This window comes from Micromonospora sp. NPDC051006, from assembly GCF_044456245.1.
In the GTDB taxonomy this organism is placed as follows: domain Bacteria; phylum Actinomycetota; class Actinomycetes; order Mycobacteriales; family Micromonosporaceae; genus Micromonospora.
Window position 1 is genome coordinate 1 of sequence record NZ_JBITFP010000010.1, and the last position, 113097, is coordinate 113097.

The window sequence follows — 113097 nt, forward strand, 5'->3', positions numbered from 1 at the left end:
ATCTGCGCCCGCTCCCCGGACGACAACCGTCTCCCCGACATGAACCCTCATCCTCACGAAGATCCACCCCGTTGCAACAACCCCTTGAACCCAAGAAGCGGCGAGACCACTAGATCCAGGATCGAGCACGATCTTGCGGAGGCGGAGGCGGAGGCGCGCAGGCGCGGACCGTAGGGGGCGACGTGCGCAGGGTGTCCCCGGGTGGGGGCGCGCGGAGCGGCGGGAGCGGGAACGAATCGAGCGCGACGCCCCGGGCGGGGCGCCGCGCTCGATTGGTGTCGTACGACGTCAGACGTTGAAGCCGAGGGAGCGGAGCTGGTCCCGGCCCTCGTCGGTGATCTTGTCGGGCCCCCACGGCGGCAGCCAGACCCAGTTGATCCGGATGTCGTTGACCAGGCCGCCGCCCGGGCCGGTGGTCAGCGCCTGCCGCGCCTGGTCCTCGATCACGTCGGTCAGCGGGCAGGCCGCCGAGGTGAGCGTCATGTCCAGGGTGGCGACGTTCTCGTCGTCGACGTGCACACCGTAGACCAGGCCCAGGTCGACGACGTTGATGCCGAGTTCCGGGTCGACGACGTCCTTCATCGCCTCCTCGATGTCGGCGATCATCGCCTTGCTGACTCCGGTCGACGGCGTGGCGTCGCCGGCACCCGGCGTCGCGTCGCTCGTCACGGCGTCGGTCTGCGGCGCCGCAGTGGCGTCGCCGGTCGCCGGCGTCGCCGCGGTGGCGATTTCCTCGCTGCTCATGCCTTCACCTCCGGGCTCGCGCCCACCCCGGCGCGTGCCGCGGCGTCCTTGAACGCCATCCACGGCAACAGCGCGCACTTGACCCGGGCGGGGTAGCGGGCCACGCCCGCGAACGCCACCCCGTCACCGAGCACGTCCTCGTCCGGCGTGACCTGCCCACGCCCGGACATCAACTCGACGAACGCCCCGTGCACCTCGAATGCTTCCCCGGCGCCCCGACCGCGCAGCAGCTCGTACAGCACGCTCGCCGACGCCTGGCTGATCGAGCAGCCCATCCCGTCGTACGAGATGTCGGTGAGCACCGCACCGTCGGTGGCGACCCGCACGGTCACCTCGTCCCCGCAGGTCGGGTTGACGTGGTGCGCCTCGGCGGTGCGGTCGCCCGGGGCGTCGGCGTCGCGCAGCCCCCGCCCGTGCGGATGCTTGTAGTGGTCCAGGATGATCTCCTGGTAAAGCTGGTCGAGCTGCATCAGCTGAACACCTTCCGTACCTGCTCCAGACCGCCCACCAGAGCGTCGATCTCCTCGGTGGTGGTGTAGAGGTAGAACGAGGCCCGGGTGGTGGCCGGCACCCCGAAGCGGGTGCAGACCGGGCGGGCGCAGTGGTGGCCCACCCGCACCTGCACGCCGAGTGAGTCGAGCACCTGACCCACGTCGTGCGGGTGCACGTCGCCGAGCGCGAACGAGATGGTCCCACCCCGGCCCACCGGCACCGTCGGACCGAAGATCCGCAGGCCGGGCACCGTGCCGAGAGCCTCCAGCGCGTACGCCGTCAACTCCTTCTCGTGCCACTGGATGGCCCGCATGCCGATGCCGGAGAGATAGTCGACCGCGGCCCCGAGGGCCACCGCCTCGGCGATCGGCGGGGTGCCCGCCTCGAACCGGGCCGGCGGCGCGGCGAACGTCGAGCCCGCCATCGTCACCGTCTCGATCATCGAGCCACCGCCGAACACCGGCGGCATGGCCGCCAGCAGCTCGGACCGGCCCCAGAGCACGCCGATGCCGGTCGGGGCGCACATCTTGTGCCCGGTGAAGACGATGAAGTCCGCGTCGTAGTCGATTACGTCCATCGGCAGGTGCGGCACCGACTGCGAGCAGTCCAGCAGCAGCAGCGCCCCCACCTCACGGACCCGCTGGGTGATCCGCGCGGTGGCGTTGACCGTGCCGAGGATGTTCGACATGTGCACCAGCGAGACGATCTTCGTCCGCTCGGTGACCAGGTCGTCCAGGCCGGACTCGTCCAGCCGGCCCTGGTCGGTGACCGGGAACCAGCGCAGCGTGGCGCCGGTGCGCTCGCAGAGCAGCTGCCACGGGACGATGTTCGAGTGGTGCTCCATCTCGGAGATCACCACCTCGTCCCCCGGACCGAGACGGAACCGCGGGTCGGCGACCGAGCGCAGCGACGCGTTGGAGAACGCGTACGCCACGATGTTGATCGCCTCGGTGGAGTTCTTGGTGAACACCACCTCGTCCGGGCTCGGCGCGTTGATGAACGCGGCGACCTTGGCCCGCGCGCCCTCGTACGCCTCGGTGGCCTCGGTGCCCAGGGTGTGCACCGAGCGGGACACGTTGGCGTTGTGCCGGGCGTAGTGCTCGGCGAGCACGTCGAGCACCTGCCGCGGTTTGTGCGAGGTGTTGGCGCTGTCGAGATAGACCAGCCGGTGCCCGTTGATCTCCCGGTCCAGGATCGGGAAGTCGGCGCGCACCTTCGCCACGTCGTATCGCGGCACGTCGTCGTACTGCGGCATCCCGGGCGGGATCGCGATGGTGGTCATCTCAACTGGTCCTCTGTCTGTCAGGCCCGCGCCGAGCCGGCCCCGGCGGCGTAACGCTCGTAGCCCTCGTCCTCGAGCTTGTCGGCCAGCTCCGAGCCGCCCTGCTCGACGATCCGGCCAGCCACGAACACGTGCACGAAGTCCGGCTTGATGTAGCGCAGGATCCGGGTGTAGTGGGTGATCAGCAGCATGCCGGTGTCGCCGGTGTCGCGGACCCGGTTGACCCCCTCGCTGACCACGCGCAGCGCGTCGACGTCGAGGCCGGAGTCGGTCTCGTCGAGGATCGCGATCTTCGGCTTGAGCAGCTCCAGCTGCACGATCTCGTGCCGCTTCTTCTCACCGCCGGAGAAGCCCTCGTTGACGTTGCGCTGGGCGAACGCCGGGTCCATCTGCAGCCGCTCCATGGCCCCGCGCAGCTCGCCGCCCCAGGTGCGCAGCTTCGGCGCCTCACCGTCGATGGCGGTCTTGGCGGTACGCAGGAAGTTGGCCACCGACACGCCGGGCACCTCGACCGGGTACTGCATGGCCAGGAAGAGGCCGGCGCGGGCCCGCTCATCCACGGACATGGCCAGCACGTCCTGACCGTCGAGGGTCACCGAGCCGCCGGTGATCTCGTACTTGGGGTGGCCGGCGATCGAGTAGGCCAGGGTGGACTTGCCGGAGCCGTTCGGACCCATGATGGCGTGCGTCTCACCGGAGCGCACGGTCAGGTCGACACCGGCCAGGATCGGCTTGAGCTCACCCTCGGGCAGCTTGACCGACACCTTCAGGTCGCGGATCTCCAGGGTGCTCATTTAACGGGTCACTCCATTGCTCGGCGTCAGGCTGACGTAGATGTCGCCGTCGCGGACTTCGACGGGATAGACGGGTACGGGTTCGGTGGCGGGCAGCCCGGTCGGCTCGCCGGTACGCAGGTCGAAACGGGAGCCGTGCAGCCAGCACTCCAGCGTGCAGCCGTCGACCTCGCCCTCGGAGAGGGCGACCGCGGCGTGCGAGCACTCGTCGTACACGGCGTAGAAGTTGCCGTCCTCGCCGTGCACCAGGGCGACCTGGGTCCCGTCGATGTCCGCGCTGATCGCGGTGCCCTTCGGGACGTCCTCGGTGGAGCAGATCCGGATCATCAGGCGCCCGCCTTGGCGAGCCGATCCTCGATCGCCGCACCGAGCCGCTCGCGCAGCTCCTCGACCGGGATCTTGTTGATCAGCTCGGCGAAGAAGCCGCGGACCACCAGCCGGCGGGCCTCGCTCTCCGGAATGCCCCGGGCCATCAGGTAGAACAGCTGCTCGTCGTCGAAGCGGCCGGTGGCGCTGGCGTGCCCGGCGCCGGCGATCTCGCCGGTCTCGATCTCCAGGTTGGGCACGGAGTCGGCCCGGGCGCCGTCGGTGAGCAGCAGGTTCCGGTTGATCTCGTACGTGTCGGTGCCGGTCGCCTCGGCCCGGATCAGCACGTCACCCACCCAGACGGTGTGCGCGCTCTCGCCCTGCAGGGCGCCCCGGTAGCCGACGTAGCTGCGGCAGTCCGGCACCGAATGGTCGACCAGCTGACGGTGCTCCAGGTGTTGGCCGGAGTCGGCGAAGTAGACGCCGTACAGCTCGGCCTCGCCACCGCGGTCGGTGTACTCCACCGAGGTGTACTGCCGGACCAGGTCACCGCCGAGCGAGACCTGGATGTGCACCACCTTGGCGTCCCGGCCCAGCTTGACCTTCAGGTGCTGCGCCTGCACCGCGTCGTCGGCCCAGTCGGCGACGGTGACCAGGGTCAGCTTCGCGCCGTCGGCGACCGCGACCTCGACGTTGTCGGCCAGGGTCGCGGAGCCGACGTGCTCCAGCACCACGGTCACCTCGGCGAACCGGCCCACCTCGACGAAGGTGTGCCCGAAGGCCAGCCCGTCGACGCCGCCGCCGACCGCGCGCAGGTTCACCGGCGCCGGGACCACCGCGTCGCGGGCGACCTGCACCAGCAGCACCTCAGCGGCCCCGCCGTACGCCAGCGCGCTGACCCGGTCGACCGGGGTGAGCACGCTGCCCACCCGCGGGTCGTCCTTGGCGATCCGGCCGACGGTGACGCCCTCGGGCAGGTCGCCGTACTCGTGCCGGAGGGTGCCGGTCGCGGCTTGAGCCCCGCCGACCAGCCCGCGCAGCCGCTTGAGCGGGGTGAAGCGCCAATCCTCCTCCATGCCCGTGAGGGCCGGGAAGTCGGCGACGTCGTACGAGCGGAGCGCCTGCGACTTGGTGCTGGGCGGCGCGGAAGCCTGGGTAGTCATCTCTTCCTTGGTCTGTTCTGCGATTGATCGGAGGGTCAATCGGGCTGGTCGCGACGCGGCGCGACGGGTCCGGGCCGCGCGAGGGTCGGCCGGGGTCAGCCGACCGCGCCCTCCATCTGGAGCTCGATCAGGCGGTTGAGCTCCAGCGCGTACTCCATCGGGAGCTCCTTGGCGATCGGCTCGATGAAGCCGCGAACGATCATCGCCATCGCCTCGTCCTCGCTCATGCCCCGGCTCATCAGGTAGAAGAGCTGGTCCTCGCTGACCTTGGAGACGGTCGCCTCGTGCCCCATCGCCACGTCGTCCTCGCGGATGTCGACGTACGGGTAGGTGTCCGAGCGGGAGATGGTGTCGACCAGCAGCGCGTCGCACTTGACCGTGCTCCGGCTGTGGTGCGAGCCCTCCATCACCTGGACCAGGCCGCGGTAGGAGGTGCGGCCGCCGCCCCGGGCGATCGACTTGGAGATGATCGTGCTGCTGGTGTGCGGCGCGGCGTGCACCATCTTGGCGCCGGCGTCCTGGTGCTGACCCTCGCCGGCCATGGCCACCGAGAGCACCTCGCCCTTGGCGTGCTCGCCGAGCATGTAGACCGCCGGGTACTTCATGGTGACCTTGGAGCCGATGTTGCCGTCGACCCACTCCATGGTCGCGCCCTCCTGGCAGACGGCGCGCTTGGTCACCAGGTTGTAGACGTTGTTCGACCAGTTCTGGATGGTCGTGTAGCGGCACCGGGCGTTCTTCTTGACGATGATCTCGACGACCGCGCTGTGCAGCGAGTCGGAGGAGTAGAGCGGCGCGGTGCAGCCCTCGACGTAGTGCACGTAGGCGCCCTCGTCGACGATGATCAGGGTCCGCTCGAACTGGCCCATGTTCTCCGTGTTGATCCGGAAGTAGGCCTGCAGCGGGATCTCCACGTGCACGCCCTTCGGCACGTAGATGAACGAGCCACCGGACCACACGGAGGTGTTCAGCGCGGCGAACTTGTTGTCGCCGACCGGGATCACCGTGCCGAAGTACTCCTTGAAGATGTCCTCGTGCTCGCGCAGCGCGGTGTCGGTGTCCAGGAAGATGACGCCCTGCTCCTCAAGGTCCTCACGGATCTTGTGGTAGACGACCTCGGACTCGTACTGCGCCGCGACACCGGCGACCAGCCGCTGCTTCTCCGCCTCGGGGATGCCCAGCCGGTCGTAGGTGTTCTTGATGTCCTCGGGCAGGTCCTCCCAGCTGGTGGCCTGCTTCTCCGTGGACCGGACGAAGTACTTGATGTTGTCGAAGTCGATCCCGGTGAGGTCGGCGCCCCAGGCCGGCATCGGCTTGCGGTCGAACAGCCGCAGGCCCTTCAGCCGCAGGTCGAGCATCCAGGCCGGCTCGTTCTTCTTCGCCGAGATGTCCCGCACCACCGCCTCGTTGATGCCGCGCTGGGCGGCGGCCCCGGCGGCATCCGGGTCGGCCCAGCCGTACTCGTAGCGACCCAGAGCGGCGAGCTGCTCCTCCTGGGTCAGGGGCTGGACGATCTGCTCGGTCATTTATCTGTCCTCACAGTGGTGGTGACGGTCTTTCCGGACTGGGCACGCCCGGGCTGGGTCGGGATGTGCGTGGTGCACACCCCGTCGCCGTGCGCGATGGTGGCCAGGCGCTGCACGTGGGTGCCGACCAGACGGGAGATCACCGCGGTCTCAGCCTCGCACAGCTGGGGAAACTCGGCGGCCACGTGCGCCACCGGGCAGTGGTGCTGGCAGAGCTGACCGCCGGAGGCGATCGTGGACGCGTTGGCAGCGTAACCTTCGGCGGTCAACGCCCCGGCGAGCGCCTCCGCCCGGGCGAGCGGGTCGTCGCCGGCGTCCTCCATGGCGGCCCGGCAGCGGGCCTCCAGGGCGGAGACCTGCTCGGCGGCGAACACCTCGACCGCCTCGGGGCCGCCGGTGCTGGCGATCCAGCGCAGCGCGGCGGTGGCCATGTTGTCGTAGTGGTGGGTGCCGCAGCGGCCGCGGCCTGCCTCGGTCAGCACGAAGACCTTGGCCGGGCGACCCCGGCCCCGGTGACCCTGGACGGTCTGCTCCCGGGCGATCACGTCACCGTCAGCGAGCATCGCGTCGAGGTGCCGGCGGATGCCGGCCGGGCTGAGCCCGAGCGCCGACCCGAGCTGGGCGGCGGTGGTCGCCCCCTGCTCCAGCAGCAGCTGGGTGACCCGGCCACGGGTGGAGAGGTCGGCGGCCGCGCCTGCGGGCACGGGCTGACCGGCGACCGGAGCGGTCGCCGACCGGTGCCCCGAGACCCCTGCCGCCTTTTTCACAACGCCAACGTTACGTAATTCACCTAGGGGCCGCAAACCCGGGTCCCGGTGATCCCCGACACCGAGCGGGCGGAGTCACCCGATCGTGGATCAACTACAGTGCGTAGGATTCGCTCCGTGAAGCGATCCGTCCGGTTCCCGGTCTCCACCACCCTGCTGCGCCGGCTCGCGCTGGCCTCGATCATCGCGAACGTCGGCATCGTGGTCACCGGCGGGGCGGTCCGGTTGACCGCGTCCGGTCTCGGCTGCCCCACCTGGCCCCGGTGCACCGACGCGTCCTACGTCGCCACCACCGAGATGGGCGCGCACGGGGCGATCGAGTTCGGCAACCGGATGCTCACCTTCGCGGTGGGCATCATCGCGTTCGCCACCGTGCTCGCGGTGCTGGCGCACCGGCCCCGCCGGCGCGGGCTGCTGCCGCTGGCGGTCGCGGTCTTCCTCGGCATCCCGGCCCAGGCGGTGGTCGGCGGCATCACCGTGCTGACCAACCTCAACCCGTGGGTGGTCGGCCTGCACTTCCTCGCCTCGATGGCGGTGATCGCCGCCGCGTACGCCCTTTGGCGGCGGATCGTCGACCCGGACGGGCCGGCGACGCCCACCGTTCCCGGCCCGCTGCGCACCCTCGCGCGGATCACCACGCTGGTCGGCGCGACCGTGCTGGTGGTCGGCACCTGGGTCACCGGCAGCGGTCCGCACGCCGGCGACCAGGGTGCGGCGCGCAACGGGCTGGACCCGGAGACGATCTCCCAGGTGCACGCCGACGGCGTCTTCCTGCTGATCGGGCTCTCGGTGGCGCTGGTCTTCGCGTTCCGCGCGGTGGGCGCCGACCGCGCGTACCGGGCCGCGCTGGTGCTGCTCGCCGTGGAGCTGGGTCAGGGCCTGATCGGCTTCGTGCAGTACTTCACCCACCTGCCGGCGGTGCTGGTCGGCGCGCACATGCTCGGCTCCTGCCTGGTGCTGCTGGCCACCCTGCACGTGCAGTGGTCGACCCGCGAGCGCCGGCCGATCGCGCCGAGCACCACGCCCACCCCGGCCCCCGAGCCGGTCACCGCCGCCGCCTGACCCCACCCGGCCGCCACGGCGGCCGGCCCATGGCAAGCGGGCGAGGGCTGGGGGCACCGTCCACCCGCTTTGCTCTGCTGCACCCGAGGAAACACCCACCGTCCGAATACCGGACGGTGGGTGTTTCTGTCGTTGAAGCAGAGCAAAGGCGGAACAACGTAGGGCGGCGGCGAGCGCAAGGCTGACTGCGCCGGCACGCGCCCGGAGGGAGATCAGGCCCGGCGGGCCAGGTGGGTGACGATCGCCTCGGCGAGCCGGTCGGGAGCGCCCTCCGCGTGGGCCAGGAAGAGCGACGGCTCGGTGAGCTCCAGCTCCACCAGGACCGGCGACCCGTCCGGGCCCGGGATGAGATCCACCCGGGCGTAGAGCAGCCGCTCCGCGCCGCCCGGCACCGCCGCCAGGGTCTTCTCCGCGACGACCAGCTCGTCCGGCCTGGCCGCCCGGGAGGTGATCTCCTCGGGCTTGTAGAGCCCGTCGACACCCAGGTCGGGCCCGGTGAGCATCGGGCCCTTGCGGATGGCGTGGCTGAACGCCAGCCCGTCCGGGCCGGCCATGAAGAGCAGCGCCGTCTCGCCCGCGGTGTCCACCGCGCTCAGGTAGGGCTGGACCATGGTGACCCGACCGGCGTCCGACAGCCGCCGGACGTGCGCCGCCGCCAGCTCCCGGTGTGCCGGGTCCGCCAGGTCGTAGCGGCCGGTGTCCTGACTGCCCGCGCTCACCGCGGGCTTGATCACGTACTCGCCGGTCCCGGCGGGGGCCTGCCAGGACTCCCCCGGCGCCACCCACCCCGTGGGCACCGTCGGGATCCCGGCGGCGGACAACTCGGCCAGGTAGCGCTTGTCGGTGTTCCAGCGGACCACGTCGGCCGGGTTGACCAGCGCCGGCACGGTGGCCGCCCAGGCGACGAACTCGTCGCGGCGCAGCGCGTAGTCCCACGGTGAACGGAGCACCGCGAGGTGGTAGCCGGACCAGTCGACGGCGGGGTCGTCCCAGACCGCCGCCTCGGCGACAATCCCCCGGCCGGCCAGCGGGGCCAGCAGCAACCGGTCGTCCGGGTCGAGGTCGGCCAGCTCGGTACAGGTGATAAGGGCGACCCGGGGTTCCCCCCGGGTCGACTGGTGGTGGTTGGTCAATTTATCAACGGGCCATCGCGCGACGGGCCATCGACCGCCAGAGGTCGTTGCTCGGCCGCATCTGGTCCATGAGTTCCCGCTCCCAGGCGTTCTCCACGGTGACTCCCGCCTTGGCGCAGGCGTCCCGCGCGACGACGGTGTCGTCCGCGAACTGGTCGCCCCACGCCCCGTCCTCACCCACGAGGACGATGCGAGCGCCGCGCTTGCCGACGTACTCGATGACCGCCTTCGCACCGCCGTGTCCGGCGGCGAACGACTTGATTCCCGCGACCAGCCCGGTGGGGGCCGGTTCGGTGTGCTCAGCCGTCAGCGTCGTATCGGAACCATCTGCCATGACGCGAAGCCTAAGCAGACTTCCACCCAGGCGGGCGACAACCATGAAGCTTTTGTGATGCCAATTACCTGACGGTTTAAGGAAGGCCACAGGTAGTTCGCCCGGTTTTATCCGGACTTACAGCGGTAAAACTTATCGACGAATCAGCAGGAGCCGGCACAGGTTGAGCCCATCCGACTCATGCCGATAGTTGCTTGGATGTGACGTCAAACTCGGACAACTCATCCATGATGATGATTTGTCAGCAGGTACCCCGAGCCCCGGGCCGGCCGTCGCGCCGGGCGAGGGAGACCTCAGAGCAGCGCGTCGAGCGCGACCGCGGCGAAGAGGATGGTCAGGTACGTGGTCGACCAGTGGAAGAGCCGCATCGGCTTGACCGCCTCGCCGCGCGCCGCCCGGCCACAGAGCCGGTGCGCCTCGACCAGGAAGATGGCCCCCACCACCAGCGTCGGCACGCCGTAGATGGCGCTCATGCCGAGCGGCCACACCGCCAGCGAGGTCAGCACGGTCAGCCAGGCGAAGATCAGGATCTCGGTGTTGACCCGGCGGACCGACGCGACCACCGGCAGCATCGGGATCCCGGCCCGGGCGTAGTCGTCCTTGTACTTCATCGCCAGCGGGTAGAAGTGCGGCATCTGCCAGAAGAAGACCACCGCGAAGAGCCCCCACGCGGCCGGCGCGAGCGAGCCGGTGACCGCGGCCCAGCCGATCAGCACCGGCGCGGCCCCGCAGGCGCCGCCCCAGAAGGTGTTCGCCGGCGTCGTCCGCTTGAGCCAGAGCGTGTAGACCAGGTCGTAGTACGCGATCGCGGCCAGGGTGAGCCCGGCGGCCAGCAGATTGGTGAAGACGGCCATCAGGGCGACCGAGATCACCGCCAGCACCAGCCCGAAGATCAGCGCATTGCGCGGTGACACGGTGTGCGCGGGCAGCGGGCGCCGCTTGGTGCGCCGCATCAACTGGTCGATGTCCCGGTCGATGTAGCAGTTGAGCACGCTGGCCGCGCCCGCCGCGAGTGATCCGCCGATCAGCACCACGGCGACCAACCAGAGCGACGGCAGCCCACCGGCGGCGAGCATCATCGCCGGCACGGTGGTGACCAGCAACAGCTCGACGATCCGAGGCTTGGTCAGCGCCACGTACGCCCCGACGATCGCCCGCACGTCCCGCCGCGGCGTGACCGAACCCTCCGCCGCCCGCACGGGCGGCTGCCCGGCGGGGTCGCTGACGGGGCGCTCGGTGATCATGCTCACGGATTGCCACCTTCCGGCGTCGGCACGGGAGATCGGGATCGGCCGGACCCAGGTCGGGCCCCACACCGCCCCACACACTACGCGCTGTCGTTTTGGCTGCCCGGCCGACCCGGCAACGGTGCGGGCCGTCACACCGCGGGCACTTTCGTGCATCCCGCCACCGGAGTACAGAAGAGCATGCAGTGATCCCCGGGCGGACGTTTAGCACCGCTCGATAGGGTCATCAGTGAGGGTTCCGCCCATCTCCCGAGGAGCACACGATCGTGGCTGCCAATCAACCCGAGTCCGCACTCAACTGGTCCGATCTCGACCGTCGGGCCGTCGACACCGCCCGCGTGCTCGCCATGGACGCCGTGGAGAAATCCGGCAACGGCCACCCGGGCACCGCGATGAGCCTGGCGCCCGCGGCGTACCTGCTCTTCAACCGGGTGATGCGGCACAACCCGGCGGACCCGAACTGGCCGGGCCGGGACCGGTTCGTGCTCTCCGCCGGGCACTCCAGCCTGACCCTCTACATCCAGCTGTTCCTCTCCGGCTACCCGCTGAGCCTGGAGGACCTGAAGTCGCTGCGGCAGTGGGGCTCGCTCACGCCGGGTCACCCGGAGCACGGGCACACCCCGGGCGTCGAGACCACCACCGGGCCGCTCGGCCAGGGCCTCGGCAACGCGGTCGGGATGGCGATGGCCGCCCGCCGCGAGCGCGGCCTGTTCGACCCGGAGACCGAGCCGGGCAGCTCGGTCTTCGACCACAACATCTGGTGCATCGCCTCGGACGGTGACATCGAGGAGGGCATCAGCCACGAGGTCTCCGCGCTCGCCGGCCACCAGCAGCTGGGCAACCTCACGCTGATCTACGACGACAACGAGATCTCGATCGAGGACGACACCCGGATCGCCAAGAGCGAGGACGTGGCGGCCCGCTACGAGGCGTACGGCTGGCACGTGCAGACCGTGGACTGGCGCAGTGGCGACGCCGACCAGGGCGACTACCACGAGGACGTGGAGGCGCTCTACCGGGCGCTGCAGGCGGCCAAGGCCGAGACCGGCCGCCCCTCCTTCATCGCGCTGCGCACCATCATCGGCTGGCCCGCGCCGAACAAGCAGAACACCGGCAAGATCCACGGTTCGGCGCTCGGCGCCGACGAGGTGGCCGCCACCAAGCAGATCCTCGGCTTCGACCCGGCGCAGAGCTTCGAGGTCGACGAGGAGGTGCTGGGGCACGCCCGCCAGGTGCTCAAGCGTGGCGAGCAGGCGGCGCAGGAGTGGACCCAGGCGTTCGAGGGCTGGACGAAGGCCAACCCGGAGCGCACCGCGCTCTACGAGCGGATGGCCGGGCGGGTCCTCCCCGACGGCTGGACCGAGGCGCTGCCGGAGTTCCCGGCGGACGCCAAGGGCATCGCCACCCGGGCCGCCTCCGGCAAGGTGCTGGAGGCGCTGGCGCCGGTGCTCCCCGAGCTCTGGGGCGGCTCGGCCGACCTGGCGGAGAGCAACAACACCACGATGAAGGGCGAGCCGTCGTTCATCCCGGCCACCCACGCCACCAAGGACTTCCCCGGCCACGAGTACGGCCGCACGCTGCACTTCGGCATCCGCGAGCACGCGATGGGCGCGATCCTCAACGGTATCGCGCTGCACGGCGGCACCCGGCCGTACGGCGGCACCTTCCTGGTGTTCAGCGACTACATGCGCCCCTCGGTGCGGCTCGCCGCGCTGATGAAGCTGCCGGTGACCTACGTCTGGACGCACGACTCGATCGGCCTCGGTGAGGACGGCCCGACCCACCAGCCGGTCGAGCACCTGACCGCGCTGCGGGCCATCCCCGGCCTGGACGTGGTCCGCCCCGCCGACGCCAACGAGACCGCCTGGGCGTGGCGGCAGGCGCTGGAGCACACCGACCGGCCGACGGCGCTGGCGCTCAGCCGGCAGGCGCTGCCGACCCTGGACCGCAGCACCCTGGGCAGCGTCGAGGGCGTCGCCAAGGGCGGCTACGTGCTGGCCGAGGCGTCCACCGGCAAGCCGCAGGTGATCATCGTCGGCACGGGCTCCGAGGTGCAGCTCTGCCTGACCGCCCGGGAGCGCCTGGAGGCCGACGGGACTCCCACCCGGGTCGTCTCCATGCCCTGCCAGGAGTGGTTCTTCGAGCAGGACGAGGCGTACCGGGAGTCGGTGCTGCCACGCGGGGTAAAGGCACGGGTGAGCGTCGAGGCGGGCATCGCCATGTCGTGGCGCGCCATCGTCGGCGACTGCGGCGAGACCGTCAGTCTGGAGCACTACGGGGCGAGTGCACCGCATTCGGTGCTCTTCGAGCAGTTCGGGTTCACCCCCGACCGGATCGTGGCCGCCGCGCACGCGGCGCTGACCCGGGTGGGCGACATCACCGGTTTCACGACCGGCAACTGAGGGGAGCGTGGACGGCATGACGGACAGGCTGGCAGAGCTCAGCGCCGCTGGGGTGGCGATCTGGCTCGACGATCTTTCCCGGGCACGGCTGAGCACCGGTGGGCTGGACAAGCTGCGCCGGGAGAACCACATGGCCGGGGTGACCACGAACCCGACCATCTTCGCGAAGGCCCTGGGTGAGGCCGACGAGTACGACTGGCAGCTGCGCGAACTCGCCCTTCGGGGGGTGGAGGTCGAAGAGGCGGTCCGCATGCTCACCACGTACGACGTGCGGTGGGCCTGCGACGTGATGCGCCCCTCCTTCGACAAGAGCGCGGGGGTGGACGGCCGGGTCTCCATCGAGGTCGACCCGCGGCTGGCGCACGAGACCGAGAAGACCGTCGCCGAGGCGAAGGCGCTCTGGTGGCTGATCGACCGGCCGAACCTCTTCATCAAGATCCCGGCCACCGAGGCCGGCATCCCGGCGATCACCGCGACCCTCGCCGAGGGGATCAGCGTCAACGTCACGCTGATCTTCGGGCTGGACCGCTACTCCGAGGTGATGGAGGCGTTCCTCGCCGGCCTGGAGCAGGCGAAGGCGAACGGCCACGACTTGAGCAAGATCGGCTCGGTGGCGTCGTTCTTCGTCTCCCGGGTCGACTCCGAGGTCGACAAGCGACTGGAGAAGCTCGGCTCGGACGAGGCCAAGGCGCTGCGCGGCAAGGCCGCCATCGCCAACGCCCAGCTGGCGTACGAGCGCTACGGCAAGGTCTTCTCCTCGGACCGGTGGCAGGCGCTCGCCGACGCCGGAGCGCACCCGCAGCGGCCGCTCTGGGCCTCCACCTCGACCAAGAACCCGGACTACCGGGACGTCGTCTACGTCGAGCAGCTGATCGCCCCCGGCACGGTGAACACCATGCCGGAGTCGGTCATCCACGCCTTCGCCGACCACGGCGAGACCCGCCCCGACACCATCACCGGCGCCTACGACGCGGCCCGCAAGGTCTTCACCGACCTCGAGGCCGTCGGCGTGGACATGACCGACGTGATCGGCGTGCTGGAGCGTGAGGGCGTGGAGAAGTTCGAGGCCAGCTGGCTGGAGCTGCTCGACGGCGTGCGTAAGTCGCTGGAGTCGGCCGCGCAGGGCGCGGGCGCCCCGGGTCGCGCGGCGAAGGGCAACGCGAAGGCCGCCGCGCAGGCGGGGGGCAACGCGTGAGTGACCTGCTCTCCACGCCGGCCGAGTCGGCCGCCGGACTGACCGTGCACGGGGCGGACGCGGTCGACCGGTCCGCCCCGGCGTCGACCCGCGACGCGGTGGTCTCCGCCGGCGTACCGGGCAAGCTGGCCGCGAAGGACCCGAGCCTCTGGGGCCCGGACGCCGAAGCCGAGGCGAAGATCCGCCTCGGCTGGATGGACACCCATCAGCGCAGCCGGGAGCTGCTCCCCCAGCTCGCCGAGCTGAAGGCGGAGCTGGCCGACCTGGACCACGTGGTGCTCGCCGGGATGGGCGGCTCCTCGCTGGCCCCTGAGGTGATCACCCGGACCCTCGGCCGGCCGTTGACCGTGCTGGACACCACCGACCCCGGCCAGGTCCGGGCGGCGCTCGGCGACCGGCTGGAGCGCACGGTCGTGGTGGTGGCGAGCAAGTCCGGCTCGACGGTGGAGACCGACAGCCACCGCCGGGCCTACTGGCAGGCCTTCCTGGACGCCGGGATGACCGAGGAGGAGGCCGGGCGGCACTTCGTCATCGTCACCGACCCGGGTTCGCCGCTGGAGCAGACCGCCGCCGAGATGGGCGCGTTCACCGTGCTCGCCGACCCGAACGTCGGCGGCCGGTACTCGGCGCTGACCGCGTTCGGGCTGGTCCCGTCGGCGCTGGCCGGCGTCGAGGTGGTCGAGCTGCTCGACCAGGCCGACGCGCTCGCCGCGTCGCTCGGCGGCGACCGGGACAACCCGTCCCTGGCGCTGGGCGCCGCGCTCGGCGCCGCCGCCACCCTGGCCCGGGACAAGGTCGCCCTGGTCTCCGACGGCTCCGGCATCGACGGGTTCGGCGACTGGGCCGAGCAGCTGATCGCCGAGTCGACCGGCAAGGCCGGGGTGGGCATCCTGCCGGTGGTGGTGGAGTCGCCGCAGAGCCCCGGCGCCAAGGGTTCGGACGTGCTGACGGTGAGCTACGGCGGTGCGATGGCCCCGGGCCAGGTGCCCGGTGGCGGGATCGACCCGGACGTGGCGGTCAACGGCCCGCTCGGCGCGCAGTTCCTGGCCTGGGAGTACGCCACCGCGGTGGCCGGCGTGGTGCTCGGCATCGATCCGTTCAACCAGCCGAACGTCACCGAGTCCAAGGAGAACACCAACAAGATCCTGGCCTCGGGTCCGCCGGCGGAGGCGCCGTCGTTCACCGAGGGCGCGATCGAGGTGTACGCGCCGGCGGGCGCACCGGGCGACCTGGTCGGCGTGCTGCGCTGGCTGCTCGACGGGCTGGGCGACGACGGGTACCTCGCGGTGATGGCGTACCTGGACCGGTTCGCCGACGCCGACGCGGGCCGGCTGCGGCCGCTGCTGGCCGCCGCGGCCAACCGCCCGGTCACCTTCGGCTGGGGTCCGCGGTTCCTGCACTCCACCGGCCAGTATCACAAGGGCGGCCCGCAGGTCGGCAGCTATCTTCAGGTGACCGGAGCGGTCACCGATGATCTGCCGGTGCCCGGCAAGCCGTACTCCTTCGGGGAGCTGCAGGCGGCGCAGGCCGCCGGCGACCGGCAGGCGCTCGCCGGACGAGACCGTCCGGTGCTGCGGCTGCACCTGACCGACCGGGCCGCGGGCGTGGCCCAGCTGCTCGATGCGGCCGGTGAGCTGCCGGCGTGAGGATGGACGACGTGGAACAAGCGGAGCGGAGAGGCAGCGTGAACCCGCTGCGGGACCCGCAGGACCGCCGGCTGCCGCGGATTCCCGAGCCGTGCGCGCTGGTGATCTTCGGGGTCACCGGCGACCTGGCCCGGAAGAAGCTGCTGCCGGCGGTCTACGACCTGGCCAACCGAGGGCTGCTGCCACCGGGTTTCGTGGTGCTGGGCTTCGCCCGGCGGGACTGGGGCGACGGCGACTTCGAGACGCTCGCCTGCGAGGCCGCCCGTAAGCACGCCCGAACGCCGTGGCGGGAGGAGGTCTGGGCGCGGCTGGCCGGCAACATCAAGTTCGTCGGCGGGTCGTTCGACGACGACGCGGCCTTCGACCACCTGGCCGACACCCTCGACGAGCTGCGCGACACGCACGGCATCGCCGGCAACGCCGCCTTCTACTTCTCCATCCCCCCGGCGGCCTTCCCGGTGGTGCTCAAGCAGCTCGCCCGCACCGGCATGGCGGACAATGCCAAGTCCGGCGGCTGGCGCCGGGTGGTGGTCGAGAAGCCGTTCGGCAACGACCTGCCCTCGGCGAAGGCGCTCAACGACCTGGTCGACGACGTCTTCACCCGCCAGGACGTCTTCCGGATCGACCACTACCTGGGCAAGGAGACGGTCCAGAACATCCTGGCCCTGCGGTTCGCCAACAACCTGTTCGAGCCGCTCTGGAACTCCAAGTACGTCGACTCGGTGCAGATCACCATGGCCGAGGACGTCGGCATCGGCACCCGCGCGGGCTTCTACGACACCGTCGGCACCGCCCGCGACGTGCTCCAGAACCACCTCCTCCAGTTGCTCGCGCTGGTCGCGATGGAGGAGCCGACCAGCTTCGACGCCGACGAGATCCGGACCGAGAAGCTGAAGGTGCTCAAGGCGATCACCCTGCCGCAGGACGTCGCGCAGGGCACCGTCCGGGGCCAGTACCTGCCCGGCTGGGTGGGGGGCGAACGCGCGGTCGGTTACCTCGACGAGGACGGCGTACCGCCGAACTCCACCACCGAGACGTACGTGGCCGTACGGCTCGGCATCCAGAACCGGCGCTGGGCCGAGGTGCCGTTCTACATCCGGGCCGGCAAGCGGCTGCCGCGGCGGGTCACCGAGGTGGCCATCATGTTCAAGAAGGCGCCGCACCTGCCGTTCAACGCGGCCGACATGGAGTCGCTCGGCAACAACCAGCTGGTCATCCGGGTTCAGCCGGATGAGGGCGTGGTGCTCAAGTTCGGCTCGAAGGTGCCCGGCACCACCATGGAGGTCCGCGACATCGCGATGGACTTCCAGTACGGCGAGGCGTTCACCGAGTCCAGCCCGGAGGCGTACGAGCGGCTGGTGCTGGACGTGCTGATCGGCGACCGGACGCTCTTCCCGGACGCGGCCGAGGTCGAGCAGAGCTGGCAGGTGGTCGACCCGCTGGAGCACGCCTGGGTCGGCACGACGCCGGAGCCGTACCGGGCCGGCGAGTGGGGCCCCCGGGCCGCCGACGAGATGCTGGCCCGCGAGGGCCGCGCCTGGCGGCGGGCGTGACCAGGCGTAGCGAGTCAACCAGGAGGCTCCCGTGATCGGCCTGTGGGACACCACCGGCAACGAGGTGGTCAAGGCGTTGGCCGCCGAGCGGCGCAGCGCGGGCGGGGTGGCCAGCGGCATGGCGCTGACCCTGATCGTGGTCGTGGACGAGAAGCGGGTACGCGAGGCGGAGGCGGCGGCGACCATCGCCGCCGCCGCCCACCCGTGCCGGCTGGTGGTGGTGGTCCGCTCGGACATCGACCGGGAACGCAACCGGCTGGACGCCGAGATCGTGGTGGGCGGCCGGCTCGGGCCGTGCGAGGCGGTGGTCACCCGGATGTACGGGCGGCTCGCGCTGCACGCCGAGTCGGTGGTGATGCCGCTGCTGGTGCCGGACGTGCCGGTGGTCACCTGGTGGCACGGCGAACCGCCCGCGGAGATCGCCACCGACTTCCTCGGCGTGGTGGCCGACCGGCGGATCACCGACGCGGCGCAGGCCGCCGACCCGATCGAGGCGCTGCGGCAGCGGGCCCGGGACTACGCCCCGGGCGACACCGACCTGGCCTGGACCCGGATCACCCCGTGGCGCACCCTGGTCGCCGGCGCGTTCGACACCACCGAGGCCCGGGTCACCGAGGCCACCGTGGTGGCGCCGCGCACCGACCCGACGGCCGCGCTGATGTCCGGCTGGCTGAGCAGCCGGCTCGGCATCACCCCGCGGTGGGAGCAGACCGACGAGTTCCCCCGGATGCGGGAGGTGCAGCTGCGCTGCGCCAACGGCGACCAGCTCACGCTGACCCGGGACGACAGCATGGCCATCTTCCGTCGTACCGGTCAGGAGGACCGCAACCTGCCGCTGGTCCGCCGGCCGCTCGGCGACGAGCTGGCCGAGGAGCTGCGCCGGCTGGACGCCGACCAGGTGTACGCGGAGGCGCTGGGCGCCACCGCCGGGCTGACCGGCCTGGATCAGCGCCCGGCGACCCGGGTGCACGTCTGGAAGGATCCGGCCACCGCGCGGCGGGCCGAGGCGGGGGTCAGCGCGCACGCCGGCACCAGCGGCGAGCACTGAGGGTGGCGGCGCGCTCCCCTCGCGCACCGAAGATCAGCAACCGGCCCGCCGAGCGGTCCGCGACGAACGAAAAAGGCACGAGATGAGTGAGGCGAGTGTCGCCGTCCACGCCGACCCCCACCTGCTGGCGCAGGCGGTGGCGGCCCGGTTGGTGGTGAAGCTGCTCGACGCGCAGGCCGACCGGGGTCAGGCGTCGGTGGTGCTGACCGGCGGGCGGATCGCCGCCGCCGTCTACCTGGCAGTGGCGGCGTTGCCCGCCCAGGACGCGATCGACTGGTCCCGGGTGGATGTCTGGTGGGGCGACGAGCGGTTCCTACCCGCCGGCGACCCGGAGCGCAACGAGACCCAGGCCCGGGCGGCGCTGCTGGGCGCGCTGCCGCTGGACCCGGCCCGGGTGCACCCGATGCCGGCCTCCGACGCCGGGTTCGACCCGGAGGAGGCGGCAGCCCGGTACGCCGCCGAGCTGGCCGCGGCGGCCCGGCCGGGCACCGCGGCGCTGCCTCACTTCGACGTGCTGATGCTGGGCGTCGGGGAGGACGGGCACGTCGCCTCGGTCTTCCCGGAGCACCCGGTGCACTACGAGAGCCGGCCGGTCAGCGCGGTGCGGGGCAGCCCGAAGCCGCCGCCGGTGCGCACCACGCTCACCCTGCCGACGATCAACACCGCCGAGGAGGTCTGGCTGGTGGCCAGCGGCGCGGACAAGGCCCGGGCGGTGGGCATGGCCCTGGCCGGGGCGGGCTCGGTGCAGCTGCCCGCAGCCGGCGTACGGGGGGTCAGCCGGACGCTCTGGCTGCTCGACCGGGCCGCCGCGGCCGACGTGCCGGCCCGGCTGCGCAGCCTGCGCTGAGCCCCGGCCCGGCCGCCCGCCGCGCAAGCCCCGGCGCGGGCCGGTCGGGCCCGCTCAGCGCCCGCGGCGGCGGCGCAGCTTGGCCAGGGCCTCGGCGAGGAGGGCGGCGCCCTCCTCGTCGGTGCGCCGCTCCTTCACGTACGCCAGGTGGCTCTTGTAGGGCTCGGCCCGGGCCCGCCCGGGCGGGTTCTGCGCGTCCTGGCCGGCCGGGAGGCCGCAGCGCGGGCAGTCCCAGAGTGGCGGCGCGGTGGCCTCCGCGGCGATCAGGATCTCCACCCGGTGGTCGTTGCGGCACCAGTAGGTGACCGCCTGCCGGGGGGCCGGTTCGTAACGCTCGGGCGGGCGTTCGGGGGCGGATCCGATCCGGGAGCCCCGGATCACGTTGCCGTTCGGCACTGCTGCTCGCTCCTGTCGTCGGAGGGGACCGCCGCGGGGGTGGACGGCGGGCGACGCGGTGCAGCGAAAGACCTGCGCGCGGCCCGTCGGGTGACGGACCGCGCGCAGATTGTACGACTTGAACCGGCTGCTCAGGCACCGCCGCCGTCGACCTGGAGGCGGAGCCAGAGGCCGAGCCCGACGATGCAGGCGAACCAGACGACGCCCACCAGGACGGTGTAGCGGTCCAGGTTCTTCTCCGCGACGGACGAACCGGCGAGGCTGGAGCTGACCCCACCGCCGAACATGCTCGACAACCCGCCGCCCTTACCTCGGTGCAGCAGGATCAGCATGGTGAGCAGAACGCTCGTGATGACCAGCAACACGATCAACGTGTATGCGAACCAGATCGGCATGGCTGGGGTCAGTCCTCTCGTAGCGATCCTCGCCCGGACAGGTCGGGCACGGTGGCACCGGCCGGTGGACGGGCGGAGTCAAGGATAGCGAGCGATCAGCGGGCGATGTGCTCGGGGAACCGGCAGATCTGCGCGAATTCCTCGGCGTCCAGGCTGGCGCCCCCCACCAGGCCCCCGTCCACGTCCGGCTGGGCCATGATCGAGGCGACGTTCGACGCCTTGACCGAGCCGCCGTAGAGCACCCGGACCTGGTCGGCGGTCTCCTGGTCGAAGCGCTCCGCCAACCGCTGGCGGACCGCCCGGCAGACCTCCTGGGCGTCCTCCGGCGTCGCGGTCTTGCCGGTACCGATCGCCCAGACCGGCTCGTACGCGATCACCACCTGCCGCACCTGCTCGGCGGTGAGACCGGCGAGGCCCCCGTCGAGCTGCTCGGAGCAGTGCGCCACGTGGGTGCCCTGCTCCCGCACGTCCAGCCCCTCGCCCACGCAGAGGATCGGGGTGAGCCCGTGCGTCAGCGCCGCCTTCACCTTGGCGTTGACCAGCGCGTCGTCCTCGTGGTGGTAGGCCCGCCGCTCGGAGTGGCCGACCACGACGTACGTGCAGCCGAGCTTGGCCAGCAGCGGACCGGAGATGTCACCGGTGTAGGCGCCCGAGGCGTGCGGGGAGAGGTCCTGCCCGCCGTAGCCGATCAGCAGCTTGTCGCCGTCCACCGCGGTCTGCACGGTGCGCAGGTCGGTGAAGGGCGGCAGGACCACCGTCTCGACGTCGGTCAGCTGCTTCTCGGTGAGGCTGGCCGCCAGCTTCTGCACCAGCAGGTTGGCCTCGAGGTGGTTGAGGTTCATCTTCCAGTTGCCGGCCATCAGGGGCCGGCGGGGGGTGTTCGCCATCACTTCTCCAGAGCCGCGATACCGGGGAGGGTCTTGCCCTCGAGGTACTCCAGCGAGGCGCCGCCGCCGGTGGAGATGTGCCCGAACGAGGATTCGTCCAGCCCGAGCGCGCGGACGGCGGCGGCGGAGTCCCCGCCACCGACGACGGTGAACGCGTCGGTCTTCGCGATCGCCTCGGCCACACCCCGGGTGCCGTTGGCGAAGGCCGGCATCTCGAAGACGCCCATCGGGCCGTTCCAGAAGATCGTCCGCGCGCCCTTGAGCGCCGCGGCGAACCCGGCCACCGTCTCCGGACCGATGTCCAGCCCGAGCCGGTGGCTCGGGATGCCGTCGGCGCGCACCGTGTCGTGGGTGGCGTCCGGCGCGAAGGCGTCGGCGGCCACCACGTCGACCGGGAGCATGATCTTGCCCTCGGAGCGGGCGAGGAGGTTGCCGCAGGTCTCGACCATCTCCTCCTCCAGCAGCGACGTGCCCACCTCGTGGCCCTGGGCCTTGAGGAAGGTGAAGCACATGCCGCCGCCGATGAGCAGTCGGTCGACCTTCGGCAGCAGGGCCTCGATCACCGCCAGCTTGTCGGAGACCTTCGAGCCGCCGAGCACCACCACGTACGGCCGCGCCGGGTCGCCGGTGAGCGTGGAGAGGACCTCCACCTCCCGCAGCACCAGCCGGCCCGCGACGTGCGGGAGCCGGGCGGGCACGTCGTAGACGCTGGCGTGCTTGCGGTGCACCGCGCCGAACGCGTCGTCGACGTACGCCTCGCCGAACGCAGCCAGCTGGTCGGCGAACGCGCCCCGCTCGGCGTCGTCCTTGCTGGTCTCACCGGCGTTGAAGCGCAGGTTCTCCAGCAGAGCGACGTCGCCGTCGGCGAGCGCGTCCACGGTGGAGCGGGCCGAGTCGCCGACGGTGTCGGTGGCGAAACGCACCGAGCCGCCGAGCAGCTCGCCCAGCCGGTCGGCGACCGGCCGCAGGCTGAACTGCGGGTCCGGCGCGCCCTTCGGGCGGCCCAGGTGCGAGCAGACGACCACCTTGGCGCCGGCGCCGGTGAGGGCGGTCAGCGTGGGCAGGACCGCGCGGATCCGCCCGTCGTCGGTGATCGCGCCGCTCTGCTTGTCGAGCGGGACGTTCAGGTCGGCGCGCACCAGCACGCGCCGACCCGACACCCCCTCGTCGAGCAGGTCGTCGAGGGTACGGATGCTCACAGCGAGCTACCCACCAGCTTGACCAGGTCGACCAGGCGGTTCGAGTAGCCCCACTCGTTGTCGTACCAGCCGACGACCTTGACCTGGTTGCCGACCACCTTGGTCAGCGGGGCGTCGAAGATGCACGACGCCGGGTCGGTCACGATGTCGGTGGAGACGATCGGGTCCTCGTTGTAGACCAGGATGCCCTTGAGCGGGCCGTCCGCGGCGGCCTTCATCGCGGCGTTGACCTCGTCGACCGTCGTCTCGCGGTGGAGGTTGACGGTCAGGTCGGTGGCCGAACCGGTCGGGATCGGCACCCGCAGCGCGTAGCCGTCCAGCTTGCCCTTGAGCTCCGGCAGCACCAGGCCGATCGCCTTCGCGGCGCCGGTGGAGGTCGGCACGATGTTCAGCGCGGCGGCCCGGGCCCGGCGGAGGTCCTTGTGCGGGGCGTCCTGGAGGTTCTGGTCCTGGGTGTAGGCGTGGATGGTGGTCATCAGACCGTGCTCGATGCCGAACGTGTCCTGCAGGACCTTCGCCATCGGAGCGAGGCAGTTGGTGGTGCAGGAGGCGTTCGAGATGATGGTGTGCTTGGCCGGGTCGTACTGGTCCTGGTTCACGCCCATGACGACCGTGACGTCCTCGTTCTTCGCCGGCGCGGAGATGATGACCTTCTTGGCCCCGCCGTCGATGTGCGCCTTGGCCTTGCTGCCATCGGTGAAGAAGCCGGTCGACTCGATGACGACGTCCGCGCCGACCTCGCCCCACGGCAGCGCCGCCGGGTCCTTCTCGGCGTACGCCTTGATGGTCTTGCCGCCCACGGTGATCTCGTCGGCGGTGGCCTTGACCTCGTACGGGAGGCGGCCCAGGATGCTGTCGTACTTGACAAGGTGGGCGAGCGTCCCGTTGTCGGTCAGGTCGTTGACCGCGACGACCTCGATGTCAGCGCCGGACGCCAGCACTGCCCGGAAGAAGTTACGGCCGATCCGGCCGAAGCCGTTGATGCCAACCCGGATGGTCACAGGTCCCATCTCCTCGCGTTCTGGTCCGCCGGCCGCAGACCGTGGCGCCGGCAGAGTGATGTGCGCCGGCCGTCTGGAGCCGGCCGTTGACAGTTCATCAAGGCCACCCCGCCGCGGTCTTTCCAAGAACCGGACCGCCCGAGGCGGTGAGCACGGCGAGGCGTGCCTGTGCCGGCCCCCTTGCCGTACGCTGCGACCCTATCCGAGCGCGGGGCACGGCGCTGCGGGGGGTGGCGACCTGCTCGCCCGGCCGGGGCGCAGGCTCCCCCACCACTCGAGGCGGGGACGACGTCGTGCCTTCCGGCTCGCTCGTCTCCGCTGACCGCCACCGTCCTATCAGACCACGAGCATGTCGGGCGTGACGGCCGCTTCGGTATCCGGGATGCCCAGGTCCCGGGCCCGCTTGTCGGCCAGTGCGAGCAACCGGCGGATCCGCCCGGCGATCGCGTCCTTGGTCAGCGGCGGGTCGGCGAGAGCGCCCAGCTCCTCCAGCGAGGCTTGGCGGTGCTCCAGGCGCAGCCGCCCGGCGTCGGTGAGGTGGTTGGGCGCCTCGTCGGCGAGGATCTCCAGCGCCCGGGTGACCCGGGCGGCGGCGGCCACCGCCGCCCGCGCCGAACGGCGCAGGTTGGCGTCGTCGAAGTTGGCCAGCCGGTTGGCGGTCGCCCGCACCTCGCGGCGGACCCGGCGCTCCTCCCAGGCCAGCACGCTGGAGTGGGCGCCGATCCGGGTGAGCAGCGCGGCGATCGCGTCGCCGTCCTTGACCACCACCCGGTCCACCCCGCGCACCTCGCGGTTCTTGGCGGTGATGCCGATCCGGCGGGCGGCGCCGACCAGGGCCAGCGCGGACTCCGGCCCGGGGCAGGTGATCTCCAACGCGCTGGAGCGGCCCGGCTCGGTCAGCGAGCCGTGCGCCATGAACGCGCCCCGCCAGGCGGAGACGGCGCAGCAGACGTTGGCGGCCACCACGTGCGGCGGCAGGCCGCGTACCGGCCGGCCCCGCACGTCGAGCAGGCCGGTCTGCCGGGCCAGCGCCTCGCCGTCCTTGACCACCCGGACGATGAAGTGGCTGCCCTTGCGCAACCCGCCGGAGGCGAGCACGTGGATCTCGCTGGAGTAGCCGTAGACCTCGGCGATCTCCCGCCGGAGCCGGCGGGCCACCGCTCCGGTGTCGAGCTCCGCCTCCACGACCACCCGGCCGGAGACGATGTGCAGCCCGCCGGCGAAGCGCAGCAACGCCGCCATCTCCGCCCGCCGGCAGCAGGGTTTGGGCACGTCGACCCGACTCAGCTCGTCCTTGACCGCAGCCGTCATCGCCATTGTGCGTCCCCTCACGGACCGGTTCCGGCGTGTCGCCGGAGATTACGTACGTGTCTAACGATCGGCGCCCAGGACAGGCACCAGTGCGGCGCCCAGGGCAGCCGGATCATGGCGAGGAGTGCCGTCGAGGACGGCGACGGGGGCGAGGACCAGCCGGGCACCCAGCGATTCTGCCGCACGTTCGACCGGATCGGGGTCACCCACCGCCTTGGCGTCTGCCAGGACGTGATCCACCTTCAGTTCGGGCAGGTACCAGCGCAGCGCGGCCAGGTGGTCGGCGACGGAGAGCCCGAGCGTCTCCTTCTCCGCGGCCAGGTTGAGGGTGACCAGCCGGCGGGCCGGGCTGGACACGATCGCGTCGGCCAGCTCCGGCACCAGCAGGTGCGGCAGCACGCTGGTGTACCAGCTGCCCGGGCCGAAGATCAACCAGTCGGCCTCGCCGATCGCGTCGACCGCCTGGGGGCAGGCCGCCGGCGCGGTCGGGGTCAGCCGCAGCGACTCCACCCGGCCGGTGGTCACCGCCACCTGGTGCTGGCCGCTGACCGTGCGTACCTCGTCGGGCCGGTCCGGATCGGCGCCGCGTACCCGTGCCTCGATCCCCACCGGCTGGCAGGACATCGGCAGCACCCGGCCCACCGCGCCGAGCATCGCGCCGGCGTGCTCCAGCGCGGCCACCGGGTCGCCGAGCAGCTCCATCAACCCGCAGAGCACCAGGTTGCCCACCGCGTGCCCGGCCAGCCCGTCACCGGCGCCGTTGCCGCCGGCGGCGCCGATCGGGCCGGCGGTGCGCGTCACCGGCGCGTCGGCGAAGCGGTGCTGGAACAGGCCGGCGCTGCGGCGGGTGGCCGGGTGGTCGCCGGCCAGCGCGACCAGCGCCTGCCGCAGGTCGCCCGGGGGCAGGCCGCCCCGCTCGGCGCGCAGCCGGCCGCTGGAGCCGCCGTCGTCGCCGACGGTCACCACCGCGGTGATGTCCAAATCGAGTCCGGGGGCGCACCGACGCAGCGCCCGCAGCGAGGCGGAGAGGCCGTGGCCGCCGCCGAACGCCACCACCCTCGTCGTCATTCCCGCCCCAGGTCGCGGTGCTGGGCGTTGGCGGCGAGCCCGGAGTGGCGCAGCCGGGCGGCCAACTCCTCGGCGATCGCCACACTGCGGTGCTTGCCGCCGGTGCAGCCGACCGCGACGGTCAGGTAGCGCTTGCCCTCCCGCTCGAACCCGCCCGTGGTGGCGTTGACCAGGTCGGCGTACGAGGCGACGAAGGCGTCCGCGCCCTCCTGGCCGAGCACGTAGGCGCTGACCGCCTCCTCCCGGCCGGTGTGCTCGCGCAGCTCCGGCACCCAGTACGGGTTGGGCAGGAATCGGGCGTCCAGCACGAAGTCGGCGTCCGGCGGCAGCCCGTACTTGAAGCCGAAGGAGAGCACGGTGACCCGCAGCCGGCGGGCGTCCTCGCCGCCGAAGAGCTCCTCGATCCGCCGGCGCAGCTGGTTGACGTTGAGGTGGCTGGTGTCGATGATCACGTCGGCCTGGTCGCGGGCCTCCTCCAGCAGGCCGCGCTCGACCGCGATGCCGTCGGCGAGCCGGCCTTCGCCCTGCAAGGGGTGCGAGCGGCGGACGCTCTCGAACCGGCGGATCAGCACCTCGTCGTCGGCGTCCACGAAGACCACCCGGGGCGAGAAGCCGCGCTCCTTGAGCTCGCGGATCGCCCCGGCCAGGTCGGTGGAGAAGGCGCGCGAGCGCACGTCCAGCACCATCGCGGTACGCCGAGCCGCGCCGCCGGCCTTGACCGCCAGCTCGGCCATGTCGAGCATCAGCGCCTGCGGGAGGTTGTCCACCACGTAGTAGCCGACGTTCTCCAGGGCCCGGGCCACCGTGCTGCGCCCGCCGCCGGAGAGGCCGGTGACCACCACGAGGGTGGTGTCCGACTCCGCCGACGCCGGCTGCCCCGAGATGGGCTCCGCCGAGGTCTCGTGCCGCCCCTCGGTCGTGCGCGCCTCGCTCACCGACTACCCCCAAAACCACGACGCCGCGGCCGCCCCTGGCCCCCGAACGGTCAAACCGCGACTCTATCCCGTCAATTCCGCACCGCCCCCCAACCGCCCCACCGCGGCGTCCCCCGGGCGGGACGTCGTCGCGATCATGCAGTCGTGGTGCCTGACAAAAGCCTTCAAGGGTGCCGAATCCGGCACCACAAGTGCATGATCGGCGGCGGGGAGTGTCGCGGCGCGGGGAGGCGGGCAGCGTCGGGGGTGGCTCGTACACTTCGCGGATGGCCTCCCCCACCGACCTGCGCACCGCCGACGCGCTACAGGTGCTGAGCCGGGTGTTCGGCTACGACGCCTTCCGCGGCTTCCAGCAGCAGGTGATCGACCACGTGGTGTCCGGCGGCGACGCGCTGGTGCTGATGCCGACCGGGGGCGGCAAGTCGCTCTGCTACCAGATCCCGGCGCTGGTCCGCCCCGGGGTGGCGGTCGTGGTCTCCCCGCTGATCGCGCTGATGCAGGACCAGGTCGACGCCCTGACCGCGGTCGGTGTGCGGGCCGGTTTCCTCAACTCGACCCAGGATCTCGACGCCCGTCGCCGGGTCGAGGCGGCCTTCCTCGCCGGCGAGCTCGACCTGCTCTACCTGGCGCCGGAGGCACTCGCCGGCCGGTCCACCGTGCAGCTGCTCGACCGGGGAAAGATCGCACTCTTCGCCATCGACGAGGCGCACTGCGTATCCCAGTGGGGGCACGACTTCCGCCCCGACTACCTCGCCCTGTCGATGCTGCACGAGCGGTGGCCGGAGGTGCCCCGCATCGCGCTGACCGCCACCGCGACCAGCACCACCCGCACCGAGATCGCCACCCGGCTCGACCTGACCGGCGCCCGGCACTTCGTGGCCAGCTTCGACCGGCCCAACATCCAGTACCGGATCGTGCCCAAACGGGAGCCCCGCCGGCAGCTGCTCAGCCTGCTGCGCGACGAGCACCCGGGCGACGCCGGCATCGTCTACTGCCTCTCCCGCGCCTCGGTGGACAAGACCGCCGAGTTCCTCAACGCCAACGGCATCGCCGCGCTGCCCTACCACGCCGGCCTGGACGCGGCCACCCGCGCCCGCCACCAGCAGCGCTTCCTGCGTGAGGACGGGCTGGTCATGGTCGCCACCATCGCTTTCGGGATGGGGATTGACAAGCCGGACGTCCGCTTCGTCGCCCACCTCGACCTGCCGAAGTCGGTCGAGGGCTACTACCAGGAGACCGGCCGCGCCGGGCGGGACGGCCTGCCGTCCACCGCCTGGCTGGCGTACGGGCTGCAGGACGTGGTGCAGCAGCGGAAAATGATCGAGACCTCCGAGGGCGACCTGGCCCACCGTCGAGGGCTGGCCCGGCACCTGGACGCGATGCTGGCGCTCTGTGAGACGGTCCGGTGCCGCCGCGCCCAAATGCTGGAATACTTCGGCGAACCGCCGACCGGCGCCTGCGGCAACTGCGACACCTGCCTGAACCCGCCGGAGTCGTGGGACGGCACGGTCGCCGCGCAGAAGCTGCTCTCCACGGTGTTCCGGCTCGACCGGGAGCGCAACCAGCGCTTCGGGGCCGGGCAGTGCATCGACATCCTGCTCGGCCGCAGCACCGAGAAGGTGACCCAGTTCGGCCACGACTCGCTCACCGTCTTCGGCATCGGCGCTGACCTGAGCGAGGCCGAGTGGCGCGGCGTGGTGCGGCAACTGCTCGCCGAGGGCCTGCTCGCCGTCGAGGGTGACTACGGCACGCTGGCGCTCACCGACGCCAGCGCCGAGGTGCTGGGCCGCCGGCGCACCGTGATGATGCGGCGCGAGCCGGAGCGGCCGGCAGCCACCCGCGCCGGCCGGTCCCGCGCCGGCGCCGCCGCGACCGTCGAGTTGCCGCCGGCCGCCGCCCCGGTCTTCGAGCGGCTGCGCGCCTGGCGCGCGGCGTCGGCCAAGGAGCAGGGCGTCCCGGCGTACGTGATCTTCCACGACGCCACGCTGCGCCAGATCGCCACCGACGCGCCCACCTCGCTGGCCGAGCTGTCCAAGGTCAGCGGCGTCGGCGAGAACAAGCTGGCCAAGTACGGCGAGCAGATCCTCGCCGTACTGGCCGAGGGCGACGCCGACAGCTAGCCTCGCGGGCCGCCCGATGCTCAGTCGGTGGACGGGGTCTTCGTGCCGGCGTCCAGGGCGGCCAGGATGGCTTCGGCAGTCCGCCGGCCGACGCCCGGGACCTCGGTGATCTCGTCGACGCTGGCCGCGGAGAGCCGCTTGAGCGAGCCGAAGTGCCGCAGCAGCGCCTTGCGCCGCACCTCTCCCAGCCCGGGCACGTTGTCCAGCGCCGAGGCGGTCATCCGCTTGGAACGTCGCTGGCGGTGGAAGGTGATGGCGAAGCGGTGCGCCTCGTCGCGCACCCGTTGCAGCAGGTAGAGCCCCTCGGAGGTGCGCGGCAGGATGACCGGGAACTCGTCGTCGGGCAGCCAGACCTCCTCCAGCCGCTTGGCCAGACCGCAGAGCGCCACGTCGTCGATGCCGAGCTCGGCGAGCGCCTGGGCCGCCGCCGCGACCTGCGGGGGGCCGCCGTCGACCACCACCAGCTGCGGCGGGTAGGCGAACTTTCGCGGCCGGCCGGTGGTCGGGTCGACCAGGGCGCCGATCCGCGGTTCGTCGACCCCGGCCGGGCTGGCCGGGGTTTCGAGGTCGTCGGCCGAGTCCACGCCCACCTCGCCGGTCTCGGCCCGGGAGTCGAGGTAGCGGGCGAAACGACGGCGCAGCACCTCGGACATCGCGGAGAGATCGTCGGTGGCGCCGCGGATGATGAACCGGCGGTATTCGCTCTTGCGCGGCAGCCCGTCCTCGAAGACGACCATGCTAGCCACCACGTCGGTGCCCTGGATCTGGGAGATGTCGAAGCACTCGATGCGCAGCGGCGAGGTACGCATCTCGAGCGCCTCGCTGATCTCGTCGAGCGCCTTGCTCCGGGTGGTCAGGTCACCGGCGCGGCGCAGCTTGTGCCGGGTCAGCGCGTCCTTGGCGTTGCGCTCCACCGTCTCCATCAGGACTCGCTTGTCGCCGCGCTGGGGCACCCGCAGCGTCACCCGGCTGCCCCGGTGGTCGGAGAGCCAGTCGGCCAGCGCGTCGGCGTCGGCCGGCAGCTCGGGCACGAGCAGCTCGCGGGGCACGTCGGCCTCGCCGTGCTCACCGCCGTAGACCTGGGTGCAGAAGTGGTGCACCAGGTCGCCGGTGGTCAGCTCCTCGGTCTTCTCCACGACCCAGCCGCGCTGGCCCCGGACCCGGCCGTCGCGGACGTGGAAGACCTGGACGGCCGCCTCGAGCGGATCGTCGGCGAACGCGACCACGTCGGCGTCGGTGCCGTCGCCGAGGACCACGGCCTGCTTCTCCAGCGCCCGGCGCAGCGCCGCCACGTCGTCGCGCAGCCGGGCGGCCCGCTCGAACTCCAACTGCTCGCTCGCCTCGGTCATCTCGCGTTCGAGCCCGCGCACCATGCTGTCGGTGCGGCCGGCCATGAACTCGCAGAACCCGTCGACGATCTCCCGGTGCTGCTCGGCGGAGACGCTGCCCACACAGGGCGCCGAGCACTTGCCGATGTAGCCGAGCAGGCAGGGGCGGCCGACCTGGCCCGCGCGCTTGAACACCCCGGCGGAGCAGGTGCGGGCCGGGAAGACCCGCAGCAACAGGTCGAGCGTCTCGCGGATCGCCCAGGCGTGCGAGTAGGGCCCGAAGTAGCGCACCCCCTTGCGCTTGGCGCCACGCATCACCTGCAGCCGCGGGAACTCCTCGTCGAGGGTGACGGCCAGGTAGGGGTAGGACTTGTCGTCGCGGTAGCGGACGTTGAACCTCGGGTCGTACTGCTTGATCCAGGTGAACTCCTGCTGGAGCGCCTCGACCTCGGTGCCCACGGTGATCCAGTCGACCGACTCGGCCGTGGTCACCATCTGCCGGGTGCGCTCGTGCAGGTTCCAGATGTCGCCGAAGTAGGAGTTGAGCCGGCTGCGCAGGTTCTTCGCCTTGCCGACGTAGATCACCCGGCCGGTGCCGTCGCGGAAGCGGTAGACCCCGGGCGACTCCGGAATGGTGCCGGGTGCGGGACGGTAGGTCGAGGGGTCAGCCACGATCCAAGCCTAGTCCGGGCCACCGACAGCCCCGGCCCGCGGCGCTGCCGTCCGGACCGGCGCGGCGCGGTGATACGGCACCCCCACCGCGCCGTCCGGGCCGGCGCGGCATCCCTCACCGCGCCCTTTGCTCTGCTTCAGCGGAGGCGACGCGAACCAGCCTCCGGTGTTGCCGGGATTGAAGCAGAGCAAAGGGCACGCGCAGGTGTCCCCGGGTGGGGTGAGTCAGTCGTCGAGCCGCGCGGACGGTCAGGCGAACGAGATCTGGTCGCCGACGACCTTGACGTTCTTCGCGGGCAGCGGCCTGGTGGCCGGGCCGGCCTTGACCGAGCCGTCCTCGATCGAGAACTTGCTGCCGTGGCAGGTGCAGTTGATGGTGCCGCCGTCGACGTTCGACACCGGGCAGCGCTGGTGGGTGCAGATCGGGTCGAAGCCCTTGAACTGGCCCGGGCTGGGCTGGGTGATCACGACGCCCTCGGCGGGGAAGACCCTGCCGCCGCCGAGCGGGATGTCGGTCGTGGTCGCCAGCGACTGCGAGTTCTGCCGGTCGCCGCCGCCGGCGTCACCGGTGCTGGGCACCGCCGGCCCGCCGCTGGTGGGCGGCGGGGTGCCGTCACCCGCGTCGTCCCCGCCGCAGGCCGCCAGGACGACGGCCGCCCCGACCGCGCCGGCGCCGGCGAGCAGCGCCCGCCGCGTCTGCGTACCCGGACCGGTCAGCACCTGATCGTCACTCATGCCTCGCCCTTCTCTCGGCTGCCGCGGCCGGACCTGACCGTGGCCACACTTCTGCACACGGCTCACTGTGCCGGACGGTTCAGCCGTACCACGATGCGGCACCCGACGGAGGCGGACCTGCCGGCCCGCCGTCCGTCAGGGGTGCGGTCAGCGCGCCCCGGCGGGCACCTTCCGCGAGGTACGGGTGGTCTTCGCCCCGTTGGCCTTGGCCGCCCGGGAGGTGGCCGCCGCGGCGCCCTTCGCCTCGCCGTCGAGCTTGAGCACCTGGCGCAGGAACTGCCCGGTGTGGCTCTCAACCACCTCGGCGACCTCTTCGGGGGTGCCGGTGGCGAGCACGGTGCCGCCCCGGTGACCGCCCTCCGGGCCCATGTCGATCAGCCAGTCGGCCGTCTTGATCACGTCGAGGTTGTGCTCGATGGTGATCACGGTGTTGCCCTTGTCGACCAGGCCCTCCAGCACCATGAGCAGCTTGCGGATGTCCTCGAAGTGCAGCCCGGTCGTCGGCTCGTCGAGCACGTAGACCGTCCGGCCGGTGGAGCGCTTCTGCAGCTCGGAGGCGAGCTTGACCCGCTGCGCCTCGCCGCCGGAGAGGGTCGGCGCCGGCTGGCCGAGCCGGACGTAGCCCAGCCCGACGTCGACCAGCGTCTTCAGGTGCCGGTGGATGGCCGGGATGGCGGAGAAGAACTCGGCCGCCTCCTCGATCGGCATCTCCAGCAGGTCGGAGACGGTCTTGCCCTTGTAGTGCACCTCGAGCGTCTCGCGGTTGTAGCGGGCGCCCTTGCAGACCTCGCACGGGACGTAGACGTCGGGCAGGAAGTTCATCTCGATCTTGATCGTGCCGTCGCCGGAGCACGCCTCGCAGCGTCCACCCTTGACGTTGAAGGAGAAGCGGCCCGGCCCGTAGCCGCGCACCTTCGCCTCGGTGGTCTCGGCGAAGAGCTTGCGGATGTGGTCCCAGACGCCGGTGTAGGTGGCCGGGTTGGACCGCGGGGTACGACCGATCGGCGACTGGTCCACCCCGACGACCTTGTCGACGTGCTCCAGCCCGGTGACCCGGGTGTGCCGGCCGGGCACCAGCCGGGCGCCGTTGATCTGGTTGGCCAGGACCGCGTGCAGGATGTCGTTGACCAGCGTCGACTTGCCCGAGCCGCTGACCCCGGTGACCGCGATGAGCTGGCCGAGCGGGAAGGAGACCGTCAGGTTGCGCAGGTTGTGCTCGCGCGCCCCGTGCACCACCAGCTCGCGGCCGGGCGTCTGCGGCCGGCGCAGCTGCGGGGTCGGGATCGACCGGCGACCGGAGAGGTAGGCCCCGGTCATCGAGTCCGGGTTCTCCAGCAGCGCCGGCACCGACCCGCTGTGCACGATCTTGCCGCCGTGCTCACCGGCGCCCGGGCCGATGTCGACGATCCAGTCGGCGGTGCGGATGGTGTCCTCGTCGTGCTCGACCACGATCAGCGTGTTACCCAGCCCGCGCAGCCGGATCAGGGTCTCGATCAGCCGGTGGTTGTCGCGCTGGTGCAGCCCGATCGACGGCTCGTCCAGCACGTAGAGCACACCGACCAGACCGGAGCCGATCTGGGTGGCCAGCCGGATGCGCTGCGCCTCGCCGCCGGAGAGGGTGCCGGCCGGCCGGTCGAGGGAGAGGTAGTCCAGCCCGACGTCGAGCAGGAACCGCAGCCGGGCGTTGATCTCCTTCAGCACCCGCTCGGCGATCATCTTCTGCCGGTCGGTGAGCTCGATGCCAGCGAGCAGGTCGGCGGCCTCGCCCACGGACAGGTTGCAGACCTCGGCGATGCTCTTGCCGGCCAGGGTGACCGCGAGCACCTCCGGCTTGAGCCGGGCGCCACCGCAGGCCGCGCAGGGCACGTCGCGCATGTAGCCCTCGTACTTCTCGCGCGACCACTCCGACTCGGTGTCGGTGTGCCGGCGCTCGATCCACTGCACCACGCCCTCGAAGCCGGTGTAGTAGGAGCGCTCGCGGCCGTACTTGTTGCGGTAGCGCACGTGCACCTGGTCGCCGGAGCCGTGCAGGATCGTCTTCTGCGCCCGCGACGGCAGCGCCCGCCACGGCGTGTCCAGGTCGAAGTGCTCGGCCTCACCGAGCGCCTCGAGCAGCCGGAGGAAGTATTCCAGGGTGTGCCCGCCGGACCAGGGCTGGATCGCGCCCTCGCGCAGGGTGCGCTCCGGGTCGGGGACGACCAGCTCCGGGTCGACCTCCTTCTTGGTGCCCAGGCCGGTGCACTCTGGGCAGGCACCGTAGGGCGCGTTGAAGGAGAAGACCCGGGGCTCGAGGTCCTCGATGGCGAGCGGGTGGTCGTTGGGGCAGGCCAGGTGCTCGGAGTAGCGCCGCTCCCGGTCGGGGTCGTCCTCGGCCAGGTCGACGAAGTCGAGCAGCACCAGCCCGCCGGAGAGGCCGAGCGCCGCCTCGACCGAGTCGGTCAGCCGCTGCTTGGCGCTCGGCTTGACGGTGAGCCGGTCGATCACCACCTCGATGGTGTGCTTCTCCTGCTTCTTGAGCTTCGGCGGCTCGGTCAGCTGGTGCACGACGCCGTCGATCCGGGCCCGGGCGTAACCCTTGGCCTGCAGCTCGGCGAAGAGGTCGACGTATTCGCCCTTGCGGCCCCGGACCACCGGGGCGAGCACCATGAACCGGGTGCCCTCGGCCATCGCCAGCACCCGGTCGACGATCTGCTGCGGGCTCTGTCGGGAGATCCGCTCGCCGCAGACCGGACAGTGCGGCTCGCCGACCCGGGCGAAGAGCAGGCGGAGGTAGTCGTAGACCTCGGTGATCGTGCCGACCGTGGAGCGCGGGTTGCGCGAGGTCGACTTCTGGTCGATCGAGACGGCGGGGCTGAGCCCCTCGATGAAGTCGACGTCGGGCTTGTCCATCTGGCCGAGGAACTGCCGGGCGTACGAGGAGAGCGACTCGACGTAGCGGCGCTGCCCCTCGGCGAAGATGGTGTCGAAGGCCAGGCTCGACTTGCCCGACCCGGAGAGCCCGGTGAAGACGATCAGAGCGTCCCGGGGCAGGTCGAGACTGACGTCACGCAGGTTGTGCTCGCGCGCGCCACGGATGATCAGTCGGTCGGCCACGGTACGTGTACTCCCGGGTGCAGAAGATGAGGCGGATCTGTCCGTCAGAGGACGATTCTGAGCGGTTGTGAGGGCGCAGGAATGACGCCTCGGCAACTCTAGCCCCGAGGTACGACAAGTTCCCGCGCCCGCACATTCCCCCAGCTCAGCCCGGTCGGGCGGGTCAGAACCCGCCCGCCGACGGTGGGCTCGCCGGACGGCTCGGGCGGCGGCGGCCGCCTCGCCAGCCACCGCGCCGCTCGGCGGCCACCCGGGTCTCCCGGCGCCGGGTCTCGAAGGCCAGCTCCCGCTGCAACCGGCGCCAGCTCTCCCAGCGTCGGGCGGTCAGCTCACCGTTCTCCAGCGCCTCGCGCACCGCGCACGCCGGCTCGCCGTCGTGCCCGCAGTCGCCGTAGCGGCAGCCGGTGGCCAGCTCGGCGATGTCGACGAAGGCCCGATCCAGGCCCCGCGAGCCGTCCAGCAGGCCGACCGCCCGCACACCGGGTGTGTCGAGCACCGCGCCCGCACCGGGCACCGGCACCAGCGACCGCCAGGTGGTGGTGTGCCGGCCCTTGCCGTCCACCCGCCGGATCGCCTGGGTCGGCATCACGACCGCCCCGGCCAACGCGTTGACCAGGCTCGACTTGCCCGCCCCGGAGGGGCCGAGCAGAGCCAGCGTGCGGCCGGCCGCGACCTGCGCCCGCAGCGGGTCGAGGCCGGCACCACGTTCGGCGCTGACCGGCAGCACCGGCACCCCGGGGGCGACCGCGGCGAGCTGACGGGCGATCGCGTCCGGATCGGCGGCGAGGTCGACCTTGGTGAGCACGACCAGCGGCTGGGCGCCGGACTCGTGGGCCAGGGAGAGCAGCCGCTCGATCCGGCCGATGTCCGGCTCCGGATGCACCGGCTCGACCACCGCGGCGGCGGTCAGGTTAGCGGCGAGCACCTGGCCGCTGGCGTCCTTGCCGGCGGTCCGGCGCACCAGCGCGGTACGCCGGGGCAGCACGGCCTCGACGGTGGCCCGCCGGTCGGGCCAGGTGCCGACCAGCACCCAGTCGCCCGCGCAGGGCAGCGTGCTCAGATCGTTGGCGGCGGTGGCCAGCACCGCCCCGCCGAGGCTGGCCCGGATCGGGCCGTCGGCGCAGAGCACGGTGCAGACCCCCCGGTCGACCCGGGTCACCCGGCCCGGTCGGTGATCGGCGCGTCGGCGTACGTGGGCCGCCCACTCGGCATCCCAGCCGAGGGCGGTCAGATCGATGGTCATGGCATCCTCATCGGTGTCGGAGGTGACTGCGGTGGAGCACGCGTGCTACGACCGGCATGAGCCCCACCTCCTCCCCCGTCCCGGTGCCGCGTTACCGCACCGACGGTAGGGGGCGGGACGGCGCGCCGAAAGCGATTTCCGCGACGACGGCGGGACGCTGGACCGCTAGGGTCGGAACGTGACCACGGACCCGCTGCTGCTGATCGGCGAGGTGCACGACGCGACGTCCCGGTTGCTGCGTACCGCCGCCGCCCTGGACGAGGCGGAGCTGGCCGCCGCGTCGCTGCTGCCGGGCTGGACCCGCGGCCACGTGCTCGCGCACGTGGCCCGCAACGCCGACGGGTTCGTCAACCTGCTCACCGCCGCCCGTACCGGCGAGCCCCGGCCGATGTACGCCTCGGCCGCCGCCCGCGCCGCGGACATCGAGGCCGGTGCCGCCCGGCCGCCCGCCGCGCACCTCGACGACCTCCGCCGCTCCGCCGACCGGTTCGCCGAGGCGGTCGCCGCCATGCCCGCGGCGGCCTGGGCCGCGACCATCGACACGCCACGTGGCCCGAGGGTCGCCGCGCTGCTGGTCTGGGGTCGGCTGCGCGAGCTGGAGGTGCACCATCTGGACCTGGCCACCGGGCACCGGCCCGCGGCGTGGCCGGAGGCGTTCGCCCACCGGCTGCTGCACGAGGTGGCCAGCGACCTCGCCGACCGGCCCGGCGTGCCGCCGATGGTGCTGCGCTTCGACGGCAGCCGGCACGAACTGGTGATCGGTGGGCGCAGCGAAGCGCCGGTCGTCGCCGGCCCCGCCCCCGACCTCGCCGCCTGGCTGATCGGCCGGGGCGACGGCGGCCCGCTCACCGTCACCCCCGACGGCACCCTGCCGAACCCACCCGAATGGATGTAGACGACCAGATGACCTACAGCGGAGACGTCACCCCCGGCGGTGCGCCGGCGGTACGCGAGCTCGACCAGCTCACCATCAGCAAGCTGTCGGTGGGCCCGATGGACAACAACGCCTACCTGTTGACCTGCCGCGCCACCGGCGACCAACTGCTCGTCGACGCGGCGAACGAGGCCCCCCGGCTGCTGGAGCTGGTCGGCGACGCCCGGCTGGGCACCGTGGTCACCACCCACCAGCACATGGACCACTGGGTGGCGCTGGAGGAGGTGGTCGCCAAGACCGGGGCCCAGGCCCTGGTGCACGTCGACGACGCGGCCGGCCTGCCGATCGAGGCGGAGACGCTCGTCGACGGCGACACCGTGCGGGTCGGCGACTGCGCGCTGGAGGTCATCCACCTGCGCGGGCACACCCCCGGCTCGATCGCCCTGCTCTACCGCGACCCGGCCGGCACGCCGCACCTGTTCACCGGCGACAGCCTCTTTCCCGGTGGGGTGGGCAACACCAACAAGGACCCGCTGCGGTTCAACGCGCTGCTCGATGACGTCGAGCAGAAGCTCTTCGACCGGCTGCCGGACGAGACCTGGTTCTATCCCGGTCACGGCAAGGACAGCACGCTCGGTGCAGAGCGGCCGGCGCTGCCGCAGTGGCGGGCCCGCGGTTGGTGACCCGACCTCAGGCGACCGGTTCGACGGCGGTCAGCGCGCGCAGCCGGCGGCGGGTGCCGAGCAGCACCCCGCCGGCGAGCAGCAGGCCGACCGCCATGGTGACCAGCATCGGGCTGGCCTCACCGGGAAGCAACCCGGCCAGCGACCGGGAGGCCGTGCCGAGCACCAGGTAGAGCCCGGCCCAGCTGGCGGCACCGAGCGCCGCGCAGCCGAGGAAGCGCCGGTAGGACATCCGCAGCCCGCCCGCGGCCAGCGGCAGCAGCGCGTTGAACACCGGCAGGAAGGGCGCGACCAGCACCATCCGGCCGCCACCCTGGCGCAGGATGCCCTCGGCGGCCGCCCACCGGGACTCGCCGATCCAGTCGCCGACGCGGCTGTGCCGGAGCCGGTCGCCGTACCGGCGGCCGACCAGGAAGCTCAGGGACCATCCGGCCAGGCAACCGGTCACCACGGCGGCGAAGGTGGCCAGTCCCGTCGCGGGCCGGCCCACCCCCACCGCGGCGAGGATGGCCACGTCGCCGGGGACCAGCACCCCGAGCAGCGGCACGGCGTCGAAGAGCATCACCACCCCGAGCACCCCCATCAACAGGGTGGTGGGAAGCTCTCCGACCTGGGCCAGCCAATCCGCCATGTCCGTACGGTATGGCCACCGCGCCAGCGCGCACATCCGGCCGGACCCCCCACCCCTCCCCTGATACCGGCTCGGGGTGGTCCCTGAGAAGACCGCTCAGGCCGGGCGCAGCACCTGCACCCGGCGCAGCGCCGAGTCGACCGACGGCTCGGTGGTGGGCACCGGGTAGCTGTCCACCGCGACCAGCCAGCCCGGCGGCAGGAATCCGCGCCCCGGGTCACCGACGAGCACCTCCGTGCCGCCGGCCGCGGCCCGGGCGAGGAAGGGCAGTACCCGCTCGGCCATCTCCCGGTCGTAGAGCACGTCGCCGGCGACCAGCAGGTCGGTGTCGTCCCCGGTCGAGTCGAGCAGGTCGCCACCGACGGCGGTGACGGTGACCCGGTTGACCCGGGCGTTCACCGTGACCGCGGCCACCGCGTACGGGTCGATGTCGTTGGCGATCACCCGCTCGGCTCCGGCGAGCGCGGCCGCGATCGCGACCAGGCCGGAGCCGGCGGCGAGGTCCAGCACCCGGCGCCCGGCGACCAGCTCGGGGTGGTCGAGCAGATGGCGGGCCAGCGCCTGGCCACCGGCCCAGACGGACGCCCAGTACGGCGCCGGCAGGGCGTGCCCGGCGAGCGCCTCCATCCGGGCCCACCACACGATCGCGTCCTCGGCCAGGTGCAGCCGCACCTCGGGTACGTAGGGAGCGGAGACCAACCGCAGCCGGTCCAGCCCGCCGCCGGGAGCGCCGATCTCGCGCTCCAGCTCGGCCAGCGCGGCGTCCGTGGCATCCCTCATCGGCGCAAGCATGCCTCAGCGGGAGCCCTCCGGGGCGGCTTTCATCGTGCCGCGCCGAGAGTTCACCCGGTCGCCTGCGGCACTTCGCCCAGCAGATGGCGGTCTGGCCGGTTACTGTCGGGGAGGCAAAGGGCGATCATCGGCCGCGGGTCGGTGGTCTCCCGCTTTGAACAGGGAGAGACGCATGGCAACCGGCACGGTTAAGTGGTTCAACTCGGAAAAGGGCTTCGGCTTCATCGAGCAGGACGGCGGCGGCCCGGACGTGTTCGTCCACTACTCGGCCATCCAGTCCAGTGGCTACCGCGAGCTGAACGAGGGGCAGAAGGTCGAGTTCGAGGTGACCCAGGGGCAGAAGGGCCCGCAGGCGGACAACGTCCGTCCGATCTAGACCCGCGCCGGTGGCGGCGGCCGGTGACCGGCCGCCGTCGCACTGCGCCTCACCCCTCGCCGGGCACTGCCGGCGTGGGGTCTTCGTTCCGGACCGCCGGCGGGTATCTGCGCGGCGTCGGCCTCACTGTGCCGGCGCGGTGGGCAGGTCCCGCCGGCGGCGCAGCGGCCCGACCAACAGGATCAGCGGCGTCAGCGCGAGCCACCCGGTCATCGCCAGCACCGCGGTCCGGTCGCCGTAGGCAGTGCCCAGGGCGCCGGCCAGCAGCGCGGCCAGCGGGATGGTTCCGTAGTTGAGCAGTTGCATGCTCACCGTGATCCGGCCGAGCAGGTGGTGCGGCGGATAGGTCTGGCGGAAGCTGCCCTTCAGCACGTTGCCCACCGCCACACCGAGGCTGACCAGCACCCCGCCGAGCGCCGGCCAGAGCAGGCCGGTCCCCGGCGCGGCCAGTGGGATCAGCAGCGCCGGTGGCCCGGTGAAGGCCGCCGCCAGCAGCATCGCCCGCGCGGTGCCGAAACGCCGCCCGGCAGCGGTGGCGAGCAGCGCGCCCACCACGCCGCCGAGGCTCATCGCGGCGACCAGCACGCCGACCGTCCCGGGGGCCAGCCGGACGTCGCGGATCAGGTAGACCACCAGCACCGCCTGGTAGCCGACCAGCCCGATGTTGCTCGCGGCGCCGAAGAGCGTCAGCACCCGCAGGTAGGGGTCGTGGGCGACGAAGCGCACCCCGTCGGCGATCTCCCGGCGCAGTGACCGCGCCCGGTCGGCGCGCGCCGACCGGGGCTCCACCGTGCGGATCCGAGCCAGGCAGACCGCGGAGACCAGGAAGGTCAGCGCGTCGAGCAGCAACGCGGCCACCGCCCCGACGGCCTGCGCGATCCCGCCGGCCACGCCCGGGCCGATCACGTAGCTGGCGGTCTGGGTGGCCTGCAGCTTCGCGTTGCCCTCCGGCACCTCGGCGGGGCGCAGCAGGACGGGCAGGTAGACCTGGTCGGCGGTCTCGAAGAAGACCCGGGCCAGCCCCGCGCAGAGCGCCACGGCCAGCAACTGCCCGATGGTGAGCCCGCCGAGCGCGGCGGCGAGCGGCACGCTGAGGAAGAGCAGCGCCGCCACCAGATCGCACGTGATCATGACGGGTCGGCGGGGCAGCCGGTCCACCCAGGCGCCGACCAGCAGGCCGAACAGCAGCCAGGGCAGCCAGGCCGCGGCGGTGAGCAGCGCCACCTGGAAGGTGCTCGCGTCGAGCACGGCCACCGCCACCAGCGGCAGCGCCACCGCGGTGACGTTACTGCCGATGCTGCTGACCGCCTGGCCGGCCCAGAGCAGCCGGAAGTCGCGGTGCCACAGCAGACCGCCGCGACGCGGGGGCGCCGGGGCCGGGGCGAGCGCGGTCACGGCTGCGCCGGGATGCCGTAGGCGAACAGGAAGACCGGCTGCCGTTCCCGCCCGTCGTCGGGGACCTTCCGGTCGGCCCAGCGGGCCAGCAGGTCGATCACCTCGCGCCCCAGCTCGTCCAGCTCCTCGGGGGTGAGGTGCAGCCAGCGGTCGGTGGAGAACGGCGCGTCGGCCCAGGCGGCGTGCGTCGCGTCGTCGGCGGCGTGCCAGGCCCGGGCGAGGGCGACGTGCCGGTCCAGGTTGAGCGAGGTGGCCGCGTCGGCCACCGCGCGCGCGGCCGGGTCGCTGTCGAAGTCCGCGTTGGACCATCGCAGCCCCCGGCTGACCAGCCGCCACCACCGCTCGCGACGGTCGCGGGCCAGTTCCGGGGCCTCGGTGACCAGCTCGGCGGCGGCGAGCGCCTTGAGGTGGTGGCTGACGTTCGCGGGTGCCTGACCGGTGCGCTCGGCGAGCATCCCGACGGTGGCCGGACCGTGCACCTTGAGCACGTCCATCAGCCGCCGGCGCAGCGGGTGGGACATCGCCGCCAGCACCCGCGAGTCGGTGACCTGACGTACGTCGCGGTTCTCCATGCCGCCAGACTGCCATCCGCAACACCAGTTGCGCAACAGTTATTGCGCAACTGATGTTGCGGACTGGGTGGGCGGGCCACCCCCGGGCCGGGGTGGCCCGCCCACGACTCAGGCGGCCAGCCTGCGGGCCAACTCCTCGGCGACCTGCTTCGCCATGGTCGGCGGGATCGCCGCGGCGATCTTCTCCGGGGTCAGCGAGGCCAGTACGCCCTGGACGATCGCCGGCTCGTCGGTGAAGTCCCGGCCCGCGAGGGTGGCCAGGGCCTGCTGGACACCGCTGAGCTGGCTGCCGAGGCTGGTCAATGTCGGGTGACTGACCGGCTTCGCGCCGACCGCGTCGTCCTTGCCGACCGCCAGCCGCAGGTACGTCTGGCCGATCGGCTCGCGGCCGTCGAGGCGGGAGAGCATGGTTTCGATGCGCTTGAGTCGTCCGTCCTGTTCCGGGGTCATGTCGTCCTCCAGAAGACCGATGGTGGTGAGGTAGCGGCGGAACAGCGGGGTCTGGTCCCGGCCCGCCTTGATGGAGTCGCGGAAGAAGCTGAAGTGCGTGTGCCACAGGTGCGAGTTGTCGCCGCTGGTGCGGCGGGCAAGGCGGTCCCACCGGCGGACCGTCCGACCGTCCGGGGTGTAGATGATCTCCCGGATGTCGCGGGTGTCCGCGGCGTTCGCGACGCACTGCGCCACGCACCAGGTGGAGAAGCTGCGTAGGTCGTGCGTCTGGCCGCCGGAGCGGACCTGGAACTGCCCCACGTCGAGCGCGGCCGCGTCCAGGGTCAGTCCGTTGCGGTCCCGCGAGGACTCGACGACCGAGTAGTCATTGGTCACCACCCGGTCCGAGCCGCAGTGATAGCCGCCGCGGTGCGCGGGGTCGCCGACGATGCCGACCTCGGCGGGCTCCAGATCGGAGTCGCGGACGGTGTTCTTGTCGATGTTGAGGTGGGTGAGCAGCAGGCTACGCACGGCTGACAGGTTCGCCGGGGCCCGGGTCATGGGGTCCCCCTTTCCGAAGGGATGGGGGCCGGGTCACGGGGTTACACCGCGTCACGAGACGGGGCTGACGGGCGAGCCCGGCCTACTGAGTGCACGGCGCCGGGCGTTGGCTCAACCATAGCCCGCTGTTTGGGCAAACGCCCAGGTCAGCAGGTTTCACATTCACATTCGGCGCCGCGTCCGACCACTTCGGACGACCGGCAGCAGCAGTCTGGACGGGTGCGCCGGATCGTGCAGGATCTCCCGACGTCCTGCACGCAGCGTGACGGCAGTGCCGAGCGGCTCGCCGGTGCCGGGGTTGCGCGCGTAGCGGGGGTGGGCGCCACCGGAGACCTGCACCCGCAGCCGGTGGCCGGGGGGGAAACGGTGGGCGGTCGGCCAGAGCGTCACCGGCACCCGCACCACCCCGTCGGCGTCGACCGGGAACCGACCGGGTGCCACCCGGACCAGCCCGTCACAGACGTTCCACGACCGCCCCCGGCGGTCCACGTCGCACAGTCGCACGAAGACGTCCAGGTACGACAGTTCGCTGCGGACGTGAATCTCGGCCGAGACCGGCCCGAGCACCTCGACCGGCTCAGCGAGCGGGGCGCTGGACCAGGTGAGCACGTCCGGGCGGGCCTCGATCCGCTGGTTGTCCACCGGCCCGGCCCGCTGGGCGACCAGCAGCGGCCCACCGAGCGAGGGGGTCGGGTCCGCCGGGTCGTACCAGAGGGCGTCCGGCGGGGACGGCACCGGCGGACGGGTGCAGAGCGCGCGGCCGGGCTGCAGGTGCCAGGCGGTGGGCACCGCCGGCGGCGGCCAGTCCGGCAGGTCGCGCCAGCCACCGCCGGCGCCGCCGACGTGCAGCCGCACCGGCGCCGTGGCAGGCGCCGACCGCCCGGCCAGGTGCCGGTCCAGCCAGGCCAGCCCTTCGCGCAGCGCGGCCACGAAGAGCCCGGGGCTGCCGTGGGTCCACGGCCCGATCACCAGGCGCGGCCGGCGGCCGGCGGCGCGCAGCGCCGCGTAGTCGGCGAGCTGAGCGGGCAGGAAGATGTCGTGCCAGCCGCTGACCATGGCCACCGGCGCCCGCACCCGGGCCACGGCCTCGTCGAAGATCCGGGTACGCCAGTAGTCGGCCCGCGGCGTGTGGTGGGTCAGCCACTCCTGGAAGAAGGGCACGGTCACCCCGGTGGCGATCCGGTCGGCCTCGGCGAGCGGCAGGTGGGACAGCGCCGCGACGAGCCGGGGCTGACCGCGCTTGAGCTCCCACTGCCGGGCCAGCCACGGCACGGTCTGCGCCTGAAGCAACTCGGCCCAGGTCAGCACGGTGTCCAGGGCGAAGGACTCCCCCGCGTACGTCGAGTCCCGGGTGGCCGAGGCGGTCGCCACCGCGACCATCGCGCGCAGCTCGTCGCCGGCGTCGGCGGCCAGCGCCCACTGCACGAAGCCCTGGTAGCTGGCCCCGAAGCTGCCGAACCCGCCCGAGTACCACGGCTGGCGGCGCAGCCAGTCCAGGGTGTCCAGCCCGTCGTCGCGCTCGTGCACCAGCGGGGCGAACGAGCCGCCCGAGCCGTACGTGCCCCGGCAGGACTGGATCACCACGTGGAAGCCCCGCTCGGCGAGGAGCCGCCCGAGCAGCCGCGCCGGTCCACCTCGGCCGTACGGGGTGCGGATCAGCACGGTCGGCGAGTCGGGCAGGTCGGGGGCGTAGTGATCGGTGCGCAGCGGCACCCCGTCACGGACCCGCACCGCGATGTTCCGGCGCACCGTCACCCGCCGGGTTCGCGGGCCGGGCAGCCGGAGCACGGCGGCGGCCAGCCGGGTGGCCAGCGGGTCGAGCACGGCCGTCAGCCCGTCGGGCGCGCGGGTGCCTCGGGACGGGCGGCGCGCATCTCGTCGCGATGCTCGCGCATCGACTCGACCATGGCGCCCAGGAACCGGTGCACCACCCGCAGCTCGTCGTCGCTGAACGCCGCCATCACCGCGTCGGTACGCCGCCCGAGCGGGCGGAAGAACTCCATGGCCAGCGCGGCGCCCGGGTCGGCGTAGCGCAGGAACACCTTGCGCCGGTCGGCGGTGTCCCGGTCCCGACGGATGTGGCCGGCCCGTTCCAGCCGGTCGATCAGCGCGGTCACCGAGCCGGAGGACAGGTTCAGCTGGGTGCCGAGCCGGCCGGGGGTGATCGGCTGGCCGACCAGTTCGGCGTCCATCACCGCGATCAACGCCTGCAGGTCGGTGGGGTTGAGCCCGTGCAGGTTGGCGAAGGCGTGCCCGATGTGCTGCGCGTCGACCGAGTAGCGGCGCAGGTCGCCGGTGATCTCGGCGACCAACCGCTCGCGGGGTGTGTCGCGCCGCCGGTACATGCCGTGCGCCGTCACCTGCGGCCACCTCCCGTCACCTCGGCTTGCAGCATAGATCAGCCCCGGATAATCTCGTCTGTCAAGATATTTGACAGGCGGGAGAGTTTGATGGCGATTCTGCGCGCGATCGGCCACCGGGTGGCCGGCGCGGTCAGCGGCCGGCGAAGTGCGTGGCTCGTGCTGCTGGTCGCGGTGGCCCTCTCCGGCGCCCTGGTCACCCTCGCCGGGCCGGCCCGCACCAGCGACGACCCGACCGGCGCCCTGCCGGCGAGCACCGAGTCCGTTCAGGTGGCGGCCCTGCAACGGCAGCTGCCCGGTGGTCAGCTCAACCCCGCCCTGGTGGTCTACTCCCGCGACGGCGCCGCGCTCGGGCCGCAGGACGAGGCGGCCATCGCCGCCGACGCCGCCGCCTTCGGCGCGGTCGCCAGCGGACCGGTCTCCCCGCCGGTCTTCGCCCCGGACCGCCGCGCGGCGCTGCTCGCCGTGCCGCTGCCCGCCGCCGCCAGCGCCGAGGCGACCGCCACCGCCGTCAACCAGCTCCGCGCGACCGCCGGCGACGGCCGGCCGGCGGGGCTGACCGCACAGGTCACCGGCGGGGCCGGTTTCCGCGCCGACGTCGCCTCCGCCTTCGACGGCGCGAACCTCACCCTGCTGCTGGTGACCGTCGCGGTGGTGGCGGTGCTGCTGATCGTCACCTACCGCAGCCCCTGGCTCTGGCTGGTGCCGCTGGCGGTGGTCGGCACCTCGGACGTGGTCGCCAACGCGCTGATCGCCGTGGTCAGCCGGGCCCTCGACCTGCCCATCGACCCCTCCACCACCGGCATCGTCGACGTGCTCGTCTTCGGCGCCGGCACCAACTACGCGCTGCTGCTGATCGCCCGCTACCGCGAGGAGCTGCGCCGCCGCCCGGACCGGCGGGACGCCCTGCGCCGGGCCCTCACCTCGGCCGGCCCGGCCGTCGCGGCGAGCGCCACCACCGTGGTGCTCAGCCTGCTCACCCTCACCACCGCCGTGCTGCGCAACGACCGGGCGATCGGTGTCGCCGGCGCGGTCGGCATCACCACCGCGGCGCTCTTCGGACTGCTCGTGCTCCCCGCCGCGCTCGCCGTCTGCGGGCGCGGCCTGTTCTGGCCGTTCGTCCCGCGCCCGGGGCAACCCGACCCGACCCGCACCGGCGGGTGGGCCCGGGTGGGCGCCCTGGTCGCCCGCCGGCCCCGCGCGGTGCTCGCCGGCGCGCTGATCGTGCTGGTGGTGCTGGCCGCCGGGCTCTCCGGCGCCCGGCTCGGGCTGAGCAAGACCGAACAGTTCCGCGTGCAGGCCGAGTCCATCGACGGGCTGAGCACCCTCAGCCGGTACTTCCCGGCCGGCGCCGCCGACCCGACCGTGGTGGTCGCGCGGGCCGGCGCCGAGGCGGCGCTGCTCACGGCGATCACCGACACGCCGGGGGTGGCCGACGCCCGGCCCACCGGGCGCACCGCCGACCTGGTCGCCGTGGACGTGGTGCTCACCGCCGAGCCGGACAGCGCGGCCAGCTACGACACCATCCGGGAGTTGCGCGAGCGGGTGGACCGGGTGCCCGACGCCGAGGCCCGCGTCGGCGGCACGGTGGCGGCCAACCTGGACACCCGGGACGCGGCCGTACGCGACCTACGCGCGGTGGTGCCGCTGATCCTCGGGGTGGTGCTGCTGGTACTACTGCTGCTGCTGCGCTCGGTGGTGGCCCCGCTGGTGCTGGTCGCCACCGTGGTCGGCACGTTCTTCGCCGCGCTGGGCGCCAGCACGTTCCTGTTCACCCGGGTGCTCGACTACGCGGCGCTCGACACCAGCGTCCCGCTGCTGTCCTTCCTCTTCCTGGTGGCGCTCGGGGTGGACTACAACATCTTCCTCGCCACCCGGGCCCGGGAGGAGGCCGCCACCGAGGGCACCCGCCGCGGCGTGCTCACCGCGCTGGCCGTCACCGGCGGGGTGATCACCAGCGCCGGCATCCTGCTGGCCGCGGTCTTCGCCGTGCTCGGGGTGCTGCCGCTGGTGACGCTCACCGAGATCGGTGTCATCGTCGGCCTCGGCGTCCTGCTGGACACCCTGCTGGTCCGCACGCTGCTGGTGCCGTCGATCGTGCTGCTGCTCGGCCGGCGGTTCTGGTGGCCGGGCCGGCTGTCCCGGGCCGACCCGCCCGGCGAGGACCCGAGCCGCGAGCCGGCCACGTTGGCGGCGGCGCGCGACTGAACCGGCGCGGCACGGCGTCGGGGGCGGTGCACCGCCTCCGGCGTCGTCAGCGGCGGCCGGCCGTCAGTAGCCCAGGCAGACGCATTCGGTCATCAGCGCCCGCACGTTGCGCACGTACTGCGGGTTGGGGATGGCCAGCGGCTCGCCCTCCCGCGCGACGGCCGCGTGGCCGTAGTTGTAGGCCGAGATGACCGCGTTGAGCAGGCACGAGTCGAGCTCCGCCGTGCACAGGCCGGCGTCCAGCCGGTAGTCGGCGTCGAAGTACATGTCGCCGATGTACTTGGTGAGCCAGGCCAGGTAGTTGGCCCCGAGGTAGGCGTTGTCGCGGTAGTCGTCGAGGTCGTAGCTCTGCTCGAACCGCTGGTTCATCCACGTCGCGGTCGCCGGCATGACCTGCATCAGCCCGATGCCCCCGTCGCAGGCGACGATGTTGGACTGCCAGCCGCTCTCCTGCCAGGCCGTCGCCTTCACCAGGTTGAGCGGGATCTTGATGTCGGGCGCGGAGGTCGGCCAGTAGATCTTCGCCGCCGCGTCGCCCAGCGCCTGCTTGACCTGCGCCCGGCTGGCCTGCGTACCGCGGTAGGTGGGTTTGCAGTCGGTTGCCGGCGGCTTGGGCGGCGGTGGCGGGACCTTGGTCTCGGTGGGCGGCTTCGCCACCGGGCGTGGCCCGGCGGTGCGGCTCGGCTTCGGGCTCGGCCGCGCCGACGGCGATGCGCTGCGGCTGGGCGCCCGGCCCATCCCCTCCTGGGCGGCGGGGGGTGACGAGGGCTCGTCGACCGCCTCCGCGCCGGCCTCGCCCGGCGCCTCGGTGGGAACGGCGGCCGGCGCGCTCAGTTCCTGCGGCCGGGCCCCCTGCCCCGCGCACCCGGCACCGGCGAGCAGCAGCAGCCCGGCGAGCGCCGCGGCGCACAACCGCCCGCTCCGTCGGCGCATCCCCGTCTCCTCCCGTCGACGTCGCCGCACCTTAACAGGGCTCGACGGGGCGCCGGTGTCCCTCGGAGTCCGCCGGCGACGGCTCCGCGGCCGGCTCCCGCCCGCCGACCGATCGGCCCCGGGTGGCCCAGGCGACCATGAAGACCGCCGTCCAGAGCACCCCGAGCAGCACCGCGGCGACCGTTCCGCTGGCGGTGCTCAGCCCCAGGTAGAGGCGGGCGCCCGCGAGGTAGACGACGCCGGCCGCGGCGGCCGTCCACGCGGCCACCGCGACCGGCCAGCGGGCGCCCCGGGACAGCAGCCAGGCCAGCGTGCAGAGGCTGGCCGTCACCACCGCGTTCTGGGTCGGGAACACGGCGTCGTCCGGGCCGGTGCCGGCCGAACCGGCGAGGTGGGCGACGACCGCCAGGACCAGCAGCGGGACGAAGGCGCCCGCGGTGCCGAGCAGACTGAGCAGGTCGTCCCGCCAGGGCCGGCTGCGCCAGGCGACCACGGCGGCCACCACCGCCACCACGGCGATCAGCACCACTCCGCGCAGCGCGGAGACGGTGCCCAGCACGACGTCGACCGCGCCCGGGGTACGCCGCCCGGCGAACCAGTCGGCGATGGCCCCGTCCACCGCGGCCAGGCCGCTGTGCCGCACCACCACCTCCAGCAGCCCGGCGACGGCGAACCCGGCGGCGAAGAGCAGCAGCAGCCCGGCGGCCAGGTTGAGCAGCATCGTCCAGCCGTGCCCGATGTGCATGGCGAGCAGGAAGAAGAGCACCCCGTGCCGGCGGGTCAGCCAGCGCACCGGGGGCAGCGCGGCGGCCCGGGACAGCAGCGCCCGCACCGGGTCCGGGTTGCGGCCCAGCCAGCGGCCGGCGAGCACCACCGCGACCAGGGCGGCCAGCAGCACCAGCACCGCGCCGGTGGCCCGGCCGAGCAGCCGGGAGACCGTCTGGTAGGATTCGCCGGCCAGGTATCCGACCAGCACCGACGCGGTCACCCAGCTGGTCACCCCAGCCAGGTTCCACGGCGCGAACCGCCGGTAGGGCATCCCGGCCGCTCCGGCCAGCCGGGGCACCAGCGTGCGGGCGAAGGCCACCCACCGGGCCGCGAAGACCCCCCGGCCGCCGAGCCGGTTGAGCAGCCCGTCGGCGCGCCGCCACCGCTCGGGCCCGACCCGCGCGCCCAGCCCGCTGGCCCGCAGTCGGGGCCCGTACCGGCGGCCGGCCCGGAACGCGAGTGTGTCGCCGGTCACCGCGGCGGCGAGCATCACCAACAGCACCGGGGCGAGCCGTAACGTCCCCGCGTACGCTAGGAAGCCGACCAGCAGCAGGGTCGCCTCGCCCGGCACCAGCAGGCCGAAGATCACGGCGGTTTCCCCCGCGACGATCAGCGCGGCGACCAGGTAGATCAGCAGGGGCGGTAGACCCTGCAACCAGGTCAGCAGGTCGTGCACTCGGCCCCCATGAACACGAGGGTCAGCATGCCAGCCGCAGTAGCGGCTGGGACAGGAGTTTCACCACAGATCCGGGCCAACCGGGGGATGACCCCGAGTCGGTACCGGCAATCGCAGACAGGGGAGTATGGAGGGTATGCAGCTTCGCACCGACCTCCGCAACGTCGCCATCATCGCCCACGTCGACCACGGCAAGACGACCTTGGTCGACGCCATGTTGCGGCAGGCCGGCGCCTACGGCGCCCGCGGCGAGGTAACCGAGCGGGTCATGGACTCGATGGACCTCGAACGGGAAAAGGGCATCACCATCCTCGCCAAGAACACTGGCGTGCGATACCTGCCGGCGGATGGCTCCGACCCGGTCACCATCAACATCATCGACACCCCCGGCCACGCCGACTTCGGTGGTGAGGTCGAGCGCGGCCTGACCATGGTCGACGGCGTCGTGCTGCTGGTCGACGCCAGCGAGGGTCCGCTGCCGCAGACCCGCTTCGTGCTGCGCAAGGCGCTCAAGGCCCGGATGCCGATCATCCTCGTGATCAACAAGGTGGACCGCCCGGACGCCCGGATCAAGGAGGTCGTGGACGACACCTACGAGCTCTTCCTCGACCTGGACGCCGACGAGGAGCAGATCGACTTCCCGATCGTCTACGCCTGCGCCCGCGACGGCATCGCCTCGCTGACCCAGCCGGCCGACGGCTCGGTGCCGGACGACAGCAGCTCGCTCGAGCCGCTGTTCCGCACCCTGCTGGACACCATCCCGGCGCCCGCGTACGAGGAGGACGCGCCGCTGCAGGCGCACGTCACCAACCTCGACGCCTCGCCGTTCCTGGGCCGGCTGGCGCTGTGCCGGGTCCGTCAGGGCACCATCAGCAAGGGCCAGACCGTGACCTGGTGCCGCACCGACGGCACCAGCCAGCGGGTACGCATCTCCGAGCTGCTGATGACCGAGGGCCTGGAGCGCAAGCCGGCCGAGTCGGCCGGCCCGGGCGACATCATCGCGGTCGCCGGCATCCCGGAGATCATGATCGGCGAGACCCTCGCGGACGCGGAGAACCCGATCGCGCTGCCGCTGATCACGGTCGACGAGCCGGCCATCTCGATGACCATCGGCACCAACACCTCGCCGCTGGTCGGCCGGGTGAAGGGCGCCAAGGTCACCGCGCGGATGGTGAAGGACCGGCTCGACAAGGAGCTGGTCGGCAACGTCTCGCTTCGGGTTCTGCCGACCGAGCGGCCGGACGCCTGGGAGGTGCAGGGCCGCGGCGAGCTGGCGCTGGCCATCCTGGTCGAGCAGATGCGCCGCGAGTCCTACGAGCTGACCGTCGGCAAGCCGCAGGTGGTCACCCGGGAGATCGACGGCAAGACCTGCGAGCCGGTGGAGCGGCTGACCATCGACGCCCCGGAGGAGTACCTGGGCGCGATCACGCAGCTGCTGGCGACCCGCAAGGGCCGGATGGAGCAGCTGGTCAACCACGGCACCGGCTGGATCCGGATGGAGTGGCTGGTCCCGGCGCGCGGCCTGATCGGCTTCCGCACCGAGTTCCTCACCGACACCCGGGGCACCGGCATCCTGCACCACGTCTTCGAGTCGTACGAGCCGTGGTTCGGCGAGCTGCGGACCCGGCAGAACGGTTCGCTGGTGGCCGACCGGGCCGGTGCGGTCACCTCGTTCGCGATGATCAACCTGCAGGAGCGCGGACAGCTCTTCGTCGAGCCGACCACCGAGGTGTACGAGGGCATGATCGTCGGGGAGAACTCCCGCTCCGACGACATGGACGTCAACATCACCAAGGAGAAGAAGCTCACCAACATGCGGGCCTCGACCTCCGACGAGACCGAGAAGCTGATCCCGCCGCGCAAGCTCTCGCTGGAGCAGGCGCTGGAGTTCTGCCGCGAGGACGAGTGCGTCGAGGTCACCCCGAGCGCCGTGCGCATCCGCAAGGTGGTGCTCGACCAGGCGCTGCGCGGTCGGGCAGCCGCCCGCCGCAAGCACGCCGGCTGACCCAGCCGAACCCGTCCGGAGCCCGGACCGCCCCCGGCGGTCCGGGCTCCCCCGTCTCCAGGCCCCCTCCCCTCCCCCGTCTCCCCCGGGGGTCAGGCGGGTTTGGTGGCCAGGAGGGCGAAGAGGTCGGGGATGGCGTCGGGGCCGGACTCGGTGACCCGGGTCAGGGTCAGACCGGCGGCGGTGACCGCGTTGAGCAGGTCGGCGAGGGGGACGTGCCAGGCCCCCACCCGGGCCCGCACCCCGTGCGCCGACCAGGCGCGGAAGCTGCGTTCCCGCTCGGCGTACCCGGCGTCGACGACGATCCGCTCGCGGTCGGAGCGGTCGGCGAACGCGCCGACGAAGCAGGGGTGCACTCCGACGTGGACGAAGCGCCCGCCGGGCGCGAGCACCCGGGCCGCCTCGGCGATCACCGCCGGATAGTCCGGCAGGTCGGTGTGCCCGAGCACGCAGGTCACCGCGGACACACTCGCGTCGGCGACGGGCAGCCGGGCCGCGTCGCCCCGGGTCGCCGGCATCCGGGTACGGGCGTAGCGCAGCTGGCCGGCGGAGAGGTCCACCCCGAGCGGGCGCCAGCCCAGCCGGCGCAGCTCGGCGGCGTGCAGCCCGGTCCCGCAGCAGAGGTCGAGGCAGCGCCCCGGACCGGGCCCGAGCAGTTCGGCGAGCTGGCGGCGGACCCGGTCCATGTAGTCGGAGGCGGTGTCGGAGGCGAACTCCTCGTACCAGTCGGCGATGGCGTCGTACGCGGCGGTCGTCATGTCCGCACGGTAGGTCCCGGCGCGCCGGACCGCTGCCCGGCGCCGACAGAAGATCAGCTACGGTCACCCGCATGACCTGGGCTGATCTCGACAACCACCTGGACCAGGTGCCCGGCACCGTCTCGGCGTACGTCGGGCGCCTCGGCGCCGGGCCGGTCTGGACCCGCCAACCGGACGCCACCCACTACGCGGCCAGCACCATGAAGGTGGCGGTGCTCGCCGCGCTGCACCGGGCCGCCGAGGCCGGCAGGCTGGACCTGGACGCCCCGGTTCCGGTGGTCAACGCGTTCGACTCGGCACTGCCGGGGGCGCCGCGCTTCTCCTGCGCCCAGGACTACGACAACGACGACGAGGTCTGGGCCCGGGTGGGCGACAGCGCGCCGCTGCGCTGGCTGGCCCACCGGATGATCGTCCGCTCCAGCAACCTCGCCACCAACCTGGTCATCGGCCACGTCGGCCTGCCGGCGGTGGCCGAGGTCTGGGCGCTCGCCGGCGCCCGGCACAGCGTCACCGGGCGAGGCATCGAGGACTTCGCCGCCCGCGACGCCGACATCACCAACCTGGTCACCGCCCCCGACCTGGCCGCCCTGCTCGGTGCGCTGGCCGTCGGCGCCGGCCGCCCCGGCCCGCTCGCCTCGCCGGCCGGCTGCGCCGCCATGCTGGACGTGCTCTTCGCCCAGGAGCACCGCGAGGATCTGGCCGCCGGGCTGCCGGCGGGCACCCGGATCGCACACAAGAACGGCTGGGTACGCGGGGTCCGGCACGGCGCCGGGGTGGTCTTTCCCGACGACGCGCCCCCGTACGCGGTGGTCGTCTGCACCACCACCGACCTCGCCGACGGCGGGGCGAGCGGCGACGGGGTCGGCGACGACGCCTGCCAACTGATCGCCGACGTCTCGGCCCGGGTCTGGGCCGCCCGACACGAGCTGTGACCCGGTCCCCGACGACCGGGCGGGGTGGACGGTTCAGGCCTGGGCGGCGAGCGCCGCGCGGAACCAGTCGACGGTGGCCGTGACCGCGTCGGCCAGCGGCGTCGGACGCTGCCCGAACCGCGCCTCGAACGCCGTGGAGTCCATCACCTGCGCCTCCTCGTACTGGTAGAACAGCTCCGCGTACTCGCTCATGAACGCCGCGTCGAACGGCCCCCACGGCCGGGGCGCGTCGAGCACCTGCACGGTGAACGGACGCCCGACCGCCCGCTCGACGAACTGGTGCACCTCCCGGGTGCTGCGGGCCGCGGCGGTGGGCAGGTGCCACACCTGACCGGCCGCCGCCGCGTCGGCGCCGAGGCGGGCCAGGCCGGCGGCCACGTCGGGCAGGTAGCTGTAGCTGTGCGGCAGGTCGATGTCGCCCAGGGCGAGCACCGGGCCGCCGGCGAGCGCGGCGGGGAACACCGTGCCGCCGAGGCTCGAGTTGAACACCCGCGGGCCGAAGAAGTCCGCCGAGCGGCCCAGCACCACCGGCAGCCGCCCGTCGCGGTGCGCGGCGAGGTAGGCCTCGTCCAATTCGGCGCGCATCCGCCCCTTGCGGCTGACCGCCCGCCACGGCGTCTGCTCGGTCATCACCGCGCCGCCGGTCGGCCCGTACGGGTAGAGCGTGTCCAGCACGACGAGCCGCGCCCCGGCCGCCGCGGCGCCGACCAGCACCGCCGTCTGCATCCGCGGCATCACCTCGATCTGCCGCTCGTAGGCCACGTTGGCGCAGTGGTAGGCCACCGCCGCGCCGGCGAGCGCCGCCGTGGCCTGGGCGGGGTCGGTCAGGTCGGCGGCGACCCCCTCGGCGCCGGGCACGGCCGGCTCGCCGCCCCGGCTCACCGTGCGGACCCGGTGGCCGAGGCCGAGCAGGTGCTCGGCGAGCGTGGTGCCGGCCGGTCCGGTCCCGAGGACGACGTGCAGTTCCTGGTTCATGACCCACTCCTTGGTTAGACTTTCTCGTGTTAGTTACACACCCTAACCACAGTTAGGCTGTGCCTTCAAGTGCCGCCCGTTCCGCGGCACCGAGCAGGGAGGTGAGCCGTGCCGAACGGTGCCGGCGGACCGCGCGAGCGCTACCGCGCCCAGGTGCGCGCCGAGATCAAGCAGGCCGCGCTGGAACAGATCGCCACCGGCGGCGCCGGGGCGGTGGCGCTCACCGGCATCGCCAAGCGCCTCGGCGTCTCCGGCCCGGCGCTCTACAAGTACTTCGGCAGCCGCGACGAACTGCTCACCGAACTGATCCTCGACGCCTACGGCGACGTGGCGACCGTGGTGGCCGCCGCCGCCGAAGCGGCCGGCGACGCCCCGGCCCGGGCCCGGCTGCACGCCCTCGCCGCCGCCTACCGGGACTGGGCCCTCGCCCACCCGCAGAGCTATCTGCTGCTCACCGGCCCACCCAGCCCCACCTACCAGGCACCACCGGAGACCGTCGACCGGGCCCGCGCGGTGCTCGGCCCGTTCCTCACCGTCCTCGCCGAGGGACGGCCCGGGCCCGGCGCCGCAGCACTGCGGGCGCAGCTCGCCCGATGGGCGGAGACCACCCCCGCCGTCGCCACCTGGGTGGGCGCGTTCGCCCCGGCCGGCGACCCCGGCGACGCGCTGAGCGGCGCGGTGACCGCCTGGGCCCGCCTGCACGGCGTGGTCGGGCTGGCCGCCGTGGGCCTCTTCAACGGGATGGGCTTCGACCCCGGCACGCTGCTCGCTGCCGAGATCGACGCGCTCGCCGACAGCTACGGACTGCCCTGACCCGCGGCGTACCGGATCCCGGCCCGCGCGGGCCGACCACCAGGCCCCGGCACGGCTAGGCTGCGCGTACCCCCGCAACCCGGAGCCGCCGATGCCCCGCAGCCGCCTCCTCCTGGCCGCCTTCGTCGCGGTGACCGCCGCCAACCTGGCCGCCAACGCCACCGGTGGCGGCCTCGCCGAGCTGGTCACCAAGCCCCTGCTGATGCCGCTGCTCGCCGGCTACCTCTGGCGGGCCGCCATCGAACGCGGGCACCGCCCGACCCGGCTCGTCCTCGCCGCGCTCGCCTGCTCCACCGGGGGCGACGTGGCCCTGCTCGGCACCGGCACCGGCTGGTTCGTCACCGGGATGGCGCTCTTCCTCGGCGCGCACCTCTGCTACGTCGCGGCCTTCACCCGGCACGGCGCCGCCGCCGCGCTGCGCCGCCCGCCGCTGCTCGCGGCCCCGATCGGGTACGCCGTGCTGACCGTCGCCGCACTGGTCTGGATGTGGCCGGGGCTGACCGACGCCGGGCTCGCCGCGCCGGTGGCCGGTTACGCGATCGCGCTCGCCGCCATGGCCAGCACCGCCGCCGCCCACGGCTGGCGGGTCGGCCTCGGTGGGGCGCTCTTCCTCGGCTCGGACCTGCTCATCGCCACCGGGGTGGCCGGCGTCCTCGACCCGCCCGGCGCGCCCGTGCTGGTGATGGCGAGCTACGCGGCGGGGCAGGCGCTGATCGTCGCCGGCTGGGCGCGCCACGCCGGCACCGCGCCGCCGGCGCCGATCACTCCAGCAACTGCGTCCGCAGCGCCTCGATGACCTCGTCGTCCAGCCCGAGCCCGTCGCGCAGGTACGCCTCGAACGAGCCGTGCACCCGGCGTACCTCGCTGTAGGCCGCGTCCAGGTACTCGGGGCGCACCTCCAGCACCGGCAGCACCGCCTCGACGTCCAGCTCCGGCTGCCGCCGACGCATCGACTCGACGATCACCGCGCGCAGGCTCTCGGTCAGTACGTTGTTGCGCAGGTACTCGGCCCGGATCGTCGCCTCGTCCACTCCGAGCGCGCTCAGCAGGATCACGGTGAGCCAACCGGTGCGGTCCTTGCCCGCCGAGCAGTGGTACACCAGCGGCAGGTTCTCCGGCCGGGCCGCCAGCCGCACCGCCTCGGCGAAGCCGCCCCGGGCCGACGCCCCGGTGACGAACCACCGGTAGATCGCCGCCATCGCCCCCGGGGTGCCCTGCCGCGCCAGCTCCGCGTACGCCCCCAGGTCGTGGCCGAGCAGTACCGCCGAGACATAGGTGAAGACCGGGTGCTCCGGGTCGTGCACCGGCAGGTGGACCGGGCGGGGCTCACCGACCAGCCGGTCCGCCGGGGCGACCTCGATCTCCGAGTCGGCGCGCAGGTCGACCACACAGGCCGGGGCGAGCTTGCCGAACACGGGCAGGTCCTCGTCGGTCAGCCGACCGAGCGCGGGCGTGCGGATCAGCCGCCCCGGCCGCACCCGCCGGCCGCCCGCCCCGACCAACCCGCCCAGGTCACGCGCGTTCGGCGCGCCCACCAGCTCCCAGTCCCGCTCACCGCGCTCGCTCATGTGCCCGCCCCTTCGCCCGTCCGTCTGCGTATAGGGTGCCGCACATGACGATCGCCGCGGTGCGCACCCACCGGCTCTCCGCCCCCCTGCACACGCCGTTCGTCACCGCGTTGCGCCGCACCACCACGGTCGACACCCTGGTCGTCGAGGTGATCGACAGCGACGGCCGGTCCGGCTTCGGCGAGGCGCCACAGGTGTGGCAGGTGACCGGGGCGTCGATCGCCGGCTCCGAGGCCTGCGTCCGGGAGCTGCTCGGTCCGATGCTCACCGGCCGCGACCCGGACGAGCTGGTGGCCCGCTGCGCCGAGGTGCAGCGGGCGGTGGTCGGCAACGAGGCGGCGAAGGCCGGCGTCGACGTCGCGCTGCACGACCTCGCCGCCCGACGGCTCGGGGTGCCACTGGTACGGCTGCTCGGCGGCACCGCGCTCGCCGTACCCACCGACGTGACGCTCGCCGCCGGCGACCCGGCCGATCTCGTCGCCGCCGCCCGCAAGCGCCGCGCCGAGGGCTTCGACGTGCTGAAGCTCAAGGTCGGCACCGACGCCGCCGGCGACCTGGACCGGGTCCGGGCGGTACGCGCCGCGGTCGGCCCGGACGTGCGGATCCGGCTCGACGCCAACCAGGGCTGGACCGCCCGGGAGGCGGTCCGGGTGATCCGCGGGATCGAGGACGCCCGGCTCGACGTGGAACTCGTCGAGCAGCCGGTCGCCCGGTGGGACCTGGACGGTCTGGCCTGGGTCAGCGACCGGGTGGACGTGCCGATCCTCGCCGACGAGGCGGTGTTCGGCGTGCGCGACCTGGTCGAGGTGATCCGCCGCCGGGCGGCCGACATGGTCAACGTCAAACTGGCCAAGTGCGGCGGGCTGCAACCCGCCCGCACCCTGCTCGACCTGGCCACCGCACACGGCATGGGCACCGTGGTCGGCTCGATGATGGAGAGCGGGATCGGGATCGGGGCGGCCGCCAGTCTGGTCGCCGCGTACGGCACCACCGCCGTGTCCGACCTGGACGCCGCCTGGTGGCTGGCCTGGTCGCCGGTGCGCGGCGGGATCCGGTACGAGGCCGCGAAGGTGCTGTTGCCGGACGCCCCGGGGCTCGGCGTGACCTCGATAGATGAAGTAAAGGTGCAGACTCGCGGTTGATGATCGTTGGTTTCTTTCATAGGCTCGCGGGAGCAGGGCACACCAGCTGGGGGTTGACGTGGAGCTGCAGCCGGGCCGCGAGGCCGTCGTCCGGGTCGCGGTCGCGACGCTCTGGACCTCCCCCGAGGCGGTGCGACCGATCGACCGTCCCGCCCTCGCCGCGCGCACCGACATCCCGGCCTGGATCTCCGGCATGGACACCGACCAGCAGGTCGGCGACTGCGTCCTGAGTCAGCTGCTGCTCGGTGAGCGGGTCCTCGTCACCGAGTTGCGCCCGGACGGCTGGGCGCACGTGGTCGCCGTCGAGCAGCCGGCCGCCAAGCTCGACCCTCGTGGCTACCCCGGCTGGCTCCCCGCCGACCAGCTCGTCCCGGCCCCGGCCGCTCCCCCGGCGTCCGACACCGCGCCGCTGGTGGTCGACGCCGTGGTGACCGGGCTGCGCGACACCCCCGACGGGTCGGTGGTCCTGCCCGGGGTCATCCTCGGCACCCGGCTGTCCGCCGCCGGGCCGGCCCGCGACGGCTGGCGGCCGGTGCACGTGCCGGGCCACGCCGACCCGCTCTGGCTGTCCGAGGCGCACCTGGCGGAGCTGCCGGCGACCCCACCGTCAGCCGAGCAGGTGCTGGCCGTGGCCCACCGGCTGCTGCACGTCGTCTACGTCTGGGGCGGGGTCTCCGCACACGGGATCGACTGCTCGGGGCTGGTACACCTCGCCTGGCGGCGGTTCGGGGTGCGACTGCCGCGCGACGCCGACGACCAGGCGGCGGCGACCACGCCGGTGCCACTGGGCGCGGAGCGCCCCGGCGACCTCTACTTCTTCGCCCGCCCCGGCCGGAAGATCCACCACATCGGCATCGTCACCGCCGAACCCGGCGACGGCGACCACCGGCGGATGCTGCACGCCTGCTACCGGCAACGCCGGGTGCTGGAGGAGCCGCTGCCCGCCGACCGGACCGCCACCCTGGTCGGCGCCCACCGCGTCTGAGCGCCGCGACGCCGCCGCATCGCCTGTCCGCCGCTCCGTCGGCTAGTAGTGCTCGTCGATCGGCCGGCGCGCCTCGTCGAACAGCGCCGGCCCCTCGTACCGCACCGGAGGCAGCGGCGGGGTGGCCGGCTTGACCTGCTCGAACTGTTCGCTGGACAGGGCGTACACCACCCGGCCGAGGCCGGACCGGTCGATCGCGGTCGCACACATCGGGCAGGGCTGGCAACTGGTGAACATGGTGGTGCCGGCCGCCACGTCGGGGGCGAGTTCCCGGGCAGCCCAGCGGGCCAGCTTCAGCTCCGGGTGGGCGGTGATGTCCGAGTCGGAGACCACGGTGTTGTGGTCCTCGACCAGGACCGTGCCGTCCGGGCCGACGAGCAACGAGCCGAAGGGCCGTTCGCCGGACGCGCCGGCCTGGCCGGCGATCTCCACGGCACGTCGGAGAAACCTCTCGTCGTCGGGGCTCATCGATCCTCCTGGGATTTGTGATGTGCGGCCACGGCCGCCAGCGTCCGCCAGGCGCGTTCGGGCCGGCGGATCTCGGTCAGGTCACCGTTGAACGGATCCAGCACCACCGTCTCGGCGCCGAGTGAACGGATCTGCTCGAGGTCGGCGAAGATCTGGTCGATGGTCCCGACACCGGCGAGCCGCCCCGGGTCGGTGACCGGCTCACGGGTCTCCCGCAGTGCGATGCGCGGCGTCAACGCGGGCACCGGGCGACCGAGTTCGTCCGCGACGGCCTTCAGCCGCTCCGACGCCTCGGCCAGCCAGCCGGGCATGGGCCGCAGCGGGTGCCAGGCGTCGCCGAGGCGTACGACGCGGCGCATGCCCGTGTCGCTGTTGCCGCCGACCCAGATCGGGATCGCATCGGTGTCGTAGTCGTCGGTGTTCCGCCACGCGTCGCGCACGGCACGCAGGTAGTCGTCGGTCAGCGCGCCGCGTCGCTGGAACGGCACACCGAGCGCGTCGAACTCCTGCCGGGCCCAGCCGACGCCGACGCCGAGGACGAACCGGCCGCCGCTGAGCCGGTTGAGGTTCGCCGCCATCCGGGCGGTGAGCAGCGGGTGCCGGTAGGGAAGGACGAGCACCGTGGTGCCCAGCCTGACCCGCTGGGTCACCCCGGCCAGCCAGGACAGCGTGGTGAACGGCTCATAGAACGGCGCCGGGTACTGCTCGGCCACGTCGGGGGTCACCGCGATGTGGTCGGAGACCATCAGCAGGTCGAAGCCCAGACCCTCGATCGTCTGCGCCCACTGCCGCAACAACTCCGGGTCGGTACCGGGGGCGAAGTTGGGCACGTTCACGCCAATCTGCACGGTCCGAGCCTAGTCAGCCTGGATCGGGATTGGGAACGCGATGTTCCCGGCCATCGCTGGCATCTGCCGTGGATTCGGCGCTAAATTGACTGCGTGGCCGAGAATCTTGATGCCGTCGATTGGTCGATCCTGGTCGAACTTCAGAACGACGGTCGCCTGCCGATCACCGAGCTCAGTCGCCGGGTCAAGCTGAGCGCGTCGGCCACCACCGAACGCGTCAGGCGGCTGGAGGCGACCGGTGTGATCACCGGTTACCGCGCCGAGGTCGACCTGCCCAAGGCGGGCTTCGCCGTGCTCGCGGTGGTGCGGCTCAAGTATCCCGGCAGCCGCCACGAACCGCTCCGCCAGCTGCTGGAGCGGCGGTCGGAGATCCTGGAGTGCCTGCGCACCACGGGCGACGACTGTTACGTGCTGAAGGTGGCGGCCACGTCGATGGCGCATCTCGAACAGATCGTCAACGAGCTCGCCTCGTTCGGCAGCACCACCACCAACGTGGTCTACAGCGCCACCCTGCCCTATCGCGGCCCACGCCCGACGCCACCCCACTCGTGACCGACCCACCCGCGACGCGAGCCGTACGCGTCGAGGGGCGCCCCCGGTTCCGGAGGCGCCCCTCGATGCTGTCAGGCCGCGAACGGCCCGGTCGTCAGCCGCGCGCCTCGGCCAGCTCCCGACGCCGGTCCCGAGCGGACTTGACCAGGCTGGCCACCGTGGCCACCAGCAGGGTGCCGAGGATGACCAGCAGGGAGAGCCAGATCGGGATGTGCGGGGCCCAGCCGACGTGCTCGCCGCCGTTGATGAACGGCAGGTTGTTGTCGGCGAGCGCCTCCAGCACCAGCTTCACCCCGATGAAGCCGAGCACCACGGCCAGGCCGTAGCTGAGGTAGATCAACCGGTCGAGCAGGCCGCCGAGCAGGAAGTAGAGCTGCCGCAGCCCCATCAGGGCGAAGACGTTGGCGGTGAAGACCAGGTACGGCTCCTGGGTGATGCCGAAGATCGCCGGGATCGAGTCCAGCGCGAAGATCAGGTCGGTGGTGCCGATCGCGATCATCACGATCAGCAGCGGGGTGAACAGCCGGCGACCGCCCTCGTGGGTGGTCAGCCGCCCCCCGTCGTACGCCTTCGAGATCGGCAGCGCCTTGCGGCTCCACCGGATCAGCACGTTCTCGGAGAACTCGTCCTCGTCGGGCTCCCCCTGGCGGGCCAGGTTGATCGCGGTGTAGATCAGGAACGCGCCGAAGATGTAGAACACCCAGGAGAACTGGGAGATCAGCGCCGCGCCGGCGGCGATGAACCCGCCGCGCATCAGCAGCGCCAGCACTATGCCGACGAGCAGCACCTTCTGCTGGTACTGCCGGGGCACCGCGAACCGGGCCATGATGATCACGAAGACGAAGAGGTTGTCGACCGAGAGGCTGTACTCGGTCAGCCAGCCGGTGTAGAACTGGCCGGCCGCGCTGGGGCCGGCGGTCAGCCAGATCCCCGCTCCGAAGAGCAGGGCCAGGCCGACGTAGAAGCCGACCCAGAGGCTCGACTCACGCACGCTCGGCTCGTGCGGGCGTCGACCGATGATCAGCAGGTCGACGAGCAGGACCGCAGTCAGTGCGACGAGCGTTCCCGCCCACACCAATCCGGACACGTCCAACGTTCATTCCTCCGGCAGACACGCGGCGACCGGCACACCGTACGCCCTGCGAGGACGTGGTGTGCCGGTGACGCTCACTCTGGTGACTGTCGGAGGTCTCTTCCGTCACCGGCTGGCGGTGACCGACGGGGCCGGGTCGCGCCACTGAGGGGTGGTCGACCGTGCTGACGACTCCGTCGCGAGGGAATACTCCCCTCCTCGATCACCATTGTGGCGTACCGCCCGCGGTGATCGCACGTCGGGCACCGGTGGTACCGGACACGTCCCCGCTCGGAATAGCACGGCGGCGTGTCGGGTGGCACACCGAAAGGGCGTCCTAGGAGGCTGGGTTTCCAATGGGCGGGGCCAACGGGTCGGCCAGGGGCCAACCCGCGGCGAGCAGCGCGTCGCAGGCCGCGACCGCCCGGGCCAGCCGTTCCTCGTGCGGGCCGGTCAGCTCCACCACCGGCACCCCGCAGTCGGCCAGCTCGACCCGGAACCGGTCGGTCATCCAGGCTCGCAGGTGCGCCCCGTCGCGCAGGCCGTCATCGGTGAACGGCACGCCCCGGTCGTCGGTGAGCAGGTACAACGCGGGTCGCCGGGCGGCGGCGCGTACCGCCGGGGACGCGGCGCCGAGGTAGCGCTCCTCCCAGACGGCGGTGGCCCGCGCGTCGGTGTCGCAGATCAGCAACGGGCCGCACACCCGGGCCGCGGCGTCCTCGGCCGCCCGCTGCTCCCGGACCACCTCCCGGAAGTCGCCGGAGTCCCAGACCACGTCGAAAACGGTCGCCGCCGGCTGCCGCTCGCGCAGGCGGGCGAGCTTGCGCGCGGTCAGCTCCCGGCCGTACTCCGGCACCCATTTGGTGCGGTAGTGGGCGGCGAGCGCGCCGGCCATGGTGGTGGTGCCGGTCGACTCGGCGCCGACCACCACCACCCGCTTCACGAACCAGGCCCGCACCGGCGGGGCCAGCCACCGCCAGTGGCCCGCCGGGTCCGCGCGCACGGCGGTACCGGAGACCGGCACGGTCCGCCGATCCGGATCCACCGCCACCGGCACGGCGTCGAAGCGCCGGGCCAGCTCCACGCCGTACGCCTCGGAGGAGAAGACGGCGTCCACCGGCGTCTCGCCGACGGCCTCGCGGAACACCGCACAGTGCGCGTCCCAGATCGCCGGGTCGGCGTAGTCCACCGGGTGGTCGTCGTACCGGCCGACGAAGCGGACCCACGGCGTCTCCGCGTGCACCTCGCGCAGCCAGTCGAGCCGGAGCGCGAGCGGGATGGACTCCCGGCGGGACGGGGCCACCACCACGGTGACCGCCGCGCACCGGGCGGCCGCGGCCGCGATCAGGGCGTGGTGCCCGGCGTGCGGCGGATAGAACTTGCCCACCACCATCCCGTGCCGGAACTCCGGTGCCACCGGGCCGGCCCCCAGGTCAGCGGCCTGCTCCCCGCGCACCGCCTCCTGGCTGGTCAAGCGGTCACCGGGGCCGGGCCGGGCGGCACGGGGGTCGGCTGCTCGGCCCGGCGCAGGTCGGCGCGCCAGGTGCGCAGCCCGAGCACGCAGAGGGCGAGGAAGACCAGGTACAGGGCAGCGGTCAGGTACAGCCCCTTGTACGCGTAGAGCGGGATGTAGATCAGGTCGGCGGCGATCCACAGCCACCAGCTCTCCACCCGCTTGCGGGTCTGCCCGTACGTGGCCAGCAGGGAGAGCGCCGTGGTCAGCGCGTCCGGCAAGGGCACCGTGGAGTCGGTGGCCCGGTCCAGCAGGGCCCAGAGGCCGGCGGTGAGCAGCACTCCGGCGACGGCCAGCGCCAGCCACTCGCGCCGCCCCGTCCGACTCACGGTGAGCCGGCTTCGTTGCTCCCCGCCGAAGAGCCAGTGCCACCAGCCGTAGAGGCCCAGTCCGACGTAGACGATCTGCAGTCCGGCGTCGGCGTAGAGGCCGGCGGTCCAGAACAACAGCATGAGCAGCAGCACGTTGGCGATGCCGACCGGCCAGTTCGCGATCCGCTGCCGGGCCACCAACCAGACGTTGACCACGCCGGTGGCGAAGCCGAGCAGCTCCGCCCAGGTGGTGCCGGTGCCGGCCACGGTGAACGCCGTGCCGGTGAGCCAGTCGATCATTCCCACTCCCTTCCGCGCGCCCACCCTAGGGCCGGCGCGGGCCTGAGAACAGACCCCGCGACACCGGTGGGGTCGGCCGCCGTGGGAGGCTTCCGGCATGGTGCTTGAGGTCGCGCTGATCGACGTACTGCCCGGCAACGAGGACGCGTTCGCCGCCGCGTACGCCCAGGGGCATCCGGTGCTCGCCGGCACGCCCGGCTGCCGGTCGGTCCGGATGACCCGGGGAATCGAGTCCCCGTCCCGGTTCGTGCTGCTGGTCGAGTGGGACTCGGTCGAGGCACACAACGAGAACTTCCGCGGCACCGAGCGGTTCACCCGGTGGCGGGAGCTGATCGGCCCACACTTCGCCAGCCCGCCACACGTCGAACACTTCCTCGACGTGCCGGCCTGACCGCAGCTGTCGTACCCGTCGCCTACCGTGCGGACGCACGCGCGGACCACCGGTCCCGACGGGCTCGGGGGCGCCGGGCCCGGTGACCGCGCGAGCCGGGCGGCGCGCCCGCTCAGTCGCCGATGCCGCGGGCCAGCGCGGTCACCGTCTCCTCCGCCGGGAGCGCGGCGTCCAGCAGCGCCTCGGTTAGCCGGTCGTACCGGTCGACATCCGCGACGGTGGCCAGCCGCACGTCGGTGGTGAGCGCCTCCAGCATCACGGTGCGGGGGTCCGCCGGGTCGGGAAAGGCATAGCAGGAGTACGGCGTGAGCGCATGCAGGCCGCCGTGCGCCACCGCACCACGGGGCAGCAGCCGCACGGTCACGTTCGACAGCCCGGTCAACGCCACCAGGTGCCGCACCTGCTCCCGCCAGACCTCGACCGGCATCTCCCCCGGGTCGCAGACGGCTTCGGCCAGCAGCGCGGTGTACCGGGGCGGGTCGGCCCGACGCAGCACCTCCTGCCGCACCGCGCGGGCGCGCACCTCCGCGTCCACATCGACCTCCGGGTCGAGCGTGGCGCCGGCAGCGATCCGCAGCCGGGCGTACGCGGGCGTCTGCAGCAGCCCCGGCACGACGGCCGGCTGATACTCGACGATGCGCGCCGCACCCGCCTCAAGTTCGGCGTAGGTGCGCTGCCGCTCCCCCATCTCGCCCAGCGCCTTCCACCAGCCCCGGCTGGTGGCGGCGTCCCGGGCGATGACGATGAGCGCGTCCCGGGTCGACGTCGGCACCTGGTAGACGTCCAGCAGGTCGAGCACGTCGGCCAGGTCAGGACGGCTCTGGCCCAGCTCGATGCGGGACAGCTTGGACGTGGAGGCCCACCCCAGCCGGTCGCAGACCTGTTCCAGGGTCAACGCTTCGCGCCGGCGCAGCTGGCGCAGCTCGGCGCCGAGTCGCACACGGCGAATGACAGGACTCGTTGGCAACGGCATTCCCGGCCTCCCCACCGAGGGAGATTACGCAGGACCGTCACCCACTGCAATACCTCGCTCGCGCAACGCAATCAAAGCCGATCGGCCCCGCCGCCGCCCCGGCCCCCTCCGGCGCCGTATCCGGCCTGGTCATCGACCCGCCGAGGCGCGATCGGACACGATGCCGGGGCCGATCAGCGGTGGGCCCCGCCGGGTCGGCGGCTCGCGACCGGCTCCCCGACGAAGCACGGCTCAGGGTCGGTAGGCGGCTCGCGACCGGCTCCCCGACGAAGCGCGGCTCAGGGTCGGTAGGTGCCGAAGCTCCACACGTTGCCGTCGAGGTCGCGGGCGGCGTAGTCGCGGGAGCCGTAGTCGGTGTCGGCGGGTTCCCGGATGATCTCCGCGCCTGCGGCGCGCGCCCGGGCGCAGTGCGCGTCGACGTCGTCGACCGCCACGTACAACGCCCAGTCGTCCTCGGCCGGCCGCGGGCGCGACGTGGACCTCTCGCCGAGCATGATCATGCCGGTGTCCAGGACGAGTTCGGCGTGCGCCACCGTGCCGTCCGGCGCGTCGTGCACGGCGTGGACCTGGAAGCCGAACGCGGCCCGGAGCCAGTCGACGGCCGCCCGGGCATCGGGGTAGCGGAAGACGGGATAGAGGGTTCGCATACCGCCGAGTCTGGCGCCGTCGCGGCGGCGAGTATTGGACGAATGTGACCTCCCCCGCGGGCCCCAGGGTCGCGCTACGTCCGGGATGTCGGGGCCTCAGCAGCGGCGAGCAGAGCGGTCGGGGTGTCCCCGGCGAACTCGCGGAATTCCCGGATCAGGTGCGACTGGTCGTAGTAGCCGTGGCGGGCCGCCACCTCGGCCCAGCCGCCGGCCACCACCGCCGACCCTCCCTGGCCCGACCCGGCGGAGAGCCCGCCCGGCCCGACGGCCAAGGCCCCCGATGGCCCGGTAGAAGTGTCACCCGTTGGCAGCGGCGGGGCGGCCAGCGCCGCGTAGGCGTGCTGGAAGCGCAGCAGCCGGGCGGTGGTCTTCGGCGGCAGCCCCACCTCGTGGCGGAACCGGGCGGCCAGGTGGCGTCGGCTCCAGCCCAGCTCGTCGGCGAGCGACCCGATGCCGACCCGCCCACCGCTGGCCGTCAGCCGCCGCCACGCCCAGGCCACCCGGGCGTCCACCGGCGTCGAGCCGGCCAGCCGGGCGGTGATCGCCGCGTCGAGCAGCGCGAACCGCTGCGGCCAGGTGACCGCCGAGGCGAGCCGGTCTCGGAGCCGGTCGAGCCAGCCGCCGGGGAGCGCGGCCGCGCCGACCGCCCGGTTGGTCAGCTCGCCGAGCGGCACACCCAGGATCCGCCGGGCGGCCAGCGGCGCGAGCAGAAGCTCGGCTCCCTGGCCGACGCCGATCGTGCGGGTGGTGCACCAGCGGTCGAAGGTGCCGGCGACGAAGGAGTCGACGCGGTAGGCGCTCCGCTCGTCGCTGTGCGGGACGACCACGTCGAGCGGAGCGCCCCAGCCGAGGATGAGCACCACGAACGCGCCGGCGACCTCTCGGCGGACCAGTGGCAGATCGGCGCGTTCGCGGTAGCCGACGTACCGGTCGACGAACGGGCGAAGCCGGGCGTCGGGCAGGCCCAGCACCACCTCACCGACCGGCGCGAGGGCCGCCATCGGTCACTTCACCCCGGTGGCGTCCATGCCGCGCAGCTCCTTCTTCAGGTCGACGACCTCGTCACGGATCCGCGCGGCCAGCTCGAACTGCAGCTCCCGCGCGGCGGCGAGCATCTGGTCGTTGAGCTCCTGGATGAGCTGGGCCAGGTCGGCCCGGGCCATCCCCTCGCGGGAGGTGCCGCCGGTGGCGGCCCGGCCACGGCTGCGGGTCTCCTTGACCGGCGCCTTGCCCCGGGACAGCTGCCGCACCGCGCCGCCGACCCGGGTGTTCTGCTCGGTGTCCTCGGCCTCGCGGTAGATGTCGTCCAGGATGTCGTGGATCTTCTTGCGCAGCGGCTCGGGGCTGATGCCGTGCGCCTCGTTGTGCGCGGTCTGCTTCTCGCGCCGACGGTTGGTCTCGTCGATCGCGTCCGCCATCGACGGCGTGATCTTGTCGGCGTACATGTGCACCTGGCCGGAGACGTTTCGGGCGGCCCGGCCGATGGTCTGGATCAGCGACCGGCCGCTGCGCAGGAACCCCTCCTTGTCGGCGTCGAGGATCGCCACCAGGGACACCTCGGGCAGGTCGAGGCCCTCCCGGAGCAGGTTGATGCCGACCAGCACGTCGTAGTCGCCCTTGCGCAGCTCGCGCAGCAGCTCCACCCGGCGCAGGGTGTCGACCTCGGAGTGCAGGTAACGCACCCGGATGCCGTTCTCCAGGAGGTAGTCGGACAGGTCCTCGGCCATCTTCTTGGTCAGCGTGGTGACCAGGACCCGCTCGTCGCGCTCGGTACGCAGCTTGATCTCGTGCATCAGGTCGTCGATCTGGCCCTTGGTCGGCTTGACGATGACCTCGGGGTCGATCAGACCGGTCGGGCGGATCACCTGCTCGACGAACTCGCCCTGGGCCTGCTCCAACTCCCACGGGCCCGGGGTCGCGGAGAGGTAGACCATCTGGCCGACCCGCTCCAGGAACTCGTCGAAGCGCAGTGGCCGGTTGTCGGCGGCGCTGGGCAGCCGGAAGCCGTGGTCGATGAGCATCCGCTTACGCGACGCGTCGCCCTCGTACATGCCGCCGATCTGCGGGATCGTCACGTGCGACTCGTCGACCACGGTGAGGAAGTCGTCGGGGAAGTAGTCGAGCAGGCAGTGCGGCGGGCTGCCGGGCAGCCGCCCGTCCATGTGCATCGAGTAGTTCTCGATGCCGGAGCAGAACCCGACCTGGCGCATCATCTCGATGTCGTAGGTGGTGCGCATCCGCAGCCGCTGCGCCTCGAGCAGCTTGCCCTGCCGCTCCAGCTCGGCCAGCCGCTCGGCCAGCTCGACCTCGATGTCGCGAATCGCCCGCTCCATCCGCTCCGGGCCGGCGGCGTAGTGCGTGGCGGGGAAGATCACCAGCTGGTCGACCTCGCGGACCACGTCACCGGTGAGCGGGTTGAGGTAGTAGAGCTTCTCCACCTCGTCGCCGAAGAGCTCCACCCGGACGGCGAGCTCCTCGTAGGCCGGGATGATCTCCAGCGTGTCGCCGCGGACCCGGAAGGTGCCCCGGTTGAAGGCCATGTCGTTGCGGGTGTACTGGATGTCGACCAGCCGGCGCAGCAGCTGGTCGCGGTCGAGCTCCTGCCCGACGGCGACCCGGACCGCGCGGTCGAGGTATTCCTCAGGTGTGCCCAGGCCGTAGATCGCCGAGACGGTGGCCACCACGATCACGTCGCGGCGGGTGAGCAGCGACATGGTCGCCGAGTGCCGCAGCCGCTCCACCTCCTCGTTGATCGAGGAGTCCTTCTCGATGTAGGTGTCGGTCTGCGGGATGTAGGCCTCGGGCTGGTAGTAGTCGTAGTAGGAGACGAAGTATTCGACGGCGTTGTGCGGCAGCAGCTCGCTGAACTCCTTGGCCAGCTGCGCGCAGAGTGTCTTGTTGGGCGCCAGCACCAGGGTCGGCCGCTGCAACCGCTCGATCAGCCACGCCGTGGTGGCGCTCTTGCCGGTGCCGGTCGCGCCCAGCAGCACGGTGTTGCGGTCGCCGCGCCGGACCCGGCGCTCCAGGTCGTCGATGGCCGCCGGCTGGTCACCGGCGGGCTGAAATTCACTGACGACCTGGAAGCGGCCGTCCAGCCGGGGAATGTCGAGCGCCATGACCTCAACGGTACGCCGGAGGTCCGACACGATCCGCCGTCTCGGGGAGGCACCTGATCAGCTTCGATATTCCATTGTGTGGCACATGCCACCCGGCTACGCTCTTTCCGTAGGCCGCTCGCGGCGGCCGACCGGGCCGGTGGCCCAGCCGTCATCACGGCAGGCCACCCCCGGCACAGGGGTCGCAGCACCCGGCGTGCCCGGCGTGCGCACCCGTGGTGGTCGCGCTCGAGGCGCTGACCGGCCGCCGCGAGCGCCCCTATTCGTCACCCCACCCGTGTCCCGCCCGTTCAACAACGCGTGGACACGTCCCCCGCCCGGGCCGCTCGCCCGGACCCCCCGACGACCTCTCCGGCCGACCGACCCCGGCCGACCGGCTCCGCCGTCCCGGCCATTTCTGCCCTGGCGACCCCCGCGGTTTCGCCCGGCGGAGGCGGCGGCCCCGACGACTCCGGGTTCCTGCCCCGGGTCACCAGCCGCCGCCGGCGGGGTCTGCTGGCGCTGCTCGGCGGGGTCGCTGTCCTCTCCGCTGTGGGCCTGGTGCTCGGGTTGCTCAGCTGGGCTCCCGATCCGGTCGAACCGCCCCGGGCGCTGACCGTCCCCGAGAGCGAACGGCTGGCCGCGGTACGGGTCACCAACTACCGCGACCTGCGCGCCGGGCTGCACGTGACGGTCGGCGACGGGGCGGCCCGCACCGAGCTGGTGGGCTGGGTCGACTGGTCCCGCCCGCTGCTCTACCTCGACGTCGGCGGACCGGGCGCGGGCGCGGAGCGCGGCCTGCTCCAGGCCACCCCGTCGGTGCTGGTGATCCGCCCCGACCCGGCGGCGGTACCCACTGCGGCGCCGCCTCCGCTGGTGCCGCCCGCCGACCGCTGGCGGCTGCACGACCTGCCCGCCGGGGGCGCCCTGGCGCCCGTGCTCAAGCTGCTCTTCGGCCTCGCCGCCGACCGCGCGGAACCCCCCGCGGCGTTGCGTGGGTCCGGTGCCCGCTGGGTGCGCCAGGAGAGCCTGGCGGCCGGGCCGGTGGACGTCCTGGCCGCGCCGCTGCCGGCACCCGCCGTCGCGGGCACGCCGAGTCCGGCGGCCGATCCGGACGACCTGCCGCGGTACTGGGTGGACCGGGAGGCCCGGCTGCACCGGCTGACCGCCCGGCTGTCCGGCTCGGGGCCGGTGACCGTGACGCTGAACCGGACGGACCGGCCGACCCTGCGCCCGGTCGACGCCCTCGGTGGTCGACCCGGGCTGCCCCGCGCGCTGACCGCCGGCGAGCAGGCCCGACTGGACCGCCTGCCCGGGCGGTTGCGAGCCCGTGGCGGCGCGACGGCGACGCTCACCGCCCCGGTCGGGCGGGAGACGAACCTGCGCGGGGCGGGCTGGCTGAGTTGGAGCGCCGGCGCCGCCTACCTGGCGGTGACCGACCTCGGCGTACCGGATCGCCGAACGCTGCTGCGCCGGGACCGGGCCGGGAGCTCCCGGGCGGACGTGCCTGCCGCCGGTGACCCGGAGCAGCCGGGCCGGCCCCCACTGCCGCCGCCGTCCGGCGCCACCTGGCGCTCGCCGCGGGTCGGGTCGGACGAGCTGACCGTGCTGGTCGACGCGGCCCTCGCCGCGGGCCGCACGGCGCCGTCCGGCTCGCCGGTGCGGCTGCGGCAGGACACTCTGGCCGGGCGGACGGTGGACGTAATCGAGCTGGGTACCTCCCGGACCCGGCTGCGTTACTGGATCGACCGGGCGGGCCTGCTGCGCCGGGTCGAGCTGCACACCCGGCCGGGCGTCTGGGCGCAGCTGGACCTCAGTCCCGGCACGGTGCCCCGGCTGCCCGCGCCGCAGCGGCCGGCCGGCCGGGCCCCGACGGCGGCATCGGGCCGCTGACCGGGCCGGAGCATCGGCGGCCCGGCGGTCAGGGCCGCCAGCCGGTCTGCGCCGCCCACTCCTCGGCGCGCAGGTGCTCCTCGTCGAACCACGGGTCCTTCGCGGTGGTGTAGGTGGTGCTGTCCGGCGCGGTCGCCGCCAGCTCCCGCTTGAGCAGCAGGTACGCGGACCGCTGGTCCGGATCGGCGCGCAGGTGGTCGCGGGTCAGCAGCGCGTACCGCCAGCCCGGGGAGTCCGCCGCGCGGATGTGCAGGTTGACCGGGCGGCCCGGGTCGGCACTGGCGTGCAGCCGCTTGTCCCAACGGCCCCGGCCGGCCGCCCGGGGGCTGTCCCACCACTGGCCCGGCATGCGCGGGAAGCCGGCGTCGGCCAGCCGCTGGACGAGCGGCCCGTCGGCCTCGGCGAGGGTCGGCACGGTGAGCTGGATGTCGATGACGTCCTTCGCGGCCAGCTTGGGCACGGCGGTGGAGCCGATGTGGTCGATCCGCCACTCGGCCGGGGCGATCGCGCGCCGGATCCGGGCGGCCAGCCGGTCGTACTGCTGCGGCCAGGTCGGGTCCGGCTCGGCCAGCCGAACCTGCTCCGGTTGGGCCACCCGCCGCTCGCGCAGGTTCCGCTCGTAGGGCAGCAGCCGGTTCTGCCAGAGCGCGTCGACCGCGTCGTGCAGCTCGGCCAGGCTGCCGTCGTTGGTCAGCAGCACATCGGCCACCGCCCGCCGGCGGGCGTCGTCGGCCTGCGCGGCGATCCGTCGCTCGGCCTCCGCCCGATCCATCCCCCGGTCGCGGGCCAGCCGCTCCAGCCGGGTCGGCACGGCCGTCTGCACCACGACCACCAGGTGGTACGTGGGCGCGAGCCCCACCTCGACCAGGAGCGGCACGTCGTTGACCACGACCGCGTCGGGCGCCGCCGTGACGGCCAGCTCGGCGGTCCGGGCCCGTACCCGGGGGTGGGTGATCGCCTCCAACCGGCGGCGGGCAGCCTCGTCGGCGAAGACCAGCGCGCCGAGCGCCGGGCGGTCGAGACTGCCGTCGGCGGCCAGCACCCCCGGGGAGAAGGCCTCGACGATCTCGGCGAGCCCCGGGGTGCCCGGCGCGACCACCTCACGGGCCACCTGATCGGCGTCGATCAGCAGCGCGCCGAGCGCTGCGAGCCGGGCCGCCACGGCGCTCTTGCCCGACCCGATCCCGCCGGTCAACCCCACCATCAGCACGGCACCAGTCAACCTGATCAAGCCCGCCCTGCCAACCGGCCGGCCCTGTGCGGGGCGGGCGTCGGCGGAAACGGCGAGGGCCCCGCCGCCGGCGATCGGATGATCGCCGGGACGGGGCCCGTCGTCGTCAGCAACGGCTCCAGGGCACTGCGCGGCGTCAGACGCACCGAGCTGGAGTCGTCATTCGGGTCACTTGCCCCCGGCGAGCTTCTCCCGCAGAGCGGCGAGCGCCTCGTCGGTGGCCAGGGTGCCGGCCGGCTCCTCGGCCTGCCGGCTCGGGGCCGGGCTGGTCGAGGAGGTGGTGCCACCACCGGCGGGAACGACCGGAGTCGGGTTGGCAGCGGCCTCGGCGTCGGCGGCGCGGGAGTTCTGCACCTGCTTGGTGTGCGCCTCCCAGCGCTGACGAGCCTCGGCGTACTGGTTCTCCCAGGTCTCGCGCTGCTTGTCGTAGCCCTCGAGCCACTCGCCCGTCTCCGGGTCGAAGCCCTCGGGGTAGATGTAGTTGCCCTCGGTGTCGTAGGTCGCCGCCATGCCGTAGAGGGTCGGGTCGAAGTGCTCCTCGCCCTCGACGAAGCCCTCGTTGGCCTGCTTGAGCGACAGCGAGATCCGGCGACGCTCGAGGTCGATGTCGATGACCTTGACCATGACCTCGGAGCCGACCTGGACGACCTGCTCCGGGATCTCCACGTGGCGCTCGGCCAGCTCGGAGATGTGGACCAGGCCCTCGATGCCGTCGTCGACCCGGACGAACGCGCCGAACGGCACCAGCTTGGTGACCTTACCCGGCACGATCTGCTGGATCGCGTGGGTGCGGGCGAACTGCCGCCACGGGTCCTCCTGCGTCGCCTTCAGCGACAGCGAGACCCGCTCGCGGTCCAGGTCGACGTCCAGGACCTCGACCTCGACCTCCTGGCCCACCTCGACGACCTCGGACGGGTGGTCGATGTGCTTCCAGGAGAGCTCGGAGACGTGCACCAGACCGTCGACGCCGCCGAGGTCGACGAACGCGCCGAAGTTGACGATCGAGGACACGACGCCCTTGCGGACCTGGCCCTTCTGGAGCTTGTTGAGGAACTCGGTGCGCACCTCGGACTGGGTCTGCTCCAGCCAGGCCCGGCGGGACAGGACCACGTTGTTGCGGTTCTTGTCCAGCTCGATGATCTTGGCCTCGAGCTCGCGCCCGACGTACGGCTGCAGGTCCCGCACGCGCCGCATCTCGACCAGGGAGGCGGGCAGGAAGCCGCGCAGCCCGATGTCGAGGATGAGGCCACCCTTGACCACCTCGATGACCGAGCCGCGGACGACGCCGTCCTCGTCCTTGATCTTCTCGATCGTGCCCCAGGCCCGCTCGTACTGAGCGCGCTTCTTCGAGAGGATCAGACGCCCCTCCTTGTCCTCCTTCTGGAGGACAAGGGCCTCGATGTGATCGCCAACCGAGACCACTTCGGCCGGGTCCACGTCGTGCTTGATCGACAGCTCACGAGAGGGGATGACACCCTCGGTCTTGTAGCCGATGTCGAGCAGGACCTCGTCCCGGTCGACCTTGACGACGGTGCCTTCGACAATGTCGCCGTCGTTGAAGTACTTGATGGTCTCGTCGATCGCGGCGAGGAAAGCTTCCTCGGAGCCGAGGTCGTCGACGGTGACCTTGGTGGCGCTCGAGGGGGCCTCGATGCTGCTCGTCATGTGGGCGGTTGCTCCGGTCGGATGGGTTGTCACTGCAGGCTGGTGTCGCGGTGACCCTGTCGCGCCAGCGGATCCGTCGTCGGGCACACCGAACGACTGCCAAGTGAGAATTGATGTGGCGCCGTCAGGTGGCTTCGTCGACCGCGCACCTGCTCCCTGCCGAGGCACACGATCCGCGAGCGCATCGTCAAGCCTACCCTGCGCATTACCACAGCGTGCAAGCCCTCCCGTCTGGTCGTCGCCTCGTGACCTGCGAAAGCCGAGAAATCACCCGGAATCCGTCCCACCTGTCTCGCGCGTCACATCTGTCACGCTACTTACCTCGGCCGCCACGCCGGGCCCAGCCGCGATCGCGGCGTCGATGAGCCCTAGCGTGAGCGGGTGGACGACGACAGCCGGGTGACCCGGCGCCGGGTCAGTGACACCGAGGCCCGCCGGGCCAACCGCGGGTGGTGGGACGCCGACGCCGACGACTACCAGGCCGAGCACGGGGCGTTCCTTGGCGAGGTGGACTTCGTCTGGTGCCCGGAGGGGGTGCGCGAGGCCGACGTCCGGCTGCTCGGCGAGCTGACCGGCCGCCGCATCCTGGAGGTCGGCGCCGGGGCCGCGGCCGCTGCCCGGTGGCTGGCCACCCAGGGCGCCCGGCCGGTCGCGATGGACCTGTCCGCCGGCATGTTGCGGCACGCCGCGCTCGCCGCCGAGCGCAGCGGCGTACGCGTGCCGCTGGTGCAGGCCGACGCGCTCGCCCTGCCCTTCGCCGACGAGGCGTTCGACACCGCCTGCACGGCGTTCGGGGCGATCCCGTTCGTGGCCGACTCCGCCGCGCTGATGCGGGAGGTGTACCGGGTGCTGCGCCCCGGCGCCCGCTGGGTCTACTCGGTCACCCACCCGATGCGGTGGATCTTCCTCGACGACCCGGGCGAGGGCGGGCTGCGGGCGGTGCACTCCTACTTCGACCGCGCCCCCTACGTCGAGCAGGACGACGCCGGGGTGGCCAGCTACGTGGAGCAGCACCGCACCCTCGGCGACCGGATCCGGGAGCTGGTCGACGCCGGTTTCCGGCTGGTCGACCTGGTGGAGCCGGAGTGGCCGGCGGGACACGAGGGGATCTGGGGGCAGTGGAGCCCACTGCGCGGGCGGCTCTTCCCCGGCACCGCGATCTTCGTGGCCGAGAAGCCCGCCGGCTGAGCGCGGTCGCCACCACGGGATGAGCACCCACGGCGCCGCGCAGGCGGCCCGGGAGCCGCTGGCTGGCCGTTTCGGCCGGCGGGGCCCGGGTAGCCACCGCGTATGGCCGAGCAGAGGGAATTCCGCGAGGGCGACCACGTCTCCTGGGCCAGTCACAGCGGCCGGGCGTACGGCGTGGTCAAGGAGAAGCTGGTCGACCGGACGCATGTGCGCGGGCACGCCGTGAACGCCTCGCAGGACGAGCCGCAGTACCGGATCCGCAACGACGACTCGGGCCGCGACGTCGCCCACCGACCGGAGGTGTTGCGCCATGAGTCGACGTGACGACGGCCGCGACACCTACCGGGAGTTCACCGAGGCGGTCAACATGAAGCCCGGCGAGCTGTCGAAGTGGCTGGAGAGCGACGAGTCCAAGCACGTCGGCTGGCGCAGGAAGGGCGGCGGAGGCGGTGAGTCGGTCGGGCACGAGTCCGGCCGGCGGATCATCGGTCTGCTGCGCCGCAAGCGCGCCGAACTCTCCGAGGCCGACTTCAAGCACATGCGGAAGGTGGTCGGATACGTCCGCCGGCACATGGCGCAACGGCCGAGCGGCGACGTCCGGGACACCCGGTGGCGGTACTCCCTGATGAACTGGGGGCACGACCCGCTCAAGGCGCCGCTGCCGCCGCCCGGCGGCCCGTCCCGGCGGGCCCTCGACCGCCGCGGCGCCCCGCCGGAGTCACGCCGGGGCCCGGGACGGTAGACCCGCCGATCAGTGGTCGGCGCTGTTCCAGTCGCGACCCTCGCCGACGGAGACCTCCAGCGGCACCGAGAGCGGATGCGCGGCACCCATCTCGCGGCGGACCAGTTCCTCGAGCGCCTGCCGCTCGCCCGGGGCCGCCTCGAAGACCAGCTCGTCGTGCACCTGCAGCAGCATCCGCGAGCGCAGCCCGGCCTCGCGCAGGGCGGTGTCGACCCGCAGCATGGCTACCTTGATGATGTCGGCCGCGGAGCCCTGGATAGGGGCGTTGAGCGCCATCCGCTCGGCGATCTCACGCCGCTGCCGGTTGTCGCTGACCAGGTCGGGCAGGTAGCGGCGGCGACCCAGGATGGTCGAGGTGTAGCCGTCGCGGCGGGCCCGGGCGACCACCTCCTGCAGGTAGTCGCGCACCCCGCCGAACCCGGCGAAGTAGTTCTCCATCAGCCCGCGCGCCTCCTCGGCGCTGATCCCGAGCTGCTGGGAGAGCCCGAACGCGCTCAACCCGTAGGCCAGGCCGTAGTTCATCGCCTTGATCTTGCGCCGCTGGTCGGGGGTGACCTCGGTGAGCGGCACCTCGAACACCGACGACGCGGTCGCGGCGTGGAAGTCGGCGCCGGAGTTGAACGCGTCGATCAGCGCGTCGTCGGAGGAGAGGTGCGCCATGATCCGCATCTCGATCTGGCTGTAGTCGGCGGTGAGCAGGCAGTCGTAGCCCTCCCCCACCACGAAGGCGCGGCGGATCCGCCGCCCCTCCTCGGTGCGGATGGGGATGTTCTGCAGGTTGGGCTCGGTCGAGGAGAGCCGACCGGTGGCGGCCACCGTCTGGTTGAACGTGGTGTGGATCCGGGCGTCGTCGGAGACCGACTTGAGCAGACCGTCGACGGTGGACTTCAGCTTGGCCACGTCGCGGTGCCGCAGCAGGTGCGCCAGCACCGGGTGCGGGTTCTGCGCGTAGAGCCACTGCAGGGCGTCGGCGTCAGTGGTGTAACCGGTCTTGATCTTCTTGGTCTTCGGCAGGCCCAGCTCGGTGAAGAGGATCTCCTGCAACTGCTTGGGCGAGCCCAGGTTGAACTCCCGCCCGACCGCCTCGTAGGCGCCCTGCGCGGCGGCCTTCACCTCGGCGGCGAAGTGCGCCTCCAGCTCGGAGAGGTAGTGCGTGTCGGCGGCGATGCCGGTGCGCTCTATCGCGGCGAGCACCCGCATCAGCGGCAGCTCCACGCCGGACATCAGCCGGGCGGACTGCTCACCGTCGCGGGAGAGCTCGGCGTCGATCGCGTCGGCCAGGTCGAGGGTGGCCCGGGCCTGGAGCATCAGGTTCTGCTCGGCCTCGCCGTCGCCGCCGAGCCCGTCGAGGGTCAGCTGGCCGGTCTCGGGCGCGTCGACCCGCAGCTCGCGGTGCAGGTAGCGCAGGGCGAGGTCGGTCAGGTCGTAGGAACGCTGGTCAGGGCGGGCCAGGTAGGCGGCGATCTGGGTGTCGCGGACCACCCCGTCCAGCGGCCAGCCGCGCGCGGCCAACGCCAGCAGCGCCGGCTTGGCGTCGTGCAGCACCTTGGGGCGCTCGCCGTCGCCCAGCCAGCCGGTCAGCGCCGCCTCGTCGGCCGGGTCGAGCCGACTCGGGTCGAACCAGGCCGCGGCCCCGCCGGCGGAGGCCAGGGCCATGCCGAGCAGGTCGGCGGTGTGCCGGCGGTTGGGGCCGGTGTCGAGCTTGACCGCCACGCCGACCGGGGTGCCGGCCGGGGCGTGCGCGGCGAGCCAGCCGGTCAACGCGCCCGGCTCGGTGAGCACCTCGCCGGCCAGGTCGAAGCCCGACTCGGCCTCCGGCTCGACCGACTCCAGATATTGGTAGAGGCGGTCGCGCAGGATGCGGAACTCCAGGGTGTCGAAGACCTGGTGCACCGCCTCCCGGTCCCAACCGGCCCAGCGGGAATCCTCCGGGCGCAGCGGCAGCTCCAGGTCGGAGACCAGGCAGTTGATCTCGTAGTTGCGGATCACGTCGGCGAGCCGCTCGCGCAGACTGTCGCCGGCCTTGCCCTTGATCTCGTCGGCCCGGGCGACGACACCCTCCACGCCGCCGTACATGTTGATCCACTTGGCGGCGGTCTTCGGGCCGACCCCGGGCACACCGGGCAGGTTGTCGCTGGTCTCGCCGACCAGGGCGGCCAGGTCGCGGTAGCGCTGCGGGCCGACGCCGTACTTCGTCTCGACGGCCGCCGGGTCCATCCGGGCCAGGTCGGAGACGCCCTTGCGCGGGTAGAGCACGGTGACCTGGTCGCCCACCAGCTGGAACGCGTCGCGGTCGCCGGTGGTGATCAGCACCTGCATGCCCTGGTCACGGGCCTGGCAGGCGAGGGTGGCGATGACGTCGTCGGCCTCGTAGCCGGGCATCTCGACCACCGGGATGCGCAGCGCCGCCAGGACCTCCTTGACCAGGCTGACCTGGCCCTTGAAGTCGGTCGGGGTCTCGCTGCGGCCGGCCTTGTATTCCGCGTAGCGGTCGGTGCGGAACGAGTGGCGGGACACGTCGAACGCCACGACGATGTGGGTCGGCTGCTCGTCGCGCAGCACGTTGATCAGCATCGAGGTGAAGCCGTAGACGGCGTTTGTCGGCTGCCCCGTCGTGGTGGAGAAGTTCTCCACCGGCAGGGCGAAGAAAGCCCGGTATGCCAGGGAGTGTCCGTCGACGAGGAGCAGGCGCGGCGTCGTAGCTGTCACGAGGCGACTCTAGCCCGTACCACCGACATCCCCCGCCTGCGGCACCACCGGGAAAAACGCCGGACGGCCGCCCACCCGGGAGACCCGGGGGACGGCCGTCCGCGCTGTGACGTCAGGCGACGCCGAGGTACGCCTCCTTGACCGCCGGGTCGTGCAGCAGGTCCTCGCCGGACCCCTCCTTCACGATCTGACCGGTCTCCAGCACGTACCCCCGGTGTGCCCGGGAGAGCGCCTGCTGGGCGTTCTGCTCCACCAGCAGGATCGTCGTGCCCTGCTGGTTGATCTCCGTGATGATGTCGAAGATCTGCCGGATCACCATCGGGGCCAGACCCATCGACGGCTCGTCCAGCAGCAGCAGCTTCGGCCGGCTCATCAGCGCCCGACCGACCGCGAGCATCTGCTGCTCACCGCCGGAGAGCGTGCCGCCGGCCTGCTTGCGCCGCTCGGCCAGCCGCGGGAAGAGGGTCAGCACCCGGTCCAGGTCGGCGGCGATGCCGGCGGAGTCCCGCCGGGTGTACGCCCCCATGTCCAGGTTCTCCATCACCGTCATGCCCGGGAAGATCTGCCGACCCTCCGGCGACTGACACAGCCCCCGGACCACCCGCAGGTCGGCCCGGAGCTTGCTGATGTCCTCACCGTTGAAGGTGATCTTCCCGCCGGAGAGCGAACGGGTGCCGGAGATGGCCCGCATGGTGGTGGTCTTGCCGGCGCCGTTCGCGCCGATCAGGGCCACCACCTCGCCCTCGTTCACGGTGAGGCTGATGCCGTGCAGCGCCTCGATCCGGCCGTAGGAGACGGTGACGTTCTCGAGCTCAAGCAGCGTCATCGACGGACTCCCCCAGGTACGCGGCGATCACCTTCGGATCGCGGCTGACCTCCGCGGGCGCACCCTCGGCGATCTTGCGGCCGAACTCCAGCACCACGATCCGGTCGGTGACCCCCATGACCAGCCGCATGTCGTGCTCGATGAGCAGCACGGTCAGGCCCATGTCACGGATCTTGCGGATCAGGGTGAGGAGTTCCTCCTTCTCCGCCGGGTTGAAGCCGGCGGCCGGCTCGTCCAGGCAGATCAGCTTCGGCTCGGTGGCCAACGCCCGGGCGATCTCCAGGCGACGCTGGTAGCCGTACGGCAGATTGCGCGCCTCGTCGTTGGCCCGGTCGGCGATCCCGACGAAGCGCAGCAGCGCCAGGGCCTTCGCCTCGGCGGCCCGCTCCTCCAGGATGTGCCGGGACAGCCCGAACGTCTTCGCGCACGACCGCCGCACCTGCTGCCAGGTCCGGGCGATCCCGGACTCGGCGGTGACCTGCGGCAACTCCTCCGGCTTCGGCCGAACCCGGTAGAGCCGGAACAGCGCCCCGGGCACGCTCGTCTTGTGTCGGGAGTCCGTGCCGACCATCACGTTCTCGAGCGCGGTCATCTCCGGGAACAGGCGGATGTTCTGGAACGTCCGGGAGATGCCCAACTGGCTGATCTGGTGCGGCTTGCGGCCGGTCACCCGCTGACCGCGGAACCGGACCGCCCCGGAGGTCGGCTTGTACACCCCGGTCATCACGTTGAAGCTGGTCGTCTTGCCGGCACCGTTCGGCCCGATGAGGCCGAGGATCTCACCCTCGTAGATCTGGAAATTGATCTTGTCGAGGGCGACGACGCCGCCGAAGCGAAGCGTGACGTCGTCGACTTCGAGCAGTACCGGCCGCGGTCCCGCCTGAGTCGGGATCTTCGGCGACGCCGTGCTGGTGGTTTCGTCAGACATGAGCGGGCGCCTCCTCTGCCTCAGCCGCACGGTCCTTCAACTCGCGGGCACGCCGCCGACTCGGGACCAGGCCCTGCGGACGCAGGATCATCACCAGCACCATGGCCAGACCGAAGACCAGCCACCGGTAGTCGGCGAAGTCGCGGAACCGCTCCGGCAGGTACGCCAGCAGCACCGCGCCGAGCGAGACTCCGATCATGTTGCCGGAGCCACCGACCACGACCATGGCGACGAAGAGGATGGAGAGGTTCGCGTTGAACTGGGTCGGGTCGATGAACGCGTTCCGGCTACCGAAGAGGAAGCCCGACAGGCCGCCGAGCGCCGCACCGATGGCGAACGCCCAGAGCTTGAACTTGAACGGGTACACACCCATCACCGCCGCGGCGTCCTCGTCCTCCCGCACCGCCAGCCACGCGCGGCCGACCCGGCTGCGCTCCAGCCGGCGGACCAGGAACACCATGATCAGCACGAAGGTGATGGCCAGCCAGTACCAGGGCTTCGCGTCGATCAGGCCGAAGACCTTGTTGTCCGCCGACGGCGCACCCTCCGGACCGGGAATGGCCGAGATGCCCACCGGACCGTTGGTCAGCCCGGTGGCGTTACGGGCCACGATCCGGATGATCTCGCCGAAGCCCAGCGTCACGATGGCCAGGTAGTCACCGCGCAGCCGCAGCGTCGGCCAACCCAGCAGCACCCCGGAGATCATCGTCAGCACGATCGCGATGAACAAGCAGATCGCCCAGGTCACCGCCCAGGTCGGCGGCAGGTCGAACTCCTGCTGGATCCACTTCACCACCGGCGAGTTCACCGAGCCGAACAGCGCCACGCTGTACGCCCCGATGGCGAAGAAGCCGATGTAGCCCAGGTCGAGCAGGCCGGCGAGGCCGACCACCACGTTCAGACCGATCGCGACCAGCACGTAGATGGCGCAGACGAAGAGCACGCCCGCCCAGTTGTTGCCGCCCTCGATCGAGTCGGTACGCAACCAGGTCAGGCCCGGAATGCCGAGCAGCGGCAGGTAGTAGAGGATCGCCACGAAGGCGACCAGCCCGAGGGCCTGCTGCCACTTCGTGAGCGCCCGCCAGCGGTCGCCGACCGTGGTCAGCAGGTTCACCCGGCGGCGATCAGCGGAGCGAATCTTGTCGATCATGCGCGGGCCCTCCCGAGCGACTCGCCCAACAGACCGGTCGGCCGGAACATCAGCACCACGATCAGCACCACGAAGGCGATGACGTCCTCCCAGTTGGACGCGAAGAGCGTGGCGCCGTAGACCTCGACGATGCCGAGGAAGAGGCCGCCCAGCAGCGCGCCGCGCAGGTTACCGATGCCGCCCAGGACGGCGGCGGTGAACGCCTTGAGGCCGAGCACGAAGCCAATGCTGTTCTGGGTGAAGCCGAACCGCATGCTCCACAACAGAGCGGCGGCGCCGGCCATGATCCCACCGAGCACGAAGATCAGCATGATCACGCGCTCCTGGTTGACACCCATCAGCGCGGCGGTCTCCGGGTTCTGGGCCACCGCCCGCACACCCCGGCCGTAGCGGGTGCGGTTGATGAACCAGTCCAGCAGCGCCATCATCGCCACTGCCGCGACGAGGACGATCAGCTGGATGTTCGTGATCGCCGTGTTGCCGATGGTGAACAGGGTCTCCTGCTGGATGATCGTCGGCATACCGACGATCTGCCGGGGCCGGCCGAACGCGGCCGGCAGCACGCCACCGAGCAACTTCGGCAGCACCTGCCCGAAGAGCTCCACGAACACCAGCGACAGACCGATCGCGGTGATCAGGAAGATCAGCGGCGGCGCGTTCTTACGCCGCAACGGTCGGTAGGCGACCCGCTCGAGCGCCAGGGCCGTACCGCCCGAGGCGACCGCCGCGACGATCAGGCCGAGCACCAGGAACAGGATCGCCTGGCCGATCGGCGGGTTATTTTCCACCCCGAGCTGGTTCCACAGGATCAGCACCGCGAAGGTACCGACCATGAACACCTCGGAGTGCGCAAAGTTGATCAGGCGCAGAACGCCGTAGACGAGGGTGTAGCCAAGGGCGATCAGGGCGTAGATGGCGCCCTTGGAAAGGCCGTCGACCGTGTGCTGGCCGAGATGGCCGATCAGTTCATCGAAATGCACCGGGGGTCTCCTTGAATCGAGTGCGGCCGGGGTTCAACACCCCGGCCGCACTCCAGCGCCTAGGCGTCAGCTGAGCTTGAGCTCCTGCAGCGGCTCGATCGCCGTGCCCTTGATCTGGTAGGCCCAGATGACGACCTTGGTCGGGTCGACGTCACCCTTGGCGTCGAACTTGATGTACTTCGACACGCCCTGCTTGTCGTACGCCTTCACGTACGCCAGGATGTCCGCCCGGGTCTTCTTGCCGTCCTTGAAGGCGTCCAGGTAGATCTTCGCGGCGTCGAAGCCCTCGGCACCGTAGGAGCCCGGCGCGATGCCGTACTCCTTCTGGTAGTCGGCGGAGAAGGTGCCGCCGGCCTTGTCAGCCGGGAGGCACGGGCAGGTGATGATCGCGCCCTCGGCACCGCCGGAAGCACCCTCCGGGAACGCCGGGTCGTAGAGACCGTCCGGGCCGACGAACTTGGCCTGCACGCCCGCGGCGCGCATCTGCTTCACCAGCGGAGCAGCCTCACGGGTGTAACCGCCGTAGAAGACGTAGTCGGCCTGCGCCGCCTTGATCTTGGAGATGGTGGCGTCGAACTGCGCCTGCCGCTCCTGGATCTTGTCCTTGTTCACCACCAGCGGGCCGAGCTGCTTGCCCAGCTCGTCGGTGATGCCCGCGCCGTAGGCGCTGGCGTCATCGATCATGAAGACCTTCTGCGCGTTCTGCGACTTCAGGTACGTCGCCACCGCGCCGGCCTGGGTGCCGTCGTTGCCGACCACCCGGAAGAAGGAGGTGTTCCCCTTCTGGGTCAGGTCGGTACGGGTCGCCGACGGGGCCACCATCGCCAGGCCGGCGGCCTGGTAGATCGGCATCGTCGCGTCCGACTCACCGGAGAAGTGACCACCGATGACACCGAGGAACGAGTTGTCACCCGCGATCTGGTTCGCGAACGGGGTCGCCACCGCGGGGTCACCCTGGGTGTCGAACTCCTGCAGGGTGACCTTGCAGTCCGGGTTCGCCTCGTTGAACTGCTTGACGGCGAGCTTCCCGCCGTTCAGAGACGGGATGACCAGACCCGCGTTGTCACCGGTGAACGCGCCGAAGATCGCAATCTTGCCACCGCAGTCACCCGACGCGGTGCCACCGTCGCCACCGCCGGAGTCCTGACAACCAGCCGCGACCACCAGGGTCGCAGCGAGCGCGGCGGTGCTCAGCGCCCGTACATAGCTTCGCCTCACGGCTTCCTGACCTCCTCCAGATGCGGGCGTGCCTGACCCGATATGACGGGGACAGCAGCTACCCGCAGTTCCACCCACCCCGCAGGGACGCCCCCTGCGTTACGGCTCGTGATGGCGGAGCGTACCGACACGGCACACCGTCCCGGAAGGCCTAGTGCCGGGGTCTGCGAAACCGTTACGAAGACGTACGCGATCCGCGCGGTCCCCGTAACAGGTCAATCCGTCGATCGGTCCTTAACACCCCAGCCGGCGCAGCCGGCACCCACTCCCGGCCGGTCACGACCCCGACCCGACCGGCGCCGTCCAGAACCCGCCGCGCTGCCCGTCGTCGACCGCCAGCCACCAGCGGTCACCCACCGCCACCAGCGCCACGTCCCGGTCGGCCCCGGCCGACGGCTCGACCGGAGTGCGCACCGCCCGCCACGAGCCGCCCCGGTCGACCGACTCCCAGACCGAGTGCCGCTCCCCGTCGGCCACCGCGACGACCAGCCGACCACCGGCGGCCACGAGAGAGGTCACCGACGGCACCCCGGACGCGGCCCGCCGGCCGAAACCACCCGCCGCCACCCAGCCACCCGGCTCCTGCCGCCACGCACCGAAGGTGCCGCCCCGCGGGCCCACCGCCACCGGCACCCCGTCGACGAGCACGACCCGCTGCAACTCCTCGTAGTCCCGGCTGCCCGGCAGCACTGTCCGACGCCAGGACCGCCCGTCGGACGACGTCCAGACCGCCGGATCACGGTCAATGCGCCCCGGCGGCAGTAGCCCGCCGACCGCCAACCAGCCCGCCGGCCCGGCCACCGCGTCGAACGCCCAACTCACCCCGGTCGCATCGGTCGCGAGCTCCGGCGCGCCCTCCACCAGGGCGAACTCGGCGGCGTCGGGCGACACCCAGGCGGCCGCCCCGCTCGACCGGTTGCCCGCGATCAACCAGCCGGCCGGGCCGCCGGCCAGCCGCGACACGTTGACCGCCTTGGGCCCACCGAACGTCTCGAACGGCGCCTGCACCTCGACCAACCCGCCGTCCGGCCGCTGCCGCCAGGTGCTCACCCGCGGATAACCGTGGGCGCCGCCCACCTTCGCACCGATCACCGCGGCCACGCCGTCGCGGCAACCCACCGCGTAGAGCACGTTCTGCCGGCCGTAGAAGGAGTCGGCCTTGATCGGCACGTTCCGCCAGGCGGCGCCGTCGGTGCTGGTCCACGCCGTCGGCCGGGTGTCGCCGGCGGCGTCGGCGACCCCGCCCACCAGGTACCAGCGACCGGCGCAGGCCACGGCGTCGCGCAACAGCAGCCGGCCGGGAGCCCCCGGCGGCACGGGCAGGGTCACCTGCTGCCACGCCGGAGCGAGCGGCTCGGGATCGACCCGCGCGGGCGCCTGGTCACAGCCGGCGAGGAGCACGGCGGACAGACCGAACATCGCGATCACGCGCCTGAGGGACACGGATCCGATGCTATCTATCAGCAGCGGGTGCTGGCGCCCCCGAAATGCGGCCGTCAGGAGGCCGGCCGGGTCACCTCACCGCCGGCGGTCTCGGCGAGGATCCGCTCGGCGACCTCCTTCATGGTCATCCGGTGGTCCATCGCGGTGCGCTGGATCCACTTGAACGCCTGCGGCTCGGTCATCCCGTACGTCGTCATCAGCGCGCCCTTGGCCCGCTCCACCGTCTTGCGGATCTCCAGCCGGTCGGTCAGGCCGGCGACCTCCGCCTCCAGGGCCGCGACCTCCGCGTAGCGGGAGAGCGCGATCTCGACCGCCGGCACCAGGTCGCTCTTCTGGAAGGGCTTCACCAGGTAGGCCATCGCGCCGGCCGCTCGGGCCCGCTCGACCAGGTCACGCTGGCTGAACGCGGTCAGGATGATCACCGGGGCGATCCGGGCGCCGGCGATCCGCTCGGCGGCGGCCAGGCCATCCATGATCGGCATCTTGATGTCGAGGATGACCAGGTCGGGCTTGAGCTCCTCGGCGAGCCGGACGGCGGTCTCGCCGTCGCCGGCCTCCCCGACCACCTCGTAGCCCTCTTCGACAAGCATCTCGGCGAGGTCCAGCCGGATGAGCGCCTCGTCCTCGGCGATCAGTACGCGCCTGCGCTCGGCATCCGTCTGCGTCTCGGCCACGAGCTCTACCCCCACCATCGTTCTTGCACTGCTACCGCCCATGCTCCCGCATGAGACTAGTCGGGTACAGTGAGCGACACCCGCCCGAGGGGCGGAGCCGGGATGGAGGAATCGGCAGACTCGGATGCCTCAAAAGCATCTGCCCGAAAGGGCGTGCGGGTTCGAGTCCCGCTCCCGGCACTTTTGTCGTACATCGGTTCGATGATTAGGGTGGTGCATCCACCACACCTGCGTACGCGCGCCCAGGCTCTTCGCGCACGGGGCGACAACATCCGCTCGATAGCCCGCGCCCTCTCGCTGCCCTACACGACCGTCTGGCACTGGTGCGTGGACCGACCCGAACCCGCCGTCGTTGGCACTGCTTCGCGGTGCTTCCGCTGCTCCCCCGACGTCGACAATCCGACAGACCCCGCCGCCTATGCCTACCTGCTCGGCCTCTACCTGGGCGACGGACATCTGGTCACATCGGACCGGATGCCGGTCCTACGGATCTACTGCGCCAACTGCTGGCCGCACCTCGTCGATGCCTGCGAAGCGGCCATGAGGTTGGTAATGGCTGCCTCTGTGCAGCGGGTCCAGAAGAAGGGCTGCGTCGGCGTGCAGAGCTATGGCAAGCACTGGCCCTGCCTGCTGCCGCAGCACGGGCCGGGCAAGAAGCACGAGCGGCCAATTGTTCTGGCCGACTGGCAGCGGAAGATCGTGAGCGCCTGTCCGGGCGACCTCCTCCGGGGTCTGTTCCACTCCGACGGCTGCCGGATCGCCAACCGGGTGAGAGTGCGTGGTAAGGAGTACGTCTATCCGCGCTACATGTTCGTCAACGAGTCGGCCGACATCATGGGGCTCTGTCAGTGGGCGCTCGACGAGCTCGGCATCGCCTGGCGGATGAACCGCCGCAACTCGCTGTCGGTGGCCCGGCGGGACGCAGTCGCCGCGCTCGACCAACACGTGGGCCCGAAGTCCTGAGGGCCGGGCGCGCCGACCGCCCGCGATCCGCACAATCGGGCTGGATCCAGGATGTAGCGGCATCCCTGACAGCGCGAGCTCACTACATTCCGGTTCGAGCGTGATCTTGTGGATGCCTGCGGCCGGCAGGTGCCTAGCGGGCGAGGGGCACGGCCGAGCGCGGGTAGATCACGCCGGTGAGCTGCTCGGAGTCCCGCCACAGCCGCTCCGCGACCCCGGTGTCGCGGGCGCGGCGCGACTTGCGCGCGACAGCGGGCGGGCCGGTCAGGCCGAACGGGCCGTTCGGGCCGTAGTACTCGCCGCCGGCCGCGTCGGGGCTGGTGGCGGCGTAGAGGGTGGGCAGCGCGCCCTGGTCGACGTCCTGCCAGAACCCGGGGATCCGCATGGTGAGCCGGGTGGAGAACGGGATCTCCGTGCGGTCGCGGCCGAGGCTGGGGCCGGCGGCCTGCAGGTTGGTCCGGGTCGCGCCGGGGTGCGCGGCGTTGCTGAGCAGGCCCCAGCCGTGCCGGTCGCTGCGCCGTTGCAGTTCGTCGGCGAACATCAGCGTGGCGAGCTTCGACTGCGCGTAGGCGCGCTGGGCGCTGTAGCGCCGCTCGCTCTGCAGGTCGTCGAAGTCGATGCGGCCGAAGTGGTGGGTGCCGCTGCTGAGGGTGACCACGCGGGGGCGGTTGCCGGCGGTGAGCAGCGGGAGCAGTCGGCCGGTGAGTGCGAAGTGGCCCAGGTGGTTGGTGCCGAACTGGAGTTCGAAGCCGTCGGCGGTGGTGTGTCGGGTCGGTACGGCCATCACGCCGGCGTTGTTGACCAGCAGGTCCAGCGGGCGGCCGGCGGCGGTGAGCCGGCGGGCGAGGTCGGCGACCGAGGCGAGGCGGGACAGGTCGAGTTCCTCGACGCGGAGCCGGGCGTCGGGGGTGGTGTCGCGGATGTCGGCCGCGGCGGTGTCGCCCTTGTCGGTGTTGCGTACGGCGAGGATCACCTCGGCGCCGGCGGCGGCGAGTCGGCGGGCGGTTTCCAGTCCGATGCCGCTGTTGGCGCCGGTCACGACCGCGAGGCGTCCGGACTGGTCGGGCATTGTGTAGCCGCTCATCGTCACTCCTTCGACTAACTAACTGACTGGTTGGTTGCTACGTCGAGTGAAGCACGGCGTGGCCAGCGATGCAACTAACCAGTTGGTCGGCTATCCTCTCCGGCATGGCACGGGACGCGGAGGACACCCGGCGGCGGCTGCTGGCCGCCGCCGCCGACGAGTTCGCGGCGCGCGGCATCTCCGGAGCAAGGGTGGACCGGATCGCCGCCGCGGCGGACGCGAACAAGGCGATGATCTACGCCTACTTCGGCAACAAGGACCAGCTCTTCGACGCGGTCTTCGACGCGTTGGTGGTCAGCACCGTCGCGGAGGTGCCGATCGACCCGGACGACCTGCCCGGGTACGCCGGCCGGCTCTTCGACCGCAACCAGACCCACCCGCAGGCGCTGCGGCTGCTGCTCTGGCACTCGCTCGAGCGCGGTGGGATGACGGCGCTGCCGCCGGCGGTGGCGGCGTCGAACGCGGACAAGGCGGCCGCGATCGCGGCGGCCCAGCGGGCCGGCCGGCTTCCCGACCGCTACCCGGCCGACGAGTTGCTGCTGCTGGTGGTCGGCCTCTCCATGCTCGGCTCGGCCGAGCTGGCGCCCACCTCGGGTACGGACGGGCTGCGGCAGCGGCGGCGCACGGTCACCGACGCGGTCGCCCGGCTGATCCGGCCGGACGACGGCACCCACGACGGCGACGCGGGCGAGCGCGCCGATCAGATCGAGCCCGGCGGACGGCCGGAGAGCGGAGCGCAACGGTGAGGGTGGTCATCTTCGGTGCGACGGGCATGGTCGGGCAGGGTGTGCTCCGGGAGAGCCTCCTCGCCGACGACGTGCGCGACGTGCTGGTGATCGGGCGTACGCCCACCGGCCAGCGGCATCCGAAGCTGCGGGAGATCACCGTCGACGACGTGGGCGAGTTGGGCGCGCTGCGCGACGAGCTGACCGGCGTCGACGCCTGCTTCTACTGCCTCGGCGTCTCCTCACTCGGGTTGGACGAGGCGACGTACACCCGGATCAGCTACGACTACCCGGTGGCGGCGGCGCGTCTGCTCGCCGAGGTCAGCCCGGCCGTCACGTTCGTCTACGTCTCCGGAGCCGGCACCGACTCCACCGGTCGGGGGCGGGTGATGTGGGCGCGGGTCAAGGGACGTGCCGAGAACGCGGTGCTCGACCTGCTGCCCAACGGCTACGCGGCCCGGCCCGGCTTCATCCAGCCGACGCACGGGGTGGTGTCGAAGACCCGCTGGTACCGGCTCGGGTACGCGGTGACCCGCCCGCTCTATCCGCTGGTGCAGCGGCTCTTCCCGGCGCAGGTCACCAGCTCCGACCGGCTCGGTCGGGCGATGCTGCGGGTGGCCCGGGAGGGCTCGCCGCGCCGGGTGCTGGCGAACCGGGACCTGACCTGACGGCTGCGCCGATCGAGCCCGGCGGGCCGCCGGGGCCGAGGGGCCGGTGGGCGGTCAGCCGATGGTGGCGAGCGCCTGGGCCAGGTCGGCGCGCAGGTCCTCCGGGTCCTCCAGGCCGACCGAGATGCGCAGCAGGCCGCCGGCCGGCTTCGCGTCGCCCTCGACCGGCCGGTGGGTGAGCGAGGCGGGGTGCTGGATCAGGGTGTCCACCCCGCCGAGCGACACCGCGTGGGTGATCAGGCGGCAGGCCCCGGCGACGGTGGCGGCGGCGGGCGCGCCGCCGCGTACCTCGATGGCGAGCAGGCTGCCGGTGCCGGCCAACTGCCGGCCGACCAGCCCGGCCGGGTCGTGCCGGGAGGGGTGGTGGACGCGTTCGACGGCGGGGTGGCCGACGAGCCAGGCGGCGAGCTTCTCCGCGGCGGCCTGCTGGGCGCGGACCCGCACGGGCAGGGTCTGCAGGCCGCGGTGCAGCAGGTAGGCGCCGAGCGGGTGCAGGATCGCGCCGGTGACGGCGCGGACCTGCCGGAGTCGGGCGGCCCAGTCGGCGTCGCAGGCGACGGCGCCGGCGAGGACGTCGCCGTGCCCGCCGATGCTCTTGGTGGCGCTGTGCAGGACGAGCGCGGCGCCGTGCCGGGCCGGCTGCTGAAGCACCGGGGTGGCGACGGTGTTGTCGACCAGCACCGGCACGTCGCCGGCGGCGTGCACGAGCGCGGCGATGTCGACCAGGTCGAGGGTGGGGTTGGCGGGGGTCTCGACGACGACCAGCGCGGTGTCGGGGCGGACGGCGGCGGCGACCTCGTCGGGTCGGGCCCAGGTCACCGTGGTGCCGAGCAGCCCGCTGGCGAGCACGTGGTCGGTGCCGCCGTAGAGGGGGCGCACGGCGACGACATGGCGGTGCCCGTCCCGGGTGGCGGCGAGCACGGTGGCGGTGAGGGCGGCCATGCCGCTGGCGAAGGCGACGGCCGCGGCGGTGCCTTCGAGGTCGGCGAGCGCGGTCTCGAAGCGGGCCACCGTGGGGTTCCAGAGCCGCTGGTAGACGGCGCTGGCGCCGGGTGGCAGCGGTGCGCCGGTGGCAAGGCTCTCGTAGGCGTCGCCGCCGTCCTCGACGGACGGCAACGGGTTGGTGGTGGAGAGGTCGATGGGCGGCACGTGGACGCCGAGTGCGCTCAGGTCGTCGCGGCCGGCGTGTACGGCGCGGGTGTCCACGGTCGTCGTCATGCCGGAAGCGTCGAACATCAGGCCGTCAGATCACAATGGTTCCGAAGATGATTCTGTTGAAGCCGCTGGAATGTGGATCAGATTCGGTGGAGGATGTGGGCATGCCCCCTGTGCTGAACGATCTTCGGCCGCTCGCGGCCCTGGACGACGTCGACCGCGCGATCCTCACCGAGTTGGCCGCCGACGGCCGGCTGCCGAACAACGCCATCGCCGAGCGGGTCGGGGTGGCCCCCTCGACCTGCCTGGCCCGCACCCGCGCGCTGCGCGAGTCCGGTGCGATCCGGGGCTTCCACGCCGACGTCGACCCCGCGGCGCTCGGGCTGCCGTTGCAGGCGCTGGTCTCGGTGCGGCTCCGGGAGCACGAGCGGGCGGCGGTGGACGCGTTCCGGGGCCGCTCGGTGCGGCTGCCCGGCGTGGTGTCGGTGTTCCACGTGGCCGGCGCGGAGGACTACGTCCTGCACGTGCGGGCGGCGTCGGCCGACGCGCTGCGCGACTTCGTGCTCGACCATCTGGCGGTTGACCCGGCGGTGCAGCACACCCAGACCAGCCTGATCTTCGAGCAGGCTCGCGGCGTGGGATGAGTCGCTCCGGGGAACAAATCCGGCGCGGTCGGGGTTGGCGAGCCGTGTGATCACCGTACCGCTCTCCGTTCTTGATCTTGCTCCGGTCGCCGCCGGCGCCACCGCCGGCGAAGCCCTGCGGCACACCGCCGAGCTCGCCCGGCGCACCGAGGAGCTGGGCTACCACCGGTTCTGGGTGGCCGAGCACCACAACATGCCGGCGATCGCCAGTTCCGCGCCGGCGGTGCTGCTCGCGCACCTCGCCGCGGCGACCTCGACCATCCGGCTCGGCTCCGGTGGGGTGATGCTGCCGAATCACGCGCCGCTGGTGGTGGCCGAGCAGTTCGGCACGTTGGAGGCGCTGCACCCGGGGCGGATCGACCTGGGCATCGGCCGTGCGCCGGGCACCGACCAGGTGACCGCGCTGGCCCTGCGCCGGACCATGGAGGGGCTGTCGGCCGAGGGCTTCCCCCGTGAGCTGGCCGACCTGATGAACTACTTCAGCGGCGAGGAGCCGGGCCCGATCACCGCCACCCCGGGTCGCGGTCAGCAGCCGGCGATCTGGCTGCTGGGCTCCAGCGGCTTCAGCGCCCAACTGGCCGGCCTGCTCGGGCTGCCGTTCTCCTTCGCGCACCACTTCAGCGCCCAGAACACGCTGCCCGCGCTGGCGCTGTACCGGCAGAACTTCCGGCCGTCGCGCTGGCTGGAGAAGCCGTACGCGATGGTGGCGGTCAACGCCGTCTGCGCGGACACCGACGAGCGGGCGGAGTGGCTGGCCGGGCCGAGCGCGCTCTCCTTCCTGAAGCTGCGCTCGGGGCGGCCCGAGCCGCTGGCCACGCCCGACGAGGCGGCGGCGTACCCGTACACGGAGATTGAGCGCGACTTCGTCCTGCAGCGCCGGGAGGGCCAGGCGATGGGCTCCCCGGAGACGGTGCGCCGGCAGCTCACCGACCTGCTGGCGCGCACCGGCGCGGACGAGTTGATGCTCACCACGCTGGTCTACGACGTCGACGACCGGGTGCGCTCGTACGAGCTGATCGCCGAGCAGGTCGCCGGCGGTCTGCGCCGGAGCGCCTGAAACACGATCTTCACGCTGACGTCACCCCCGCGACCCGGACCCGGCCTAGATTTGGTCCCGGTGGTGGTACGGCATTCCCGGTCGGGACGGGTCGGGAATGCCGCGGTGTGGCGCACCGGGCCGGAGCTGTGCGGATTCCGCGGCTGCCGGCCCGGTGCCTGCCGCCTCGGCCCGCCGACCGGCGGGTCGCGGCGCCCGACTGAGAGCCGGCTCTTGCCCCGGCCGCCCCACAGGTGATCGACTCGTCCGGGTGAGCGCACCGCACATGGACCCGGACGAGTTCCGCCGCGCCGGCCACGCCGTGGTCGACTGGATCGCCGACTACTGGACGACGCTCGGGCAGCGGCCGGTCACCTCGGTCGATCCGCCGGGCGCGCTCGCCGCCGCCCTGCCGGCCGCGCCGCCCACCGCCGGCGAGCCGGTCGAGGCGGTCCTGGCCGACCTGGACGCGCTGGTCACGCCCCGGCTGACGCACTGGCAGCACCCCGGGTTCTTCGGCTACTTCCCGGCCAACACCTCCGGCCCCAGCGTGCTGGGCGACCTGGTCAGCTCCGGGCTCGGCGTGCAGGGCATGCTCTGGGCGACCGCCCCGGCCTGCACCGAGCTGGAGACGGTGATGCTGGACTGGCTGGCCGGGCTGCTCGACCTGCCGCAGCGGTTCCGGTCGCACACCCGCGGCGGCGGCGTCATCCAGGACTCGGCCTCCTCGGCCACCCTGGTCGCCACCCTCGCCGCGCTGCACCGGGCCAGCGGCGGCCGGTGGCGCGACCACGGTGTCGACCGCCGCTACCGGGCGTACACCTCGACGCACGGGCACTCCTCGATCGAGAAGGCGGCCCGGATCGCCGGTCTCGGCAGCGAAGGGGTGCGGGCCGTCGAGGTCGACCCGGACACGCAGGCGATGCGCCCGGACGCGCTGCGCGCCGCGATCGAGGCGGACCGGGCGGCCGGTGACCTGCCGGCGATCGTGGTGTCCACCATCGGCACCACCTCCAGCACCGCCGTCGACCCGCTGCCGGAGATCGGCGCGATCTGCGCGGAGTACGGGATCTGGCTGCACGTGGACGCCGCGTACGCCGGCGCGGCCGCGGTCTGCCCGGAGCTGCGCTGGTCACACGCCGGGCTGGAGTACGCCGATTCGTACTGCTTCGACCCGCACAAGTGGCTGCTCACCGGCTTCGACTGCGACGCGTTCTGGGTCGCCGACCGCAGCGAGCTGATCGAGGCGTTGACGGTGATGCCGGAGTTCCTGCGCAACGCCGCCACCGAGTCCGGCGCGGTGATCGACTACCGGGACTGGCAGGTGCCGCTGGGCCGCCGGTTCCGGGCGTTGAAGCTCTGGTTCGTGCTGCGCTGGTACGGCGTCGAGGGGCTTCGGGCGCACATCCGCCGGGGCGTGGCGCTGGCCGCCCGCTTCGCCGACCGGGTCCGCGCCGACGACCGGTTCGAGCTGGCCGCGCCGCACCCGTTCTCGCTGGTCTGCTTCCGGCTGCGGGTCGCCACCGGGCCGCCGGCCGACGAAACTGCCGTGAGCTCGTCGCCGGCCGGCGCGGCCGCCGTGGGCTCGTCGCCGGCCGGCGCGGCCGCCGTGGGCTCGTCGCCGGCCGGCGCGGCCGCCGTGGGCTCGTCGCCGGCCGGCGAGGCTGCCGTGAGCTCGTCACCGGCCAGCGACGGGGTCGGGGCCGAGTTGGACGCGATCAATGCCGACCTGCTGGCCCGGGTCAACGGCACCGGCCGGGTCCATCTGACCCACACCCGGGTCGGCGGCCGGTACACGCTGCGCCTGGCGGTCGGCTCCCCGCAGACCGCCGAGGCGCACGTCGACGAGGCCTGGCACCTGCTCGACGAGGCCGCGACCGACCTGCTCGGCAAGGTCTGATCAACTCGGGCGCGGTGGTGTCGGGGCGTTGGGGCCACCCCGACACCCCGACATCCGTGCACCGCAGTGGACGGTTCAGCGCTCGACGGCGGCCAACGGGCGCGGCTCGGCGTCGACCCGCTCGGCCGCGGCGGCGTCGACCGGCGTGACCGGCCGGGCCGTGGCCCGCTCCCGGCGGGTACGCCGCAGCGCCCGTACCGCCAGCACCAGGGCGAGCACCCAGCCGGCGGCGAGCAGCGCGTAGACCAGGGGCGGCGTCGCGCCGCCGAACTCGCCGGCGCGCAGCAACGTCCGGGCGTTGGTCAGCACGATCACCCCGCCGACCGCGGCGCCGAGCAGCTGGGCCGGGACGATCCGGACCAGCCAGGCGGCCACCGGCGCGGCGATCAGGCCACCGACCAGCAGCGCGGCCACGGTGGGCAGCAGGAAACCCTCGGTGCCGAGGCCGATCAGGAAGCCGACACTGGCCGCGCCGGCGACCACGAACTCGGCGGTGTCCACCGAGCCGATCACCTTGCGCGGTTCCATCCGCCCGGAGACCAGCAGCGCCGGAGTGGCGACCGGCCCCCAGCCGCCACCGCCGGTGGCGTCGACGAAGCCGGCGACCAGGCCGAGCGGACCGAGGAAGCGCCCCCGCAGCCGGCCCGCGGCGACGCCGGTGCGCAGCGGTCGGGCGAAGCGGACCAGCAGGTAGGCGCCGAGGACGAAGAGGATGCCGGCCATCCACGGGGCGGCCGAGTCGGTGGAGATGGAGCTGAGGAAGGTCGCGCCGGCGAAGGCGCCGAGCGCGCCGGGTACGGCGATACGGGAGACCACCCGCCAGTCGACGTTGCCGAAGCGCCAGTGCGCCACCCCGGCGGCGAGCGTGGTGCCGATCTCCGCGAGGTGCACCGAGGCCGAGGCGGCGGCCGGCGCCACCCCGGCGACCAGCAGCAGCGTCGACGACGTCAACCCGTACGCCATGCCGAGCGAGCCGTCGACCAGCTGCGCGGCGAGTCCGACCAGTGCGAGGACCAACAGCTTGCGCACGAGCGCCCCCTGACTTTTCGGCATCTCCTATCGACTTGGTCGACAATGCGGCACGCCGGGGCTCCCGGTCAAGGGTCCGATCGGTGGGTGGGACGACGGCGAACGGCGCTCAGATCCAGGCGCGCGGGTCGGCGGCCAGCTCGGTGATCCGGCTGGGCAGGGTGCCGCCGGCCACGTCGGCCACCGTCACCAGCTCCAGGATCTCCCGTTCGCTGGCCCGCAGCGCGATCCAGACTTCCTGCAGCGAGCGGGCCGCCCCGTGGTAGCCGAGCTGCTCCGGCCGCTGCCCCCGCACGTGCGCCAGTGGCCCGTCGATCACCCGGATCACCTCCGCGAGGGAGATCTCCTCGGCCGGGCGGGCCAGCCAGTAGCCGCCCTCCGGGCCGCGCTGGGCGTGCACGATGCCGCCGCGGCGCAGCTGCAGCAGGATGCTCTCCAGGAACTTCGGCGGGATCTCCTGAGCCCGGGCGATCTGCTCGGCGGTGACCGGGCGGCCCCGCCCGGGCCCGCTGGCCGTCGCCGCGAGCTCGGCGACGGCACGGAGGGCATAGTCGACCCGGGCGGAGAGGCGCATGCCGGCAAGGTTAGCCCGCTGGTCAGCCGCCCGGCCCGCCGCCCTCGGCCGATCGGCCGGCCGGGCTGCCCGGCCGGCCACGCGGCCCGCGGCAGCTTTTCGGCGCGCGGCGGCCCGGGCCGGGGCGTTCAGGCGCCGACGCGGCGCAGCAGACCCTCCTGGACGGCGCTGGCGATCTGCCGGCCGTCGGTGGTGAACATCCGACCGGTGGCCAGCCCACGCGCGCCGGACGCCGACGGGCTCCAGCAGTCGTAGAGGAACCACTCGTCGGCGCGGAACGGCCGGTGGAACCAGAGCGCGTGGTCCAGGCTGGCACCGACCACGCCGCCGGGCCCCCACACCTCACCGTGCACCGAGAGCACCGAGTCGAGCAGGGTGAGGTCGGAGGCGTAGGTGAGCGCGCAGGCGTGCAGCAGCGGATCGTCCGGCAGCTTGCCGTCGATGCGCATCCAGACCCGCTGCTGCGGGTCGGCCGGCCGGTCGCCGGGGCGCACCCAGCCGGGCTCGCCGACGTAGCGCACGTCGATCGGCCGGGGGATCTGGCCCCAGATGCCGAGCCGCTCCGGGTAGCGGGCGAGCCGGTCGGACATCGTCGGCACGTCCTCCGGCGCGGGCACGTCCGGCGGGGCCGGGGCCTGGTGGTCCAGCCCCTCCTCGGCCCGCTGGAACGAGGCCGACATGAAGAAGATCGGCTTGTCGTGCTGCAGGGCCACCGACCGGCGCACCGAGAACGAACGCCCGTCGCGGACGTCCTCCACCCGGTATGCGATCGGCTCGGCCGGGTCACCCGGGCGGACGAAGTAGCCGTGCAGCGAGTGCACGAAGCGCTCCGGGTTGACGGTGCGGCCGGCGGCCACCAGCGCCTGGCCGGCGACCTGACCGCCGTAGACCCGCTGCGGCCCGACCGGTGGGCTCATTCCCCGGAAGGCGTTGTCGCCGGTCTGCTCGAGGTCGAGCACCTCGAGCAGCTGGTCGACCGCGGCCTGGCCGACCGCGACCTTCGGGGCGCTCACTGCAACGCCCGGGCCGACGCCGCATCGACCAGCGAGCCGAGCTGGTGCACGCGCAGCGTGTTGGTCGAGCCGGGGGTGCCGGGCGGGCTGCCGGCGACGATCACCACGTAGTCGCCCGGGTTGGCCCGGTTGAGGCCGAGCAGGGCCTGGTCGACCTGGCGGAACATGTCGTCGGTGTGCTGCACGAACGGCATCAGGAAGGTCTCCACGCCCCAGCAGAGCGCGAGCTGGTTGCGCACCTCGGGGACCGGGGTGAAGGCCAGCAGCGGCAGGTCGCAGTGCAGCCGGGAGAGCCGCTTGACGGTGTCGCCGGTCTGCGAGAAGGCCACCAGGGCCTTGGCGCCGATGGCCCGGGCGATCGAGGAGGCGGCGACGGTGAGCGCGCCGCCGTGCGTACGCGGGTCGTGCTGGAGCCGGGGCACCCCGATCGAGCCGGACTCGGTGGTGGTGACGATCTTCGCCATGGTGCTGACGGTGAGCACCGGATACTTGCCGACGCTGGTCTCGCCGGAGAGCATCACCGCGTCCGCGCCGTCGAGCACCGCGTTGGCCACGTCGGAGGCCTCGGCGCGGGTCGGGCGGGAATTCTCGATCATGGAGTCGAGCATCTGGGTGGCCACGATGACCGGCTTGGCGTTCTCCCGGCAGAGCTGCACGGCCCGCTTCTGCACCAGCGGCACCTGGTCCAGCGGCAGCTCCACGCCGAGGTCGCCGCGGGCGACCATGACCCCGTCGAAGGCGAGCACGATCGCCTCCAGGTGGTCCACCGCCTCGGGCTTCTCGACCTTGGCCAGCACCGGGCGGCGCACGCCCTCCTCGTCCATGATCGTGTGGACGAGCTTGATGTCGTCCGCCGAGCGGACGAAGGAGAGGGCGATCATGTCGACGCCCAGGCCGAGGGCGAAGCGCAGGTCCTCGGCGTCCTTCTCCGACATGGCCGGGACGCTGACCGCCACGTTCGGCAGCGAGACGCCCTTGTTGTTCGAGACCGGGCCGCCCTCGGTGACCAGCACGCGGATGTCGTTGCCGGTGACCTCGCTGACCTCGACGGCGACCCGGCCGTCGTCAATCAGCAGCCGGTCGCCCGCCTTGACCTCCTGAGGAAGCTTGCGGTAGGTGCAGGAGACCCGCTCCTTGGTGCCCACGATGTCGTCGCTGGTGATCACCACGGAGTCACCAGTGCGCCACTCGTGCGGGCCGTCGGCGAACCGGCCCAGCCGGATCTTGGGGCCCTGCAGGTCGGCCAGGATCGCCACCGGCCGCCCGGCCGCCTCGGCCGCCTCGCGAACCAGCCGGTAGACCGCCTCGTGGTCGGCGTGGCTGCCGTGGCTGAAGTTCAGCCTCGCCACGTTCATCCCGGCCTCGACGAGCCCTCGGATGCGCTCCGGCGACGAAGTGGCGGGGCCAAGAGTGCAGACGATCTTCGCGCGGCGTGTCACGCCCATCAGGCTAGTCTCTCTTCCGGGTCGGGCTGCGGGCCGACCCCTTGCGGGCTGCGAAACAATTGTCCAACGTCGCGCGGTATCCGCACTGACCGGCGGGCGGAACCGCACCGGGGACGTTGTGGCTGGCGGGCAACGGCGACCGCGCGCCGGGAATCGTACGCCTCCGGCGGCGTCGACCGGCGGGGTGCTCCCGCCGGCCAGGTCGGGGCCCGGTCCCCGGCCACCGGCTCAGCCGCCACCGGACGGCGCTCGCGGCGGCGGCGCGGGCGCGCTCCCACCGGCGTCGGGACCGCCGCCGGGCGACGGCGGCAGCGTGGGTACGGCGGTGAAGACCCCCCGCGGGTCGTAGCGGCGCTTGGCCCGCAGCAGCCGGTCGTAGTTGGCGCCGTAGGCGAGCCGGACCCGGTCGGTCTCGGCCGGGGCGAGCAGGTTCGGATAGCCGCCGGGCAGCGCGTGCGCCGCGAGCGCGGCGGAGGTCCGCTCGGCCCACTCGCGGTGCGGCCCGGGGTCGTCCGTCGGCGTCCAGACCGCGATCACCTCGGCCAGCAGGTGGTCGGTGCGCAGCGCGAACGCGGTGTCGGCCGAGCCCACCCGGCTGGCCGCTCCGTGGAAGTGGTGCAGCGCCACCGCCGAGTGCGCCGAGGTGATCCGTCGGGCCGCGTCGACCAGCACCTCGACGGCGGCGTCGTCGAGCCCTGGCAGCCAGCGGGTCCGCAGCAGGTAGTGGTTCCCGTCGGTCATCCCGCCGTCGAACATCCGCGTCACGTCCTCGTAGGCCAGCGGCCCGACCTGGTCGACCAGCGGGGTGCCGAGCGCGCGGAGCGCGGCCACCGCGGCCTGGCCCGCGGCGAGATCCGGGCCGCTGTACGTCGGGCAGACGAAGACCAGCGGCTCCCCCGCCGGGCCGGGCAGGAAGCCGGCCATCACGGTCAGCTCGTCGGGTGCGGCGGCGAGCACGTCGCGGTAGCCGCACAGCACGGCCGGCGCCTCGTCCAGGGCGAAGAGGATCATGCCGGCGAGCGCGGCGGGCAGCCGGTGCGCCCGGTAGCGCAACCGGGTGACCACGCCCAGGTTGCCGCCGCCGCCGCGCAGCGCCCAGTACAGCTCGGCGTCGTCGTCCGGGCCGGCGGTGACCCGGCGGCCGTCGGCGAGGACCACCTCGGCCGCGAGCAGGTTGTCCAGCGCCAGCCCGAACCGGCCGCAGAGCGGTCCGTAGCCGCCGGCGAGGGTCAACCCGGCCAGGCCGACCGCACGCACCGTGCCGGTGGCCAGCACCAGGTCGTACGGCCGGGCGGCGGCCAGCGCGTCGGCGACGGTGGCGCCGCCGGCCACGGTGACCGTGCCCGCCGCCGGATCGACCTCCACCGTCCGCATCCCGGTCAGGTCGAGCACCAGCCCACCCTCGCGCAGCGCCCGGCCGGCCCAGTCGTGCCCGCCGGCGCGCACCGACAGCGGCAGGTGGCAGCCGGTGGCCACCCGCACGGCCAGCGCCACCTCGTCGGCGTCGTGGCAGCGGGCGACCAGCGCGGGGGTACGGTCGACCGCCCCGTTCCAGAGCCGGACCGTGGCGGCGAAGTCGGCGTCGCCGGGCACCGCCAGGCGGTCACCGAGGACGGGGCGCAGGTCGGCGACGGCCCGCTGGACGTCGGGGGCGGCGACGGAGGTCATGGCGACTCCTCGACCGGGCCGGGCGAGGCGCCCGGTGCGCCCCGGCGGCCGTCCTGGCTGGCGCGACGCTAACACCGGCCGTGGGCCCGGCGCCGTCGTCATGACGACACCCGCCGATCTGCGACCCGGCTCAGCTCTGCGTCTTGGCCAGCGGGAACTCCAGCGAACCGGCCGGGCAGAGGAAGGTCAGCACGTCGACCCGGTAGAGCCCGGCCTGCACCGCCGGGTCGGCCTCCATCACGCTGCGCACGTCGTCCACCGAGCCGGTCCGGGCCAGCCCGAACCCGATCGGCGGCTCCGGTTCGCGGGCCGGCCCGTCCACCGAGCCGGCGACCAGGACGATGCCCCGGCTCTGCAACGCCTGCATGTGCTCGGTGTGCTCGGCCTGCAGGCGCTGGACCGTCTCGGTCGGCAGGGCCCGCCCGGCCGCGCCGGGATAGAGCACGATGCACTCGTACGTGTCGAGCGCGAAGTCGACCTGCGGCACTCCCGTCACTGGCTGCCCCTTCCCGCCGTGGCGCCGGGCGCCCGACCCGTCGCGGGTCGGCGGCATCGGCACCGGCTCAGCGTCGCACGGGCCGCGACGGCCCACCGGGCGCTCGGCCAATCCGGTCCGCCCGGACCGCCCGGTTGCCCCCGCCCTGGGCGGTTCCGGCCCGGCCGCCGAGTTCGCCGCGGGCCGGCTCGGTCGGACACCGGGTGCCGTTCGCGTGGCGCTGCCGCGGCGACCGTCCCGGCTCGGACGAGCCGGTGGGGCGGGTGACCGGCGGGCCGCCGACGGCTACCGTGGACGGTCCGTACCGGCCGGGAGGGGCGCAGGGTGCAGGATCGCGAGCCGGCGGCGGGACCGGGCCCGCTGCCGTACGCCGAGGTGACCGACGACGGGTACGCCGTGTGGGCGGCGGAGACCTTCACGGCGCGGGAGTACGGCCCGGCCGTGCTGCTGAGCGGGGACTGCCCGCGTTGCCGGCACCCGAGCACCTACCCGGTCGTCGAGCACGTCTACAAGCACGTGGCGCCGTCGCCGTCCGATGATCCCGGCTACCGCACGGTGCTCTGCGCCTGCGAGGCCGAGCATCCGGCGCGCCCGGCCGGGCTGACCGGCTGCGGCGCGTACTGGACGCTGCTGCTGGAGGTGGAGTCGTGATCCGGCTGCGCCCCGGGCCGCCGGCGGCCCGCGCCGACCTGCGCCGGGCCCAGGAACTGGGCGGGTTGCTCGGCGGGGAGCTGGCCCGGGTCCGCGCCGCCGCGCTGGCCTGGCGCAACGGGTTGGGTGGGCTGCTGGTGGCGCTGGTCGGGTTCAGCCTGATCCGGGGCCGCTCCGACGTCGGCACGCTCGCCGCGGGCTGGGGCGCGCTGGTCGGGGTGCTGCTGCTGGCGGCGGTCACGACCGGGGCGGCCGGGGCGGTGGCGCTGCTGCGGGCCGCGCACGGGCCGCTGTCGGTGACCCCGGTGGCCGAACTCCTGCCGGCGCCCCTCGGCGACCACCAGGAGGCGTTGGCGGCGGCCCGGTCGCTGCGGGCCGGGGTGCGGCTGGTGCTGCTCTGCACCGCGCTGCTGGTGGCAGCGGTCGGCGTGACCTGGTACGCGCCGGGCCACTCCGAACCCGTCGCGGGCGTGTCGGCCCGATCATGGTCCGATGTGGAGATAGCCGGCCCAGAGCTCCGGTAGGCCGGGCAGGGCGGCGCGCAGTTGTCGGACCGCGTCGTGCAGGGCCGTCGCGGCGCGTTCCGGGTCGATGCCGCCGGGCACGGCCAGCCCGGCGTAGAGCTCCGCGCAGAGCTGCACGGTCAGTGCGTCCGAGATGGACCAGAGCGAGCCGATCACGTGCCGGAAGCCGGCAAGTTGGAACGCGGTGCCCAGGGTGAGCGCCTCGTCCGGCAGGGCCGCGCCGCCGCGTACCGTGTCGCAGGCGGAGAGGACGGCGAGCGCGGCCGAGGCGCCGGCCGGGCGCCACAGGTCGCGTACCTGCAGCGCGCCGCCGGCCAGCGCGAGCCGGCCCCGGGTCGGCGCGGTCAGGTCCTGTGTGCCGTGGCAGGAGAGGTGGGCCACCGGCCGCTCGGGCAGCGCGGCGAGCACCGCCGCGGGGGTGGCCGCCGGGCCGGTCAGCGACCGCACGTGGGTCAGGTGCCGGCGGACGACCACCTCCTCCCGCGCCACGCCGGGCAGGTCGGTCAGGCCCGGTGTCTGCGGCATCCCGACGACCAGCGCCGAGTTGACCGGCGTTGCGGCGCTGGGCGTGGCGTCCCGGGCCCGCCGCAACGCGCGCAGCGACGCCGTGTACGAGGGCACGACCCGGTCGAGCACCCCGGCATCGGCGCCGAGCGGGGCGGCGGCGTGCAGCGGAAGCAGGGTGAGCACGCCGGTGGGGCACCACCACAGTCGCGGCCGGTCCGACCCGGGGGCGGGCGCGGTGGCCCCGTCGAGCGTGTCGAGCACCGGGGCGGCGATCACCCGCCACAGCCAGTCCAGCGTCTCGATGATCCGCCGGCGCGCTGCCACCCGGTCCCGTTCCGCCGCCGCGCCGGTCGGCACCGGCGCGCCGTCGGGGGCGGGTGGCACGCCGCCCGGCGGCGCGCCGGTGACCTCGGCGATCGCGGCCAGGAAGACGGCGGCGCGGACCACCAGCTCGGCGGCGGTCAGCTCGGGCAGCGGCACCACGTCGACCCGGCCCGCGCCGACCACCAGCGCGTCGCAGCGCCGGTCGGCGACGTTGACCAGCACGACCGGTCCGGCGTCGGCCGCCCCGGCCAGATCGGCGAAGGGCGGCGGGCGCAGGAAGCCGGCGAGGTCGGGCAGTCGCCGGATCTCGGCCAGCAGCTCACGTCGGCGGGTGGCCAGCTCGTGCCGGCGCTCCGGTCCGCCCGCCGGCGCGGGGATGGGGGCGACCGCCGGCCCGGTGAGGGATGGCGGTCCGGGGAAGTCCGGCGACGTCGGCTCGGCGAACGACGGTGCCGCCGGCCCGGACGCCGTCCACGCCGGCGCCGGGTCGAAGCCGTCCAGTTCGGACTGGACGCGGGCGAGCCGGTCGGCCAGCCGGGGTGCCCGCTCGCGCAGGACCGCCAGGTCGGCGCCTGCGTCGTGAGCGCGGGTCAGCAGCACCCCGCGGCCGTACTCGAGCAGCTCGACGGCGCGTTCGGGCCGGCCGAGCGCGATCGCGACCGCCGCCGCGTCGCCGGCCAGACCGGGAAACCGCGCGAGCAGGCGCGCCTGGTCGTCGGGGTCCATACCGTGCCAGGCGAACAGGTCGATCAGCTCGATGGCGGTGGCGTACCCGTCCAGCGCGGCCGGCAGGTCACCGGCCGCGGCCGCGTGCGCCGCGTACCGGGCCGCCGCGTGGGCGCGCAGCACGGATGGGGCCGCCTCGACCGCCGCCGCGTCCCGCAGCGCCTCGGCCGCCTCGGCCAGGTCGACCACCGGCAGGGCGACGTCGTCGGGCTGCCCGGCCCGGTCGGCGGCGCGATCGGCGGCGGCGCCGCCGGCGGACCGGGCGGCGTCCGGCTCGTCGGGTGGGCGGGCGATCGTCTCGATCGCGCCGGCCAGGTTGCTCAAACACATGGTGCGGTCCGGGTGGCCGGTGGGCAGAGCCGCCACCGCCGCCCGGTAGACGGTCAGCAGCCGCACCGCGTCCCGGCCGGACCGGGAGTCGCGGAACCGGAGCAGCAGCGCGTTGCCGAGGTTCGTGAGCAGTCGGTACCGATCCGGCGAGGCCTCCGGCAGCGCGTCCCACTCGCGCACGGGCAGCGTGATCGCCTCGTCGAGGGCCGCAGCGTCCCCGGTGAGCCAGTGGCGGAGCAACTGGGCGAGGACGAAGGTGCCGAGGATCCGCGCGTACTCCTCGGGCTCGGCCTCCCGGGGGGCCAGCTCGAGCGCCTCGCGCAGCATCTCGACCGCGGTCCGCGCGTCCCGCTCGGGGTCCGTGGCGCCGGACCCGCCGGCCGGCAGTGGTCGGTTGACGGCCAGCTCGACCCGCCGGTTCAGCGCGGAGGCGTAGTTGGTCAGCGCGGCAGGCCGATCCGGGTGCCCCGGTCCGGCGGCCGTGACGGCCCGGCGCAGCACCGCGATCGACTCGGTGAGCGTCGCCAGGTCCTCGGTACGACCGAAGAGCGCCTGCAACGTCAGGCCGAGGTTCGACAGGTACCGGGGCAGCGCCGGCGAGCCGGGGTCGACGGCGGCGACGGCGGAGCGCAGCGCCGCGGCCGACGGTGCCAGCAGCTCGTACTCCCCCGCCTGGTCGGCCAGCTCGCGCAACTCGTTGCCCAGGTTGTTCAGCAGGTCGGGTCGCTTCGGATGCCCCGCCGGGAGCAGCCGCACCGCCTCGGTGAGCACGTCCCGGCTCTCGCGCAGCGTCGTCACGCCCGCCAGGTCGCCGTGCCAGCGGCCGAGGGTGTAGCCGAGGTCGCCGAGGCGCACCGCCCGCTCGACCGGGTCGGTGGCCGCGGCCACCCCCGCGCGGAGCAGCCGCAGCGCCTCGATGAGGTCACCGGAGCGCCGGTGCAGCTGGTAGCGGGACTCCAGCAGCTTGCCGACGGTGTGCCACAGCTCGTCCGCGCCCATTCCGTCGAGCCCGGGGCCGCCCTCCGCCGCCGCCCGGTACGCCTCGATCGCCGAGTCCAGGTCGGCCGGGTCGCCGCGGCGCTCGTACCGCTCGCCGAGCAGCGCCGCCAGGCTGACCCGGGCGATGCCGGCCAGCCCGCCGACGAAGCCCGTGCCGGCGAGCGCCGCCTGGTTGGCCTCGATCGCCTCGTCCAGGGCCTCGTCGTCGCGGCCCGTGGTGTAGCGCTCGGCGGCCACCGAGGCGTACAACGCGACGATCTGCGGGTCGGTGCCGGCGCGCGCCGCGAGCGCGAGGGCCTGCGCCGCGCGGTCGAGGTCGGCCGGTTCACCGCGCCGCCGCCAGCGCTCGCGTAACCGCTGTCCCAGGTTGACGCGGACCAGGACTCCCAGCGGGGTGCCGGCCGGGGCGGCCCGGGCCGCGTCGCCGAGCAGCTGGACCGACTCGTCCAGCGCCGCCGCGTCGCCGGCCAGCTCGTAGCGGTCGGCGAGCACGTTGCCGAGGTTGAACAGCCGGGTCGCCCGCTGCGGGTCACCGGCCGGGGTCGACTCCAGGCTCTCCCGGTGCGCGTCGATCGCCGACTGCAACGCCCGGCGCCGGCCGAGGTGCCGGAACTGGTCGCGGTTCACCCGGCCGAGCGCGGAGAGGTAGTGCAGCCGCTCCGGCACGCCGGCCGGGGTGACCGCCAGCGCACGTTCCAGCAGCGCCGCGGCCCGGTCCGCGACCCGGTAGTCGCCGGAGCGCTCCGCGTCGCCCATCAACGCGACGGCCTCCATGAACAACCCCGCCGCCGCGCCGGCCGTGGGTCCATCCGGGCCGGCATCGGTGGCGGTGCGCGCGCCGGGGATCCGCCCGGAGTTGGCCGGCGACCGGTGCGCCTGCAGCATGGCCAGCAGCGACGGCGGGACCCGCTCCGGCGCGACGCGCAGCAGCAGCTCGGTCACCTTGACGGCCTGGGCCAGCTCGTCGGCGTCCTGGCCCGGGGGCAGGATCTGGTAGCGGTACCAGTGCAGGCAGGCGAGGAGGAAGAGCCCTTCGGTGACGTTCTCCGCCAGCGGCGGGTCGGGTGGTGACCGGGTGACCAGGTCGATGACCGCCTCCGCGTCCCGGACCGCGTCCGGGCCGAGCACCAGCCGGGCGTCCATGGTGGTGCCGAACCCGTCCAACCGCTCCCGCAGCCGGCGCACCGGGTCGGACCTGAGCCGTCGCCACATCGGTCCTCCCCCGTCGAACGCATCGACCTGGACCAGTGGTAGCAGAGCGGACGCGCCCACCGCTAGCGCCATCCCGACCATGGGCGCGCTCCGCGTGCCACCCGCGAGGTCGAACAGCCGGTGTGGCGATCCGCGAGAAAGCTCCGAGCAGGGTGGATAGATTTGCCGCTGACGACGACGCGAGGGGGATCCCGCATGGCAACCGACGCCAGCCCGCGGCCGGCGAAGGCCTCCGGCACCTATCGGATCGGCGGTGACGTCCAGGTCGACCGGCTCGGCTACGGCGCGATGCAGATCACCGGCCCGGGTGTCTGGGGCGACCCGAAGGACCCGGCCGAGGCGGTCCGGGTGCTGCGCCGGGCCGTCGAGCTCGGGGTGACCTTCATCGACACCGCCGACTCGTACGGGCCGTTCGTCTCGGAGCTGTTGATCCGCGAGGCGCTGCACCCGTACGCCGACGACGTGGTCGTCGCGACCAAGGGCGGGTTCACCCGAGCCGGCCCGGGCGACTGGCGTCCGCTGGGCCGGCCGGAGTACCTGCGTCAGCAGTGTGAGCTGAGCCTGCGCCACCTGGGCCTGGACTGCATCCCGCTCTACCAGCTGCACCGGATCGACCCGCAGGTGCCGCTCGCCGACCAGCTCGGGGAGCTGGCGCTGCTCAAGCAGGAGGGCAAGATCCGGCACATCGGCCTCTCCGAGGTGACGGTGGAGCAGATCGAGGCGGCCCGGGCGATCACCCCGATCGTGTCGGTGCAGAACCTCTACAACCTGGCCGATCGCAGCGCCGAGCCGGTCCTGGAGTACTGCGAGCGCGACGACCTGGCGTTCATCCCGTGGTTCCCGATCGCGACCGGCAACCTGGCCCGGCCGGGCGGGCCGCTGGACGCCATCTCGACCGCGCACGGCGCGACCCCCGCCCAGCTGGCTATCGCCTGGCTGTTGCGCCGGTCGCCGGTGATGCTCCCGATTCCGGGTACGTCCTCGGTGGCGCACCTGGAGGAGAACGTCGGCGCGGCCGAGGTGCGGCTCACCGACGACGAGTTCGAGGCGCTGGCCAAGGCCACCTGACGGCTCGGCCGGGGCGGGGCGGGTGATCCGCCCCGCCCGGGCCGGTTCAGAGCGCGAAGCAGTTGGGGCGGACCGGGCCGTCGGCCAGGGCGCCGCGGACGACGGTGTAGGTGGTGCCGTCGAGCACCAGCCCGAGATGCCCGACCACCCGCAGCGGGCAGTACGTCTGGATCAGCACGTTGGTCGCGCCGTCGGCGAGCGTCGCGTTCTGGGTCGGCCGGACGAGTTCGTCCTGCACGGTCCGGACCGTGGTGTACCGCACCGCGCCCGGGGTGTCGTCGCCGGCGTTCAGGTCGGCGAGGAAGGCCGAGCCGATCGTCATCTGCTGGCAGGCGACGACGCCGGCGCAGCTGCCGAGCCCGAGGAACCGCAGGATGTTCGCCACGTACGTGCCGTACTGCGGGGTGCCGAGGCTGACGTAGCGACCGACGGCGGCGGTGCCGCCGAGCCGCTTGAGGAAGTAGCGGGAGACCAGGCCGCCCTCGGAGTGGGCGACCAGGTCCACGGTGGCCGCGCCGGTGGCGGCCCGGACCTGGTCGACGTAGCCGGCGAAGGAGCGGGCCGAGGCGGCGATGTCGCCGAGCCCGAGCCCGGGCAGCTGGTAGATGAAGACCCGGTAGCCGTCACCGCGCAGTCGGGCGGCGAGCGGCTCGTAGGCGGCGGCGATGCCGCTGAGGCCACCGACCACGATGACCGGGCCGGCGGCCGCGGCGGCCTGGGCGCTCTCGTCGGCGGCGGGCGGGGCGGCGGCGCGGTCGGCGGTCGCGATGCCGGCGCGGTCGGGCGTGGTGGCGCCGGTCCGGTCCGGCGCCGCGTGGGCGGCGGCGGGGGCGAGCAGGACGGCGGCGGTGCTCAGGGCGACGGCGAGGGCGGTCTTTCGGAGCAGCATGGCTGCACCTCCGGTGGGAGGCACCCGGCGAGCCGGGGGAACGGGTGGGGTGTCCGGTCGACCGTGGATCGATGATGCGCGTAACAATTCAGAAACGTCAATGAGAAGTTACGCGGCGGTAACCTGATGTCCCACCGGGAGCAAGATCCGGCAATTCGGTCCGCCCACCCGGCCACCCGACCGGTGGACGAGCCGCCCGTCCGGCACCTGGACGGGACGATCTGCACCGCCGACCTCGAGGGTTGGTCGACTGTTCACCTGGCGACCCGCGCCGTGGCAGCCGGCGTTCCACCGGCGTCACTTGCCTTTGCCCCGCGGTACCCGATCGCCGCGCGAAACAGGAAGGCAGCAACGTGACCTCTTCCCCTATCTCCCGCCGCAAGCTGCTGCGCACCGGCGCGGCCGGTGGTCTCGGGATCGTGGTGGCCGGCAGCCTGGAGGCGATCGCCGGCCCGCCGGAGGCCCGAGCAGCGACCCGCCCCGCGGTCGGTTACGGCGAACTGGTGCCGGACCCGGCCGGCCTGCTGGCCCTGCCGCGGGGCTTCTCGTACACGATCGTGGCCCAGGCCGGCGCGACCATCCTGGCGTCAGGGCAGCGCACGCCGAGCGACGCCGACGGCACCGGCTACTTCCTCGGTCGCGAGGGCTCGGTGCTGGTGAACAACCACGAGATCGGCGGTGACGAGCCGTTTCCGGTGCCGGCGATCGCCGGCCTCACCTACGACCCGGGCGCCCGGGGCGGCACCACCACGATCGAGGTGGACGCGCAGGGCCGCCGGCTGCGCGAGTACGTCAGCCTCGCCGGCACGCACAACAACTGCGCCGGCGGCATCACCCCGTGGGGCACCTGGCTGACCGCCGAGGAGACCGAGCAGCGGGCCGGTGGCACCTACCTCAAGGATCACGGGTACGTCTTCGAGGTCGACCCGCACGACCGGTCGGCCAACCAGGACCCGATCCCGCTGACGTTCCTCGGCCGCTACTCGCACGAGGCGGTGGCGGTCGACCCGTACACCCACTCGATCTACCTGACCGAGGACGCGGGCGGGCCGAACGGGCTCTACTACCGGTGGACCCCGCCGCACCGCTTCCGGGGCGGCAAGGGCACCCTGCGCGCCCTCGCCCAGCGCCCGGACGGCGACACCGTCGGCGAGCTCCAGGCGATGAGCTGCCGGCACGGCGACCGGCACGTCGCCGACCTGTCCGAGGCGACCACGCCCGGCACCCGCTACAAGGTGAGCTGGGTGGACGTGCCGGACCGGGACGCCCGGACGGTCTCGGTGCGCAAGCAGTTCACCGACGAGCAGGTGACCCGCAGCCGCAAGCTGGAGGGCGCCTGGTGGGCCGACGGCGGCGCGTACTTCGTGGCCAGCTTCGCCCGGCACGACGACGGCAGCGCCAACGAGCACGACGGTCAGGTGTGGTTCTACGACCCGAGGAGCGAGACGGTCACCTTGAAGACGATCTTCGGGGTGAACCAGACCCCGGACGAGGACGGCGACAACTTCGACGGGCCGGACAACATCACCGTCTCGCCGTACGGCGGGGTGATCCTGGCCGAGGACGGCGAGGGCGTGTCCCACCTGGTCGGCGTGACCGAGCAGGGCAAGGCCTACCCGCTGGCCCGCAACGAGCTGAACGACAGCGAGTTCACCGGGCCGACGTTCAGCGCGGACGGGAAGATCCTGTTCGCCAACATCCAGTCCCCGGGCTACGTCTTCGCCATCACCGGGCCGTGGGGCCGGCCGGGCAACGCGCACGTCGCCGAGGCGTGAGCACCATCCGGCTGCCGGCGGTGCGGGGCGCCGCCGGCAGCCGGCCAGGCTTGCGGCGGGGCGACGACCGGCGTCAGCGCGGCGCGGTCGGGTTGCGCACGCCGTCGAGGGCGATGGCCAGCACCCGGTCGCGCTGACCCGGCTCCATGAACTGGTAGGCGGTGATGCCGCTGATCAACCGCACCACGTCGTCGAAGCTGGCGTCCGGCCGGGCCACCCCGGCCTCCTGGGCGCGGCGCAGCATCGGCTCGCCCGCCGCGTAGATCTCGGTGCGGCAGCTGCGGAACACCTCGGAGTCGTGCACCAGCTCCTCGGCGAGCGCCCGCTTGGTGCCGACGTACGCGACGAAGCGGTTCAGCCAGGCGACGAGGGCGTCCCACGGGGGCAGCCCGGCCAGGTCGGCGGCGGAGCGGCTGAGCGCCCGGACCTCCTCGACGTAGACCGCCTCGAAGAGCTCACACCGGCTGGGGAAGTTCCGGTAGAGGGTGCCGATGCCGACGCCGGCCCGCCGGGCGACCTCCTCCAGCGAGGCGCCCGCCCCGTTGGCGGCGAAGACCTCCCGGGCGGCGGCGATCAGCGCGTCGTAGTTCCGCCGGGCGTCGGCCCGCTTGGGACGCCGCGCGAAGACCTCGCCCACCTGCTCGGCGCTGTTCATGACGCGGGTCACCCCTCTTCGGTTGCAACCGGAGGCAACCCTCCGCTAGCTTAGTGGAGGCACCCCTCCAGAACTGACCGGAGCCGTGCCTCCGGATAGCTTACTCCGGGATCTGCGGCCAGTCCCCTCCGGCGGGACCGGCCAACCCGACACTCGGACCAAGGAGCCCGCCATGTCCGAAATCCGGCCCATCACCGGCAGCTCCCCTCGCCTTCGCCACCAGATCGTCCAGGCCGCGCCCACCCGGGCCGCCGCCGGATCCGGTCGCGCGGACGCCTCAGCCTTCGCCTTCCTCCCGACCGAGGAGCGGCCGGGCGCCTGACGCCCCACCGCCCCCGTCCCTCCCGTACGCGAAATTGGAGTTCCCTTCCGTGACAGAGACCACCCGACGCAGCTCGCGCCGGCTGACCTTCCTCGTCCTCGCGGCCGGCGCCGGATTCTTCGCGATGCTCCAGTCGCTGATCACCCCGGTGCTGCCCACCATCCAGCAGGACCTGCACACCGATCAGAACACCGTGACCTGGGTGCTGACCGCGTACCTGCTCTCCGCGTCGATCTTCACGCCGATCCTGGGCCGGGTCGGCGACATGATCGGCAAGGAACGGATGCTGGTCGTCTCCCTCGCCGCGCTAGCCCTCGGCTGCCTGCTGGCCGCCATCGCACCCTCCATCGGAGTGCTGATCATCGCCCGGGTCATCCAGGGCATCGGCGGCGCCGTCTTCCCGCTCTCCTTCGGGATCATCCGGGACGAGTTCCCCGCCGCGCGGGTCAGCTCGGCCGTCGGTGCGATCTCGGCGATCGTCGCCGCCGGCGGCGGCCTGGGCGTCGTGCTGGCCGGCCCGATCGTGGCCGTGCTCGGCTACCGCTGGCTGTTCTGGATCCCGATGGTCGTCGTCGGGCTGACCGCCCTCGCGGCGCACCTCTTCGTGCCGGAGTCGCCGGTGCGCACCCCGGGCCGGATCAACTGGGCGGCCACCCTGCTGCTCTCCGGCTGGCTGGTCGCGCTGCTGCTGCCGATCAGCAAGGGCGCGGCCTGGGGCTGGACCTCCGGCCGGGTACTCGGCCTGCTGGCGCTCGCCGGCGTGCTGCTGGTCGGCTGGCTCGTCGCCGAGGTCCGCTCGGCGAACCCGCTGATCGACATGCGGATGATGCGCCTGCCCGGTGTCTGGACCACGAACCTGGTCGCCCTGCTCTACGGCGCGTCGATGTTCTCCGTCTACGCCTTCCTGCCGCAGTTCGTGCAGACCCCGACCAGCGCCGGCTACGGCTTCGGCGCGAGCGTCAGCCAGGCCGGTCTGCTCATGCTGCCGATGCTGGTCGCGATGTTCGTCGCCGGCATCGCCGCCGGCCGGCTGGAGTCGCGGTTCAGCGCCAAGGCGCAGCTCGCCACCGGCGCCGCGTTCAACGTGGCCGCCTCGGCGATGCTGGCCCTCGCGCACGACTCCCGCTGGGAGGTCGGGGTCGCGGGCGGCCTGGTGGGCCTCGGTATCGGGCTGGCCTTCGCCTCGATGGCCAACCTGATCGTGGGCAACGTGCCCGCCAGCCAGACCGGCGTGGCGACCGGCATGAACGCCAACATCCGCACCATCGGTGGCGCGATCGGCGCCGCGGTGGTCAGCGGCGTGATCACCGCCCACCCGCAGGCCAGCGGCCTGCCCCGGGAGGCCGGCTTCACGGCGGGCTTCCTGCTGCTCACCGCCATCGCCCTGGCGGCCGCGGTGGCCGCCCTCGCCGTGCCCTCCGGCCGGCGGCGCGGCGGCCGGCACGCGACGCCCGCGCCGGTCACCACGACGGCGGACGACCTGGTCCCTGCCGCCGCAAGCTGAGCGCACCAACCAACGGACGCCCCGGAGCGCATTTCGCGCCCCGGGGCGTCCGCCGTCACCCCACCACCCGGAGATGCCCGGACACCTTCCCCGAAGTTGCTGCCTCCGGCCGTCGTGAGGCAGCAACTTCCGTGAAGGTGCGCGCCCACCGCGGCGGTGGCGGTCAGCGCGCGCGTCCGCGCCCGCTTGGGGCGGGGCGCGGGTGGCGCACACCGCCGACGAGTCAGCGCAACGCGCGGAACAGCAGCAGGTAGGCGCAGTAGGCGGCCGGGACCAGCAGGAAGCAGAGCAGGAACCCGAGCGGCAGGTAGCGCGGCGGGGTGCCGGCGACCATGGCCGGACGCCCCCACCGGCCGAGCACCAGGTATCCGGCGAAGAACGCCAGCGCGGGCAGCCCGGCGCAGATCCACGCGCCGAGGGTGAACCCGTCGACCAGACCGATCCCGGAAGCGAGCACCAGGACCAGCATGAGCACTCCGGCGGCGGCCCCGCACCCGGCGTAGACGGCGACCGCCCGGGCCAGCGGTGACCAGGTGGGCAGCAGCGTCGGCCGCTGGGCCAGCAGCTCCGCCTGCTGCCCGTGCCGGTCGGCCTCGTCGGCGTACCGCCGGGCCAGCTCCAGCTCCACCGCCGGGTCGGGCGTCCCGGCCTGCGGCGCCGGTATCCCGGCCGCCGTCGCGCCCTCCGCCGCGGGCAGCGCCAGCCGCGTCTCCCCGGCCACCGGGGCGTACGCCTCGACCGCCGGCCGCCCCGGCACGGCGGCTGCGCCACCGGCGTCCACCGTTTCCGGTGCCGGGGAGCCGGGCGGGGCGCCCGCCTCCCCGTCGGCCCGCTGCGCCCCGGTCGGCTGACCGGGCGGTCCAGCCGGCGGGGTCCCGGTGGGCGGACCCGGCGGTGGGGGTGGCACGCCGATCGCCCGGCCGAGCTGGTCGAGGCGCTGCCCCTGGGCGGTGAGCCGGTGGTGCAGGGAGTCGGCCGTCGCGTGCAGGTTGCGCCGGCGCTCGGTCTCCGCGGCGGCGTCCCGCTCGCCGGCCCGGCGGTGCTCGGCGAGCTGTCGGGCCAGCACCGCGTACTCCTCGAAGGTCACCGCTCAGCCCTCCCCGGCCAGCTCGTCGGCGTCCCGGGCGAACGGCACGATCAGCCGGGTGCGCTGGTCGTGCCGGTCGATCAGCAGCGCCCGGTCCGGCCGGGGGGTGTAGGCCAGGTCGTGCACGCCGAGGTGCAGCCCCAGCTCGCTGCCGGGCACGTTCAGCGCGACCAGGCAGGCCACGTCGTCGCGGTTCTGGGTGCCGCCGAGGTCGTCGGCGAGCCGGCGCAGCCCGCGCCACCAGCCGAGCAGGTGCACCCCGTGGCCCGGGCCGTTGCGCAGCAGGCTGCGCAGGTCGTCCAGGCCGGAGCGGAAGGTCTGCGGGTCGGGCGCGCCGAGCACGGTCGACGCGGCGTCCATTCCGAACCCGACGAGGAAGACCCGGCCGGCCGGCGCGGCGGCGGACCCGGTGGCCACCGGCTCGGTCGCCGGCGACTCGCCGCTCCCGCTCGGGCCGACGGCCACCGAACCCGCGCTCGCGGCGGGACCGGCCGGCGGAGACCCCACGCTCGCGGCGGGACCGACCGGCGGGGAGCCCGCGCTCGCGGCGGGTGCGGTGGGCGGGGACCCGGCGCTCGGGTCCGCCTCGGCGGCCGGCGGGCGGGGCCGAGCTGTCAGGTCGGCCAGGGCGGCGATCTGCTCGCGCACGCCGGCCGCGTCGAGTCGTTGCACCCAGTGCCCGGCGGCGGCGAGCGCGGCGGCGGTCTCGTCGGCCACCGGATCGGCCGCGGCGACCAGCGGGGCGAGCAGGAACCGGCACTCCCCCGGGGCGTGCTGCCGGGCCAGGCTCAGCGTCGCGGCGCGCAGCACGTCCGCGCCGGCGGCCGAGGTGCCGACCACGGCCAGGTGCCGGCCCGGGGTGGTGTCCATGATGAACAGCGCGGTGCTGCCGTGCACGTCGACGGTCCGGCCGACCAGCGCCAGCGGCCGTCGCCCGCCCGGCCGCA

Annotated in this window: 103 protein-coding genes and 1 tRNA gene (1 of these 104 only partly in view); 37 read left to right on the top strand and 67 right to left on the bottom strand. The window is 73.0% G+C overall.

Going from position 1 to position 113097, the window contains the following annotated elements; all coding sequences use genetic code 11:
- Positions 1-288 precede the first annotated feature (288 nt).
- The 8 genes from ACIBBA_RS17300 to ACIBBA_RS17335 all read right to left on the bottom strand — a co-directional run bounded on the left by ACIBBA_RS17300 (position 289) and on the right by ACIBBA_RS17335 (position 7074).
- Positions 289-744: a metal-sulfur cluster assembly factor gene (locus ACIBBA_RS17300; protein WP_396698275.1), complete on the bottom strand. Its 456-nt coding sequence runs from the start codon at positions 742-744 to the stop codon at positions 289-291.
- Positions 741-1214, bottom strand: coding sequence for a Fe-S cluster assembly sulfur transfer protein SufU (sufU, locus tag ACIBBA_RS17305; RefSeq protein WP_396698277.1), 474 nt, complete (start codon positions 1212-1214; stop codon positions 741-743). The genes ACIBBA_RS17300 and sufU overlap by 4 nt, the downstream gene beginning before the upstream one ends.
- On the bottom strand, positions 1214-2518 hold the full coding sequence (locus ACIBBA_RS17310) for a cysteine desulfurase (protein WP_396698279.1): 1305 nt from the start codon (positions 2516-2518) through the stop codon (positions 1214-1216). Before ACIBBA_RS17310 ends, sufU begins: the two co-directional genes overlap by 1 nt.
- 20 nt (positions 2519-2538) lie before the next feature.
- Positions 2539-3312, bottom strand: coding sequence for a Fe-S cluster assembly ATPase SufC (sufC, locus tag ACIBBA_RS17315; RefSeq protein WP_357050610.1), 774 nt, complete (start codon positions 3310-3312; stop codon positions 2539-2541).
- The gene (locus ACIBBA_RS17320) at positions 3313-3639 is read right to left on the bottom strand and encodes a non-heme iron oxygenase ferredoxin subunit (protein ID WP_350872704.1); all 327 of its coding nucleotides are present in this window, start codon (positions 3637-3639) and stop codon (positions 3313-3315) included.
- Positions 3639-4781, bottom strand: coding sequence for a Fe-S cluster assembly protein SufD (sufD, locus tag ACIBBA_RS17325; RefSeq protein ID WP_396698281.1), 1143 nt, complete (start codon positions 4779-4781; stop codon positions 3639-3641). Before sufD ends, ACIBBA_RS17320 begins: the two co-directional genes overlap by 1 nt.
- Before the next feature lie 95 nt (positions 4782-4876).
- Positions 4877-6307, bottom strand: a complete 1431-nt coding sequence (gene sufB, locus ACIBBA_RS17330) for a Fe-S cluster assembly protein SufB (RefSeq protein ID WP_396698283.1) — start codon at positions 6305-6307, stop codon at positions 4877-4879.
- The gene (locus ACIBBA_RS17335; protein WP_396698285.1) at positions 6304-7074 is read right to left on the bottom strand and encodes a helix-turn-helix transcriptional regulator; all 771 of its coding nucleotides are present in this window, start codon (positions 7072-7074) and stop codon (positions 6304-6306) included. The genes sufB and ACIBBA_RS17335 overlap by 4 nt, the downstream gene beginning before the upstream one ends.
- Positions 7075-7173: 99 nt before the next feature.
- Between ACIBBA_RS17335 and ACIBBA_RS17340 the strand changes: the two genes are divergently transcribed.
- Positions 7174-8136 carry a heme A synthase gene (locus tag ACIBBA_RS17340; RefSeq protein WP_396698287.1) on the top strand — a complete coding sequence of 321 codons (963 nt, stop codon included), beginning with the start codon at positions 7174-7176 and terminating at the stop codon, positions 8134-8136.
- A 212-nt stretch (positions 8137-8348) separates the two neighbouring features.
- On the opposite strand, the gene ACIBBA_RS17345 is transcribed toward ACIBBA_RS17340, so the two are convergent.
- From ACIBBA_RS17345 to ACIBBA_RS17355, 3 genes are all read right to left on the bottom strand, one after another.
- Positions 8349-9269, bottom strand: a complete 921-nt coding sequence (locus tag ACIBBA_RS17345) for a RimK family alpha-L-glutamate ligase (protein ID WP_396698289.1) — start codon at positions 9267-9269, stop codon at positions 8349-8351.
- 4 nt (positions 9270-9273) lie between these two features.
- The gene (locus ACIBBA_RS17350) at positions 9274-9603 is read right to left on the bottom strand and encodes a hypothetical protein (protein WP_350872693.1); all 330 of its coding nucleotides are present in this window, start codon (positions 9601-9603) and stop codon (positions 9274-9276) included.
- 293 nt (positions 9604-9896) lie between these two features.
- Positions 9897-10853 (bottom strand): heme o synthase, encoded by a 957-nt coding sequence (locus ACIBBA_RS17355; RefSeq protein ID WP_396698291.1) that lies wholly within the window; start codon positions 10851-10853, stop codon positions 9897-9899.
- 263 nt (positions 10854-11116) lie between these two features.
- Between ACIBBA_RS17355 and tkt the strand changes: the two genes are divergently transcribed.
- The 6 genes from tkt (at position 11117) to pgl (ending at position 19541) form a co-directional block, all read left to right on the top strand.
- Positions 11117-13252: a transketolase gene (gene tkt, locus ACIBBA_RS17360; RefSeq protein ID WP_396698293.1), complete on the top strand. Its 2136-nt coding sequence runs from the start codon at positions 11117-11119 to the stop codon at positions 13250-13252.
- A gap of 16 nt (positions 13253-13268) precedes the next feature.
- Entirely contained in the window at positions 13269-14447 is a 1179-nt protein-coding gene (tal, locus tag ACIBBA_RS17365) for a transaldolase (RefSeq protein WP_396698295.1), read from the top strand.
- A complete protein-coding gene (locus tag ACIBBA_RS17370; RefSeq protein ID WP_396698297.1) occupies positions 14444-16093 on the top strand; it encodes a glucose-6-phosphate isomerase in 1650 nt (549 codons plus the stop codon). The genes tal and ACIBBA_RS17370 overlap by 4 nt, the downstream gene beginning before the upstream one ends.
- A 2-nt stretch (positions 16094-16095) precedes the next feature.
- On the top strand, positions 16096-17646 hold the full coding sequence (gene zwf / locus ACIBBA_RS17375; RefSeq protein ID WP_396698560.1) for a glucose-6-phosphate dehydrogenase: 1551 nt from the start codon (positions 16096-16098) through the stop codon (positions 17644-17646).
- Positions 17647-17677: 31 nt separating this feature from the next.
- A complete protein-coding gene (locus tag ACIBBA_RS17380) occupies positions 17678-18694 on the top strand; it encodes a glucose-6-phosphate dehydrogenase assembly protein OpcA (RefSeq protein WP_396698299.1) in 1017 nt (338 codons plus the stop codon).
- Between the two features lie 82 nt (positions 18695-18776).
- A complete protein-coding gene (gene pgl, locus ACIBBA_RS17385) occupies positions 18777-19541 on the top strand; it encodes a 6-phosphogluconolactonase (RefSeq protein WP_396698301.1) in 765 nt (254 codons plus the stop codon).
- A 54-nt stretch (positions 19542-19595) separates the two neighbouring features.
- On the opposite strand, the gene ACIBBA_RS17390 is transcribed toward pgl, so the two are convergent.
- From ACIBBA_RS17390 to rapZ, 8 genes are all read right to left on the bottom strand, one after another.
- A complete protein-coding gene (locus ACIBBA_RS17390) occupies positions 19596-19937 on the bottom strand; it encodes an RNA polymerase-binding protein RbpA (protein WP_396698303.1) in 342 nt (113 codons plus the stop codon).
- 131 nt (positions 19938-20068) lie between these two features.
- Entirely contained in the window at positions 20069-20332 is a 264-nt protein-coding gene (secG, locus tag ACIBBA_RS17395) for a preprotein translocase subunit SecG (RefSeq protein ID WP_350872679.1), read from the bottom strand.
- A 95-nt stretch (positions 20333-20427) separates the two neighbouring features.
- The gene (gene tpiA, locus ACIBBA_RS17400) at positions 20428-21219 is read right to left on the bottom strand and encodes a triose-phosphate isomerase (RefSeq protein ID WP_396698306.1); all 792 of its coding nucleotides are present in this window, start codon (positions 21217-21219) and stop codon (positions 20428-20430) included.
- Positions 21219-22418: a phosphoglycerate kinase gene (locus ACIBBA_RS17405; protein WP_396698308.1), complete on the bottom strand. Its 1200-nt coding sequence runs from the start codon at positions 22416-22418 to the stop codon at positions 21219-21221. The genes tpiA and ACIBBA_RS17405 overlap by 1 nt, the downstream gene beginning before the upstream one ends.
- Positions 22415-23419, bottom strand: a complete 1005-nt coding sequence (gap, locus tag ACIBBA_RS17410) for a type I glyceraldehyde-3-phosphate dehydrogenase (RefSeq protein ID WP_396698310.1) — start codon at positions 23417-23419, stop codon at positions 22415-22417. The genes ACIBBA_RS17405 and gap overlap by 4 nt, the downstream gene beginning before the upstream one ends.
- A gap of 336 nt (positions 23420-23755) precedes the next feature.
- Complete coding sequence (whiA, locus tag ACIBBA_RS17415) at positions 23756-24736, bottom strand: DNA-binding protein WhiA (RefSeq protein WP_350872673.1); 981 nt, start codon at positions 24734-24736, stop codon at positions 23756-23758.
- Positions 24737-24790: 54 nt separating this feature from the next.
- Entirely contained in the window at positions 24791-25798 is a 1008-nt protein-coding gene (locus ACIBBA_RS17420; protein ID WP_396698312.1) for a 2-phospho-L-lactate transferase CofD family protein, read from the bottom strand.
- Complete coding sequence (gene rapZ, locus ACIBBA_RS17425) at positions 25795-26682, bottom strand: RNase adapter RapZ (protein WP_350872953.1); 888 nt, start codon at positions 26680-26682, stop codon at positions 25795-25797. The genes ACIBBA_RS17420 and rapZ overlap by 4 nt, the downstream gene beginning before the upstream one ends.
- A gap of 317 nt (positions 26683-26999) precedes the next feature.
- Here rapZ and recQ point away from each other — a divergent pair, with 317 nt between their 5' ends.
- Positions 27000-28853, top strand: coding sequence for a DNA helicase RecQ (recQ, locus tag ACIBBA_RS17430; protein WP_396698314.1), 1854 nt, complete (start codon positions 27000-27002; stop codon positions 28851-28853).
- A 20-nt stretch (positions 28854-28873) separates the two neighbouring features.
- Here recQ and uvrC read toward each other — a convergent pair whose 3' ends face one another.
- The 4 genes from uvrC to rsgA form a co-directional block, all read right to left on the bottom strand.
- Positions 28874-30853 carry an excinuclease ABC subunit UvrC gene (uvrC, locus tag ACIBBA_RS17435; protein WP_396698316.1) on the bottom strand — a complete coding sequence of 660 codons (1980 nt, stop codon included), beginning with the start codon at positions 30851-30853 and terminating at the stop codon, positions 28874-28876.
- Between the two features lie 249 nt (positions 30854-31102).
- The gene (locus ACIBBA_RS17440; protein WP_396698318.1) at positions 31103-31588 is read right to left on the bottom strand and encodes a Rieske (2Fe-2S) protein; all 486 of its coding nucleotides are present in this window, start codon (positions 31586-31588) and stop codon (positions 31103-31105) included.
- A 147-nt stretch (positions 31589-31735) separates the two neighbouring features.
- Positions 31736-34681, bottom strand: a complete 2946-nt coding sequence (gene uvrA, locus ACIBBA_RS17445) for an excinuclease ABC subunit UvrA (RefSeq protein WP_396698320.1) — start codon at positions 34679-34681, stop codon at positions 31736-31738.
- A 163-nt stretch (positions 34682-34844) separates the two neighbouring features.
- Positions 34845-35924 (bottom strand): ribosome small subunit-dependent GTPase A, encoded by a 1080-nt coding sequence (gene rsgA / locus ACIBBA_RS17450; RefSeq protein WP_396698322.1) that lies wholly within the window; start codon positions 35922-35924, stop codon positions 34845-34847.
- A 178-nt stretch (positions 35925-36102) separates the two neighbouring features.
- On the opposite strand from rsgA, the gene ACIBBA_RS17455 reads away from it, so the two are divergent.
- Together ACIBBA_RS17455 and ACIBBA_RS17460 are read left to right on the top strand one after the other, a co-directional pair.
- Entirely contained in the window at positions 36103-36819 is a 717-nt protein-coding gene (locus tag ACIBBA_RS17455) for a maleylpyruvate isomerase family mycothiol-dependent enzyme (RefSeq protein WP_396698324.1), read from the top strand.
- An 8-nt stretch (positions 36820-36827) separates the two neighbouring features.
- The gene (locus tag ACIBBA_RS17460) at positions 36828-37481 is read left to right on the top strand and encodes an MBL fold metallo-hydrolase (protein ID WP_357050538.1); all 654 of its coding nucleotides are present in this window, start codon (positions 36828-36830) and stop codon (positions 37479-37481) included.
- 7 nt (positions 37482-37488) lie between these two features.
- On the opposite strand, the gene ACIBBA_RS17465 is transcribed toward ACIBBA_RS17460, so the two are convergent.
- Both ACIBBA_RS17465 and ACIBBA_RS17470 read right to left on the bottom strand, forming a co-directional pair.
- Positions 37489-38112 carry a DedA family protein gene (locus tag ACIBBA_RS17465; RefSeq protein WP_396698327.1) on the bottom strand — a complete coding sequence of 208 codons (624 nt, stop codon included), beginning with the start codon at positions 38110-38112 and terminating at the stop codon, positions 37489-37491.
- Positions 38113-38208: 96 nt separating this feature from the next.
- Positions 38209-38892, bottom strand: coding sequence for a class I SAM-dependent methyltransferase (locus tag ACIBBA_RS17470; protein ID WP_396698329.1), 684 nt, complete (start codon positions 38890-38892; stop codon positions 38209-38211).
- Between the two features lie 184 nt (positions 38893-39076).
- On the opposite strand from ACIBBA_RS17470, the gene ACIBBA_RS17475 reads away from it, so the two are divergent.
- Positions 39077-39280 (top strand): cold-shock protein, encoded by a 204-nt coding sequence (locus ACIBBA_RS17475; RefSeq protein ID WP_091663412.1) that lies wholly within the window; start codon positions 39077-39079, stop codon positions 39278-39280.
- A gap of 123 nt (positions 39281-39403) precedes the next feature.
- On the opposite strand, the gene ACIBBA_RS17480 is transcribed toward ACIBBA_RS17475, so the two are convergent.
- The 5 genes from ACIBBA_RS17480 to ACIBBA_RS17500 form a co-directional block, all read right to left on the bottom strand.
- The gene (locus ACIBBA_RS17480) at positions 39404-40675 is read right to left on the bottom strand and encodes an MFS transporter (protein WP_396698331.1); all 1272 of its coding nucleotides are present in this window, start codon (positions 40673-40675) and stop codon (positions 39404-39406) included.
- The gene (locus ACIBBA_RS17485; protein WP_396698333.1) at positions 40672-41247 is read right to left on the bottom strand and encodes an ArsR/SmtB family transcription factor; all 576 of its coding nucleotides are present in this window, start codon (positions 41245-41247) and stop codon (positions 40672-40674) included. Before ACIBBA_RS17485 ends, ACIBBA_RS17480 begins: the two co-directional genes overlap by 4 nt.
- 108 nt (positions 41248-41355) lie before the next feature.
- Complete coding sequence (locus ACIBBA_RS17490; RefSeq protein WP_396698335.1) at positions 41356-42237, bottom strand: hypothetical protein; 882 nt, start codon at positions 42235-42237, stop codon at positions 41356-41358.
- Positions 42238-42399: 162 nt separating this feature from the next.
- Positions 42400-44061 (bottom strand): CocE/NonD family hydrolase, encoded by a 1662-nt coding sequence (locus ACIBBA_RS17495; protein ID WP_396698337.1) that lies wholly within the window; start codon positions 44059-44061, stop codon positions 42400-42402.
- 5 nt (positions 44062-44066) lie between these two features.
- Positions 44067-44582, bottom strand: a complete 516-nt coding sequence (locus ACIBBA_RS17500) for a MarR family winged helix-turn-helix transcriptional regulator (protein ID WP_396698562.1) — start codon at positions 44580-44582, stop codon at positions 44067-44069.
- Positions 44583-44687: 105 nt separating this feature from the next.
- Between ACIBBA_RS17500 and ACIBBA_RS17505 the strand changes: the two genes are divergently transcribed.
- On the top strand, positions 44688-46805 hold the full coding sequence (locus tag ACIBBA_RS17505) for an MMPL family transporter (RefSeq protein ID WP_396698339.1): 2118 nt from the start codon (positions 44688-44690) through the stop codon (positions 46803-46805).
- Between the two features lie 63 nt (positions 46806-46868).
- Here the strand turns inward: ACIBBA_RS17505 and ACIBBA_RS17510 are convergent, their stop codons facing one another.
- Together ACIBBA_RS17510 and ACIBBA_RS17515 are read right to left on the bottom strand one after the other, a co-directional pair.
- Positions 46869-47738 carry a transglycosylase SLT domain-containing protein gene (locus ACIBBA_RS17510; RefSeq protein WP_396698341.1) on the bottom strand — a complete coding sequence of 290 codons (870 nt, stop codon included), beginning with the start codon at positions 47736-47738 and terminating at the stop codon, positions 46869-46871.
- Positions 47739-47769: 31 nt separating this feature from the next.
- On the bottom strand, positions 47770-49182 hold the full coding sequence (locus ACIBBA_RS17515; protein ID WP_396698343.1) for a DedA family protein: 1413 nt from the start codon (positions 49180-49182) through the stop codon (positions 47770-47772).
- Positions 49183-49318: 136 nt separating this feature from the next.
- On the opposite strand from ACIBBA_RS17515, the gene typA reads away from it, so the two are divergent.
- On the top strand, positions 49319-51187 hold the full coding sequence (gene typA / locus ACIBBA_RS17520) for a translational GTPase TypA (protein ID WP_396698345.1): 1869 nt from the start codon (positions 49319-49321) through the stop codon (positions 51185-51187).
- 92 nt (positions 51188-51279) lie between these two features.
- On the opposite strand, the gene ACIBBA_RS17525 is transcribed toward typA, so the two are convergent.
- Positions 51280-51945: a class I SAM-dependent methyltransferase gene (locus tag ACIBBA_RS17525; protein ID WP_396698347.1), complete on the bottom strand. Its 666-nt coding sequence runs from the start codon at positions 51943-51945 to the stop codon at positions 51280-51282.
- A gap of 71 nt (positions 51946-52016) precedes the next feature.
- Here ACIBBA_RS17525 and ACIBBA_RS17530 point away from each other — a divergent pair, with 71 nt between their 5' ends.
- Positions 52017-52877, top strand: coding sequence for a serine hydrolase (locus ACIBBA_RS17530; RefSeq protein WP_396698349.1), 861 nt, complete (start codon positions 52017-52019; stop codon positions 52875-52877).
- Positions 52878-52910: 33 nt separating this feature from the next.
- On the opposite strand, the gene ACIBBA_RS17535 is transcribed toward ACIBBA_RS17530, so the two are convergent.
- Complete coding sequence (locus ACIBBA_RS17535) at positions 52911-53852, bottom strand: NAD-dependent epimerase/dehydratase family protein (protein WP_396698351.1); 942 nt, start codon at positions 53850-53852, stop codon at positions 52911-52913.
- A gap of 108 nt (positions 53853-53960) precedes the next feature.
- On the opposite strand from ACIBBA_RS17535, the gene ACIBBA_RS17540 reads away from it, so the two are divergent.
- The gene (locus ACIBBA_RS17540) at positions 53961-54665 is read left to right on the top strand and encodes a TetR/AcrR family transcriptional regulator (protein WP_396698353.1); all 705 of its coding nucleotides are present in this window, start codon (positions 53961-53963) and stop codon (positions 54663-54665) included.
- A 91-nt stretch (positions 54666-54756) separates the two neighbouring features.
- Positions 54757-55461, top strand: a complete 705-nt coding sequence (locus tag ACIBBA_RS17545; RefSeq protein WP_396698355.1) for a lysoplasmalogenase — start codon at positions 54757-54759, stop codon at positions 55459-55461.
- Here the strand turns inward: ACIBBA_RS17545 and ACIBBA_RS17550 are convergent.
- On the bottom strand, positions 55427-56233 hold the full coding sequence (locus ACIBBA_RS17550; RefSeq protein ID WP_396698357.1) for a tyrosine-protein phosphatase: 807 nt from the start codon (positions 56231-56233) through the stop codon (positions 55427-55429). The genes ACIBBA_RS17545 and ACIBBA_RS17550 overlap by 35 nt on opposite strands.
- 44 nt (positions 56234-56277) lie before the next feature.
- On the opposite strand from ACIBBA_RS17550, the gene ACIBBA_RS17555 reads away from it, so the two are divergent.
- On the top strand, positions 56278-57375 hold the full coding sequence (locus ACIBBA_RS17555) for a mandelate racemase/muconate lactonizing enzyme family protein (RefSeq protein WP_396698359.1): 1098 nt from the start codon (positions 56278-56280) through the stop codon (positions 57373-57375).
- Between the two features lie 58 nt (positions 57376-57433).
- The gene (locus ACIBBA_RS17560) at positions 57434-58360 is read left to right on the top strand and encodes an NlpC/P60 family protein (protein ID WP_396698361.1); all 927 of its coding nucleotides are present in this window, start codon (positions 57434-57436) and stop codon (positions 58358-58360) included.
- Positions 58361-58402: 42 nt separating this feature from the next.
- Here the strand turns inward: ACIBBA_RS17560 and ACIBBA_RS17565 are convergent, their stop codons facing one another.
- Positions 58403-58828 (bottom strand): nucleoside deaminase, encoded by a 426-nt coding sequence (locus tag ACIBBA_RS17565; protein ID WP_396698363.1) that lies wholly within the window; start codon positions 58826-58828, stop codon positions 58403-58405.
- Positions 58825-59676, bottom strand: coding sequence for an LLM class flavin-dependent oxidoreductase (locus tag ACIBBA_RS17570; RefSeq protein ID WP_396698365.1), 852 nt, complete (start codon positions 59674-59676; stop codon positions 58825-58827). The genes ACIBBA_RS17565 and ACIBBA_RS17570 overlap by 4 nt, the downstream gene beginning before the upstream one ends.
- A gap of 93 nt (positions 59677-59769) precedes the next feature.
- Here ACIBBA_RS17570 and ACIBBA_RS17575 point away from each other — a divergent pair, with 93 nt between their 5' ends.
- Positions 59770-60228 carry an Lrp/AsnC family transcriptional regulator gene (locus ACIBBA_RS17575; protein WP_396698367.1) on the top strand — a complete coding sequence of 153 codons (459 nt, stop codon included), beginning with the start codon at positions 59770-59772 and terminating at the stop codon, positions 60226-60228.
- A gap of 94 nt (positions 60229-60322) precedes the next feature.
- Here ACIBBA_RS17575 and ACIBBA_RS17580 read toward each other — a convergent pair whose 3' ends face one another.
- The 3 genes from ACIBBA_RS17580 to pnuC form a co-directional block, all read right to left on the bottom strand.
- Positions 60323-61321, bottom strand: a complete 999-nt coding sequence (locus ACIBBA_RS17580) for a TerC family protein (RefSeq protein ID WP_350872612.1) — start codon at positions 61319-61321, stop codon at positions 60323-60325.
- A gap of 316 nt (positions 61322-61637) precedes the next feature.
- Positions 61638-62774 (bottom strand): AAA family ATPase, encoded by a 1137-nt coding sequence (locus ACIBBA_RS17585; protein ID WP_396698369.1) that lies wholly within the window; start codon positions 62772-62774, stop codon positions 61638-61640.
- A complete protein-coding gene (gene pnuC, locus ACIBBA_RS17590) occupies positions 62771-63424 on the bottom strand; it encodes a nicotinamide riboside transporter PnuC (RefSeq protein WP_396698371.1) in 654 nt (217 codons plus the stop codon). Before pnuC ends, ACIBBA_RS17585 begins: the two co-directional genes overlap by 4 nt.
- A 97-nt stretch (positions 63425-63521) precedes the next feature.
- Between pnuC and ACIBBA_RS17595 the strand changes: the two genes are divergently transcribed.
- Positions 63522-63815 (top strand): antibiotic biosynthesis monooxygenase family protein, encoded by a 294-nt coding sequence (locus tag ACIBBA_RS17595; protein ID WP_396698373.1) that lies wholly within the window; start codon positions 63522-63524, stop codon positions 63813-63815.
- A gap of 112 nt (positions 63816-63927) precedes the next feature.
- On the opposite strand, the gene ACIBBA_RS17600 is transcribed toward ACIBBA_RS17595, so the two are convergent.
- From ACIBBA_RS17600 to uvrB, 4 genes are all read right to left on the bottom strand, one after another.
- Entirely contained in the window at positions 63928-64788 is an 861-nt protein-coding gene (locus tag ACIBBA_RS17600; RefSeq protein WP_396698375.1) for a helix-turn-helix domain-containing protein, read from the bottom strand.
- Between the two features lie 278 nt (positions 64789-65066).
- Complete coding sequence (locus tag ACIBBA_RS17605) at positions 65067-65435, bottom strand: VOC family protein (protein WP_396698377.1); 369 nt, start codon at positions 65433-65435, stop codon at positions 65067-65069.
- 74 nt (positions 65436-65509) lie between these two features.
- The gene (locus ACIBBA_RS17610) at positions 65510-66436 is read right to left on the bottom strand and encodes a helix-turn-helix domain-containing protein (RefSeq protein ID WP_396698379.1); all 927 of its coding nucleotides are present in this window, start codon (positions 66434-66436) and stop codon (positions 65510-65512) included.
- A gap of 3 nt (positions 66437-66439) precedes the next feature.
- Positions 66440-68551 carry an excinuclease ABC subunit UvrB gene (uvrB, locus tag ACIBBA_RS17615; RefSeq protein ID WP_350872604.1) on the bottom strand — a complete coding sequence of 704 codons (2112 nt, stop codon included), beginning with the start codon at positions 68549-68551 and terminating at the stop codon, positions 66440-66442.
- A 300-nt stretch (positions 68552-68851) separates the two neighbouring features.
- Here uvrB and ACIBBA_RS17620 point away from each other — a divergent pair, with 300 nt between their 5' ends.
- Positions 68852-70423, top strand: a complete 1572-nt coding sequence (locus ACIBBA_RS17620) for a hypothetical protein (protein ID WP_396698382.1) — start codon at positions 68852-68854, stop codon at positions 70421-70423.
- Positions 70424-70451: 28 nt separating this feature from the next.
- Here the strand turns inward: ACIBBA_RS17620 and coaE are convergent, their stop codons facing one another.
- Entirely contained in the window at positions 70452-71633 is a 1182-nt protein-coding gene (coaE, locus tag ACIBBA_RS17625; protein WP_396698384.1) for a dephospho-CoA kinase, read from the bottom strand.
- A gap of 189 nt (positions 71634-71822) precedes the next feature.
- A complete protein-coding gene (gene rpsA / locus ACIBBA_RS17630; RefSeq protein WP_350872599.1) occupies positions 71823-73319 on the bottom strand; it encodes a 30S ribosomal protein S1 in 1497 nt (498 codons plus the stop codon).
- A gap of 381 nt (positions 73320-73700) precedes the next feature.
- Here rpsA and ACIBBA_RS17635 point away from each other — a divergent pair, with 381 nt between their 5' ends.
- The 3 genes from ACIBBA_RS17635 to ACIBBA_RS17645 all read left to right on the top strand — a co-directional run bounded on the left by ACIBBA_RS17635 (position 73701) and on the right by ACIBBA_RS17645 (position 75249).
- Positions 73701-74507: a class I SAM-dependent methyltransferase gene (locus tag ACIBBA_RS17635; protein ID WP_396698386.1), complete on the top strand. Its 807-nt coding sequence runs from the start codon at positions 73701-73703 to the stop codon at positions 74505-74507.
- 102 nt (positions 74508-74609) lie between these two features.
- Positions 74610-74831 carry a DUF2945 domain-containing protein gene (locus ACIBBA_RS17640; protein ID WP_350872596.1) on the top strand — a complete coding sequence of 74 codons (222 nt, stop codon included), beginning with the start codon at positions 74610-74612 and terminating at the stop codon, positions 74829-74831.
- Complete coding sequence (locus ACIBBA_RS17645; protein WP_396698388.1) at positions 74818-75249, top strand: DUF3140 domain-containing protein; 432 nt, start codon at positions 74818-74820, stop codon at positions 75247-75249. The genes ACIBBA_RS17640 and ACIBBA_RS17645 overlap by 14 nt, the downstream gene beginning before the upstream one ends.
- Positions 75250-75258: 9 nt before the next feature.
- Here ACIBBA_RS17645 and polA read toward each other — a convergent pair whose 3' ends face one another.
- The 8 genes from polA to ACIBBA_RS17685 all read right to left on the bottom strand — a co-directional run bounded on the left by polA (position 75259) and on the right by ACIBBA_RS17685 (position 85177).
- On the bottom strand, positions 75259-77958 hold the full coding sequence (gene polA / locus ACIBBA_RS17650; RefSeq protein WP_396698390.1) for a DNA polymerase I: 2700 nt from the start codon (positions 77956-77958) through the stop codon (positions 75259-75261).
- A gap of 112 nt (positions 77959-78070) precedes the next feature.
- The gene (locus ACIBBA_RS17655) at positions 78071-78784 is read right to left on the bottom strand and encodes an ABC transporter ATP-binding protein (protein WP_396698392.1); all 714 of its coding nucleotides are present in this window, start codon (positions 78782-78784) and stop codon (positions 78071-78073) included.
- Entirely contained in the window at positions 78771-79712 is a 942-nt protein-coding gene (locus tag ACIBBA_RS17660; RefSeq protein ID WP_396698394.1) for an ABC transporter ATP-binding protein, read from the bottom strand. Before ACIBBA_RS17660 ends, ACIBBA_RS17655 begins: the two co-directional genes overlap by 14 nt.
- Positions 79705-80862, bottom strand: coding sequence for a branched-chain amino acid ABC transporter permease (locus ACIBBA_RS17665; RefSeq protein WP_396698396.1), 1158 nt, complete (start codon positions 80860-80862; stop codon positions 79705-79707). Before ACIBBA_RS17665 ends, ACIBBA_RS17660 begins: the two co-directional genes overlap by 8 nt.
- A complete protein-coding gene (locus tag ACIBBA_RS17670; protein WP_396698398.1) occupies positions 80859-81842 on the bottom strand; it encodes a branched-chain amino acid ABC transporter permease in 984 nt (327 codons plus the stop codon). Before ACIBBA_RS17670 ends, ACIBBA_RS17665 begins: the two co-directional genes overlap by 4 nt.
- A 66-nt stretch (positions 81843-81908) precedes the next feature.
- Positions 81909-83060 carry a branched-chain amino acid ABC transporter substrate-binding protein gene (locus ACIBBA_RS17675; RefSeq protein WP_350872582.1) on the bottom strand — a complete coding sequence of 384 codons (1152 nt, stop codon included), beginning with the start codon at positions 83058-83060 and terminating at the stop codon, positions 81909-81911.
- 276 nt (positions 83061-83336) lie between these two features.
- Entirely contained in the window at positions 83337-84503 is a 1167-nt protein-coding gene (locus ACIBBA_RS17680) for a hypothetical protein (protein WP_396698400.1), read from the bottom strand.
- 53 nt (positions 84504-84556) lie between these two features.
- Positions 84557-85177 carry a response regulator gene (locus ACIBBA_RS17685; protein WP_350872578.1) on the bottom strand — a complete coding sequence of 207 codons (621 nt, stop codon included), beginning with the start codon at positions 85175-85177 and terminating at the stop codon, positions 84557-84559.
- 96 nt (positions 85178-85273) lie between these two features.
- On the opposite strand from ACIBBA_RS17685, the gene ACIBBA_RS17690 reads away from it, so the two are divergent.
- Positions 85274-85357, top strand: a tRNA-Leu gene (locus ACIBBA_RS17690).
- 30 nt (positions 85358-85387) lie between these two features.
- Positions 85388-86140, top strand: a complete 753-nt coding sequence (locus tag ACIBBA_RS17695; RefSeq protein WP_396698404.1) for a transcriptional regulator — start codon at positions 85388-85390, stop codon at positions 86138-86140.
- A gap of 133 nt (positions 86141-86273) precedes the next feature.
- On the opposite strand, the gene ACIBBA_RS17700 is transcribed toward ACIBBA_RS17695, so the two are convergent.
- Complete coding sequence (locus tag ACIBBA_RS17700) at positions 86274-87224, bottom strand: SDR family oxidoreductase (RefSeq protein WP_396698406.1); 951 nt, start codon at positions 87222-87224, stop codon at positions 86274-86276.
- Positions 87225-87328: 104 nt separating this feature from the next.
- On the opposite strand from ACIBBA_RS17700, the gene ACIBBA_RS17705 reads away from it, so the two are divergent.
- Both ACIBBA_RS17705 and ACIBBA_RS17710 read left to right on the top strand, forming a co-directional pair.
- Complete coding sequence (locus tag ACIBBA_RS17705) at positions 87329-87970, top strand: TetR family transcriptional regulator (protein ID WP_396698408.1); 642 nt, start codon at positions 87329-87331, stop codon at positions 87968-87970.
- A complete protein-coding gene (locus tag ACIBBA_RS17710; protein ID WP_396698410.1) occupies positions 87967-88617 on the top strand; it encodes an epimerase in 651 nt (216 codons plus the stop codon). Before ACIBBA_RS17705 ends, ACIBBA_RS17710 begins: the two co-directional genes overlap by 4 nt.
- Positions 88618-88671: 54 nt before the next feature.
- On the opposite strand, the gene ACIBBA_RS17715 is transcribed toward ACIBBA_RS17710, so the two are convergent.
- Positions 88672-89853 (bottom strand): trans-sulfuration enzyme family protein, encoded by a 1182-nt coding sequence (locus ACIBBA_RS17715; protein ID WP_396698412.1) that lies wholly within the window; start codon positions 89851-89853, stop codon positions 88672-88674.
- An 83-nt stretch (positions 89854-89936) separates the two neighbouring features.
- Here ACIBBA_RS17715 and ACIBBA_RS17720 point away from each other — a divergent pair, with 83 nt between their 5' ends.
- From ACIBBA_RS17720 to ACIBBA_RS17730, 3 genes are all read left to right on the top strand, one after another.
- Positions 89937-90416, top strand: coding sequence for an Lrp/AsnC family transcriptional regulator (locus tag ACIBBA_RS17720; protein ID WP_350872568.1), 480 nt, complete (start codon positions 89937-89939; stop codon positions 90414-90416).
- Positions 90417-90462: 46 nt separating this feature from the next.
- The gene (locus tag ACIBBA_RS17725) at positions 90463-91473 is read left to right on the top strand and encodes an LLM class flavin-dependent oxidoreductase (RefSeq protein ID WP_396698414.1); all 1011 of its coding nucleotides are present in this window, start codon (positions 90463-90465) and stop codon (positions 91471-91473) included.
- A gap of 265 nt (positions 91474-91738) precedes the next feature.
- On the top strand, positions 91739-93352 hold the full coding sequence (locus ACIBBA_RS17730; RefSeq protein WP_396698564.1) for a pyridoxal-dependent decarboxylase: 1614 nt from the start codon (positions 91739-91741) through the stop codon (positions 93350-93352).
- Positions 93353-93427: 75 nt separating this feature from the next.
- Here ACIBBA_RS17730 and ACIBBA_RS17735 read toward each other — a convergent pair whose 3' ends face one another.
- The 6 genes from ACIBBA_RS17735 to ACIBBA_RS17760 form a co-directional block, all read right to left on the bottom strand.
- Positions 93428-94381: a sulfite exporter TauE/SafE family protein gene (locus ACIBBA_RS17735; RefSeq protein WP_396698416.1), complete on the bottom strand. Its 954-nt coding sequence runs from the start codon at positions 94379-94381 to the stop codon at positions 93428-93430.
- Between the two features lie 109 nt (positions 94382-94490).
- The gene (locus tag ACIBBA_RS17740) at positions 94491-94955 is read right to left on the bottom strand and encodes an Rrf2 family transcriptional regulator (protein WP_350872561.1); all 465 of its coding nucleotides are present in this window, start codon (positions 94953-94955) and stop codon (positions 94491-94493) included.
- 128 nt (positions 94956-95083) lie between these two features.
- Complete coding sequence (locus ACIBBA_RS17745; RefSeq protein WP_396698418.1) at positions 95084-95968, bottom strand: acyl-CoA thioesterase; 885 nt, start codon at positions 95966-95968, stop codon at positions 95084-95086.
- Entirely contained in the window at positions 95965-97413 is a 1449-nt protein-coding gene (pyk, locus tag ACIBBA_RS17750) for a pyruvate kinase (protein ID WP_350872558.1), read from the bottom strand. The genes ACIBBA_RS17745 and pyk overlap by 4 nt, the downstream gene beginning before the upstream one ends.
- 228 nt (positions 97414-97641) lie before the next feature.
- Positions 97642-99081, bottom strand: coding sequence for an FAD-binding oxidoreductase (locus ACIBBA_RS17755; protein ID WP_396698420.1), 1440 nt, complete (start codon positions 99079-99081; stop codon positions 97642-97644).
- Positions 99082-99211: 130 nt separating this feature from the next.
- Entirely contained in the window at positions 99212-99577 is a 366-nt protein-coding gene (locus tag ACIBBA_RS17760; protein ID WP_350872554.1) for a YciI family protein, read from the bottom strand.
- Between the two features lie 324 nt (positions 99578-99901).
- Here ACIBBA_RS17760 and ACIBBA_RS17765 point away from each other — a divergent pair, with 324 nt between their 5' ends.
- Positions 99902-100228, top strand: a complete 327-nt coding sequence (locus ACIBBA_RS17765) for a hypothetical protein (protein ID WP_396698422.1) — start codon at positions 99902-99904, stop codon at positions 100226-100228.
- The gene (locus tag ACIBBA_RS17770; protein ID WP_396698424.1) at positions 100225-100752 is read left to right on the top strand and encodes a hypothetical protein; all 528 of its coding nucleotides are present in this window, start codon (positions 100225-100227) and stop codon (positions 100750-100752) included. The genes ACIBBA_RS17765 and ACIBBA_RS17770 overlap by 4 nt, the downstream gene beginning before the upstream one ends.
- On the opposite strand, the gene ACIBBA_RS17775 is transcribed toward ACIBBA_RS17770, so the two are convergent.
- On the bottom strand, positions 100711-104850 hold the full coding sequence (locus ACIBBA_RS17775; RefSeq protein WP_396698426.1) for a CHAT domain-containing protein: 4140 nt from the start codon (positions 104848-104850) through the stop codon (positions 100711-100713). The genes ACIBBA_RS17770 and ACIBBA_RS17775 overlap by 42 nt on opposite strands.
- A gap of 195 nt (positions 104851-105045) precedes the next feature.
- Between ACIBBA_RS17775 and ACIBBA_RS17780 the strand changes: the two genes are divergently transcribed.
- Positions 105046-105918, top strand: a complete 873-nt coding sequence (locus tag ACIBBA_RS17780) for an aldo/keto reductase (RefSeq protein ID WP_396698428.1) — start codon at positions 105046-105048, stop codon at positions 105916-105918.
- Between the two features lie 46 nt (positions 105919-105964).
- Here the strand turns inward: ACIBBA_RS17780 and ACIBBA_RS17785 are convergent, their stop codons facing one another.
- Positions 105965-106807, bottom strand: a complete 843-nt coding sequence (locus tag ACIBBA_RS17785; RefSeq protein WP_396698430.1) for an esterase/lipase family protein — start codon at positions 106805-106807, stop codon at positions 105965-105967.
- Positions 106808-107160: 353 nt separating this feature from the next.
- On the opposite strand from ACIBBA_RS17785, the gene ACIBBA_RS17790 reads away from it, so the two are divergent.
- Positions 107161-108582, top strand: coding sequence for an alkaline phosphatase PhoX (locus ACIBBA_RS17790; RefSeq protein WP_396698432.1), 1422 nt, complete (start codon positions 107161-107163; stop codon positions 108580-108582).
- Between the two features lie 73 nt (positions 108583-108655).
- On the opposite strand, the gene ACIBBA_RS17795 is transcribed toward ACIBBA_RS17790, so the two are convergent.
- Positions 108656-109237 carry a TetR/AcrR family transcriptional regulator gene (locus ACIBBA_RS17795; RefSeq protein WP_396698566.1) on the bottom strand — a complete coding sequence of 194 codons (582 nt, stop codon included), beginning with the start codon at positions 109235-109237 and terminating at the stop codon, positions 108656-108658.
- A 172-nt stretch (positions 109238-109409) separates the two neighbouring features.
- Between ACIBBA_RS17795 and ACIBBA_RS17800 the strand changes: the two genes are divergently transcribed.
- Both ACIBBA_RS17800 and ACIBBA_RS17805 read left to right on the top strand, forming a co-directional pair.
- Positions 109410-109559: a hypothetical protein gene (locus tag ACIBBA_RS17800; RefSeq protein WP_396698434.1), complete on the top strand. Its 150-nt coding sequence runs from the start codon at positions 109410-109412 to the stop codon at positions 109557-109559.
- A gap of 49 nt (positions 109560-109608) precedes the next feature.
- Positions 109609-111063: an MFS transporter gene (locus ACIBBA_RS17805; RefSeq protein WP_396698436.1), complete on the top strand. Its 1455-nt coding sequence runs from the start codon at positions 109609-109611 to the stop codon at positions 111061-111063.
- 223 nt (positions 111064-111286) lie between these two features.
- Here the strand turns inward: ACIBBA_RS17805 and ACIBBA_RS17810 are convergent, their stop codons facing one another.
- Positions 111287-112150 carry a hypothetical protein gene (locus ACIBBA_RS17810; protein WP_396698438.1) on the bottom strand — a complete coding sequence of 288 codons (864 nt, stop codon included), beginning with the start codon at positions 112148-112150 and terminating at the stop codon, positions 111287-111289.
- Between the two features lie 3 nt (positions 112151-112153).
- Positions 112154-113097, bottom strand: partial view of an FtsK/SpoIIIE domain-containing protein gene (locus tag ACIBBA_RS17815; RefSeq protein WP_396698440.1) — the 3' portion only. 1804 nt of this gene lie beyond the right edge of the window; only the last 944 of its 2748 coding nucleotides appear in the window; its start codon lies off the right edge, out of view; its stop codon occupies positions 112154-112156.

Coding starts and splice junctions, on each gene's coding strand:
- ACIBBA_RS17755 (WP_396698420.1), bottom strand. CDS start 99,081: ATGACCTCCGTCGCCGCCCCCGACGTCCAGCGGGCCGTCGCCGACCTG.
- sufU (WP_396698277.1), bottom strand. CDS start 1,214: ATGCAGCTCGACCAGCTTTACCAGGAGATCATCCTGGACCACTACAAG.
- ACIBBA_RS17550 (WP_396698357.1), bottom strand. CDS start 56,233: ATGAGCGAGCGCGGTGAGCGGGACTGGGAGCTGGTGGGCGCGCCGAAC.
- ACIBBA_RS17440 (WP_396698318.1), bottom strand. CDS start 31,588: ATGAGTGACGATCAGGTGCTGACCGGTCCGGGTACGCAGACGCGGCGG.
- ACIBBA_RS17460 (WP_357050538.1), top strand. CDS start 36,828: ATGACCTACAGCGGAGACGTCACCCCCGGCGGTGCGCCGGCGGTACGC.
- ACIBBA_RS17310 (WP_396698279.1), bottom strand. CDS start 2,518: ATGACCACCATCGCGATCCCGCCCGGGATGCCGCAGTACGACGACGTG.
- ACIBBA_RS17485 (WP_396698333.1), bottom strand. CDS start 41,247: ATGGAGAACCGCGACGTACGTCAGGTCACCGACTCGCGGGTGCTGGCG.
- ACIBBA_RS17780 (WP_396698428.1), top strand. CDS start 105,046: ATGGCAACCGACGCCAGCCCGCGGCCGGCGAAGGCCTCCGGCACCTAT.
- rpsA (WP_350872599.1), bottom strand. CDS start 73,319: ATGACGAGCAGCATCGAGGCCCCCTCGAGCGCCACCAAGGTCACCGTC.
- ACIBBA_RS17740 (WP_350872561.1), bottom strand. CDS start 94,955: ATGCGCCTCTCCGCCCGGGTCGACTATGCCCTCCGTGCCGTCGCCGAG.
- sufB (WP_396698283.1), bottom strand. CDS start 6,307: ATGACCGAGCAGATCGTCCAGCCCCTGACCCAGGAGGAGCAGCTCGCC.
- recQ (WP_396698314.1), top strand. CDS start 27,000: ATGGCCTCCCCCACCGACCTGCGCACCGCCGACGCGCTACAGGTGCTG.
- ACIBBA_RS17490 (WP_396698335.1), bottom strand. CDS start 42,237: ATGACCCGGGCCCCGGCGAACCTGTCAGCCGTGCGTAGCCTGCTGCTC.
- ACIBBA_RS17605 (WP_396698377.1), bottom strand. CDS start 65,435: ATGCGAACCCTCTATCCCGTCTTCCGCTACCCCGATGCCCGGGCGGCC.
- ACIBBA_RS17545 (WP_396698355.1), top strand. CDS start 54,757: ATGCCCCGCAGCCGCCTCCTCCTGGCCGCCTTCGTCGCGGTGACCGCC.
- ACIBBA_RS17800 (WP_396698434.1), top strand. CDS start 109,410: ATGTCCGAAATCCGGCCCATCACCGGCAGCTCCCCTCGCCTTCGCCAC.
- ACIBBA_RS17320 (WP_350872704.1), bottom strand. CDS start 3,639: ATGATCCGGATCTGCTCCACCGAGGACGTCCCGAAGGGCACCGCGATC.
- uvrB (WP_350872604.1), bottom strand. CDS start 68,551: ATGGCGCTCGACATTCCCCGGCTGGACGGCCGCTTCCAGGTCGTCAGT.
- ACIBBA_RS17720 (WP_350872568.1), top strand. CDS start 89,937: ATGCCCCCTGTGCTGAACGATCTTCGGCCGCTCGCGGCCCTGGACGAC.
- ACIBBA_RS17795 (WP_396698566.1), bottom strand. CDS start 109,237: ATGAACAGCGCCGAGCAGGTGGGCGAGGTCTTCGCGCGGCGTCCCAAG.
- ACIBBA_RS17470 (WP_396698329.1), bottom strand. CDS start 38,892: ATGAGGGATGCCACGGACGCCGCGCTGGCCGAGCTGGAGCGCGAGATC.
- ACIBBA_RS17465 (WP_396698327.1), bottom strand. CDS start 38,112: ATGGCGGATTGGCTGGCCCAGGTCGGAGAGCTTCCCACCACCCTGTTG.
- ACIBBA_RS17420 (WP_396698312.1), bottom strand. CDS start 25,798: ATGACGACGAGGGTGGTGGCGTTCGGCGGCGGCCACGGCCTCTCCGCC.
- rsgA (WP_396698322.1), bottom strand. CDS start 35,924: ATGACCATCGATCTGACCGCCCTCGGCTGGGATGCCGAGTGGGCGGCC.
- ACIBBA_RS17535 (WP_396698351.1), bottom strand. CDS start 53,852: ATGAACCAGGAACTGCACGTCGTCCTCGGGACCGGACCGGCCGGCACC.
- ACIBBA_RS17610 (WP_396698379.1), bottom strand. CDS start 66,436: ATGGCGGCCCTCGCGCCGGTCGGTGAGGTGGTGCTGGGCCTGCCCGAC.
- tpiA (WP_396698306.1), bottom strand. CDS start 21,219: ATGGCGAACACCCCCCGCCGGCCCCTGATGGCCGGCAACTGGAAGATG.
- ACIBBA_RS17705 (WP_396698408.1), top strand. CDS start 87,329: ATGGCACGGGACGCGGAGGACACCCGGCGGCGGCTGCTGGCCGCCGCC.
- ACIBBA_RS17510 (WP_396698341.1), bottom strand. CDS start 47,738: ATGCGCCGACGGAGCGGGCGGTTGTGCGCCGCGGCGCTCGCCGGGCTG.
- ACIBBA_RS17300 (WP_396698275.1), bottom strand. CDS start 744: ATGAGCAGCGAGGAAATCGCCACCGCGGCGACGCCGGCGACCGGCGAC.
- ACIBBA_RS17475 (WP_091663412.1), top strand. CDS start 39,077: ATGGCAACCGGCACGGTTAAGTGGTTCAACTCGGAAAAGGGCTTCGGC.
- ACIBBA_RS17775 (WP_396698426.1), bottom strand. CDS start 104,850: ATGTGGCGACGGCTCAGGTCCGACCCGGTGCGCCGGCTGCGGGAGCGG.
- ACIBBA_RS17655 (WP_396698392.1), bottom strand. CDS start 78,784: ATGACGCTGCTTGAGCTCGAGAACGTCACCGTCTCCTACGGCCGGATC.
- ACIBBA_RS17500 (WP_396698562.1), bottom strand. CDS start 44,582: ATGTACCGGCGGCGCGACACACCCCGCGAGCGGTTGGTCGCCGAGATC.
- sufC (WP_357050610.1), bottom strand. CDS start 3,312: ATGAGCACCCTGGAGATCCGCGACCTGAAGGTGTCGGTCAAGCTGCCC.
- pyk (WP_350872558.1), bottom strand. CDS start 97,413: ATGGGCGTGACACGCCGCGCGAAGATCGTCTGCACTCTTGGCCCCGCC.
- ACIBBA_RS17715 (WP_396698412.1), bottom strand. CDS start 89,853: ATGTTCGACGCTTCCGGCATGACGACGACCGTGGACACCCGCGCCGTA.
- ACIBBA_RS17505 (WP_396698339.1), top strand. CDS start 44,688: ATGGCGATTCTGCGCGCGATCGGCCACCGGGTGGCCGGCGCGGTCAGC.
- pgl (WP_396698301.1), top strand. CDS start 18,777: ATGAGTGAGGCGAGTGTCGCCGTCCACGCCGACCCCCACCTGCTGGCG.
- ACIBBA_RS17700 (WP_396698406.1), bottom strand. CDS start 87,224: ATGAGCGGCTACACAATGCCCGACCAGTCCGGACGCCTCGCGGTCGTG.
- ACIBBA_RS17600 (WP_396698375.1), bottom strand. CDS start 64,788: ATGCCGTTGCCAACGAGTCCTGTCATTCGCCGTGTGCGACTCGGCGCC.
- tal (WP_396698295.1), top strand. CDS start 13,269: ATGACGGACAGGCTGGCAGAGCTCAGCGCCGCTGGGGTGGCGATCTGG.
- ACIBBA_RS17350 (WP_350872693.1), bottom strand. CDS start 9,603: ATGGCAGATGGTTCCGATACGACGCTGACGGCTGAGCACACCGAACCG.
- ACIBBA_RS17730 (WP_396698564.1), top strand. CDS start 91,739: ATGGACCCGGACGAGTTCCGCCGCGCCGGCCACGCCGTGGTCGACTGG.
- ACIBBA_RS17595 (WP_396698373.1), top strand. CDS start 63,522: ATGGTGCTTGAGGTCGCGCTGATCGACGTACTGCCCGGCAACGAGGAC.
- ACIBBA_RS17660 (WP_396698394.1), bottom strand. CDS start 79,712: ATGTCTGACGAAACCACCAGCACGGCGTCGCCGAAGATCCCGACTCAG.
- ACIBBA_RS17665 (WP_396698396.1), bottom strand. CDS start 80,862: ATGATCGACAAGATTCGCTCCGCTGATCGCCGCCGGGTGAACCTGCTG.
- secG (WP_350872679.1), bottom strand. CDS start 20,332: ATGCCGATCTGGTTCGCATACACGTTGATCGTGTTGCTGGTCATCACG.
- whiA (WP_350872673.1), bottom strand. CDS start 24,736: ATGGCGATGACGGCTGCGGTCAAGGACGAGCTGAGTCGGGTCGACGTG.
- typA (WP_396698345.1), top strand. CDS start 49,319: ATGCAGCTTCGCACCGACCTCCGCAACGTCGCCATCATCGCCCACGTC.
- ACIBBA_RS17525 (WP_396698347.1), bottom strand. CDS start 51,945: ATGACGACCGCCGCGTACGACGCCATCGCCGACTGGTACGAGGAGTTC.
- ACIBBA_RS17530 (WP_396698349.1), top strand. CDS start 52,017: ATGACCTGGGCTGATCTCGACAACCACCTGGACCAGGTGCCCGGCACC.
- pnuC (WP_396698371.1), bottom strand. CDS start 63,424: ATGATCGACTGGCTCACCGGCACGGCGTTCACCGTGGCCGGCACCGGC.
- ACIBBA_RS17555 (WP_396698359.1), top strand. CDS start 56,278: ATGACGATCGCCGCGGTGCGCACCCACCGGCTCTCCGCCCCCCTGCAC.
- ACIBBA_RS17645 (WP_396698388.1), top strand. CDS start 74,818: ATGAGTCGACGTGACGACGGCCGCGACACCTACCGGGAGTTCACCGAG.
- ACIBBA_RS17640 (WP_350872596.1), top strand. CDS start 74,610: ATGGCCGAGCAGAGGGAATTCCGCGAGGGCGACCACGTCTCCTGGGCC.
- zwf (WP_396698560.1), top strand. CDS start 16,096: ATGGACGACGTGGAACAAGCGGAGCGGAGAGGCAGCGTGAACCCGCTG.
- ACIBBA_RS17785 (WP_396698430.1), bottom strand. CDS start 106,807: ATGCTGCTCCGAAAGACCGCCCTCGCCGTCGCCCTGAGCACCGCCGCC.
- ACIBBA_RS17565 (WP_396698363.1), bottom strand. CDS start 58,828: ATGAGCCCCGACGACGAGAGGTTTCTCCGACGTGCCGTGGAGATCGCC.
- sufD (WP_396698281.1), bottom strand. CDS start 4,781: ATGACTACCCAGGCTTCCGCGCCGCCCAGCACCAAGTCGCAGGCGCTC.